Origin of the sequence: Shewanella sp. 10N.286.54.B9 (genome assembly GCF_041468565.1) — a bacterium.
In the GTDB taxonomy this organism is placed as follows: Bacteria; Pseudomonadota; Gammaproteobacteria; order Enterobacterales; family Shewanellaceae; genus Shewanella.
This window is the reverse complement of sequence record NZ_JBFRIY010000038.1, coordinates 1-115,343: the sequence shown is the minus strand read 5'-3', so window position 1 is coordinate 115,343 and position 115,343 is coordinate 1. Positions and strand designations below refer to the sequence as shown.

Below are 115,343 nucleotides of genomic sequence, written 5' to 3'. Positions count from 1 at the left end.
GCAACAGAAATTATGCACTCTCAAGTACACAACATGATTGACAGGGGCATTTTCACTCCACCGAATGCTGAAGATTGGGAGTCTCGTGTTTATGGCTATAAAAAAAAGCAGTCTTAGAAAACACTACTAATATTCAAGAAAATGAAAGTTCAACTAGTATAAAAACTTGTAGCAGTTGAACTTTCAAATTAAATTAATAAGGTATCCCCTCAGTTTTTAGTGAATCAACAATGAAGTTAACCAGTTTTTTGTGAGCTAATGGTTGTTTCCTATTGTGATAGACCAAATAAACATCTAGCGTCTTACATACCGAATCTGGAAATAACAGTTCTAGTTTGTTATCCAACAAATATTCCTGGACAGAATATAACGGAACATATGAAAATCCGGTGTCATCTAAAACAGTCGTAATAACAGAACTCATATCTGAAAGTAACATTTTCGGTTTAACTTTATACTGTTTGGAATTAATATCTAAACTAGTATACGGAGTTGCTGCGATATAATCCCATTGCTTTAGTTGTTCGGGTGACGAAAGCGGCCTTTGTGAGTTAATGTAACTTGGGGTACTTACAAGCACCATTTTAACTTCTGATATCTTCCGTGCAATTATATCCTTATCTTGGATTTCTCCAATAATTATTGCAATATCAATATTATCAGGAATGATGAGATCCTTTATAAATTCCAATTGCACTGACATATTTACATTTCTATATTTACGCAAGAAGTTATTGATTGGATTATGAAAGTAACTTGAATATAAGCTTGCAGGAACGGCTAATGATATATGGCCAAAAACCAATTCATTTTCTTCCTCTAACGAATTTTTCTTAAATATTATTTGCTCAAAAACTGGTTGTAACGAATCATAGTATCTTTGACCAATATTGGTTGGTTTGAGTGTGTGATTTCCTCGTATCATGAGATTCAGAGACAAACTCTCTTCTAATAGGCCTAAGCGTCTGCTAATGGTCGATATAGGAAGCCCGGTAATTTCGTGAGTTTTTTTTACGCTACCATGTTCAACTATCAAGCAGAATAGGTACAAATCATCTAAATGAGTTTTCACTAAACCTTCCTTAACTTAGCATAACTACGTTAATTTTCAGTTTAGAACAGATCCTGTAAGCCATCAATATTTAAAGATATTTCATAGCATTATAACCACTAAACTGTCCGTTTTTAGCGATACTTCACAGCAGCCAAAGTTGTGGCTAATCCGTCAAAATTTTTCCCAAAAGCCCCGTGAGCAAATGTCTCTTTATTACCAGCCGCTGAAGGCTCCATGATGAGGTGAAAAAGTGCCGACAATAACGCTACAGAAGCGAGCAGAAATCTAGTAATTTCAAACTGATTGCTTTTGTAGCTAAGCCGTCGAGCTTTCTCAGAAACAACACCATGAGCATACGGCTCTTTATTACCAGCCGCTGAAGGCTCCATGATGAGGTGAAAAAGTGCCGACAATAACGCCACAACAAAGAAGACGAAGAAAGTAATTTCAAACTGATCGCTTTTGTAGCTAAGCCGTCAAGCTTTCTCAGCCCATGAGCATACGAGTAGTATGTGATTGGGTGAGAAAGCGCAGACAATAACGCTACAGAAGCTAGCAGGCTGTCGCTGCAAGTATAACCTGACATAGGTCGCTTCCGGCTTTCAATAGCTTAGCTAAAAAATATAACCATATACTGACATAAAATATAACCATAAACTGACAAATTAAAGCTGTCATACCTAAGCGATGGCCGCTACATGTTCTTTTATTACAGCTAAAACACTCGCACTTTCTAGCTCACTTTTGGACAAAAGCGGGTTAGAGCCTTCATTCTAAAAATAGCTGCCAGCATTAGGGAAAATATTGCAACCAGATATGCGGTAACGCCGCATTAAGGTGTGAACAACGCTACCAACTAACTTAGACCATTGCAGTGTGTGGGGGGGGGATGCTAGACACCTCTGGCTACCCGATCAGTTCAACACTTGCCCCCTATTGTCCGAAGCTAGAAATCCAAAATCGGTGATTACTATCCAAAAAAACAACATAAAATGTGCTTTCTTGAATAAAACCAGCGACTCTAGGAAGACCTCCAATACCTTCAATAACTCCCCAAGCAACATTTTTATCAACATGTACAGGATGTGAGAAATCAGTTTTTTTATTCGGGGGGAAGTCACCGTAATTTTTAAGTTGTTTTTGAGAAAACGCTTCCTCTCGGGTAAGCCCGGACAACTCTTTAAGACGATTAACTAAAGGTTTTAAAAGTCCTTTCTCTTCCCATAACTGTATAGTTTCTTCCTTTCCTTTAGGTTGATCTTGATCTAAGAACTTAAAACTAAACGTCAATAAGTCGCGATTCCCTGTAACCTTTCGTTCTTCTCTCGTATTTTCTTTACGAGCCTTTACTTTACTTTTACTTCTATCTCTTACCATTTAGCATTTCCTCTAAAATAGCAACAGAGCTAAACAGTGGAATAGCACCATACTTACCAGACAAGTAATCCTTACTATAACTATCATCTTTTCTTGTATAATGTTCTTTATATTCTACAAGGGAATACATTTCACTTTCATTTGACTTATTTTTCTCAACAAACCAAATCTGATCTCGACGAAATAATTCATTTGTAAGAAGATTAGTATCATGACAAGTTATTATAAGTTGACTGCTACCATGATTGTTTTTATTGTACAAATCAATTATGAACTTACACAGTAATGTGTGAAATTTATTATCAAACTCATCCACAAATAAAATTTCATCGTTAATAATGACATCATACAATGGGCCAAGAAGATAAAGTAATTTTCGAGTACCTTCAGACTCGAAGCTAAGAGGTATTGAGTAAGTTTCTCCTGTTTCTTCGTCTAACTTTACAACATCAACTTTTTTATGTTTTACTTTCGTACTTTCTAAGTACCCTTTCAACTTAGATAGAGCATCATTAAGTTCTTTATTTTCTAAGTTCTTTTTACCTTTTGGTAATGGAAGATTTCTTTCTACTTCCACTATGTTCAAGTCATAAATTTGAAAAGACTTTAAAATCTCAACAGCCCACTCTCTGAATTTGTCATCTTTTTCGAAAAGCTCAATGGTAAAATCCTTAAACCCTTTATCTGTAAGTCCAGATATAATATTTAGTCTTTCGAACCAAGAAGTAACGACACTTGATTTCTCACCATCAAATTGAGCTAAAACAGATATAAATGGAACAAATTCTTTCGTCTTTTCCAAAGACCAAGTATCACCTTCTCGCTTTGTAAAAAGCTTCGCTTCAGGGAAGGAGCGTTGATTATAATTAACTTTTTGTTTGTCTCTGTGGAATAAAAGTGTCTCTCTCGAACTTTTAGTCCAATATAACCATTCTTCGGCAATTTCTCCTTCAGAAATTGCGATCCCATAACGGTATAGATTCTCATCAGCAAGAAAGGTGACTTCAAATTCTGATGCTACGTCGAAATAATCGTCCTTTAATAGAAAAGGAAGGATCTGATGGGCTACACTATCTCCAACCGAGTCCAAAGAACCCAATATAAGCATTTGTAACTTCTTTAAAGACTCAGCTAAGTTAGTTTTTCCTGAGCCATTGGCACCAAAAATTGCTGAACTCTTCAGAACATTTTTTATTCCAAAGGCATTTACTTCCTTCAAGTTGTTTAAAGCACACTCCTCTTTTGTTGAAGTCGACGCTAGCATGCTTAACTCTTGACGGGTGTTAAAAGAGCAGTAATTTTGAACGGAATAGTCTATTAACATCACAATTATTCTTTGTTTGTAGATTGAGGGCTAAGATATCACTTAATGTTGTTTTTCGCAAAAAAAACGCAAAAAAAGCAACTAAGTGCAAAAAACACCTAACCACTTAATAATTAGTCGCTCGATAACGTTCTCAGCAACTAGTTAAATTTTTAATAAACTATCACTGCTAAGACATTGCTGTTAATAGGTAATTTATAAATTCAAGCTATAGGAATTACCTTGTTGGCAGCGGAGAAAGAGAGCCTAGGGTCTCAATAGGTCCGTGTATCATTTTTTTACATTTCATAAGATTGATTTTTATAGGCTTTATGATATTTTGAAAATTATCGATGCCTATCTGGACGGTTTTTGGCATATTTATTTGCGCCATAATGGGTGTTTTTACTCACTTTCAATTATACCTGTATAAATATTCAGCCTTAGTTCAACCTACATGAGAATACCTAATCCACGCTTCCCGTACAGCTAACCCATTTTGGGGCAGAAACGTGCCATAAGTATTCCGCTAGCACGTACCTGGACAGAAGTGTGTTAGGGCTGAAACTCTCGGATTTATGAATTTCATTAGGGAAAGTATGGCAAACGGATATGCGATAACGCCGTGCTCTGCGGAAATTTGGGAGCGACAGCGAGTAAACTTTCCGTAGCAGCACCTTGTTATGTGCTGCGTATTGGGCAGTATAAGCAACTATTTCTTCCCATACTTTCGAAACGCTACAACGGCTTGGTAAAGGAAGATTGACGTAAGTATGTTTTTAATTATGCTAAGCCCTTCCCAGCCACTATTTAGATCTCTATTCCCCAGCACCGTTTCAACGCGATTGGTAGGGATTAGTAATTCCATATACATTCCAATGGTATTAAAGATACTAGCGGGCGATAAGTCTAATTTATATCCCAAGCCACAAAACAAAATTATTGAAAACGCAAGGTTAGTAATAAATATTAGAGATACTGGAAAAAACCAATTCATTCCAAAGTCGTTTGTTTTATCGTTAAACCATAAAACAAAGCTATCTCTCAGAGCTGGCGAAAGTATATTAAATGACGACTCTCTTTCTTCTCTGAGTATATGCCGCTCAATTCTTAGAAGTTCCCTATTTGAAATTAGTTCTAAGGCACGATCATTGGTTTTTGTTGCATATTCTTTACGAGCAACAAACATAGGTCTGTGATGCCTAACGTTAAGACCTTTTTTATCTAGAATATTGTAAGGTCCAAAATATACGCTTTCAGCGTTTGAAATATTTGATACCTTTTCAATACTGTTTTTCCCAACAAAGTATATCTTTTGGCCCCCAATCCTAGCATCTACGATTTCGCAGCTTCGAAAAGATATAACTGCTATCTTTTCTCTTGAATAGCTTACGTCATCCTGATCCACTTCAATTCTCTGATCAGTATTGACTAGGTAGAATAAAATATCCCTGACGTTTACATTATTTTCTCTGATCTTACCTTCTAGATATTCATCAACTGTCTTTGCATCACTATCTTCTGAAATTGATTTTAGCAGGCCAGAATATGTTATGCTTTTTTCGTCTTCATTAATCTTTCTTGTCAGCCTCTTTGCAGCTGCTTTTTTTGCAATTATTTCTGGTGAAATCGAGTAATCGTTTGACCCATGTCCTGTCCGTCTCTCATGAACAGAACCTCCTACTATTGTAATATTCCTATTATAAAATTTTGTGTCACGAAAGTAGACATAATTGCATTCTTCTTGTGCAGAGAGATACAGATCTACACCTCTAAACACACACTTTTCGAAATCAATTCTAGCGTTTGAACCCAATACAAACCGACAATAATGATTTCCATTTTTTTTAGACTTAGAAAATATGACATTATTGAATTGTAAGTAAATACCACCTTTATACTCATCTTTACTAAGGTTGGAGCCTTCAACTGCTTTTTCATCCATGCCTAGCTGATGTAAAAGGGCGTTGCCTCCAAATCCGCACTGGATAATAAGGTTAGATATGCATATTCGATATTTGACGAGATATTCAACATTGTTCTCACGGATAAGCTCTGGCTCAATTAACTCCTCTAGTTCGAAATTGGCATCTAGACCGGCGCTCGATACAAGCGAATTTAGCCTACGAATATATGCATTGTAATCCCAAACACAAGAGTCATTCGGCAACTGAGAATAGTATTCGATATTTTCTGAAAACCATTCTTGTTCTTGATTTATTTCTGAATCATTGCCAATGATTTTAGTAAAGCTTTCGAAGCTGATTTCGTTAAGCTTATTCATTATTTGACCTTTTATATCATGCCATGTTTTTATCGACCAATTTTCACCGGATACACAACTTCATGAGATGCATCCTTTGCACATAACAGCTTATTCATTTAGTCGCTCGATAACGTTCTTAGCAACTCGTTAATTTTTTAACAAACTATCACTGCTAAGACATTGCTGTAAATAGATAATTTATAAGTTTAGGCTACATAAATTACCTTGTTGGCTGCGGAGAAAAGAGCCAAGGGTGTTCAATGGGTCCGTGTATCACTTTTTGACATTTGTCATAAGTCTGATTTTTATAGGTTTTGTGAAATGTTAAAAAATTATCGATGCCTAGCAGGACAGTTTTTGGCATCTTTCTTTGCGCCATAATGAGTGCTTTAACTCACTTTTAGTTGTACCTGTATAAATATCCAGCCTTATTTCAACCTACATGAGAATACGTAATCCACGTTTAACCTAAAGTTAACTAACTTTGGGGCACAAACGGACAGTCTGGATAAGCTGACACGTCGCTGGACATTTTAGTTGTTAGAGCATTCGCCCTAACATGCTGTTCTAAGATTAGGAAAAGTTGCTTGAAATCAGAGAGCCTTGTTATAACGATTTCTTAAAGCCTTGATGCACATTCCCAACAACTTCAAATCGATTTTGTTCAAACCCTATTGATGGAATATCAGCGTGCTCAGTTAACCATGGCCAAACTTCGTTGGTCTTACCGTTTTTTTGATGAGTTACATAGAAAAAAGATATAACTGGTTCAATACATTTAATGATATTAAAGATTGAATCTTTAAAGTACGCCTTATAAAACTCAGTTGCACCTATAGACTTTTGATGAATGATCTCATTTCGGTACTCTTCAAGGGTTACAAATTGCCCCCACCATTTTTGCTTTTCAACCGTTGTCGTTTCATATACTTCTGGAAGTATATGTTTGATCTTTGTTTTTAGGCTAAGCCAGCGTTCAATAGCAGCTTTATCGTATGATTCGATGATACCTTTTGAGTTTTTCTTAGCTTGGTAAATATGATTTGGGGGGATACTAAGATTAGCAAAGGCTTCTAATGCTGTGTATGCAAAAACAATCGCAGATTGAATCTCTTCGATATAGTCATAAACATCTGTAGAAATAGTACTTATGGCCTCATTTTTGTTTCCAAAAAGTTTAGTTACATCTAGCTCATAGTCAGTACTTTTAAACTTACAATCAAAGATTTCTTTAGCCCGATTTGAAGCCTTTGAGCTGACACTCATCAGCATACCAATGTTGTTTGGTACAAAGTAGCTAATCTGGCGTGTGCGGTTAAGTTTTACGGTATCGATATCTTGAACCAACATTGAACCATTACCGTCTTTAGCATAGTGAAATGTTGGCTTTGTCATTCTCACATCAGAAACTTTGTAACCGTCAGGAGTCAATCCTACTACTATTGAACTTTTAGATTTGTTCTTATTCTTCATTCCCCCTCCTCTTATAATGCGCCGTTTACGGGCAAAAATGCCCCGTAATTTTCTTCCTACATTGGCCTGTTAGGCATGTACTTATTACAAGGTAAGTTCTTCAATATTTGGTATAGAGCCGACCTCTATACACCTACGCAATAGACGCTCAAGTAATTTTGAAGACTCTGAAACCAGAAGATTTCGATCACCTTTAATTTTTGAACCATGGACAGCGGAAGAGCGACTTTTGTATAGTTTTTTAACATCAGATAAGAGAAGTTTTGCTTGCTCTTTATCGTTAGGCTCCAAGAATTTGGCAACATACAAGCTTAGTTTAAAAACCGTTTCACCTTGGATATCAAACAGCCCCTCAATACCTGACCACAACACCGCTAGTTGTGCCCTTGGGTTTGGATGCCATCTGTAACTTGAGCGAGCACTTACAGCATCACTGAATCTATCAACACCTAGAAGATGTCTAGCATTATGGAAATGCACATTTAGCCAGTCAATATCTTCAGACCCTACTGGGTACTGAGAGTTTATACTTCCTCTCATATGGTGATTAGTTACAGCAAGACGACTATCGCTAGTGAGTAGTTCAGCAGGTGTATCACTTTGAAAATTTACTACAGCGTCACAGTCAAATAAAGCACTGAGAATAACCACGTCCCACTGAGCATTCCATGCCCTTGAAGCTAACTCTTTCCCTGTAGCACCCGATACTTTTACTTGAGCACCAACTCTACGAAGAAAAATAGCCATGATGCCCAAGTCAACTTCACTACCACTTTGTTCAATTATTAAGTCTGATGACGGATCACAGCAAGCAGGTAAAATTTCGACATTTTCACATAATTTAATTGTTTCGGTAACCGATAGACCACTTACATACAAGAAACTCTCTTGCTGCACATTCGACACTGATACTTTCATTTGTCCTCCAAAATGTCTAACGCTACATAGACGGCTAGCTGCTGTTTATATTCCTCACACAATGCCGCCATTAATTTATTACTTTAACTTATAATCAATACGTTAGCGACAGTGTTGAGAGGTTGGATTGCTCAGTGCTGCATAATTTCTAGATGAACTTAATTCGGGTTACATTTGTTAGGGCAAACGCACATTAATAGATAGTGAATGAGCTTTTACTCTAGCGAATAAAGGGGCATTTCCGTGCTAGAAGCTTTACCACTACAGTACAAATTAAAACACCAAAGTTCCAAGTACAGATACGGCCGTGACCGTCCATGACATGGACGTCATGGCCGAGCATCCAAGGATGGACTGCAGCGTGTCACGGCAGTGTCTGCACATGCGGTCGTTCCTACACATCCATTTGTTCATGACATTAGGACATCCTGTCCAGTCCCCCGCTGGAGGCGATTAATAACCATGAAATCACAAGTTCAAACAGGCTGCTTAGTCATACCTGTCAAAAATGTAATCAGTCTTCATTCGAAGGCCAACTAACTTGGGTGCAAAGGTGAGTTATCGCAGCCTAAAGTGATTCTAATGACCAACTCTCAGTACTGCTGCAAATACACTCGCGACGTGCCTTTATATTAAAAAAGCACAAATGCTTGGCGTTTTAGCGTCAAAAAGCATCATTGATGGGCTAATTTTCGGGTTTTTATTGAAACCATTTGTTAGAATCGCCTGTTATTTTATGGCTGCGCTATTCGTTGCCATATTTTGTTTACCATTAAGCATCACGCAAAGTATTCAAGTTTTACTATTTAAAGGCAGGCTATGACCGTTCTTCTAATGACCCCTCCCATGACTCAGCTTAATACGCCTTATCCAGCAACGGCGTACTTAACGGGTTTTTTACGCTCCCAAGGCTATGAGGCGGTGCAGCGGGATCCTGCGATTGAGCTGTTCTTAGAGATGATGACGGCACCTGCGCTGGAAATTATTCGTCAGCACGTAGAAGAGAACTTTGAGCACTTTGAAGACAACGAACTGCCTGATGTCATTTTTAACTTCTTAGCCGAGTTTGACCGTTACCATTTGACCGTTGAGAGTGCGATTCGATTTTTACAGGGCAAAGACCCTAGCCTTGCGATGCGCATCAACTCACGCCGCTTTTTACCTGAAGGCCCAGCCTTTGATGCCATTTCACAAATGGAAGCGGTATCTGGCGATGTGTTACAAGCGGCTTTCGGCAATCTCGGCGTGCAAGATAAAGCTAAATATCTCGCCACACTGTTTATTAATGATCTCTCTAGCGTCATCACTCAAGGAGTCGATCCTTACTTTGAAGTGAGTCGTTATGGCGAGCAGTTAGCGGCGGCAAACCCTAGTTTTGATAATCTCTATGAGACCTTAATGGGTGAGCCGAGCTTTAGCTCTGAAATATTGGAACAATTAGTTGAGCATTATCTTGAGGAAACTCAACCTAGCGTAGTGGCGCTTACAGTGCCCTTCCCCGGCAATATGTTGGGTGCGCTGCGTATTGCGCAAACCTGTAAAGCCATCAATCCCGATATTCCTATTGTGGTCGGCGGCGGTTTTATTAATACCGAGCTACGCGCCCTTAAAGATCCTCGCGTGTTCGAGTTTATTGATTTTATCTGTCTCGATGACGGTGAACGACCTTTTTTAACACTGCTGGAGTATTTCCAAGGGCAACGACAAGTTGACGACCTTGTACGGACTTATTTCCTCGCCGAAGACGAAAATGGTCAAGCCTATGTTCATTTTAATGAAAACATCCAGCTGCAGGATATCCCGCAAACCGAAGTCGGCGCGCCAATATATGATGGCTTACCATTAGACGATTACCTGTCTCTATGTGAAATGCTTAACCCGATGCACCGCATTTGGAGTGATGGACGTTGGAATAAACTCACTATTGCCCATGGCTGTTACTGGCGTAAATGTAGTTTTTGCGATGTAAGCCTAGATTACATTGACCGCTTTGACTCAGCGAGTGCTGACGTTCTAGTAGATAGAATAGAACAGCTCATAGAAGAAACCGGCGAAACTGGCTTTCACTTTGTCGATGAAGCACTGCCGCCAAAACTACTATACACCTTTGCCAAACGGCTGATTGAACGTGGAGTTGTGATCAGTTGGTGGGGCAATATCCGCTTTGAACGTACCTTTAGTGAGGCCCGCTGCCAACTATTAGCCGATTCTGGCTGTATTGCGGTCAGTGGCGGCCTTGAAGTGGCATCAGATAGATTGTTAAAACTAATGAAGAAAGGCGTGAGTGTAGAACGCGTCGCACAGGTGACTAAAGCCTTCAGTGATGCAGGCATTTTAGTTCATGCTTATTTAATGTACGGCTTCCCAACTCAAACAGAGCAAGAAACCGTTGATTCGTTAGAAATGGTTAGGCAAATGATGCAGCAAGGGTGTTTCCAATCCGCATACTGGCACCGCTTTGTCGCTACCGTTCACAGTCCAATTGGATTAAATCCAGAGAAATTTGGCATTACACTCGCTGAGCGCCCAGAGATCTTATTTGCTGAAAATGATGTCGACTTTACCGATCCAACCGGGACCAATCACGAAATGCTTGGAGAAGGCCTACGAAAGGCGATTTACAATTACATGCACGGTATTGGTTTTGATCAGCCTATGAGCTTCTGGTTTAATCAAGATGTTAAGCCAACCACCATGAGAAAAGATTTCGTTTCAAGAGCGGTTAGCAACCTCATCACCAGTAATGTTAGCTGACCTTTAGCGTCTTTCTCCAATAGCATTTACTGCCATCAGGGTCACTTTTATAGGCAATATAAGGTGACCCGGCCTATCACTTTCATCGTAAAGCCAGTCACATAGGTATTTCTGCTTTTTTAGCCCGCTAATTAGCGAGTATGGCCAATGTTTCGTCCCCATTCCAACGGTATATTTTAGTAATATTTTAGATCTAGGATATTGTTATTAAATGGAATATTAGAAATAATAGCGGTTCAAGTTTAAGGTCTAGACGTTTTATGGTGCACCTTATGCCTGAGTACTCTTTCTTTTGCTTAACCATTAAATATGGAGCTTTTATAATGAAAAAAGCACTACTGCTATTAGCGGTATTATCATCGTTAACAGCTTGTTCTGACGGTACCAGTGGCAAAGCTTGTCTGGGCAAGAACAATGACTCGCTAGTTGAAGGCATGCAAGATCAATGTAAAGCCGGCGATGCGGTTGCAACAAAACACCCAGCCTATTTCTGTGATTTTAATTATGCCATTGCGTATAACGACTATAACTCAGCAATGTGTATCTACAACGGCGAGCAAAAAGCAGAGCGAACAGCTGATTAACTATATGAGGTGTTTAATCATTAGATTAAGCACCTATAATTTTAAGTTGTATAAGACTTAACTTATTCACTTTTATCGATCATTATTTTCTAACTTCCACAGCTACCGTTACTCTCTTTAAAATCATATTGGCATCGTGCTTTGTAAGTTTCTATCGAACTCCCTTTTCGATTGTTAAAAACCGCAACAAATAAACCTTTTCGCTACATTAGTTACAAAAGCAACCAACCCAACCTTTACAAATAAATATAACCCATTGTATTTAAAGTAATATTCATATTGGCACATATTATGCTTTGTAAGGGGTAATGAAACAACTTAAATGGGTTTAAAGACATGGAAGCACTTAATAACAACAAAATTATCCTACCAATTATGCTTGCTGCGCTACTTTCTGCATGTGGTGCAGAAGAAGAGGTAAAGGAAGAAGAAAAATATGCCGTTCCAGTAGAAACCGCAACCGTTATTCAAGGCGATGTATCCTCTTTTTATAGCACCACGGCAACACTTGAAGCACCAGAAGAAGCCAAAGTGGTTACCCGCGTTGCCGGTCTTATCCAATCAATTAGTGTGGAAGAAGGCGATCGTGTCACTAAAGGACAGTTGCTTGCGGTAATCGATTCCAAAAGACAGAAATTTGATTTAGACCGTTCACAGGCTGAAGTCGAAATTATTGAGCAAGAACTTAACCGCCTCAAAAAAATCAGTAATAAAGAATTTTTTAGTGCTGACTCCATGGCCAAGCTCGAATATAACTTACAAGCAGCAATGGCTAAACGCGACTTGGCAGCTTTGTACGTACAAGAAAGCATGATCCGCTCACCGATTGATGGCGTCATCGCGACCCGCTTTGTAAAGTCGGGCAACATGGCTAAAGAGTTCGACGAACTGTTCTATATTGTTAATCAAGATGAGTTATACGGCATTGTGCACCTACCTGAGCAGCAATTGCAGCACCTTCGCTTAGGCCAAGATGCACAGATATTTGCCAACAAACACACTAAAGACACCACCCACGCTACCGTTCTTCGCATTAGCCCTATTGTTGATGCTCAAAGCGGCACCTTTAAAGTGACGCTTTCAGTACCCAATCAAAAAGCCACGCTTAAAGCCGGCATGTTCACTCGTGTAGAGCTGCGTTATGACACTCACAATGACGTCATTACCGTGCCATATAACGCACTAGTTAACCAAGACAATGAGTTTGCGCTATATGTCATCGATGGTAGCAACGCCAACCGTCGTACTGTGACTTTGGGCTACCGTGAGGCTGATACTGTTGAAGTGGTTGCAGGTATAGAGCCAGGTGAACAAATCGTTATCCGTGGTCATCAAAATCTTAAAGATCAGTCACTGGTTGAAGTGATTGGTTCTTTAGATATTGCATCAGCTAAATAGACTCGGAGCGCGCTATGTCGATAATAAAAACCTCGGTAAACCGTCCTGTCACAGTGTGGATGTTTATGTTTGCCGTCATTCTCTTTGGTATGGTTGGTTTCTCACGTCTCGCGGTGAAACTACTGCCTGATTTAAGTTATCCAACCATTACAATTCGTACTCAGTATGTGGGTGCAGCCCCAGTAGAAGTGGAGCAGTTAGTCTCAAAACCTATCGAAGAAGCTGCGGGGATTGTCAAAGGCTTACGTAAAATAAACTCAATCTCTCGTTCAGGGATGTCTGATGTGGTACTCGAATTTGAGTGGGGCACAGACATGGATATGGCAAGTCTCGATGTCAGAGAAAAACTCGATACTATCGAACTGCCATTGGATGTAAAAAAACCGCTATTACTGCGCTTTAACCCGAACCTGGACCCCATCGTTCGTCTCGCTCTTTCGGTTCCAAGCATTGATGGTGAAGTGGCTAAATCTGCAAGCGATAGCGAGCTCAAGCAGATGCGCACTTATGCGGAGGAGGAGCTTAAAAGACAGCTTGAATCATTATCAGGTGTCGCCGCAGTACGTTTATCTGGCGGGTTACAGCAAGAGGTCCATATTGAGCTTAATCAGCAAAAGCTAACACAGCTTAACTTAAGTGCTGATCTCATTCGTAGCCGTATTGCAGAAGAGAACATTAACCTCTCCGCCGGTAAAGTTATCCAAGGCGATAAAGAGTATTTGGTTAGAACCCTAAACCAATTCAACTCGCTTGAAGAACTGGGGCAAATCGTTATTTACCGTGATGCACAGACCTTAGTCAGGCTGTTTGAAGTTGCGGAGATTGTTGATGCTCATAAGGAGCGCAACGATATTACTCGAATTGGTGACAGAGAATCGATTGAACTCGCCATCTATAAGGAGGGAGATGCCAACACGGTTGCTGTGGCACGTAAAGTCACCGATGAGATAAATAAACTAAATCAAAATAGCCCGAAAGCTGAACTGCAGGTCATTTACGACCAGTCAGAATTTATTGAAAGCGCTGTGAATGAAGTTACCTCGGCCGCGCTTATTGGTAGTTTGTTATCTATGTTGGTTATCTATCTATTTTTAAGAGATATTATACCCACACTAATTATTTCTATCTCTATCCCCTTCTCTGTTATCGCTACTTTTAACATGATGTACTTTGCCGATATCAGCCTTAATATTATGTCTCTTGGCGGGATAGCTCTGGCCGTTGGCTTGCTGGTTGATAATGCCATTGTGGTATTGGAAAACATCGATCGCTGTAAATCCTTAGGCATGAATAAACTCGATGCCGCGGTAACGGGCACCAAAGAAGTATCAGGTGCAATTTTTGCATCAACACTCACTACCCTTGCAGTGTTTGTACCTCTAGTATTTGTTGATGGTGTGGCAGGTGCGCTCTTTTCAGACCAAGCTCTGACCGTAACCTTTGCCTTACTTGCATCACTGTTTGTAGCACTCACTACCATTCCGATGCTTGCATCACGTGAAGGCTTTAAAGCGCTACCGCCGCTAATGGCCAAAACAGAGAAACAAAAACCACAAACCAAACTTGGAAAACTTAAGCATTACAGCGCAACCGTGTTTTCGTTCCCATTCGTACTGTTATTTAACTATCTGCCGAGTGCACTGTTAGCGCTAGCGCTGATTATTGGCCGCAGCCTTTCTTGGCTTGTAGGGCTGGTTATGCGTCCACTAAGTAGTGCCTTTAATTGGATCTATAGTGTGCTTGAAAGCGGCTATCACCGTTTATTGGCCGGAGCACTTAAGTTTAGAGTGTTAACCTTATCCATTGCTATCGCTATCACAGCGGGTGCCGCACTACTTGTGCCAAGACTCGGTATGGAACTTATCCCACCGATGAATCAAGGCGAATTTTATGTCGAAGTATTACTGCCACCAGGAACAGAAGTATCTGAAACAGATAAAGTACTGCGTACGCTAGCACTGTCGATTAAAGACCGAGCTGATGTTAAGCATGCTTATAGTCAAGCCGGAAGCGGCGGGCTGATGACATCAGATACCTCTCGTGGCGGTGAAAACTGGGGACGCCTACAAGTCGTATTGGCAGATCATGGTGCGTTTGAGGCTGTGACCCAAAAACTTCGCACCACAGCAATGCGGATCCCTGAACTTGAAGCTAAAATCCAACATCCAGAGCTGTTTAGCTTTAAAACGCCATTGGAGATAGAGCTAGTCGGTTACGATCTAGCGCAGCTTAAATCGACTGCTGATAACTTAGTTGATGCTCTGTCTGACTCAGATCGCTTTGCCGATATCAACACTAGCCTTAGAGATGGTCAGCCTGAACTTAGCATTCGCTTTGACCATCAGCGCCTAGCAGCGTTAGGCATGGATGCGCCTTCTGTGGCGAACCGTATTGCACAACGTATTGGCGGTACAGTTGCCAGTCAATACACGGTTCGTGACCGCAAAATTGATATTCTAGTGCGCAGTGAGCTTGATGAGCGTAACCAAATTAGTGATATCGACTCGATGATCATTAATCCAAACAGTAGCCACCCTATTTCACTCAGTGCGATCGCCGATGTCAGCCTCAAGCTTGGCCCATCTGCGATTAACCGAATCAGTCAACAACGTGTGGCAATTGTGTCGGCAAACTTGGCCTATGGCGACTTAAATGATGCAGTAATGACTGCCCGTGACATTCTCGCTAACCAAACGCTGCCGACTTCTATTCAGGCCCGTTTTGGTGGCCAAAATGAAGAGATGGAGCATTCATTCCAGTCACTACAGATTGCATTAGTACTGGCGGTATTTTTAGTATACTTGGTCATGGCCAGCCAGTTTGAGTCGTTGCTACACCCGTTACTGATTCTTATCGCCGTACCAATGGCGGTTGGCGGCAGTATTTTAGGCCTTTACATAACCCAAACGCATTTGAGCGTAGTAGTATTTATCGGACTGATTATGTTGGCGGGTATTGTGGTTAACAATGCAATTGTACTGGTAGACCGAATTAACCAATTACGCCAGTCCGGACAAGACAAGCTTAGTGCAATAACCAATGCTGCCGAGTCGCGTCTTCGCCCTATCATCATGACCACAATGACAACCGCTTTGGGTCTGTCGCCTATGGCATTGGGCTTGGGTGATGGCAGTGAAGTACGTGCACCAATGGCAATAACGGTTATCTTTGGCCTATCACTATCGACACTGCTGACTCTGGTGGTTATTCCTGTGCTTTACGCGCTATTTGATCGCAAAGATTATGCTAAAAATGAACTAAAGCAAGAAACGACTAATGAGCCTGCTATCGAAGGGGGTCAAGTATGAACATCACCCGCTTAGCTATTGCACGCCCGGTAACCACGGCGATGTTCTTTGTCGCCATATTACTGTTCGGTCTCGCTTCGAGTCGCTTATTGCCATTAGAGATGTTTCCCGGCATCGATATCCCACAAGTGATAGTAGAAGTGCCCTATAAAGGCTCAACGCCCTCAGAAGTTGAGCGTGATATAACCAGTGTGCTAGAGGAAACATTAGCCACAATGGGCGGTATTGAGGAGCTGCGCTCAAGCTCGTCGCAAAATGGCGCTGAGATAGAGCTCAGAATGAAGTGGGGAGAAAATGTTGCCACTAAGAGCTTAGAAGCACGCGAAAAAGTCGACTCGGTACGTCACTTATTGCCTAAAGATGTAGAGCGAGTGTTTATTAGGCAGTTTAGTACTGCCGATATGCCCGTTCTCAATTTACGAATATCCAGTGATAGGGAGTTATCAGGCGCTTTTGACCTGCTTGATAAGCAGCTTAAAAGACCACTTGAACGGGTAGAAGGGGTATCTCAAGTTACGCTTTACGGTGTTGAGCAAAAACAAATAGAGATCCGTATTAATGCTGACAAGCTGGCCGCCAGTAATATTTCAATTAGAGCGCTGACTCGTCGTATGCAACAAGAGAACTTTGTCATTAGTGCTGGCGTGTTAAAAACAGACTCGCGGGTCTATCAAGTGTCGCCTAAAGGTGAGTTTAGAAATCTCGATGAAATCAACTCACTGATACTGACCCCTGGCATTACCCTCGGTGATATTGCAACCGTTAGTTTCTCGTTACCTGAGCGTTTAGATGGTCGCCACCTAGACCAAAACTATGCTGTAGGTCTTGACGTATTTAAAGAGTCAGGGGCAAATCTTGTTGATGTATCTGCACGAGTCTTGAAGGTCATTGAAAGTGCCAAACAAGATCCGCAGTTTCAAGGCATTAAGCTGTTTGTGATGGAAGACCAAGCGTATGGTGTCACCTCGTCACTACGCGACCTGCTAACAGCGGGCTTGATTGGTGCCCTACTCTCTTTTGTGGTGTTATATCTGTTCATACGTAACTTAAAAATGACCTTAGTGATCGTGTCATCAGTACCTATCGCTATCTGTATGACCCTTGCAGCTATGTACCTACTCGGGTACAGCTTGAACATTCTTTCTATGATGGGGTTATTACTCGCTGTGGGAATGCTGATTGATAACGCTGTGGTCGTCACTGAAAGCGTGCTTCAAGAAAAACAGCTGCAAAAATCAGATCCTAGCGCCAACAAAACTAAAGCCGGTGATAACAGCTCGATACTAAAAGGTGTTGATAAAGTGTCATTAGCGGTACTAGCAGGTACTTTGACCACCGCCATCGTATTCTTACCGAATATTTTTGGGGTAAAGGTTGAGCTGACTATTTTCCTTGAGCATGTGGCTATTGCTATCTGTATTTCACTGGCAGCATCGCTGTTAGTGGCTAAGACGCTATTACCACTGATGCTCAGTAAAATGGAGTTTAACCTGCCGGAAAAAGTACACAAAAGTCAGTTACAACAGCGCTACCTTAATAGCCTAAACTGGATATTGGCCAGACCAAAGACCTCCGGTGTTATCGCACTGGTATTATTAGGTTCTACAGCGCTGCCATTATCAATGGTGAAACAAGATCAATCTGATGGTGAAGGGAACAACCGTCTCTACATCAATTACCAAGTTGAAGGCCGTCATAGCCTAGATGTCACCGAGAAGATGATCGATAAAATGGAGGATTATCTGTACGCCAATCAAGATAAATTCTACATCGACTCGGTTTATAGCTACTTTTCTGCCGACCGAGGTCAATCGACCTTACTGCTAAAAGAAGATATAGAGATTGATATGAAAGCCTTGAAAAACATGATCCGAGAAGGTTTTCCAAAATTTGCCATCGCAAAACCGCAGTTTGGTTGGGGCGGAGAAAACAACGGCATTCGAATCTCACTGACTGGCCGCTCTACCTCCGAGCTCATTCATATCAGTGAGCAAGTGATCCCGCTGCTTAGCGCAGTAAAAGGGCTAACTGATGTGCGCTCAGAACTTAGCGGTGCTCAGCAAGAGGTGGTGATTAGGATTGACCGTGAAATGGCGGCAAGGCTTGATCTCAAATTGAATGAAGTCGCATCAAGTATCTCTATGGCACTACGAGGCACTCAGCTGCGCTCATTCAGACATGATCCCAATGGCGAACTCCGAATAGAAATGGCCTATGAGCAACAGTGGCGTTTGTCACTAGAAAAACTTAAACAGCTGCCTATCATCCGTATCGACAATCGTGTTTATACGTTAGACAGTCTGGCTAATATCGACATCCAGCCTCGATTTGACACTATTCGTCATTACGACAGACAAACCGCGCTGTCTATTGGTGCCAACCTCGATGATCTCACCACCGAAGAAGCGCAAGAAAAAATTACTCAAGTGATGGAGACGATAAACTTTCCTTCTGGCTACGGCTATTCACTACGCGGAGGATTCCAAAAGCAGGATGAAGATGAGGCAGTCATGGCAACCAACATGATTTTAGCTATCGCGATGATCTATATCGTGATGGCAGCGTTGTTTGAATCGCTGCTGCTACCAACAGCGATTATCACCTCAATCTTATTTTCAATTACCGGAGTATTTTGGGCACTGTTATTCACTGGCACACCCATGTCTATTATGGCAATGATAGGGATTTTGATATTGATGGGAATTGTGGTTAATAACGGCATCGTATTAGTTGACCAAATAAACCAGCTCAATCCTGAGCTTGATAAATTGTCAGACACCATTAGCCAGGTTTGTAATACTCGCTTACGCCCTGTACTGATGACGGTGGGAACTACGGTGTTAGGCCTAGTACCGTTAGCCATGGGTGATACCCAACTGGGTGGTGGTGGTCCGTCGTATTCACCAATGGCAATTGCCATTATTGGTGGCTTAACCTTTTCAACTGTAACTAGCCTTTATCTTGTACCTTTGTGTTATCAGGCACTTTATAGAATGCGTCACCACTCAGCCATTCGCCTCGGGCAAGCAGATCGCTTCTCGCGCCGTTTGCTACCTTGGATGAACTAGCTAAAACGAGCATGAACACCTGTTAAAACGAGTCATAAATTGACTCGTTTTTTTACATCGAGATCACTCGGCTATACAGTGTTTTTGCTTATTAATACGGCAAATCAACCATTCGATTTTCGCAGGCAAAGAAAGCTACCCATTTTTAATTTCAGCCAAACCCTCAAACAGAAACAGCTTAAAAAAAACTTAAATAAGTCATTAAAAGTATTAACCCACAACTAGAGCATCTTTGACTATACACATCAGCCTTACAATTCTGACATATGGCTGCACCAAGTCGCGGCAAACAATCTACCGAGTAAATACACCAGTAGAGCAAGTGTTAACATTGCAAACAACTTACCAATATAAAACACCAATAAACCCATTAAAAACTACATCAACACAGTGAAACGACTAAAAAAACAACTAAAAAATAAAGCAGCGACCCTGTCACAAATTGATACACGCAAACCATGCCTTAAGTCACAAAATTTACAAAAACAGTCACTATAATCACAGCCGCTAACAGTGAGTTATGCCAAAAATAAACCTGTCAGCAGTTTAAGAAGTGTCTTTTGACTTCTTGGGGTCTAAACAAATATAAGAGAATGGATATGTTAAACAAAAAAGTTTTAGCAGTAGTTATCGCAGCATCACTTGGTCTAACAGCCTGTGGCTCAGACGACGATGACAACAAAGTCAGTGACGTTCAGGTGGATCTTCGAATTCTTGAAACTTCAGATCTGCACACTAACATCATGGACTTTAACTACTACAGTGGTAAAGAAGATCCTACAATCGGTTTAGCCAGAGCTGCTAGCCTAATCAGCCAAGCTCGTGCAGAAAAAGCTAACTCCGTGCTGGTCGATAACGGAGATTTACTGCAAGGTAGTCCTATGGGTGATTATATTGCCAGTACAGGGTTAAGCGACACTCACCCTGCCTATAAAGCAATGAATACCTTAGATTACGCAGTGGGTAACATTGGTAACCATGAGTTCAACTACGGTCTAGAGTTTTTAGAGAAAGCGATTGCCGGTGCCGACTTCCCTTACATTAACTCAAACGTTATTTGTGCTAATAAAGATGGTTGCTGGAATGAAGTAGAATTTGCAGACAACATGTTCACGCCATACATCATTACCGACAAAGTGGTTGTAGATAGCAATGGTAATGAGCATACAATCAAAATCGGGTACATCGGTTTTGTTCCGCCGCAAATTCTGCAATGGGATAAAGCAAATTTAGACGGTGAAGTTGAAGTGCTAGGCATTACTCAAGCAGCCAGAAAGTTCATCCCACAAATGAAAGCTGAAGGCGCTGATGTCATTATCGCCATTCCGCATTCGGGTATTGGTTCATCAGATAACCCTGGTGATGCTTGGGCAGAGAATGCGACTTACGCACTAACTCACGTTGAAGACATTAATGCCATCATGTTTGGCCATAGCCACTCGGTTTTCCCTGATGCTAAATACGCGGATCTGCCAAACACTGACGTTGAAAAGGGGCTTTTGAACGGCGTACCTGCTGTTATGCCTGGTCGTTGGGGTGACAACTTAGGTATTGTTGACCTTAAACTTCGTAAAGAAGACGGTAAATGGAATGTTTACCATGAAGAGTCGCAAACAGAAGCACGCCCTGTTTATGACACTGCAAATAAAGAAGAGCTAGTCACTGGTGAGCAATCTATCCGTGATGCTGTAGAACTTGAGCACCAAGGCACTTTAGAGTTTGTTAACCAACCTATTGGTGTGGCAACAGCTGACATGTACAGCTTCCTGACATTGGTCCAAGATGATCCAACTGTTCAGATTGTTTCTGACGCTCAAATTGCTAAAGTGACTCAGCAAATTCAAGCTGGTACTGATGAAGAGCTGAAGAAACTACCAGTATTGTCAGCATCTGCACCTTTTAAAGCCGGTGGGCGTTATGAAGAAGGTGATGCTAGCCAATTTGTGATGGTTGAAGCGGGCGAGCTGACATACAGTAATGCGGCGGATCTTTACTTGTATCCAAACACTATGGTTGCAGTAAAAGCTACCGGTGCTGAGCTACAAGATTGGCTTGAGTGTAGTGCAAATCAGTTTAATCAAATTGATCCTACAAGCACCGCACCACAAAACCTAATCAATCGTGCTGGTCACCCAACCTATAACTTCGATGTTATCGATGGCCTCACTTACAAAGTGGATGTCACTCAACCATCTAAGTTCGACCGTAACTGTGCTGAAGTTAATGCTGATGCAAGCCGTATTGTAGAGCTAGCTTATACCGACGCTGATGGCAAAGTCTTTACCGGTGCTGAACTTAGCGAGAAAGAGTTTGTTGTTGCATCAAATAACTACCGAGCATTTGGTGGTGTATTTGCTGGAACAGGCCCTGATCACGTAGTGCTGGAACTTCCTGATGAGAACCGTGAAGCGCTATCTCAGTACATCACTGCTGAATCTCAACCTGATGGTTCAGGTGGATACAACAGTGCAGTTGATCCTTCAGCTGATTACAACTGGGATTTCAAAACCATCAATACCAATGTTGCACTTGATGTTCGCTTTGAAACTCAAGACAGTGAACTTGCTGATACCTTCATCAAAGAAAACCAACAACGTACCATGGTTAAGCTTGCTAAAGATGACAGCACTGTAGCGGGTTTTGCTATTTACAGCATAGACTTAACTACAGAGCCTGCTGCAAAGTAATCGCCAGTAACTAAGTCTTTACTCATTAAAAAGGCTCCTAATGGAGCCTTTTTATTACACGATACAGATTAACTGACTGGAAAGAGCCATTGGTAGACCCAACGAGCGCCGTAAAATCCGGCGGGTAATCCGGCTGCAATACCGAACATTAAGCCAAAGAATTTAAGTCTTTTTCGATTAAGTTGAGACAACATCTCGATATCGTCATCACAATCAATCTGATCCTGTTGATGGGTCACTTGATTAGTATCCATATTGATTTCAACTCCCTGTATTTGACTCGAGATATCCTTATTGCCGAATTATGGCTGCCAATCTCCATTAACGCCAATCATTACTTGCTACAAAATGTTTACTATAAACCCACAAATCAACAGTGCCCTTGTTGATACTCTGGTTAACAAGATAAAAGCAGACATAAAGACTATCAACAATGGGGCAGTTAAAACACTATTTTAAAGATCACTAACCATTGCGTTCGTCTGTATCAAAATGGCATTGTTTAGTAACATTTTTAAGCTCAATACCTTGCTTAGCTAACGCATTAGCAACCTGTTTTGCCATGTCATTAGTTTTTAACGTAGCCTTAGCGCTTCTCAGTGATGCAAAGGAATCAAACATTAAGGTAACCGTTAAAGTCTGATTTACATTGTTGTAATCCACTTTATGAGTCAGCCATTCAAACCCGGCAACGTTCTCTTTTAACTGCTCACAAACTTCAGTTAATACGCGCCGGATAGTATTCTCTATTTTTTTGTCACTTTTTCTCACTTTAGCCTCAATATAAGCGCACTTACAGATGCCTGATATAACCTTGAGTACATGCTGCTTTTATCTCTGCAAACTCAACGAATCAACCTTGATTTATCGTGATTAATTTAGCAATAAATCCTTTTACTGCATCAACATTGTCGAAACTAAATGCCAAGCCATAATGAATACCGTTAACGCTCTTTTGTACACGCTTTGGAAACCGAGTCATTTCAGAATAATGGCAATATTGTTCTTTGCCATGAACGCCCTCAAGTGCAGCTAAGTCTGCCTTAAACACTTCATAAGCAGGCCTAATCACTAACTGAGCCTGCTTACCATCAACATACAGATAGAAAGGCTCCTTTAGTTTTGGCAACATATATTCAGTCACTTTTTTGAGAGTAAAGTTAGTGCGACATTCAAGTTCACTCAATACTGCCATCATCTCTTGTTGTTCAATCGCCACGTTATTCCCTTATTCACTATGGCCGTCATTACGGCATAATATTTACGCTCGATAATAACGTCTTTCACAAAATCTACCTACGACTATCTGACTGTTTTAATTTAACATACAAGTTATATACAGTTGTTTTTAGTCACATAAAAGAGTAAAAATAACCTGTGTGAATCAGACTGGTGCTGTTATACCTATCGGTTGAATAACGACTAGTGACATTGATAACAAGGATATTTCTGTGAGCTCTCTACCCTACTCTCAATCATGTGAAAATAACAAAGCCGCTATTGCAGCAATATTACAAGACAGTTTTAGCCAATCATCACATGTGCTGGAAATTGGTAGCGGTTCGGGCCAACACGCAGTACATTTCGCCAAACTACTCCCTCACCTAACTTGGCAAACTAGCGATCAGTTGGAATATCATGCAGGGATCAACGCCTGGCTGGCTGAGTCACCAAGCGCTAATTTACGTAAGCCAGTTGAACTTGATGTGTTGCAACCATGGCCGATTTATCAACTAGCGCAGTTATCCATCGATGCAATATTTACCGCAAATACGTTGCATATCATGTCAAAGGAGATGGTGATACAGTTTTTCTCTGGGGTTGGCAGACACTTAAATGCCAATGGACAGCTTTGCATCTATGGGCCGTTCAATTATCAAGGTCAATACAGCAGTGAAAGTAATCGGAATTTTGACTGCTGGCTTGCAAACAGAAACCCTCAAAGTGCAATACGCGATTTTGAATGGATAATGCAACTTGCCGAAGCGCAAGGGTTAAGCTTAATCGCTGACTTTAGCATGCCAGCGAATAACCGATTACTTCACTTTGAAAAACAGTGTTAGTCTGTATTCAACAACTGCTGTAGTTCAGTTAAAGAACTAACTTCGTAATGCGGGGTAATATTGTCAGGTTTATCTTCCCCAAGTCGATTAAGCCAACAAGTATCGATCCCTGCATTTAAGCCGCCCTGAATATCGGAGTGTGGATTGTCGCCAACCATTAATATTGCATCACGTTTAGGCTCACCCATTTGTGAGAAAGCGTAATCAAAAATACCGACATCGGGTTTGGCGACCCCCACTTGCTCTGATATCACTAGCGGAGAAAAACGATCCATTAAACCTACGCGCTCTAACCTTACGGTTTGCAATTCAGTGAAGCCATTAGTAATGATCCCCATTTTAACTCTGTCCGTTAGCGCATCAATCAACTCCTGAGCACCAGGTAGTAATGTACAGATATCAGCCATTGCCGCAAGAAATTCACTATTAAGTCGCTGGGTAGACACTTTAATTCTCTCAGCCCATATTTCAAAACGAGTATTTTGTAGCTGTTTAGCCGTTAGCTTTCCATCTTGATAATCAACCCATAAAGGTTTGTTTACCAACTGGTAGTGCTGAAAATCCTCGGCGGTGAAGTCAACATTGAACCGAGAAAACATCAACTGTAAACCTTTAAAGGCATCAAAGTGAAACAAGGTCTCATCAGCATCGAACAATATCCAATCGTACTTCACGTCACTATCCTTTATTTGGCTTTATCACTGTCTTAATGCAGCGAATTTTACCCTTACCGCTAGATAAAACCATAAGTATGCTCGATATTTGCTGCATTAACTTTCGGCGAATAAAGTCGTTGTAGACCAAGAGCTGATAGTTACCTGCATCAGCAATAGAGATGGCTTGTGTTGTAGCCGGTGAGTCCTAACTATACTAAGCCCTAGTTAGCTTATATTGAATGTCCTAACAATTTAAATAGTCATTATCTAAGCGACATCACCACTTTCAGCAGTTACACTGCAAGCCAAGATGGTCTTTAACAGCGACAAATTAAAAAAGCACCTTGTTGATTAGACAAAGTGCTTGCTGGGCTGCTTTCGTCACCGTTAAATGACTTATTCAGTGCAACTATATTTTGAAGCGCCTGACTAAATCTGTCAGTTTGTCGGTTTGCGTTTCAAGATCAGTACAGCTTTGCATTAAATTACCGGCTTCACATTGAGTCTGTTCACCAATATTATTTACCTCTTGCATCATATCTCTAATAGATTGCGAGACCTGATCTTGCTCTTGGGTAATACTAACAATACCCTGCATATGTTCACTGTTCTCATCGACGACGACAGTAATTTCTGAAAGTTGAGTATGTACAACTTGAGTATCTTCCATGTACTGATTAACTTGTTCACGTGTCGTTTGCATACTCGACTCAGCAGCAACCGCTTTACTTTGCAAGTCATTAATACTGCTTTGGATACTTTCAGTCGATTCTTGGGTTCGTTTGGCTAATTGGCGAACTTCATCAGCAACAACCGCAAAGCCTCGACCGTGCTCACCCGCTCTTGCGGACTCAATTGCAGCATTCAGGGCTAACAAGTTTGTTTGCTCGGCAATATTTCGGATCACCACCATCACTTCACCAATCGATTGGCTACTCATGCGCAGATCTTCGATGGTATGAACGGCACTATCAAAGTTTACATTGAGTGTTGATAGCCCCTCCATTGAATTACTCAATACTGATTGACCTTGCTTTGAAGTCTCACTCGCTGCTTCTGCTGATTGGCGGGCACTTGAAACCTGCTCTTTAATCTCATGTGCAGTCTCAGCCATCATGTTGATAGTATTAACTGCTGAAGCGACTTCTTGCTGTGAAGCTGCAATTTTATTAGAGGCGACCTGACTGATATCACTCACATTGGCAGTTGTTTGCTTTAACTCAGCACTGCTGTCCTGCACATGGCTAACAATATTTTGGATTTGGCTAACGAAACTATTAAATGCTTCCGATAGTTGGCCAATTTCATCATTATTTCTAACAGGAATGGTTTTAGATAAGTCTCCATCACCTTCCGCTATTTCGACTAAAGCTTCCTTCACCTGAGAAAGTGGTTTAAGCAGCATAGAGGTCATAAAATAAACCGCGACTAAAGTGACAACCAAAATGAATAAAACGATCAGAGCTGAAGACTGCACAGCCTCATTGACTGGTGCTTCCACATAGTCGACTGGGATCATGATTGCCAGTTTCCAGTTTAAACCTATCTGCGAAACCTCTACATTACTAAACTGCACGTAATAATCTTTGCCTCGCCAAGTGATTTGCGATTTACCAAAACTATCACGATCCATTTGCCTTGCCAGCTGCGTAAAGCCTTCATTACTATTTTGTCGGTCTAACATATCAAGCTTGATATTTTCTGTTTCGCGGTTTTCGACATCTACAATCGCAATTTCTTCATCAGGAAACACCACCATATCGCCATTGTTGTCTAGTAAAAATGCCTGTCCCTGCCCTTTGTAATGAATAGCTGAAACAATATCACTTACAGATGTTAAGTAGAGATCAACGCCGCCAACGCCAATAAACCGCTGCTGGAAGTTCGCAATGGGGAAATTAAGCGAGACATAAAACTCATCAAATTGAGGTTCAAAAATAACTTTACTCACAGTCCATTCTTGCCTGTCTTTAACTTCGTTCCACCAAGAACGTTCTAATACGTTATAACCCGGCAATACAGACACCCCGGTATGATCAAAATACTCTCCAGTGTGACCTGAACCAAAGAATATTGAGATGATATCGCTACTTTGTTTCACCTCTCTGCCCATGATCTCAACGACGCGTTCAAATTCCGGCGTGTCTAATCCTTGCCCACGGTCAGTATGGCTATCAAACCAATCGATAAGTCCAACGTTTCTAAATACTGTTTCTACGCCATTAGCGTGCTGCTTAAAGTAACTTTCAATTTCAGTGGCATTTAACTTAATTGATGCCGCCATGGAATCATCCAATTCGCTACTCGCGGATTGGGCAACGTAACGCACGGTAAAAAATGCAGTCAACAATAGGACTAGAGAGACAACAATTGCTGTAGAAACAACTATTTTTGCTGTTATCGAATTTTTAATACTCATAGGATACCCAATTATCACGATTCCAATTCATTTGTTGATTTATTATTCTGACTTACTTATTAAAACAATTACTAAATTAACATTCCTTAACCATTATCGGCTCATACTCAATAAACGTTAACACTGCAACATGAAAAATATTAAGGGTGATGATACCAAAACGTATAGAAATTTAAAGCACCCTTTGAAGGTGATAAATAAAACTTTGAAATGAACCGTATAATAATAATGAAAATGGCTAGCAGCACTCCCTCTACAGTTCACATTAAGAGCTAACAACAGTTTTTAACACTGCAACGGATGAAGCCTCGACATTATTACCTACCAAACGTCAGAACACCAAAATAATGACCTTTATTTTACTGCTTATCAACAGCTAACGATAAAGGTATACAATATCCTCGAATTCAAGTATCATCCCTAATTGGTAGAAATAACGAAGATAATATTACTCGAATAGGATTTTCAAATAGTACTATCTAGCTAAAAAAACAACATATAGCTAAATAAAACGACAATACTGAAGCCCTATTTATTATGCACCAATATTAAAGAAACTCTTTTCTAATATAATAATTCGTCTACCTGTAAAACTCTTTATCTTTAATAAGTGGCAACCTTACACGCCTGAATAAGTTAAATTTGGATTACAAGAAGAAAAACCAACAAGTTAACTAAAGATCTTATCTTTAAGGCATATTGGGTCGTTGCCATACATTCTAATATTATGGAATTGATTTGTATGAAAAAGAAAGTTATATACGCATTAACCTCCGCTGTTATTTTGAGCGCTTGTGCACAAAACACTCCACCTCAGCCAGCATCTATCTCAGATAAATCCACATCAAGTTACTCACTAGATATCGTACAAGCGATACCTGCCCCAGCTGCAATGAAAGCTGAGGTGATCCATAATGCGAGAACGTCGACCGTTGTCGATATTGATGTCGCTTTTGTTGGTAAGCAAATCCCCTTTACATTTAGCGAAGGAAAAGTGGCCAATACAGATGGATTTGACTGGTATGTGAGTAAGCACTTTGCATTAAAAACCGACTACCCAGCAGAGCGTGCGAAGTTCTTCTTAGAGTTACTCGAGTTATCCTACCCCTATTATGTTGAGTTTTTTGGCCTAGAACCGGCAAACATTAAAAATCAGCGAATAGCGTCAACCTATGCAACCAGTGTTGGAGAGCTACGTTTAGCCATGTTTGATGATGGTTTTAATCGTGGTGTTCACCACTATGCGGGCGGCGAAGCGATGTTCTATAACCAAGTCGGTTATAGCTTTCCAACCGAGAGACCTCAGCATCGTCGCTATATTGCTATCCATGAAACTATGCATTCTTATCAAATGGCTGTCGGTAACTACCCGTGGACACCGTCATGGCATGGTGAAGGTTTAGGTGATTCATTAGCGAACCATGTTTTCGATAGTGACAAGAAACAACTGTCGGTTTTTGGACATGATGTGCCAATTTTTGATGTTGTAAGTCAAGGCATTGATGTTTATTCAAAAGAAAACCCAACATTAGTCGATATCCATAATCGAGCCAAGTTTGACCGCGGTCTTAACGTACTGTTTGTACAATTCATGTATAACAACCCAGAATACTCGCAGTACATGAAGATCTATCACCAAGAAATTGTTAACCGTCAAACGGCGAGTAGAGCTGAGTCTCTAGCGCTACTGCAAGAAATTGTCCCTGATTGGGATGCGCTTGAGCATAACTTCAAACAGTGGGCTCAAAACATTGTTCAAACTCATGAAGTCGCCACTCGCGGTCAATGGGAAATGGACGGTAATATGTTCTACAAGCGTAAATCGAGCTATGAATATGGCCCGCAGCGACTTGGTTTTAACATGACACCAGCACAAGCGCCTAGTTTCACTCCATTCCAAATTGATTTCCCGCAAGCCGCAGCAAACTCGTTAACCTTACCCGCAAAACGTGGTGTTACTGAGCCAACCCTTGCGTTTGTAATTGACTTCGACAAGACACAGATTGGCCAAGGCACTATTGGAATGGCACTTGGTGCACAATCAACGGCAGAGAACACCAAAGCCAAGTTAGCCAGTTTCTCCGGCTGGAAAGGGGCAAACACTGATACCGATCCGCAGTTAAGAGTTGAAATAAAAACCGGTAACACCTTGGTGATTGATGGCCAATCTATAGGCACTGAGTCAAAAGAGATAGCTTTACCTGCTGATATTATCAAAAGTATAAATAGCCAAGATAAGCCACAGTTAGGTGTTTCAATTCAAATTCAGAAAAACCAAATTGTTTATACCTTGAAAGCTAAAGATGCAAATACCTTTATTGCAGAAATGCCTATATCTGCAAACATTTACAACACATTAGTAAATAACCCATTTGGGTTGATCTCAACAGATAACCAACATGGTATCACCCCGTTCATCGACGATGGTCGCGACTTAAACCCTGATAAAGTTGACTACTCAACATCAGCACCAACAAATGCTTGGGCATTTAACGGAGACTCTCTGTCGCTTAGATTTGCTAGAGCAATATGGAAAGCAGGCGATAACACTCCTAAAGCTTGGAGAGATGGATTTAACGCACTCAATAATGCAGCGATAAATCGTCAATCCGCCGATAAAGAACTTGCGGCAGTGGTAGAGCAATTGCCTGCACTAGCTAAAGCAGGCGCTGGGTTAAATGATGCACTTGCTGAACTTTCTGGCTTAGAGCTTAAAGTTGACTGGATTGGCCATAGTCTAGCGTCACTCGAAGAGGTTGTTATTTTAACCAACCGCAGTACAGACTCGATAACGTTAAGCCTAACTGTCACTGGTGGAGAAAAGTCCTCAGCAGCACAAACTGTCACCATTGAACCAGATCAGCGACTAGAAATTCCTGTCGAGACAAGTTTGCTTAATGAAGCTAGCACTATCACTGCCAATATCAGCTACTTATGGAATGAGCAACAAATCAATCAATCTGTTACTCAAAAATCGAAACAATATCGTGGTTTTGAATTATCACAGATCAGTGCCCAATATGCAGAGGGTGAACTCACCATATCAGGTCAACTCAATGGTCCATTCGCAGGTGCGACATCTGGGCAGGTAATTTTTGACCTGTTTCATGGCAAAGAGAGTGAACGTCATATCGAGGCTTTTACTATGCAGCCATATGAAGAGAAGCCATTGAGCAAGAGTTTCGCTATCGATGCTAAGTTAATAAAGCACGATGCATGGTTTGAAGTCACTGTGATAGCCGATGTTGACGGTGAGCCTATTACGCTAAGAAAGCGTTTACCTTTCGTCGCTAAAAAATAAAGCGGCAACCAAAAGAATCTGCACATCAGATAGTTTTTAAAGCTTAGATCAAAAAGCCTATTACCTCAGGGTAATAGGCTTTTTCTTATACTGGATAGGTATAACGATTAAAAGTCAGCAGCATCAAAATCACAAATGATCTGACTTGCCGAGTCTATTTGCTTGACTAAGCCTCGTGATTGAGGAGTCCAATAAGCGATATAAAAGCCTGCAGTTTTCAACTTATTTTGATAAAAATCGACATCTTCGGCACCTGAATCTATAGCATCTAACGCTTTATTCGCCACTCTTGCCCACATCCAAGTTAAAGCTGTGATCCCCAAAAGCTGCATATAAGCAAATGAAGCAGCACCAATAACATCAGGTTTTTGTGCGGCTTCTGTCGCTATTAAGCCTGTAGCCTTTTCAAGATCATTTGCCGCAGCCATTAAAGCGGAAACAAATGGTTTCATCGCTGCATTAGCATGATTCATTTGGATAAAGATTTTGACTTCCTCAGACCACAGTTTTAACGCCGCGCCTTTATCTGCCATCACTTTTCGGCCAACTAAATCTAATGCCTGCACACCATTAGTGCCTTCATAAATCATCGAAATACGGATGTCTCTAACAAACTGCTCCATGCCCCACTCATGAATATAACCATGGCCACCAAACACTTGTTGTGCATCGACGCATGCCTTAAAGCCTTGGTCAGTCACGAACCCTTTTACAATTGGCGTAAACAATGCAGCAAGTTGAGCCGCTTTCTTTTGTTGCAATGGATCGTTATGTCGCTCCGCTTCATCAAGCCAAAGCGCTTGCTGACCCATTAGTGCCCTAGCGCCTTCATTAAAGGATTTTTGTGATAACAACATACGGCGAACATCGCCATGGACCAAAATAGGATCGGCCGCTAACTCGGCATTTTTAGTACCACTTAACGCTCGACCTTGAATACGGTCCTTAGCGTAAGCCAACGCATTTTGATAAGCGATGTCAGACACACCTAACCCTTGAATTCCCACTCCCAATCTGGCTTGGTTCATCATGGTAAACATTGCCCGAAGGCCTTGATGCGGTGCACCAACAAGCTCACCAATAGCGCCATCGAAATTCATTACACAAGTCGAATTACCGTGGATCCCCATTTTATGCTCTAAACTTGCTGCACAGAGACTATTGCGTTCCCCTAAACTTCCATCTTGATTCACCATCACTTTTGGCACTGCAAACAGAGAGATCCCTTTAACACCTTTTGGAGCATCTGGCAGCTTTGCTAATACTAAATGTATGATGTTGTCGGTTAAATCATGGTCTCCCGAAGAGATAAATATCTTCTCGCCAGTAATAGCAAACGTGTCCTCTCCCACAGGAACGGCCTTAGTCCGTAATAGCGCAAGATCGGTCCCCGCATGAGATTCGGTAAGGTTCATGGTGCCAGTCCACTCTCCACTCACCAATTTCTCTAGGTACTTATGTTTTAAATTATCACTACCATGCACATGAATAGCAGCGTAAGCACCATGAGTCAGACCAGGATACATAGCAAAAGCCATGTTTGTCGCCGTTTTCATCTCGGTGGCAAAGATCCCAACAACTTCTGGCAATCCTTGACCGCCAAATTCAGGATCACAAGTTAATGTCGCCCAACCGTTATCAACATACTGTTGATAGGCATCAATAAATCCTTTAGGTGTAATCACTTTCCCATCAATTAACTTACAGCCTTCGACATCGCCAGAACCATTCAGTGGCAGCATGATATCAGTGGTAAAGTCTGCAACTCCTTGCAATACCGCATCGATAAGTTCAGGGTCGAACTCATCAAATCCTGCTAAATTATCTTGGTTATAAATATCGAGCAGTTCATTGAGTACAAACTGATAATCACGTAACGGAGCTTGATAAATTGGCATGCGTCATCCCTTTCATTGTTTTATTTATGGTCAGTGCTCTGACCACCTTAACCAAATTTGAGCAAAAACTCAGCATTATTTTGGCTTTGTTTATCCATCAGAACAGCGTTACCGTAAAATCATTCTAAATAGCCCTTATCTAACCCTACAAAACGGGGTAAGCTAATTCTAACTATCGCGTTTACATTCAGAGAGGACATCTCCCAATGGGTTCGGTCACTACTAAAAAGCACGCCAATGGTCTTGAATATGTTGAAATAAATACAACTCAATGCAAGGCTAGAATTTTTCTACAGGGTGCGCAAATAGACTACTTTGAACCAGTAGGAAAAGAACCTCTGTTGTGGGTTTCAAGTGCCGATGATTATCAAATTGGAAGCGGTATTCGCGGCGGAGTACCAGTATGTTGGCCTTGGTTTGGTATGAGCCCTAATCCAGGATTTCCTCAGCACGGATTTGCTCGCACCAGTGTATGGACACTCGACTCGGTAAAAATGCTTGATAATGCTGTAGAGGTAAAGTTTACCCTACCGATTTCTGAATCTGATAGGCAATACTGGCCCCACGATACCAGTGTTGAGTTGCTGTTTCGCCTTAGCGAAACCTTGTCAGTGAGCCTAACTAATATTAACCACGGTGATTATAAAGTCAGCTTAACCCAAGCACTGCATAGCTATTTTCCTATTGAAGATATTCACCAATTAACGGCAACTGGATTTGAAGGTTCAAAGTACATCGAATTTGGCAACGGTCCTTTTGAGCAACCTCAGGATGAGGTTGATTTTAACCGTGAAACAGATCGAGTTTATACCAATCTTAGCCCTGTACAACAGCTGCATACCGGTAAAGGGATTATAGAAGTCGGACGCGAGAATAGTCATAGCGCGGTATTGTGGAACCCTTGGATAGATAAGTCACAACGATTATCGCGTTTTAATGATGATGATTACTTGTCTATGGTCTGCCTTGAGGCTGCTAATGTACTTGAAGACCAAGTGACACTTGCGCCAAAAGAAAGTCATACATTAACAACGCACATTCGTTGGAAATAGCAAATATGAGTATCGACATCAAATGCAATGAGACTCATCGATGTCGATAACATTAACCAATTACCACCGAGACCCAACCAGCTTGTCCCCAAAAGATGAGCTGAAACGAGTATTAATACCAATCGCCGAACTCCAAAACCTAAAATCAACAGTACGGCCAAATTCGCTCCCTATAATTGCAAATGCCATCCCCACTATGCCAAGTAATAAATAGCGCTCAGCAATGACAATAAGCACTGAGCGCATGAATGACAGTTTTATACCAATGCCATTAGCGCTCTATTTACTTATCTATCATCCTTAAGTTATTTGTATTCATTAATATCCTGCATAAACCGCAATAACTTGATCGACAGCCTTTACTCGCTCCGGCCTAAGACTCAATGTCACTACTTTTTAAAATGCTACATTGAGGTTATCTATCAAGCCATATCGCCGCCAACAAACTAAAATAGTCCACCAGATAATGGTTGTCATTTCAAAAATTAGCCGCTTAAGTCATTGATAAACTGTTCAGAGCTTTAGATAAGGTGCTAGAATCAGCCCAACAATGCAAAGGAACAAACTGTTTAACAATTCAAATTTAATCAACGTAAGAGAGTGCAATAAGTGCAGCAGGCCGCAACAAAAACATTTAGCTATAAAGCCCGACGCTTGTTACTGATTTTCTTTGGTATGGTATTGTGTGTGCTGATCATCTCAGCCATCTACATTAGCTTCAATTACCAACGGTTAACGCTTTCGTTAGCAAATCACTTTCTGCAACCCTATCAAATAGAACTTAAACAACTAAGCGTTAAACCTCTTTCGTTAACTCATTGGCTGGTGCCACAAGTATCTTTAATTGTTAATGACAGCGACGTTAAGATAACTGAACTAGAGGTAACCCTTGTACCAGAAGCAAAGCTACTGGCTTTGGGGATTGGGGATCTGCAATCCTTGTCGGCCAAAAATGTTGACGTGTTACTAAGCCCTAATATATTGCGCCAATCAACGGACAATAGTAATACCTCAAACCCGACAATAGCACTCGACTTTGCAGCTTTACCTGAAATTGAAATAGATCAAACCCGATTCACACTAAAAGGAATTGCAGCCGAAAAGCTAACCATGTCATTAGCTGAGCTAACACTAGATAAAAGTGGCCGTTTTAACAGCCAAATTGCTCATAACAATGCTTCAGTATTTAGTTTAGATGCGCAACTTTCGCCAAACCTCTGGCAAGCTAAAACCCAAATAGACTTTAACGAATTACAAGCTTTATCAGCGAATATCTACACCGCGGAGTCTCAGCTGTTCCCAGTAAATAGCAATATAGCGACAGAAAGTGACAAACAAACCAGCAGTTTGCTAGCCCCTTTATATCAACTTCAAGAGATGTTGCGTTCACAGCAGATAAACCTAAGTGGACGTTTAGATTCAACCATGAGTCTGGCCTTAAAGTCAGGGCAACTACAATCTACACATCAGTTGAGCCAATTTGATGTTGAGCTAAAAAGCCTTGCAGATCTCACTTTAGCACCTTCTACTTTGCCAATTAGAACATCTCTGGTAAATAACAAAACCAAACCGCTCAACTTACAACCAATAAATAATGATTCAACTCAATCGTTGGCTTTTGCTTTAAACGGACACATTGCGGATCTGCAGCTAACCGTTCAACCTTTTGAGTTAGTTGTCGCACCTTCTAAGCAACAACTAGCAGATATATTGCACCGTCTTAATGATGCGCCTTTCGAAACGGCATTGAGCGATCTTTATAAAGTAATGTCGATTGAAGATAAGCAAGCAAACGTCATCGCGCCACAACTGCGCATCGCAGTTAACACGCCAATAAATTATAAACTGCAAGACCAATCTATATCTACCGAGCACATATCATTTGAATTATTACAGAGTAAATTGGCGGCGCAGCTAAATGTGTCAGATATCAATTACTCTGTTAGCCCTCAGAACACTAGTAGCCAACAGGATGTCGTTCTCCCACAAAAAACTGACTTTCAAACAGCGTTTAGATGGCATATGCAGGCTAAACACCAACAGAATATTCAGCTTAATTCCCTATGGCCAACATTAACGACACTGCCTTATGACATCGCTATAGATAATGCTGCAATTGAACTTCAGGGGATGTTTACCGCTGCCGTTATCGATGGAAAACCAAGCTACAGCGTCAATATTGATCCTCAGGCATTGCAATTGACTCAAGGAGTCACCCTGTCTAACAATGCCTACAACATAACAGCTGCAGCGCCTCGCGTTAACGCTAGCGTCAACAAAACTGAACTAGAACTAGTGACAGCTGCCCAGTTCCATTTTGAACAGGGAGAAACGACACTCACTATTCCTGAAATTCGCTACAAGCTTGAAGATAGCCTTTTGACACAGCAATATAGTGACTCACAGAAAACTCGTTATCAATTGAATATAGAGTCAGCCCTAGTGGCGCTACAAAACCCCACGACCTTGACAATATCGTCTGCTAAGTCACAAACTTTTGTCACCCAACTATTGCATCAAACACTGTCAAACCAGCTTGATTGGTCACTAAATCAAGTTGAATTCGATAAATCTACGGTAATGCTCTCAGCTAAAAAGAAACGAAAGGTTGACCAAAAGCTGTTGCACTTAGAACAAGTAAACTTGGCGCAATCTATACAGCTTAAATCTGCAGAACTCTACACTCAGGAGGATTGGTGGATTAATGATATAAACTTTTCAAGCCAACATGCTTATTCACCTAAAAATAGTCAGTTTAATCGCTTTAACCTCAAAGGGGACTGGCAATTTAATAGTGAGTTTGAACCTATCATCGCTTTTTTAAGTCAGACAGAGTCACTCCCAGGATCGATTATCCTTAATGGCAATACTGCTCTTAATGTGCATTATCAGCTTGAACAAGATAACGATATCCAATTCTTACTAACATTCGAGCCAAATGTAACCAATATTGAAGGTAGCTTTGCCAACTTACCCTTTGAAGGCGGCTCTTTAAATACTCAGTGTCACTACCAATGGCAACAGAAGCAGGATAAAAATAGCAGCAGTAGCTTTAAGTGTGACAATATAGAGCTGATTCTACAGGCATTTAATCCAGGTGTGCTAATCACTGACATTGCAGCTGAAGCCACATTATCATTTAGTACTGACTCAAGTTTATCAGCGACTTCTATCAGCACTGATAAAGCCAATAATTTGGCCTTACCAGCTGAAATTTTCGGAGTTAAACAAGCCTCAGTGAGACTGACAGCTAAAGGAGACTTACTCGATGGACAATTGCTTATTCCACAGTTTCAATTAAATTTGAAAAAGCCCTCTTCAGCGTACTTTGTTCTGCAACACATCAATTTGCAAAAGCTACTCGAAATCCAACCACAAGTAGGCATATACGCGGATGGGATCTTTGATGGCGTTTTACCCATTACCATTAAAAATGGCAAGGCAGAGGTTAAAGGCGGACAATTAGCAGCGAGATCGCCTGGAGGATTGATTGCCGTCTCAGGTAACCCTGCAGTAGATCAAATGCGCTTAAGCCAACCTTACTTGGAATTCGCCTTTTCGGCGTTGGAGCATTTAGAATATTCACAACTTTCAAGTAGTTTTGATATGGACACTCTCGGTAATGCCATACTTAAGGTCAATGTAAAAGGTCGTAGCCGAGGCATCGAACGTCCAATTCATCTAAACTATTCTCAAGAGGAGAACATGCTGCAACTTCTAAGAAGCCTACAAATTGGTGACAACTTACAAAACCAAATTGAAAACTCGATACAACAGTAATAAATTGATTGGCGAAATAGCTAAACCTGTTTACTCTAGGCTTCTATATACGCTGCCATTACCACAAAGTAAGGATAAGTCATTGAAGATATTTAATATCCCGAAAAAGACTCTGAGCATGCTCATTGCAATATATGCCCTAATTGGCTGTAGCCCTACCGTTAAAATAGAGCCACCAGATAAGCCTATCGTGATAAACCTCAATGTAAAAATTGAGCATGAAATTAAGATTAAAGTAGACAAAGAGCTCGACGAACTTCTCGCCGATGACGAGTTGTTTTAATCCAAGCATAAGAGGGAGTGATTAATGAAATCAAAAATACTAGTTTTGTTTGCTGGGCTGCTACTTAGCTTCAATGCCTTGGCTATTTCTCTACAAGATGCTAAAGCACAGGGGTTAGTCGGAGAGCAAACTAATGGATATCTTGGCCTGGTTAAATCCTCAGCAGAGGCAAAATCCTTGGTCAGTTCGGTTAACGCTAAGCGTAAATCTCACTATCAGAAAATAGCCAAGAAAAACAATATTTCACTGAATGATGTCGCCAAGCTTGCTGCTGAAAAAGCGATTAAGGGCACCAAAAAAGGACAATACATTCAAACGCCCAGTGGTAAGTGGGTCAAGAAGTAACGTTATCACTACGGTTATCATATAACAGTCATTAAAAAGCCCGTTAAATACGGGCTTTTTAATGCATTATGTTGGTAACTACTCGTCAGCGCCGCTATGAGCTGGTGCACTCACCAGGGGTTTAGTTTCCTGCTTAGCTTCGTCACCACCACTTATAGCTTGCTTATCTCGACCGTCTTCGCTTTTAAGCCAAGTAATAAACAGCTCATACCAAATAGCAAGAACCACGGCTCCTAGAAATAAGCCGATGATCCCCGCAGTTATCATACCGCCGATAGCACCGATCAAAATAACAGGCATAGGTACATCGACACCGCGCCCCATTAACATCGGTTTTAAGAAACTGTCAGAGACCCCAGCAATAATGACCCAAACGGTAAATATTGTCGCTGGTGTAGAGTCATGGGTTGAGAAAACATAAAATATCAGTGGTAACACCACCAGTAATGGTGGCAACTGCGCAATACCCAAGATAAACACAATGAAGGTAAACAAACCCGCTGCTGGAATACTAAAGGTAAATAGTGCCGAGCCGATTAATATCGCTTGGATAAACGCCACCCCAACAACACCTAGTAACACACTTCGAATTGTCGCTGCGGTTAATGTTGTCCACTCTTCACCATGCTTGCCAACAACTTTAACAGCCACAGTGCTCACTGCAGCGGCAGACTTCTCTGCATGTGCCATAAAGCCACCAGCAATCGCTAACGACACGATAAACATCACTAATGTGCCTACGCCGCTGCCTAACACCCCAGCCATAGTGCCAACGGCTGATTTAATTTGTGGTAAGAAGTGGATTACCGCTTTTTCAAGATTGGTTGAAAAAAGCGCCCAGGCATCAAACAGCTTGTCGCCTATCAAGGGGATATCAGCAATTTTTTGAGTAGGGCCAGGTATTTTAATCTCACCTGATTGCAAAACGGCAATAGTATGACTGACGCCATCAAATATTGAACTGGAAACTAATATAAACGGCGTAATAAGCAATATAATACTGCCCAACGCCAAAATAGTCGCCGCGAGTCCTCGCCGTCCTTTCAGCGCCCGCTCGAGCTTTTGAGTCAATGGCATTAATGCCACCGCAATAATTGCTCCCCATAAAACAGGAATAACAAATGGTTTAATAATGTCATAAGTCCAAACGATTAAAATAAACAACAAACCGATACGAATGGCTGACTCCATCATATTGGTTATAAAAAGTTTGCTTTGACTGTGCTGCATTGGATTTTCCATATTAACGTTCCTGTTCTGAGACTTTTTGAGCCAATCCAGCGCTCACCAAACTTGCAACCACAATAGCCATATAAAACACACCAGCAATTGCCTCCATATAAACAACCACCTGAGCAAAAGCAGAGTTTGGACTAATATCGCCAAAACCTAGAGTGGTCAATGTAACGAAACTAAAATAAGCCATTTGGGAAAAATTTTGCCCCCAAACACCCTGCTCTACACCAGTAAAAGCATTGGGCGATAGTGCTAAAATGAGCAAATAGATAAGTGCCCACTGCAAGCCAAGAAGTAAAAACAGTGCAATCGAGCCTACTACCTTATTGCTGTTGACTGAGCCTGAAAATAAAATCTGCCTCGCAATTGAGCTAAAGGTGCCCCAGAAAAAAGCAAACATGAGTACTAGCATCAGTACATTTAAGTATGGGATAGCCAAAAACTTTTTGAGTAGAACCAACATCACCCAAACGATGATTAGCGCTTGCATGAAACGTTTCCAGCTTTTATCAATCCCTAAACTCACCACGCACACCAAGAAAGTGACCGCTATAATCCCCTCTAACACAGCTTCGAGCATACCTTGGGCTACACTTTTAACCAGTGCAGCACTGAGCAACAGCACGACTAACGCAGCTGTCATATAGTAAAAGTTGTTATCGCTATTTATTTTTCGCTCAATCAATTGGCATTACCTTCTACAGTTTAATGACTCAGCCCCAAAACAAGCTCACCATTAAACATTACACAAATATCTTGTGGGTCAATGTTTAATCGCACTTTAACACCAATGTATTTGCAATAATGCCAGCAACCACGCCGTGCAGCACGCCGCCGACGAGACTATTAGAACCATTGGGAGCTTTATGAGAACAGACAGAAGGCTAAAAGGAGTAGCAATAATCAATAACAATTTGAGATCCAAGCTGCAACGACTAGCCCTTATTAAATAATAAAGTTGCGGCCCGCTAACTTGGCGAGCCGCAAATCCATTTAACGATTAATCAACAGTACAACCTTGAGCGAGCTGGTCAGAAACACGGCGCCAGACGCCCCAAGGTTCAGCAGCAAAAACAATGCTCGGTGCATTGCCGCCCGCAATATACCACTCGTTGCGATACTGCTTACAATCTAAAGCATCAATAACCACTTCTCCAGGGCTGCTATACAGCTGCGCTTGATCCCAATAACCTTCTTTAGGTGGCACGGGAGGAGTATGCTCACCGGTACTGAAACTGCATTGTCCATTTGAATCCAGGGTAAATGTCATTTGAGCGCTCAGAGAGACATAAGTATTGTCTTTCTCTGCAGCGAGTGCTTGTAGCACTGTGGTCGCTTCGTTAGCACAAGACGCTTTGCCATCGCTAGTATTTAACGATACAAAACTGCCATGAAGATCGATCTTCAAACTATTTTGCGGCAATAAGTACTCGTTTACATCTGCTTGAGCGGCGGCATTTTGGGTCACGACTAGGCTGGTTTGACTGTACAAATTGTAGAAGTAGATCTCTTTTTTGCTGCTACTATCGTAAGGACCGCCTTCGCCAAGCTCATAGATAGGTAACTGCACAATAATTTTTTCTAGCACCCGACCAAATTGCTCGCGATAAGAAATAGTGCCATTGGTTGCAAGCAGCGCAAACTCCTTCGCCGCAGCTTGTTTCGCTAACTCAATCACCCCAGCTGGGTAAAAACCATAGGTTTGTAATAACGACAAATAGTTGCTGATATCCGCTTCAGTTAGCTGCACATCATAACTGGTTGCGCTGTGGTATGCCTTTTCGGTCAAGTTATTGGTTACATCTGGGATTTGCCGAATATAACGTGCGCCAAAATCATTCTGCTTTTGAAAGCAGGTCCAATCATCTTCAAGATCTTCGGCAATATTAACGCAGTGGTCAAAAATCTCTTGGGTTCTAAGCACTTGATCTTTAGCGGCATAAGGACCGCGGTTATACATAAAAGACATCAACATAGATAACGCATCAGGATCCTTTGATGCTTGTAAAAATAGATGCATAGAATCCTGAGACGCGTCAGAACCTTGATTCCAAGGCAAAGAGCCACTGACGATTGCCAAGGCTGAACCGTTATAAAAACCGCTGCTAATGGCTGAACCTAAAATATTACTGGCAGGTCCATTATTAGAACTCAGTACTTCTTTAGGGTCCATATTGGCATAGGGGGTTGGGAATCCACCGCCGACAACACCTTGGAGCTCAGCCCATGCTGAGCCTGGATACTCTATTTGCAATACGCCGTCATCTTCTTCAGTACTGCTCATTGGGACGTCGGGCAAATCGTTACCGAGCGAGCTTTCTTGTAGCCCTTTAGAGACAAAGTAATTAGGGTTCATCTGTCTTTCAAAGTAATTACCAAAGGATTCACCACTGGCAAAATTACGCGTTAGCTCAAAAGTGCCATTGACGCCCTTCTTTAAACCATATTGCATCTGCACTCGGCTAGACGCACTGGCATGGGCAAAAGCCAGCGCCCATAATTTGTGCTCGACGATTGTGGCGCTGCTTGGATGGTTAAGCACACTGAGATCGACAATGCCAGCGTGCTCTGATTTCCAATTGATATGATAAAATTGGCCAGGATTGTTACAACCCGCACGATCGATATCAAAGCCGCCATCAGCGGTCTCAATGATCTCACAGTGATAATTAACCGTAATGTTATCCGCCAAGCGAATTTGATAGTCGGGTGCAGCGTTATTGACTGCATTTATGGTGGGCATTAAGGCTTGATATTCAGCTTCACTGATAAACTGAACCGCCATAGCCGATTGGCAAACAAGTGATAGCACAACTGCTTGGGCAACCTTTGATTTAACTAAGCTCATTTTGTTAGATCTCTTCATTGTGGGTGAACGTCGCAAACATTGAAATGTACAATAAACAACCAAGCCTGCGGTATAGAGTGTCACTTTAAATAACCACAAAACAAAACCAACAAAATCACCACTTTAGCTACAGCTAAACTTAGACCCTGAACACAACCTATTAATATTTAAAGATTAATAAGGATATAATAACAATCCCTTGTACTCCGCCTTAAACTGTTGCACACTTGTGACAGCGCTGTCAATTTTAATTGTATACGAAAATGCGCTTGATTTATGACGTAGTCTAAATTGGTTTTTATCGCAGTATTATTTTCTTTTAGGGACAAATAAGGTTTTAGAAAAACTAATAACGAGGTAGTTACGTTCTCTTTTTAATCGAATAATCAAATGGAAACTGGTGATTCAAAATGAGATCTAAAACATTAATCCGTTACCCCCTATTAGCATCCAGCATAGTGCTGAGTGGCAGTCTATTGAGTAACATCACTGCAGCAGCACCTGGCACACCGACTATCGCTTGGATGGAAACCAATTATGCCGCTCCTGCCAACTACACCGTAAAGTGGGATATGTGGTGGGGCGATAACGGCAATACCTGGTACTTACTCGAAAACAACAATATCATTCATACCGGTGCCATAATCGCTAACGGTCAAAATGCCCAGCAAAGTCAATTCACGGTTGCTCAATCTGCTGCGGGACAGTTTACTTACCAAGTCAAGCTGTGTGATAACAGCGTCACCCCAGAGTCTTGTAGCCTAAGTGCCAGCAAAACTATCGTTGTCAGCGGCGATGCCGTTAACCAAGCGCCCGTTGTGAATGCCGGTAGCGATCAGCAAGTGGCCATTTCCAACAGTGTCACACTCAATGCCAGCTATACTGATGACGGGCTTTCAACGCCGGTAAGTAACAGTTGGTCAACCGTTTCAGGCCCAGGTACAGCAACATTTACCGATGCAACCCTTGCTACAACCGGTGTTAGCTTTGATGCGATAGGCGAATACATCTTGCGTTTTAGCGTCAACGATAATGAATTTACCAGCAGCGACGATATCACTATTTCGGTCAGTGCAGAACAAGCCAACCAACCACCGGTTGCCAATGCTGGCGTTGATAAGTCAGTCTCTGTGGGCACGACACTGACACTGCAAGGCAGCTTTACTGATGATGGCAACTCGACAGCTGTGAGCCAAAGTTGGTCGCAGCTTTCAGGCCCTGAAAACATCAGTTTTAGTGATCCCACGCTAGCTTCCCCTTCAGTTACATTTAATAGCGTCGGTAGCTATGTGCTTGACTATACAGTTAATGACGGTGAGTACTCTGCGTCTGATCAGCTCAATATAGAAGTCACAGCAGCCAGCTCATTGGAAAAACCTAATCGCGTCGAAATTGCTTGGCGCTCACCAAGCGCAGCACTGAGTAATGGCAAAGCCGATATTGCGTTAACCTGGAATAAATACTCAGGCATAAGCGGCACCTCATGGGAGCTGTTACAAAATGATCAGTTGATCCACAGTGCAACCATTGCTGAAAATGGTAATAACCTACAAACCGCCAGCACTGTTGCCACCGTCAACAGTGCCGGGAGTTACAGCTATGTGGTTGCACTGTGCCAAGGTAGTGGCAGTCAAAAAATATGCAGCCATAGTAACCCGTTAGTCGTCACAGTTACCGGAACCGGAGGAGGCCTCCCCGCCACCGCTTGTGACACCAACGCTGAACCATGTTTGCCCAATAGAGCCGATCCAGTGGCATTAGCGGTCAAAGGCTGGCCCAGCACCTTAGCAATGGGCTCCATTACCGACAACAGCGCATCGATTAATGATGCTCTGGCTAGCGCCAACTTAGACGCCATATTTAAATACAGCGGCGATGGCATGGGCGATAGAGGCCGAGTCATTGAGCCGATTGTCACCCTGCAAACGATTAATCAAGCAAGACAGGTTGAAGCGATTAACGCGCACAGCGTGGTACCAACAATGGTCGTTTACACCGCGAATGCCAGTGGCGGTGGCGTGGCTGCTGAAGATATCACCGATTATAATAATTTGGTGATGCATTACCAAAACCTCATTCGACTGACTGCGGTGATGCAAGCGCAAAAGGATGCTCAACACCCTAACCCAGGCTCAATCATCCTCAACGCTGATCTACTCGGTGAATGGCAAAAAGGCCAACTGTCGCATTTCAAAGACGCCTTCGGTGACAGCAGAAACTGGACAAACATCGCTATTAAACAAGCAGTTAAAGAAGCGATTGTTCTAGAAGCCAATTATCAGTTTACTAACAGTAGTGGTAACACAGTGACATTGAACTCATTGTACAATCTACAACAATTACAAACTGAAGTTGATAGCGCGCTTGCTGACAACATCAAGGGCTGGGTGCAATCGCAAAACTTCATTGTTAAACGTTTTAGCCCCGATGTGTCATTCAGCTGGTTAGTCAATTTGTGGAGTCCTGGTAGTGCCAATTGGGTGCATGACAATTATTCAGGCCAGCAAGCAGTTTGGAATGCAGCTTCACTGAACGTGGCCAAGTTCATCGATTGGATTGGTGCCTATGACGATAATGCCTATCAACCGGATTACCTCACTTTCGATAAATATGAACGAGATGGTTTCTCACCGATTGGCCGGGCCAATTATGCGTTTGGCGCCAAAGAGTGGCAAAACTACCTCAACTATGTAAAACAAGTGACCGACCATCTCGATACACCGGCGATGCTATGGCAGATCCCCGGCGGCCATATGCCAACCAATGGCGAGTCTAGCGGCAGTTACGATCTGCAAAATAGTGCCTCAAGTGCAGCCAGTTTCTTTATGGGTGATGAAAATATTGGCAGCCAGATCAGTAATATTCGCTCAGAAGTCCTGACCATACCACTGAATGCCAGTGTTTATGACGGCGCCACCTCAGTACAGGCATTATTAAGCCAAACCCCTAATTACGACTGGGGCGTGAGCCAATTACGCCAAAGCGCCTATAGCAACGTGTTTGCCATTTTGTGGGGCGGCGGCTCAACAACGGCTGTAGTGCCTATTAATACCAATGGTAGTGGTGACAATAATTGGTTACGCGATAAAATAGTGAGCTATCAAGCCAATGGTAAGATCCCGTTATATCACACTGCATCAGCGACGACCTCTCAGCCGTTAACCAGCATTAGCCAGCTCAATATCGAGCTTGAGTCGATTGATAGCAAGATGAATAACCAAGTCTTTCTTTATGAAACACCAGACAGTCAATGGATCCCATCGACAGTGTATAAGTGGAATGACTTTCTTGCAGCGCTGAACCCGATGCACAATGTGGGCATTGGTGATGTGAAATTCTGGCTGACCGATCCTAGCGTTGATGATGCCACCAACATTAAATATGCCAAAGTCGCCATAGCAGCCTTTCTCGCCCAGAGCATGAAGGAAACGATTCAATACAATGCCTGTGATGAAAATAATTGGTCTATCAATACTGGCGATCCGGTTAACTACCCCTTGTCTTCATCTTGTGGCCAACTCGGGCAAGTGTACGCAGATTATGGTACCAATGCCCAAGGTATCGACAACCCTTATTCTTGCCCTCGCAACGACAAAATGGAGATCTCCGCCCTCACCCATGCTAAATGGTACGGTGCGCCAGCGCCTTTGTTTACCGCACCCGATGCGGTTCTCGAGGAGAAGGGCTTGTTAGTCAACGGTCATGTCGGCCGCTGGGACTACCAAGAGCATTGTAATGTTTCCCCAACCAGCATCGACACCAATGCCCAAGTGTATGATCGCGAAGATTGCAAGGCGTATGTCGGTCAAAAAGCGGGGAAATTTGTTTGGGATGGTAGCGCGCAAAAGTCAGTGCAAGGTTGCGGTTGGTGGGGTCGTGGCGTGATTCAAACCACAGGCAGACTTAACTTTGGCAAATTAAATCACTTTATCGGCCGTAGTCATGTTGCAGCAGATAAAGTCGGTAATGTGGTTGATGGCACTTTAGTTAAAGCTGCGCCAAGCAACCCACTGTATGCCGATTTGGATCTTTGTGCTAACCCACAGTTAGTCTGTAGTACACAAGAGCACAAAGAGATTAAATGGATAGCCGGGCTATTTTTCTGGATGAATGAGGTTCAAGGCTACAACAATGTTGGCGGCCCTTATGCTTCATGGAACTACCATGAACAGCTAAAAGCCTATGTTGATGGTGGATTACAAGGAAGCAAGTTCATTGACGATGTATCAGGTATCGTCAATCGTGGCTGCCCTGATACAAGCTGTCCTGTCAGTGGTGCTGTTGATGGCTTAGCTAAACGCAAAGACAACTTTGTCAAAGCTCTCGAGGCAATGGGGCTTAATCCTAAGTCATTGTGATCCATAATGAATAAAGGCCTAAGGTGAAAACCTTAGGCCTTTATTTTTGCTCACTTTAAACAAATGGTTCATCAACTTTTATCTTCTACAACAGACTCCAGCTGGCTTTGCAGCTTGAGTCTCATTTTGCTCAAATCACTATAAAACAACAGACTTTCAGCAATATCCAACACTCTAGGTGTACCAGATTCATGCAAGGCTTGATAGTAAAACTCCTCTGCCGATGCAGGATTACCAAACGACTCCGCCAATTTGGCTCTCAAAACAAACGTCATAATTGTATTGTGTGTATGAGGGATTTTATTCAGATATTGCACCGCTTCGATGGGCAGATCTTTAGATAATGCATGTAAAGCCATCGCTTCGTACACTTTGAAAGATTTAGGTGATTCCGTTAGCAAGGGTAAAATCTTCTCAAAGTCACTGTTAAGCGCATTAATACTATCAATTGATAAATTTGACTTACCTAAATACGCTATTGCCATGTTGTATGTATAGTTCATCGATAACAGGTAATGGTTTTGAGGATCAGTTTCCAGCGCTTTAGCAAGTAAATCAACGGCATCAAACTGCTTATCATAACTATGTAAAGTACCAATAGCCTCAAGTGACAAGGCTAATGCAATTGGTTCAGATGGCATTTCACGTAAAACCAGATCTATTTCAGACTTGGCGATATCGATATTAAAAGCATCGAGCACATCATCTATCATTAACTTGATGCTGCGTTTCAAATGCGCCTCGCTGATGGGGTACTTTCTATCTAGATGTTGATAATTGGATATTTTGTTAAAGTATTCAATATTTACATAATCGATATCATTCTCGCGAGTGACAATAAAAGACAACTTTTTGGCTGCTATCGAATGATCTTTCGGATTAAAAGAAACTCGATAATTAACATTATATTTAAGATACTCAATAACCTTAAAAATAATTCCATTCTGCAAGGCGGAATTTTCCAGTGAATTATCAATTGATGCCTCAATAGATCTAGGCTCTAAAGCACCATAAACAACCGTTTCTACTGACGGCTGTTTGGCAATATCTGCACGATTGAAAAACACCACCACAACGGCCACAGCAATCAAAGCTCCGACCATCGCCAGTAAGCTAGTAAAGCGTAAACTCTTTGCTGATTTTACTGCATTAGCAGGTTTCTCAACTTCATTAGTTTGTTTAGGCTTTATTGTTTCTTGAGCCGCAACGTTGCTTTTCTGCTCAGGGTTGGCTTCTAATATCTTAGGCGTAGCACTTTGGATTGTTGGTTCATGTTTAATGTCATTGACCACTTCTACTTCAGCATCAAGCTTATAGCCCCGTTTAGGCACAGTGATGATATAACCTTGTAGATGTTGGTTATTTGTCTTGAGTATTTTTCGAAGCTCAAAAATCGCTTGAGTAATGACTTGATCGGTGAGGATGGAGCCTTTCCACACATGGTCGATAATTTCGTCACGGCTCAATGTTGTTCTAGGGTTATCGCACAGAAAAAGTAGTAGATTGGATAAACGATTGTCGATTAGGATCTCTTGCTCATCGAGAACAAGCTTATTTTCATGAGGCACAAAAAACCAATTATCTATCCTATAACTTTGCTTTTGCATCTAGTATCCTAACGTCCTGTTCCTTTAGGGTTATACTAGGCGGTTTTGAGGAAATATCAATAACCTAGCCCCTCGCACTGCTCCATATTCAAACTGAAGCAGTTTAGGGGACTCTGTACTCAGAGTGTTAGTTACGGGTTAAAAAGATATTTGCTAGCCAATACCTTTGATAAAGACCACTTCATTGCCTTTATCAACCACATCAACTTTGCCACTTTCAATCAGCTTGGTTTCAACGACAATTGACTGCTTACCTTCTACTTTAGGCTGTCCAGTTGCAGCATCAATGACTATAGCGGCACCTACAACGGCACTAAAAGCAGCCCAAGGGTTCGCATGATAGCTAGGTGCAACGACTACAGCATGACGATGATTATTAACGACAACGGTATTGTTATTGCCACAGTACCTGCTGCCATTAACCCAGCGACATCCAGCAAAACTTGATGAACTAAAGACAATAAGCAAAACACTGCAAATAAAAATTGATTTTTTCATAATGGTTCCAAAATAAAATAGGTGCAGTATTCAGAAATTTAAGTTTAAATACTGCGAATACCTTGATGGCGATTAAAGGCTATACTCAGTGACCTTTGCAATATACTCACTAAAACCATGATAGTATTTATCACCTTTTAGTAGCGTTGTTGAGAAATATGTAGGCTGATTAGTATCTAGATGTTTTTCAACATTACCAGTCAAGTCTTTCAATCCATTAATGCTGTATATGTAATAGGACTTAGTTTCATACAATCCTAATTCAACAGCCTCTTTATCAGTGATTCTTTTGATAACTGTATACTCAGACATATACTCTGTTTCTTCAGTAATATCGTTAAAGGAATCAGATACTGTTGCGACATAAATATTATCGTTTATTTCAACCTGTTCAAGTTGGTTCATCTCTTTATTGAAAATATTTATATCACCTTTATCATTATCAATACTTGCAGCATTAGCAGACAAAGAAGTTATAGCAACTAATAGTAATGCAGCACTTTTTAATGTAAAAGTGCGTGAGTTGATTTTTCTCATAATGTTTCCTGTTAAAGTAAGTGACTAACCAGTTGTTAGCTTGGTGACAATTCTACGCTGCTAACTTTTTAATACATCAAAGAAGCATAATGAAAAAATAAAAAGCCAACTTTATATATCAAGTTATTGATATAAAACAGATAAAACCAAACTCACCTCAGATAACCCCAAGATATACAAAGCAAGACCCAACTCACAAAAACATCATAAAACCGAGTCAATATATCTTTTATGAAACCGTTATTTTTTGCTGATTTCTTTATTCTTCAATGCCATTAATCTAGCGCCAAGTTATGAGTTCTGACAATGAACAGAATCATTATAAACACCTTTATATAAGCGAGAACATAATGTCTAAGAAAGCTACCCTAATCGCCGCAACATCAATGGTAACTATTGTTGTAGTTGTATTTGGTTTTAACTCATTCAAGCAAAATATGATTAAAACTAAACTTGCAGCATATAAGCCAGCTCCAGCAGCGGTAACGTCTACTATTGTTAATAACAGCAACTGGAAAGAAACAATTAGTGCTGTTGGCCATATATCAGCTGATCAACAAGTTAATATTACGCCGCAACTATCAGGACAGGTTCGCAGTATATCATTTAAGTCTGGTGATATTGTGGAACAGGGTAGCATACTCGTTCAATTAGATGACCGATTGCTCCAAGCTAATAAAAAAACTAGCGTGGCTAATCTAAAACTCTCACAAATTGAATATCAACGCCAATTAAAGCTATTAAAAACACACAGCACATCACAAGATTCTGTTGATACGGCTGCAGCAACATTAGCAACCAGTCAAGCTGACGTTGAATATATTAAAACTCAAATTGACTTTATGCAGGTAAAAGCACCTTTTGCAGGAAAAGTGGGCATAAGAAAGGTCAACAAGGGGGACTTTATCCAACCAGGTACCACTGTTGTTGAATTACAGAACCTGAGTGAACAATACATTGACTTCTCTATCCCAGAGATACAGTTAGCCAATGTCGCTTTAGCGCAAACAGTGACTTTTACAACTGATACTTACAAAGGACAAAGTTTTATTGCCCACATTACAGCAATTCAACCCTCTGTTGATAGCCAGTCGCATAACTTGGATATTCGCGCCAAGGTGGACCAAAGCTCTACAACTAACAAAGCCTCATTTATTTCAGGTATGTATGTAGAAGCAAAGATTGATACTGCTAACAAGTTAACCCTTATTCCTGTGCCTAATATTGCGGTTAATTATTCGCTATATGGAGATTCTGTTTACGTTCTAAAAGCAGATTCTAAAGTCGCCAGTAAGGATAACAGCAAGTTATTTCTATATAACGTAGAACGTCGCGCAGTAACGACCGGTGAAGAAAGAAACGGTCTAGTCGGTGTTACGTCAGGACTTAAAGCCGGTGATCAGATCATCACCTCCAATACTCAAAGCTTAAAAGATGGCGCACAGGTTCTGGTAAACAACTCTCGTCCATTTACCCAAACAGCATCAGATACAACCAACAAAGGTGAGAAATAATCCCATGAATTTTACCGACTTATTTATTAAACGCCCAGTACTTGCAACAGTGCTAAGTCTCATGCTGTTGGTGTTAGGCCTTAAAGCTTTTGGCATGATGCAAGTGCGTCAATACCCAGAGCTAGAAACGGGTGTGATTACCATCACCACACAATACCCTGGTGCCAGCGCATCAAGTGTACAAGGTTATGTAACTCAACCACTGCAGGCGCAAATCGCTCAGACTGCCGGTATCGACTATATGACATCGGACAGCAGCTTAGGTAAATCACTGATTACGGTCTATCTAAAATTAGATTACCCGTCAGACAAAGCTCTGACAGAAATTTTGTCACTCGTGCAACAGGTTAAATACCGTTTGCCAGCTGGTGTATTAGATCCGAGTATTTTGAAATCTACTTCGCAATCACCGATCTTATACCTGTCATTTTCGAGTGATACCTTAGCAACGGAACAGATCTCGGACTATATTAGCCGTGTGGTTAAGCCAACAATATCTACAGTTAGTGGTGTGTCTAAAACTGACATTTTAGGCCAGCGTGACTTTGCAATGCGCATCTGGTTAAACCCAACTAAAATGGCTGCTTTTGGCATCACAGCATCTGATGTGCAAAATGCTATCAAAGGCAACAATGCAGTAAGTGCTGCAGGTAAAGTAAAAGACCAATATATTGAAGTTGATATTAATGCTCACACAGATGCAGCATCAGTTGCAGAGTTTAAAAATATCACGCTTAAAGCAAGCGATGGTCACCTAATCCATATGCAAGATGTTGCAACGGTAGAACTCGGTGCCAACACTTATGACACCGAAGTTAACTTTAACGGTAAACCAGCGGTTCTGACTGCGATAAGCAATACATCAAACTCTAATCCGCTTAACGTGGCTGCTGATGTTTACACGGTTTTGCCAAGTATTATCGATAGTTTACCAGCAGGAATGGAAGCAAATGTTGTTTATGACTCAACCAAGTATATTCAAACTTCAATCGATGAAGTGGCTAAGACACTGATAGAAGCTGCACTTATTGTTGTTATTGTTATTTTTGCCTTCTTAGGCTCTATGCGCGCAATGATGATCCCACTAGTGACCATTCCACTGTCTCTAATTGGCTCTATGTTTTTCATGCTTGCAATGGGTTTCAGTATTAACATTTTAACCCTGTTAGCAATGGTGCTTGCTATTTCGCTGGTAGTCGATGATGCGATTGTTGTTGTTGAGAATACTTTCCGTCACTTAGAAGATGGCACCGATCCGGTAAAAGCAGCCATTATCAGTGCCCGTGAAATTGCAGGCCCAGTATTTGCGATGACGATTACGTTGGCTGCAGTTTATGCCCCAATTGGTTTTATGGGCGGTCTAACAGGTAAATTATTTACCGAGTTTGCCTTTACCTTAGTCGGTGCCGTGCTTATTTCTGGTTTCTTAGCGCTGACATTGACACCTATGATGTGTTCAAAAGTACTGTCTCAAAAAACGCTTGAAGGTAAGCTCGTTAAGAAAATTGATGGCATTATCGAAATCGTCACTCAATACTACACCCGCATGCTAAACGTGGTCGTTGATAACAGAAAGTTAGTTTGGCCTTTCGCTGGGACGGTATTAGTTGCATTAGTATTTATGTTCACTCATACCGCTTCAGAACTTGCACCACAAGAAGATCAGGGTGTAATGATCATGATGGGTAAAGGCCCAACAACAGCGAATACTGATTATCTTAATCACTTTACTCAGCCGTTAACTGAGATTGTAAACTCTTATCCAGAGAAAGATATGGATATGATGGTCAACGGTTATCAGAACGACCAAACATTCTTTGGCCTTGCGGTACTAAAAGATTGGAGTGAACGTGATGCGTCAGCTAAAGACATCATGAACCGATTCCAAAGCGATGTGAGTACAGTTCCTGGCGTGCAAGTTTACACTTTCTCACCACCAGATTTACCCGGAACTGCGCAGGGTTTACCGTTCCAAATGATCCTGAAAACACCTACAGGGAGTTATGAAGATCTATACAAGTACGCCGAGAAAATGAAAGATTACGCCATAAAAAGCGGTAAGTTTCTTTATGTACAGAACGACTTAGACTTTAGCAAACCACAGGTAGAAGTCAGTATTAACCGTGATAAAGCCGCCCTAATGAATGTTGACACACAGCAAATTGGTTTAGTGTTATCACGTTACTTAAGTGAAGGCTTCGTCAACTACTTTGCATTAAATGAGCGCAGCTATCAGGTGATCACTCAAGTACCACAAGATGACCGTCGTATTGCGAAAGATTTGAAGCAGTACTACGTAAAATCTGCCAATGGGAAAATGGTAGCTTTAGCTTCACTGGTTACCATCACTAAGAGCGTTCAACCATCAGCCGTTGATCAATTCCAGCAGCTTAACAGCGCAATGATTGAAGCGAAAATGATGCCTGGCGTGAGTATTGGTGAAGCTTATACAGTGATGGCCGAGGCAGCTGAGCAGATATTACCAAAGTCATACAGCACTGATGCATCTGGCCAGTTACGTCAGTTCTTAGAAGAAGGTTCGTCATTAGTCGCGACATTCTTTTTAGCGATTATCATTATTTACTTAGTATTGGCAGCACAGTTCGAAAGCTTTAGAGACCCACTAGTTGTGTTAACCAGTGTGCCATTGTCAATTTTTGGCGCAATGTTACCGCTTTACTTCGGTCTTGATACATTGAATATTTATACCGAAGTCGGTTTGGTTACTTTGATTGGCTTGATTAGTAAACACGGTATTTTGATTGTTGAGTTTGCTAACCAACTGCAAGCTGAAAACGGTTACAGTAAACGTGAAGCTGCGGTAAAGGCTGCTGCAGTAAGACTTAGACCAGTACTAATGACAACAGCAGCAATGGTTATTGGTGTTGTACCGTTACTTGTCGCCGTAGGTGCAGGCGCACAAAGCCGTTTCGCTATCGGTTTGGTGATTACAGTCGGTATGTCAATTGGTACTTTGTTTACCTTGTTCGTTTTGCCTACGGTTTATACCTTCTTAGCGCAGGACCATAGACAAAGTGCAGAGGAGCCAACTAAAACAACACCAACTGCAGCATAACGCTTAACAAACCCATAGGCTGTCCCTTCAGCCTTGCATAATAAAAAGCCTAGAGTATTCCTCTAGGCTTTTTGCTACTGAAAAAAGCAGATGAAATTGTTAGCGATACCCGTTATAGCCAAATCATAAATTGATTTTGACCTGTAAACCTTAAGCGATTATGGTGTTGCTCCAATTAGAATAATAATAAATACAGGACGCCTCAGTTTTACTGAGACCGTAAAATACTATGTCCATTTTTACATCCAAATCTATTTTACTATCAGCCCCAATAGCTTTTTTATCGCTGCAGTTGAGCCTGATGTCGCCCGTACAAGCTGCAGGCTCTTTTTATGCAACTCAAACGCTACAATCTCAGCGACCCCATGCGTTCGCACTGCAACCAGAAGCGTATGATTTCCTAATAGCTGCACAAACAAAAACCATTAAAGATGGCGATAAACTGGTTGAGCTTATCCTTGCTGATAAAGATTTGACCGCCGCACTTTCAAAATGGCACACGCTCTCAATCGATGAGCAAATACCCTTTCTGCGTAAAGTGTTTGCATTAGAATATCGCTCAATGGGCATAAAGCCGCCCATGCTAATCATTGATAACCACAGTTACCCAAATAAAATGGTCTATTTTGACTTTGATGTGACGTATTTATCTCCATTAGCGACCAATGATAGTGTTAATTCAGGTGTTGTTTATCTCAACCCTGACAAATTGGCAGCTCAAGACAAATTTGCCAGCTTAGCCTTTCTAATTCATGAAACCAGACACTCTTATCAATTTCAGCTCAGTCAACAACAGCATAGTAATGTTAAAGATAATCAACTCGCTTCAGGTTACATTGCTGCATTTAGCGCCCAAAAATCACTCACGGGCTTTGGGTTTAGTGATTTTCTGACTCTGCTTAATGAATACGAGGCGTTTCAATACGGCAATTACGTATTAGGTCGATTAACCCAGTGGCAGTTCGATCTTATCAGTATGGGCACTTTTGCCAGCCAGTTTGATAGCCGTGGTCAACTAAAGATCGATCTATTACAGCTCGCCGATAGCAATAATTCTGGTGAAATAACGACTGAAACGATGAGTTTATTGCAGAAATATAATCAAATTGCCGAGCAACAATACCAACTGCGCCAAGCCGCTAAAGCCCCATGAATAGCCAACAATCACTTGGCTTTATGTTGCTGGCTGTTCTATCTGCAGTATTAATGGCAACCATCGGTGTGTTCGCTCGTTATGCAGCACTACCCGCAGAACATATTACCTTCTATCGATTAGTCATTGGCGCTGCATGTATGCTGGTGTTTATGCTAATGAGTGGTAAAGCTAAGCAAGTAATCCACAAACCCAGTAAACGCACAGTCATCAACGGAGTAATGCTCGCGGGCTTTATGGTGTTCTATGTACAAGCCATCAGTTATATCAACATGGCTAATGCTGTCATGCTTATCTACCTTGCGCCATTAACCACCGCGGCCTTTGCCCACTTTGTTTTTAAAGAACGGTTGAATAACGTAAACTGCGCTCTGATAATACTCGCGCTAATTGGTTTTGGGCTGATTTTGCCGAGTAGTCTCAACAGCCAAAACCAGCAACAAACTCTAGGTTACCTCTATGCAACACTCGCAATGCTTAGCTACAGCGGTTTTATGCTCATCAACCGTAAGCCAAGCCAATCAACCCCCTACCAAAGCACCTTAGTACAACTTAGCGTTGGTGCGGTTTGTCTACTGCCATTTATATTACAAGCCCCGATTATGCCTTCATCAGAACAATGGGTGTGGTTAGTGGCTATCGGCATACTGCCTGGCTTTTTAGCCATATTATTCGCCGTCAAAGCACTAAGAGCATTACCCGCTATATCATTTGGCACCCTCGCCTACTTTGAACCGGTAGCAGTGGTTATTTTTGCTTGGAGTATATTTAATGAAACACTTGATGGTATTCAACTTATTGGCGCACTGATGATCATTCTCGCAGGAGTTGCTCAAGGGGTTGTAATGCAAAAGCAGCGACCAAACAAAGGAATTGAGATCGACTAAAACTCGGCCGCGGTAGACATTTTTGAACTAGATTTAAACAGGGCTTTTTATTTTATCACCTACAATCACTTTGAAAATGGGAGGTATATGCGCCAGATCACCGTTGATTGGTTTAGGTTATTTCGCTACTCATTTCTGTTCATCGCCTTTAGTCTGATTGTGACTGCCTTTATGCTAATCTACTTTTCAGCTAACCTTGAGGAAGCTTGGCATAAAGGGCTGATGCTTACATTTAAAGAGTTAGAAATGTCATTGGAATTAAGCTTAACACTGTTCATCTATATCAGTTTTCCAGTGCTTTTATTCCGATTTATGTACTACTTTTCGAAAATGCTCTATCGTGGCAGGCAGCAAGGTGTAGCAATTATTACTTATAAAACCCTATTTAATCCGTTTAACTTTCTGTTATTCCCAAGCTTACTTAACCCTCAAGGATTGTTGTATCGACGGCGCTGCATTTTGGCACTGCTGCTACTAGTGCTCATCTACTTGGTGATAATCTTAATCACTTAACCTGCTGCAGAAATTTAACGGCATTATTCAACTCTCGTGTTCTTGCCATTGGTGGCAACGAATTTAAAAATGCTTGGCCATAGGGGCGATTAACAATTCTATTGTCACATAAGATAAGTACCCCTTTGTCTTTCTCATCGCGGATTAAGCGTCCGACTCCCTGGTTGAGTGATATCACCGCCTGTGGCAGTGAGATCTCAGTAAAAGGGTCTTTCCCTTCTCTGGCGATGCTTTCACTACGTGCGCGATAAAGATTATCTTCGGGTGAAACAAATGGCAGCTTATCAATGATGACACAACTCAGCAGTTTTCCTCGTACGTCTACCCCTTCCCAAAATGCCCCTGTCCCTAGTAGCACTGCGTTGCCCAATTGGCGGTACTTTTTCAGTAGGCTTTGCTTATTCGCTTGACCTTGTACTAACAGCGGATATGAAACTCGACGCTGCAAAGCAACTGCGACTTGATTCAACATTCTATGACTAGTGAATAGAATAAAAGTTCGTCCCTGAGCCGCTTCAACCGCTTGCACACAAACGTCAACAAACTGCGGTAATATCGCACTGTGATTACTGACGCTAGCCAAATGGCGTGGCACGCAAAACAGGGCATTGTTGGCATAGTCAAAAGGGCTTTGTAGCAATAGCTGTTTGCAGTTACCTATTCCCAGCTGTTTAGTGAACAGACTCAGATCTTGATTTATCTGCAGCGTAGCCGAAGTAAAAATCCATGCTACTTTTTCGTCGAATAGCTTTTTACACTCTTTAGCGACATCAATTGGCGCAATCCTTAGCATCAAGTAACGATGGCCGTAATCAATACTATAGGCAGCTTGATTGTTCTCACACAAAAAAAACAGTTCGAGTTTAGCCGTTTGAACATCCAACTTTTCGAGTGCATCATCTAAATTATCACTGCGACCGACATGACCCAGCAAGACGCTTTTCAGGGTGGTTAGCTCTTTAAGTAGAGACCAAGATAAAGCTGCTAGCGCTTTATTACTTAACATTCTGCGCCAGTCAGTATCACCGGTGTCGAAAAGTGTTTGCTGCCAATCGTTGAGCAAGGTTAAGCAGCGTGCACTCAGTAGTTCTATCTGCTTAGCATCGCGAAGTTCTTTGCGATATATATCAGCAAACTGTTGCAGTAACTCCGCAATCACTCTGGTTGAACATTGCTGGCCAAAGTAGGTCACTGCGATATCAGGTAGCAAATGAGCTTCGTCAAAAATCACCACATCGGGATCGGGCAATAACTCCGCAAAGCCTGTCTCTTTAATAATTTTATCAGCCAGGAATAAGTGATGATTAACCACAATAACCTTAGCGTCCATGGCGCGACTACGGGCTTTGCGGGTAAAGCAAACATCATAATGATCACAGCGTTGACCAATACAAGTTTCTTTAGCACTGCTTATTAAAGGCAGTGCCTGCGAACTTTCTGACACAGCAGTTAGACCCCCAAGATCACCATCAGTTGTCTGTCCTGCCCATTGATTGATCCTCAATAAGTCATCAAGGATCTGTGTGTCCATTGAACTTGCACCAGATAACTCCTTTTCCATCAAATGTTGGCAAAGATAGTTGTTGCGACCTTTTAATAAGGCCACTTTAGGTGATAAACCAAGCATTAACAGTAATGCGGGTAGGTCTTTGTAAAATAACTGCTCTTGCAAGTTCTTACTGCCGGTACTGACAATAATCTGCTTATGACTAAGCAGTGCAGGAATAAGATAAGCGAAGGTTTTACCCACGCCCGTGCCCGCCTCTACTACAAGATTTTGACGACTTGATATCGAGTCACTAACCGCTTCAGCCATTTGTTGCTGCACCAAACGCAGACTAAAGCCTTTGATTGCTTTAGCCAATGCACCATCAGCTGAGAATGCCGCTAAAACCTGCTGTGTTAATCTCGCGCTCAAAAGCACCTGTACTTAGTGGTCATAGTGTCCAACATCTTCGTCATAAAAAGAGATACAGCTTGAGTGTAACGTATGCTGCTATAGGCTTATAGCGCTTCATCGCCGAATAACACTAAAAAAGCCGGAATTTGCTAGTTGTCGATTGTCCTTTTTTAGAAACAAGGTGGATACTCATCTTGCCCAAAGTGAAACTTGTGACATTTAGATGAACATTGCTCATCTGCTTAAATTAATGGTTGCAATCAGTTATAAAACTGATTAATTTAAATGTATCGGCAACGCAGAGTTATCTCGGTTGCAGATTTATGGCCATCAGGCCCAACTGAATATTTAACGTAGAGAAACAAGAATATGATACAGCTTTTGAACACTATCCATCATCATCACCATATGCGGTAGCCTTCGGAAGCTCACTGCCGGAGGACTCATTCCTTCTGGCGGTTGATTCAAAATATCAAAAACCCCTAGAAGGAATTCTAGGGGTTTTTTGGTTTTAGTTTAACAGTTTGTTTTATATGAATTTTTGAATCAACTTAAAGGAAGTATCCATGTCAGAGTCAAACAGATTGAGAATTGCAATCCAAAAATCAGGTCGTCTATCTAAAGAGTCTCTGAAATTACTTAAGAGCTGTGGTGTAAAATTTAATATCAATGAGCAACGCCTAATTGCTCACGCTGATAACCTACCCATTGATTTACTGCGAGTGCGTGATGACGATATTCCAGGCCTAGTCATGGACGGTGTCGTCGATTTAGGTTTTATTGGCGAAAACGTACTGGAAGAAGAACAAATCGAGCGCCAAACCTTAGGCAAACCCGCTGAGTTCACTAAGCTACGCCAGCTTGATTTCGGCGCATGTCGTTTATCACTTGCTGTACCTAACGAGTTTGATTACCAAGATGCCAGCTCGCTCGAAGGGCTGCGCATTGCCACCTCATACCCTAACCTGCTACGTCGCTACCTAGAACAGAAAGGTATTAACTACAACGACTGTATGCTCAAAGGCTCTGTAGAGGTTGCGCCTAGAGCTGGTCTATCTGATGCCATATGTGATTTAGTCTCAACTGGCGCCACACTAGAAGCCAATGGCCTTTATGAAACTGAAGTCATTTACCAGTCAACGGCATGCCTTATCCAGTCAACCACAAGCCAGCCAGATGACAAACAAGCGCTTATCAACAAGATCCTTTCTCGCATCAACGGTGTTGTACGCGCTAAAGAGAGTAAATACATTTTGCTACACGCACCAACTGAAACCCTAGAGCAAATTGTAGCCTTACTTCCTGGTGCAGAAAACCCAACCGTATTGCCACTCAATGATGATACCAACCGTGTTGCAATCCACGCAGTCAGCACCGAAGACCTGTTCTGGGACACCATGGAACAGCTTACTCAGCTAGGTGCAAGTTCAATTCTTGTCATGCCTATTGAAAAAATGATGGGGTAAGTTGATGGACATTCTCAATTGGCAAACATTAACAACAGCGGCGAAACAAGACGCATTGGCAAGGTCGCCGCTGATCGGCGACTCAAACCTTGAGCAAACTGTGGCTAATATTATCGATGCGGTAGTGGCTGATGGTGACTGTGCTTTGCGCCGTTTTGCTAAGCAGTTTGACAGCGTCAATATTGATAACCTTAAGCTATCAAAAGCGCAAATAGCGCAAGCTTGCCAAGCTGTGCCAGCGGAGCTTAAACAAGCGATAGCCCAAGCTCAAGCAAATATCGATACCTTTCATCGAGCACAGGTATCTAGCCCTGTTGATGTTGAAACCCAAAAAGGTATTCGCTGTGAGCTTAGAAGTGAACCAATTGAGAAGGTAGGCCTGTACATTCCGGGCGGCACAGCGCCGCTGATCTCGACGGTTTTAATGTTGGCACAACCCGCTAAAATTGCAGGTTGCCGTCAACGAGTGTTAGTCAGTCCACCACCGATTAACGACGCTATTATCTACGCCGCCAATGCCTGTGGCATCACTGAGATCTATCAAGTAGGTGGTGCACAAGCCATTGCAGCCCTCGCTTTTGGCACCGAGTCAGTGCCTCAAGTTGATAAAATATTCGGCCCAGGTAATCGCTTTGTCACTGAAGCTAAACGTGCTGTTAGCCAAGATAGCCGAGCAACGGTCAGTATCGATATGCCGGCAGGCCCTTCTGAGGTGTTAGTCATTGCCGATGCGAAAGCCAATGCCAGCTTTGTAGCAGCTGACTTGCTATCGCAAGCTGAACACGGCCCTGACTCACAAGTGATGCTAGTGACAGACTCTAGCGAAGTGGCCAATAAGGTGAATCAAGCACTAACGCAGCAATTGTCTGAGCTTTCACGCTCAGACGTTGCCACTACTGCGCTAAGTTGTAGCCGCACACTGCTGGTCAATGACATGATTGAGGCTGCACAAGTATCTAACCTTTACGGGCCTGAGCACCTCATTATTCAAACCGAGAAGCCTCGAGAAGTGTTAGCTAATATTCGCGCTGCTGGCTCTGTCTTTTTGGGGGCATATACTCCTGAGTCTGTGGGAGATTATGCCAGCGGCACTAACCACGTATTGCCGACTTATGGCTACAGTAAAACAGTGTCAAGTTTGTCACTGGCCGACTTTAGCCGCCGCTTTACCGTGCAAGAGTTAACCGCGGATGGCCTAGCCACTATAGGCAATGCGGTCATGACTCTGGCTGCTGCAGAGCAACTTGATGCTCATAAAAATGCGGTGGCGCTGCGTCTTGCATCACTTAATACCCTTAACAACGACGCTTCGGAGGCATGATGACGAAGACAAACTGTCTTGCACAGCGTTTAGCTAGGCCTGAACTTTTAGATTTGGAAGTTTATCAATCTGCTCGGCGTATTGGCGGCCAGGGTGATATTTGGATAAATGCTAATGAATCACCATTCAATAACACAGGTTTAGTGGGCGTTAACCGTTACCCAGAATGCCAGCCACCAGCATTAATCGATGCTTATAGTCGCTATAGTAAGGTGCCAAGTAACTGTATCTTGACCGGTCGCGGCGCCGATGAAGCCATTGAGATTTTAATTCGTACCTTTTGTAATCCTGGCAAGGATGCCATCACCACCTTTGGTCCCACTTACGGTATGTATGCCATTAGTGCCAAAACAGCCAATGTGGCGGTGAATGCATTGCAATTGACAGATGATTTTCAGCTACCAACGGATTATACGGTGCAGATTGATAAAGGCTTAAGCAGCAAGATCCTGTTCATTTGCAATCCGAATAACCCAACCGGAAGTGTGATTGCAAGGGATGTACTTATTGAGGTCATCGATAGTCATCCTGAGCAGCTAGTGGTGATAGATGAAGCGTATATCGAATTTAGCCCTGAGTATTCGGTGGCAGATTTAGTCGCAAGCAAAAGCAATTTGGTGGTGCTGCGCACCCTTTCTAAAGCTTTTGCACTCGCTGGTGCTCGCTGCGGATTTTTGCTCGCCAACCCTGACATTATCGATATGTGTATGCGTGTCATTGCCCCCTACCCTGTGCCATTGCCGGTTAGTGAACTAGCAGAGCAAGCACTAAGTCCTAATGGCTTAACAACCATGCAAACTCAGGTAGATGAAATGAAGCTGCAAGGCCAGCGATTAGCACAAGCATTGCAAGCCTTTGGTGCCAAAGTGGTAAAAGCGCACGGTAATTACGTTTTGGCAGAGTTTAATGACCAGCCCGCTGTCCAACAAAAGCTAACTCAAGCAGGTGTGATTGCACGAAGTTATAACGACAAACGCTTAGCAAACTGTATTCGCTTTAGCTTTTCCAATCAGGCGCAAACCGACTACTTAATTAACCTTTTTTCGACGCCGAATGAATAAGAATAATCATGACTTGGCATGATGGCTAACGCCAAGTCCAAAATTTAAAAAATCTGAAAGGTAGTATCATAATGAAACAAAAAATTCTCTTTATTGACCGTGACGGCACCATTATCGAAGAGCCTGTGACCGATAAACAGGTAGATACGCTAGCTAAATTGGTATTTGAGCCCAATGTCATTCCTGCACTATTAAAACTACAAACTGCGGGTTACCGGTTAGTGATGGTCAGTAACCAAGACGGACTTGGCACCCCCTCTTTTCCCAAAGATGACTTTGATGCACCGCAAGATATGATGATGCAAATATTGAGCAGCCAAGGGGTTAAATTTGACGATGTCCTTATCTGCCCACATTTCGATGATGAAAACTGCAGTTGCCGTAAACCAAAACTGGGGCTAGTCAAAGAATACCTGACTACTGGTCGCATCGATTTCACCCAATCAGCTGTTATCGGCGATCGTGAAACCGATATGGGACTGGCTGACTCAATGGGCATTCAAGGGCTTCAATACAACCCACAAAGCCTGACTTGGAATGACATTGCCGAAAAACTACTGAGTAAAAATCGTGTGGCTACCGTCGTGCGCACCACTAAAGAGACCGACATTACAGTCACCATCGACCTCGATTCTGGCGTTAAAGGTTCAATCAATACTGGCATTGGTTTTTTTGATCACATGCTAGAGCAGATCTCGACCCACGGTAATTTTAAGATGGACGTTAACGTGGATGGCGATTTAGAAATTGATGATCACCACAGTGTGGAAGATACAGCTCTGGCAATTGGCGATGCACTGCGCCAAGCATTAGGCGATAAGCGCGGAATTGCACGTTTTGGCAATGCCTTTGAGCAAGCGATTCCAATGGATGAAGCCAGCGCAGAATGTTTACTGGATCTATCAGGCCGCCCATTTATTAAATTCTCAGCAGAGTTTGAACGTGAGATGGTCGGTGCGATGGCCACCGAAATGGTGCCACACTTCTTCCGTTCATTCTCAGATGGGCTACGTTGTACTTTGCACCTTAAAACCTTAGGTGATAACGATCACCATAAAGTAGAGAGCTTGTTTAAAGTACTGGGTCGTACGCTACGTCAGGCCGTTGCTATCGAAGGTGATGCATTGCCATCGAGTAAAGGTGTGCTATGAGTGAGCAAGAAGGTAATCAGCAAACAAATGGTACCTCTGGTACCACGGTGATAATCGATACCGGCTGCGCCAACTTAAGTTCAGTTCGCTTCGCGTTTGAACGTTTATTATCGGCTGACGAGCGTCGAAACCTCAGTGTCACCGATGATATCTCGACCATTAAGGCGGCCACTCGGGTCGTGCTACCCGGTGTGGGCACCGCTGGCGCGGCAATGGCATCACTGCGTAACAAGCAGTTAGTCGACGTGATCAGCTCGCTGACTCAACCGGTACTCGGTGTTTGTTTAGGCATGCAGATGTTGACGCGCTTATCAAAAGAGCGTGGCGCAACAACTGAAGACTGTCAGTGCCTTGGGCTGATCCCAACCGACATAGAACAACTTGATAGTAAAGGTTTACCTCTGCCTCATATGGGCTGGAATCAAATAACCCCATCTGCACATCCTATTTTTGAAGGGATCAGCCAAGGCGATTATGTGTATTTTGTCCATAGCTATCGAGCACCAATAAGTGAATTTACTATAGCCAGTGCAGAACATGGTGAGCAGTTTAGCGCGGCGATAGCCAAAGCCAACTTTATCGGCTTGCAGTTTCATCCAGAAAAAAGTGCATCCGTTGGTGCAAGAATGTTGAAAAATTTCCTCAACATGTCGACCGATACTTTTAAGCAAAACAACCATTCAAATCAGTGTGAGGCGTAAAGATGATCATACCAGCAATTGATCTTATAGAAGGTCAAGTCGTTCGTCTTTACCAAGGCGACTACAATCAAAAAACGACGTTTGATTTAAGCCCGTTAGCGCAGCTACAAAGCTACCAAGAGCAAGGTGCTGATTTGCTGCACATTGTTGATTTAACGGGCGCAAAAGACCCGATGAAGCGCCAAACACAGCTTATAGCCAGCTTAGTACAAGGACTAGACACACCGATACAAGTCGGTGGTGGCGTAAGGACTGAAGCGCAGTTGAGTGAGTTACTGGAGATAGGTGTTAGCCGCGTAGTGATAGGCTCATTGGCAGTCAAAGAGCCTGAATTAGTCAAAAGTTGGTTTGTTAAATATGGCAGCGATGCGATCTGTTTAGCGCTCGATGTCAACATTAATGAACAAGGCGATAAAATAGTGGCGGTGTCAGGCTGGCAGTCTGGTGGCGGCAAAACGCTGGAATCCTTAGTGGCTGAGTTTACAGAGGTTGGCCTAAAACACGCCCTTGTAACCGATATTAGCCGCGATGGCACGTTAAAAGGGGCTAATACCGAGCTATACCAAGAGATAAGCGCAGCCTATCCAGAAATTAACTGGCAAGCCTCAGGTGGCATTGCAACCCTTGCAGATGTGCAAGCGGTGAAAGACAGTGGCGCTAATGGCATCATTATTGGCAAAGCACTACTTATCAATCAATTTACCGTTGAGGAGGCGATTACATGTTGGCCAAACGCATAGTCCCCTGCCTCGATGTAAAAGAGGGTAAAGTGGTTAAAGGCGTCCAGTTTCGCAACCACGAAATTGTTGGTGACATTGTGCCTCTGGCCGCTCGCTACGCCGATGAAGGTGCCGATGAATTGGTGTTCTATGACATCACCGCCAGTGCCCATGACCGGGTTATCGACAAGTCGTGGGTCAGCCGTGTGGCTGAGCGTATCGATATTCCATTTTGTGTCGCGGGGGGCATTCGCACCATCGAACAAGCCCGTGAGAAGCTGGCCTTTGGTGCTGATAAGATCTCAATTAACTCTCCAGCGTTAACCGACCCAAGTTTAATCGAACGTTTACAAGACGAGTTTGGCCGCCAATGTATTGTGATTGGTATCGACTCTTACCACGACCACATCAGTGATAGTTATAAAGTAAAACAGTTTACTGGTGATGAGTCTGCCACCAAAGACACCCAATGGTTTACGCAAGATTGGGTAGAAGAGGTACAAAAGCGTGGCTGCGGTGAAATAGTGCTCAACGTGATGAATCAAGATGGCGTACGACAAGGTTATGACATTGAACAGTTGTCTATGGTTCGCTCACTATGCGATGTCCCCTTAATCGCCTCAGGCGGTGCAGGCACAATGGCACACTTTAAAGATGTCTTCACTTTAGCTAATGTCGATGCTGCACTTGCTGCAAGTGTTTTCCACAAAGGGATTATCGATATTCAAGCGTTAAAGCGTTATCTACGTGACAATCAAATCGCTGTGCGCGTTTAATACCAATCGGTATAAGTTAACCACACATAATTTAGCTCGAATTGAGGATGCAACATGACATCGCTTTATCAAACAACACCACAAGACCAAGCACTGTTAGCGCAATTGGATTGGGCCAAAACCGATGGTTTGATCCCCGCTATCGTACAGAACCACCTAAGCGGTAAAGTACTGATGCTAGGTTATATGGACCAAGCAGCTTTAGAAAAGACGCTCACTACCGGTGTAGTCACTTTTTTTAGCCGCAGTAAACAGCGCTTATGGACCAAAGGCGAAACCTCGGGTAATACGCTTGATCTAGTTGCGCTCGATATGGATTGTGACAACGATAGCTTATTGGTTCAGGTGCTGCCTAATGGCCCAACTTGCCATAAAGGCACCGAGAGTTGCTGGACCGATGGTAAGGCCCATAGCTTCATTGATAATCTCAGTGCATTAATTGCGTCTCGCAAAGGTCAAGATCCTAAATCAAGCTACACCGCTTACTTGTTTGACCGTGGCACTAAACGTATCGCGCAAAAAGTCGGTGAAGAAGGGCTTGAGACCGCATTAGCTGCCGCCACCAATGACAAACCAGAACTTATTGATGAAGCATCCGATCTTATCTATCACCTACTGGTGTTATTAGAAGATCAGGAACTATCACTTGAAGAGGTCACTGCAAACCTGATGAAGCGACACAACGCTGCCAAGTAAAATGGGGTGAATAACAGGTTAACTATATCGCTTAAGATCTTCATCTTGATTATAGTTAACCTGTAATGCTCAATACTAAAGCTTCACCTAATATAAAGGCATTAGAATATTATTCACACACAAATACAGTTACATAGAATTACAAACTCTTTATACTACAAGCGATTATCATTCAGAACCCGTTGGTTAGCATGTTTAAATCATTACTTTTCATCACGCTCTTAGTAACCACATTATTGAGCCAAACAGCCACGGCGCAGACTTTGGCTTACTTGATCATATCTGAGCAAGCAGAGCCGTTTCAGATAAATGCAGCAGAGGCAGGGCCGCAGACAGGCGTGGTCACTGATATTGTTGAGTTCTTGGCAAATAAAAAACCATTTGAGATAGTCAATCAAGTCATGCCATTTAAGCGTTATCTTTATGAGATAGAGAAACAAACCTTTCCCAATTGGATAAGCTACGGCTCTCCGACATGGCGCGTTAAAGATGGTAAATATCTACAGAATAAACGCCTGTCAAAACAAGTTCTTTTTACTGCAAATCACATCGCAGTTTCATTGAAAGCAGATAGCGCCATTGTTTGGCAGCAACTGCAACATAAAACGCTCATTCTACTCAAAGGCTTTAAATATCCCGGGTTAGCGCCCTTAATTGACCAGTACCAAATAAAGGTTTTGGAAGTCAGTAGCCACAAAAGTGCACTTCTTGCACTACAAAGCCGCAGAGGCGACCTATTTATAGAGATGAAAAGTAGAGTTCTTTATAGTCTAAATAAACATCAGATCAATCCAACGGCTTTTGTGTTTACCGACATCAACGACACTATCGCACCAGTGGACATTCATTTGAGCTATGGGGATGGTGTCCCACAAGGATTAATAGATTGGAACGATGAACAAATTTTGATAATGAAAGCCCATGGAAAAATTAATGATATTTTGGATAAATATCAGTAAAAAACATCCAAGCTAGGTTGTTGATTTTCTTTTATTAAGAACACTGTTTTTATCTAGGCCAAAACAGCTATCCTACTAGTGTTGCCAAAACTAAGTTCTGATACAATCTGCGCCACTAAAATTAAGCTTCTCAATAATAAAAGTGTGCCCTATGAATCTTGCAGATAAAGTTTTAGTCGTAAATGACAACCTTCCCATCCGTACCGATAAACCCGTACATTCAGGTAAAGTGCGCAGTGTGTACTGGTTAACTCCAGAAGACAGCGCTCGCTTGATAAAAGACAAAGGCTATGACGTACCCGCTGACGCACCATTAGCAATAATGGTAATCAGTGACCGTATCTCTGCGTTTGACTGTGTGTGGCAAGGTGAGAACGGTTTAAATGGTGTTCCTGGTAAAGGGACAGCACTTAACGCAATCTCAAATCACTGGTTTAAGCTATTCAAAGAAAAAGGCTTAGCTGATAGCCATATTTTGGACATACCACATCCGTTAGTATGGATTGTACAAAAAGCTCGCCCAGTGATGATTGAAGCTATTGCTCGTCAATACATTACCGGCTCTATGTGGCGCGCATACAGCAAAGGTGAACGTGAATTTTGTGGCATTACCTTACCTGAAGGCTTAGAGAAAGATCAAAAGCTGCCAGAGATCCTAATCACACCATCAACCAAAGGTGTATTAACGGGTCTAGAAGGTGTACCAGAAGCTGATGACGTTAACGTATCGCGCAGTGACATTGAGCGCCACGTAGCAGGCTTTAATTTCAGCAATGAGTCTGATATCGATTTATACGAGAAATTGCTCTCAGAAGGCTTTGACGTGATTAGCGATGCCTTAGCCGAACAAGACCAAATTTTTGTCGATACAAAATTTGAATTTGGCTATGTCAATGATGCTGCAGGTAATGAGAAACTTATCTATATGGATGAAGTTGGCACCCCTGATAGCTCTAGAATTTGGGATGGTAGTTCTCATCGCGACGGCAAAATCATTGAGCAATCAAAAGAAGGTTTCAGACAGTGGTTACTTAATCACTTCCCAGATGCAGATATCTTACTCAATAAGAACCGCATGGAAGAACGCTTTGCCTTAGCAAAAGACAATAAGCTTCCTGAATCTGTGATGATGGACATCTCTAATACTTATGTCGGTATTGCTGAGAAAGTGATTGGTCAGAAACTGCATATCAGTGAAAACCCTAAGCAGGAGATCATCGATATTTTACGCAGTGAATATCAATTGATCGTTTAAGATACGACCCGTTGGTAGTAAAAAGCCGCAATATTAATTGCGGCTTTTTTAGTTTCTTCAGCACAGCTTACTAGTTATAAATTGATGCTTCTCCCTCAGGGCGCGTCTTCAATACTCTAAGAAACCACATATACTGTTCAGGATAAGCCAAAATGACCTGCTCTACAGCCTTGTTCAGGGCGATAGCTTCATTTTCTTTGCCCTGCATATCTTCAGGAGCAATAGCAGGCATCACTGTTAACTGATATTGGCGCTTCACTTGGTCATAACCGATTTTGACAGGCATTACTTGTGCATTACCAGCTTGGGCAAGTCGGCCTACCACAGGCAATGTCGCTTTAGTCGTGCCTAAAAAAGGGGCGAAAACACTTTTATCCGGCCCTAAATCTTCATCGGGTAGATAGAAAAAGCTATTGTCTTGTTTCAGTTCGGCCAGCAAAGCTCTAATCCCCGCTTCGCGCATATAGATATTGCCACCTTGGGAGCTGCGCATACGGTTATTAAACCAGTTAAACAGGTCATTTTTATGCGCTTTGGCCATTGATACCATAGGCAGATCTAAGTTCAATCTCAGGCCTGCATATTCAATCCCCCAAACATGAGGCATGATAAATATGACAGGTTGACCTGCCGCCCTGGCCTGCTCAACATGCTCAAAGCCTGTAAGCTGCACTCGGTTACGAATGTTTTGCCTCGACTTAACTAGCAGCTCAGATTGCGCCAATAAAATCATCACAAAATTTTCAACGTTATCGCGGATCAAAGCCTCTATGGCGGCATTTGATTTTTCAGGGAAACAAGTGGTGAGGTTAGCTCTGGCAACAGCGATAGGTTTAGCTGCAATCTTAAGTACTAATTTGGATAACTGACGAGCAACAGGATCCCTAAGCCAAGCTGGCATCAGGCCAAACAGCACCAATATTAAAATAGCAAACCATGTCAGCCAATATTTCGGATGTAATAAAGATAGCTTAAAGCGACGGTCAAAATATTTCGGTTTTCTAGACAAGCGCAAACCTCTTTAGCAGATGAATAACAGAAAAAGCCACTCTATTGAGTGGCCTCTTCATCACGATGCTATTGCAATTACTTCTTTGCGTTAGCTTCTTCGACGCGACTTTTCAGCTTCTGTCCTGGACGGAATGTCACAACACGTCTCGCTGAAATAGGGATATCTTCTCCCGTCTTTGGGTTCCTTCCCGGTCTTTGATTCTTATCTCTCAGGTCAAAGTTGCCAAAGCCAGATAGCTTGACCTGCTCACCACTTTCAAGAGCTTGACGAATTTCTTCGAAAAACGTCTCTACCATCTCTTTCGCTACTCTCTTATTGATACCTAGCGTTTCAAAAAGATGTTCTGCCATTTCGGCTTTGGTAAGTGCCATACTTTTAGTCCCTCAACGATGCGTTGAACTCGTCTTTCAGAGCAGAAACCACTACATCAACCATCTCGGCGATCTCTTTCTCTTCAAGTGTACGAGCGTTGTCTTGTAATAAGAGTGCGATTGCAAGGCTCTTTTTGCCTTCCTCTACACCTTTACCTTGGTATACGTCGAACAAGTTTATGCCAACCAACTGATTTTCGCCAACTTTTCTTATCAATTTTACAACATCATCGGCAGCAACAGTGTCATCTACTACGATGGCAATGTCACGACGGTTAGCTGGAAACTTAGATACAGTCTGGGCTTGCGGTAATTCAGCATGTAACAAAGCGTCTAATTCAAGCTCAAAAATAATTGTTTTGCCATTTAGGCCAAATGGCTTCTCAAGGGTCGGATGTACCGTACCTATGATACCAATTACACGATCATTTCTTAATATTTCAGCACATTGCCCCGGATGAAGCGCAGGATGAGATGCTGCTTTAAAGCTAAATTCGTTGTCTGCTACCGTTAATCCGATGACCGCTTCGAGATCACCTTTCAGATCGAAGAAATCAACAGTATTTGACTCCATTGACCAATGCTCATCGTTTTGGTTCCCGGCAATAACAGCAGCCAACATTGGCTCTTGAGCAACACCTGAATCTGCAGATTCATTTGGTACAAAACGCAGGCCTGTTTCAAACAGCCTAACGCGGTTTTGCTGACGACTTTGGTTGTAACCTACCGCCGATAATAAACCGGTAAACATAGACAGACGCATTGCTGACATCTCAACCGAAATTGGATTAGGTAAGATCATCGCTTCAGCATCAGGATGAATAAGGTTTTGCTGCTTAGGATCAACGAAGCTATAAGTTACCGCTTCTTGGAATCCACGTGCAACCAACATGCTACGGACACGCTTTAGGCTAATATCTGACTCGTTGTGATCAGACATGCTTAACTGTGCTACTGGCGCAATATTTGGAATGTTGTTGTAACCGTAAATACGGGCAACTTCCTCAATCAAGTCTTCTTCGATTGCCATATCAAAACGATAAGTCGCAGTTGTGACATTCCACTGCCCTTCACTCACTTCAACCACAAAACCAAGACGCTCTAGGATTTCAGTCACATCGTTATCTTCAATGTGGTGACCTAAAGTACGATCTAACTTACTGCGGCGTAATACAATTTGTACTGGCTTTGGTAAGTTGTCTTCAGATTTAGCTTCAACAACAGGACCCGCTTCACCACCACAGATATCAAGCACAAGGCGACTCGCACGATCCATGACCTTATGTTGTAGTTCAGGGTCAACACCACGCTCGAAACGATGAGATGCATCAGTATGCAAACCGATTTTTCGAGCCTTACCCAAAATAGCCAATGGTGCGAAGAATGCACACTCGAGCATGATATCGGTCGTTTCAGTGGTCACACCTGAATGCTCGCCACCAAATACGCCTGCTAGCGCCAGTGGTTTAACATTGTCTGCGATGATCAACATTCCCTCAGGGATAGTGATTTCATTGCCATCAAGCAATGTCAGCTTCTCTTCGCCATTAGGTTTGCGAACCTGAATACCACCTTCCAACTTAGCATTATCAAATGCATGCATTGGCTGACCAAATTCAATCAATACATAGTTGGTAATATCAACAATTGGGTCAATTGAACGAATACCGCTGCGACGCAACTTCTCTTGCATCCAAAGTGGTGTTGCCGCTTTTACGTCAACATTCTTAATCACACGGCCCAAGTATCGTCCGCATTCTTGTTCAGCTAGTAAATCAATACTGACTTCATCGCTGATAGTGGCAGTAACAGCTTCCCAAGAAGGCTCTGTCACTGTTTGGCGATTCAAGACACCCACTTCACGAGCAAGACCCGCCATACCGAGGCAATCGGCACGGTTAGCAGTCAAGTCAACATCAATGACAGCATCATCAAGGTCAAGATATTTACGCACATCTTGGCCAATAGGTGCATCAGTCGGAAGCTCGATAATACCATCGCTTTCAATGTCGATACCGAGTTCACCGTATGAACAAAGCATACCGAATGATGGTTGACCACGCAGTTTGGCTTTCTTTATTTTGAAATCGCCGGGTAGCACAGCACCAACCATAGCAACAGCCACTTTAAGACCTAAACGGCAGTTTGGTGCGCCACAAACAATGTCGATTAGCTCATCACCACCAACATTTATTTTTGTTACACGTAGTTTGTCTGCATCTGGGTGCTGACCACACTCAACAACTTCACCAACAATCACACCGCTAAAGTCTGCTGCAACGCCATCAATGCCGTCAACTTCCAAACCCGCCATAGTAATTTGGTGTGCTAATTCTTCACGGTTAACACTTGGGTTAACCCACTCACGAAGCCAAGATTCGCTAAATTTCATGCTATACAGCTCCGTTTATTTAAATTGCTTAAGGAAGCGAAGATCATTTTCAAAGAAAGAACGTAAATCGTTAACGCCATAACGCAACATAGATAGACGTTCAACACCCATACCGAATGCAAAACCAGAGTACTTTTCAGGATCGATACCCACGCTACGCAGTACATTTGGGTGAACCATGCCGCAACCTAGTACTTCTAACCACTTGCCATTTTTACCCATTACGTCAACTTCAGCTGAAGGCTCAGTGAATGGGAAGTATGATGGGCGGAAGCGAACCTCAAGGTCTTCTTCAAAGAAGTTGCGCAAGAAGTCATGCAATATGCCTTTAAGCTCTGCAAAGTTAACATTCTCTGCAACAAGCAAGCCTTCGACTTGGTGGAACATTGGCGTATGTGTTTGGTCGTAGTCATTACGGTAAACACGGCCCGGAGAGATGATACGTAGTGGTGGCTTTTCATGCTCCATAGTACGAATTTGTACACCCGATGTTTGGGTACGCAACATTACTTTAGGGTTGAAGTAGAAAGTGTCATGATCAGCACGAGCTGGATGATGCTCTGAGATGTTTAACGCGTCGAAGTTATGAAAGTCATCTTCAATTTCAGGACCGTCTTTTACGGTAAAACCTAGTTCACCGAAGAAACTCTCAATACGTTCGATTGTACGAGTAACTGGGTGTAGACCACCATTTTCGATACGACGCCCTGGCAGGCTCACATCAATGCTTTCAGCTTTCAACTGCGCTTCAAGTTCTGCCGCTTTCAATCCATCGATGCGTATAGAAAGCTGCTGTTGAACCGCTTGTTTAGCTTGGTTGACAGCTTGACCAAAGGCCGGCTTCTCTTCAGGAGGCAGTTTCCCCATCATCTTCATCATGTCGGTAATTTTACCTTTTTTACCAAGGTAATCGACACGGAGGTCATCAAGCGCTTTCAAATCTGTAGCGTCTTTGATGGCGGCTAAGGCCTGTTCTACGATCTCTGTTAACTGTGACATCATCTCTTCCAGTGCATGTAGGTCAAACCTACGAGTCTTCGGGCTTACATATTTTCTTAGGCGAAAATAGAAAAAGACACAAATTTTACGTGAGCAAACCCCATTTGACTAGGGTTAATTGCACCTTTTTGCAAGCTAACTGCTTATTTTGTTTAGTCCTTGTTCAACAACAATACTCTGAGCAAGCTTGCCCCAGCAAAATATGTATCTCAAAGGTAAAATATTAAATGGTTATTACGCTATATGATATGTACTATTTCGCTATTCGGTAAAAGACTTCAAACTACGCTACATAAGGGTTTCAAGTACTTAACCTACATAACGAACAAAAAAAACACAAACAGATAAAAATCTGTAACTAATTGGTTAAGAAAAATCATTTTTTACCGATAAATAATAGGGTCGCAGTTCTAGGATTGAGAGAAAACTATGAAAGAAGTTAAGTTTCGCTGGGTCGATAAATACCTTATCCATTTAACGTTAAGAGCAAAATTCGCTGTTCTAGCAATAATTCCTATTTTAACGCTAATTGGCTTGACGCTAGTATTAGCCAACCATTTTGATGACAATATACAGCAATCGCAATTGCAACAAGCTAAGCAATATACACAAAAAATTAATAATGCCTTAGCCAACGCGTATGAGTATATTCCAGAAGAAAACAAGCAGCAGTTTTTAAACAGCCTAAATGGCGATGTTAAGCTCCACTTTAAGGATGATGCGAGTCGCGATATCCAGTCTTCTGCTATTGCTGGTGGTGAAGCTTACATACAAGGTAACCGTATTGAGAGTGTAAGCCGCAGCGCGCCAAACGGCTTAATCACGGTGGTTAATTTGACCCTACCAAAGAGCGGTAATAGCGAACTCTTTGTTTATGGCACACTGTTGCTGTTAATCATGATCATTGTGATCACCAGCTACTACATTTCAAGCTTTGTCGGTGGAGCGCTCTTTACTAGTGTTACCGCACTAAAGAAAGCTGCTGATGGCGATCTGACCGGCCGTCTTAACTTTTTTGAAGTTAAAGATGAATTTAGTATTTTGGCTATTAGCATCGACACTTTAGTTGATAGGCAGCATAAACTTGTCAGCCAAATGACCAGTGCTAATGAGCAGATCCGTAACGTTGTTCAATCATTTAGAGATACTGCTCAGGAAGGCCAATCTCTGGCGATGAACCAAAGGCAGCATTTGGATTCATTGGCTACCGCAATGGAAGAGATGACCGCAGCAGTAAAAGAAGTTGCCCGCAACGCCGAGCAGTCCTCTACTGAAACCCAAGAAGCCAACAATCAAGTTGACGCAGGCTCTAGGGACATTGCTGTCACAGTGGATGCGATTGGCGGTTTGAGTAACGAGATTGCTGACGCCTCTGATGCAGTCAATAATCTCAATGAGAATGCAGCAAAAATTGACGAAGTCGTCACCACCATTAACGCCATTTCTGAGCAAACCAACTTGCTTGCGCTTAACGCTGCTATCGAAGCCGCTAGAGCGGGTGAACAAGGCCGTGGTTTCGCCGTTGTCGCCGATGAAGTCCGTACTCTTGCTGGGAGAACACAAGCTGCAACCGTTGAAATAAAATCAATGATTGAAGCACTTCAAGCTGGCTCTCGAAACCTAAAGCACGTTATGAGTCGTACTGTCGAAAAGGCAGAGGAAGGCAAAAAGCATGTACTCGATACCGGTAACGATCTTAAAGGCATTGCTCATCACAGCGCCAAGGTTTATGAAATGAGTGTATTGATTGCCACATCTGCTGATGAGCAATCTGCTGTCGCCAATGAAATAGCCACCAATCTGATGCAGATCCGTAACCAATCCCATGATGTAGAGCAATCAGCTAACCAGTCAGTTTCAGGCTGTGACGAACTTCACGCTACCGCTGAGCAATTAGATACGCTACTTATCGGTCTGAAAATATAAATAACACCATCAGCTCTCAAAAAAGGGTAGCACTTTAGTGCTACCCTTTTTTGTGTCACTATCTTAATTGTTACAATGTCGCTAGCGTATTGTTTTACAAAAATTTAACGAGGCTTGTATACTTACGCTATTGTTTCAATTTTATCCTTAAACAGTATGGATGCTAATTAGGGTAGCTACTCACTATTTGAGCATAACTTTAACATGATGAAAGGCAAGAACCGCCCCCCAAAGCTGACCGACTGGCGCAAGAGTCTTCCGATGAAATTTATGTTCATCCAGCTCGCCGTGGCCGCAATCATCATTTTAACAAGTGTGTGGTTTATTAAGTCAATTGAACTTAATCGATTAATCGATAACCAGCAAACTTTGAACGTTAATGTGGGCAAAGCTATCACTGCAAGCTTACAGCAAAAAACCAATAGAATTGAAAACCTCGCAGTCTCCATTAGCGCTCTAGGAGAGCTGTACCAACACTCGCCCACTCAGTTTGACGACAGCATACCTGCTCTACTTGACCAACTTGGGCAAGAAGAGGTTATTATCGGCGGCGGGATCTGGCCCGAGCCTAAGCTCACCAATAAAAAAGACAGTCATTTTTGGGCTCGTAATGCCAGTGGAAAATTGCACAAAGTCAACGGTTATAATCAAGATGATGTTCAAGGTTACTCCCAAGAGAGCTGGTATATTCCTACAAAATACTACCCTGCAGATACCAGTTATTGGTCTAAATCCTATATTGATCCAATCACACAAGACCCGATGATTACCGCCTCCGTCCCTATGTGGTCACATCATGAATTCATCGGCGTTGCTACGGTTGATGTTGCACTGTCTAGTATTAATGAGTTTTTTAGAACTGCCCTTTCAGGACAAAGAGGTTACGTTTTTGCGCTTGATCAACAAAACCGAATGCTTTCCTATCCTGAACTTCAACAAAACATCGCTGCTGATCAAGAAAGAAGAGAATTATTTCAGCCTTTCTCTGAGTTTAGTCAGCAACATTCGGCCTTCGAGCCGCTGCAACAAGCCATTGAAAAAATTGATGCAGAGTTTATTGCACAGGCCAATATTGATAGTGCTTATACCCCTGAACAATTGAGTAGTGTTACCGCAAAAGTACCCGAGCAAGAAAGAGCTAAACTGACAGCATTAATTAATCAGAACGCCAAAAGTAAATTAAGAGATGTACAGCTTCTAAGCAGTCTTGAGTTAGTCAGCGATCCACAGTTTCAAGAACCCGTTATCGTCAGTGTATTTTTAATGCCGGGGACCTACTGGAAAGTGATTCTAGTAACACCGCTAACGACTATAGAAAGCAGTGCAAAATCGATAGCCAGTACGGTTGGCCTTTATTTAGTAAGTATTCAAATAGCGGCACTGATGCTGTTATTCATTATCCAAAATAAGCTGTTTATCTCACCAATTAGCCGAATGGTTAATGCTTTGAATAACAGTAATTCAGCAATGATTGAACTTGAGAGCAATAACAGAAAAGATGAGATTGGTATGTTAGCGAAAGCATTTAGCAGTCGCACACACCAGTTGGAGATCGCGCTAGCCAGCTTAGATGCCACTAACCTAGCATTGGAAAAGCAACTGGAAGTGCAGCAAATTGCTCAAGCAGATTTAAGAGAGAGTAAAGAACACCTTAACCTCATCCTTAATTCGGCACACAATCTTATATTTATCAAAAGCATCTCTGGTGAACTTACACTCGTTAATGACCAATTCTGCAAAACTGTGGCCTTAGAACGTGACAATATAATCGGTGTTCGAGACCATTTGGTGCTTGCGAAGGACGTAGCGAAAGTCAATAGTGACAACGATCGAATCGTAATAGAGAAAAAACAAGAACTGAGTTATGAGCAAACATTTCCAAGTGAAGGGAAATTGCATACTTACTTAGTCACCAAATTTCCAATCTTAAACAGCCAACAGCAAGTGGTATCCGTTGGCACCATAGCATTTGATATTAGTAAAACCAAAAGTCTAGAACTTAAGAATAAAGCCCAATTTGAGATCCTCAGACAAGAAAAATCGAAGAATATTCGATTTATAGAGAAGCTTGAAGAGACAAATAAACGATTAGAATTTGAGTCATTACAAGCCCGAGTTCAAATCAATAAAGAGTATAACTACGAAAAAGTAAAATTAGATAATCAAGCGCTTTATCCAACACTGGTGGCCAATTTAGTTAAACCTATTTTTAGAGAGCAAGATGAGCTTGCCGCTAAAGCCTATCGCCTGTCGAATGGCAGCCTTAATGCCGCCGATTTTGGTATAGAACTGACCGCACAAACTGAACGATTAAGACATTTAGAATATATACTTACGGCGCAAGATTATGGGGCTAAACCCATTGATCTCGTACAGTTATTGGAACATATTATCGCTCTTTTACGACCAAAGTTTATCGATTCGGATATCGACCTGGTTATTCAAAGTGATGACAGACTTATCGTAGATGGGATCCATTGGCACTTTTTGGTTCTTTTTTATCGAATTATCAACAACACCTTAGCCGACGCTTTTGAAAACCATCAAACCAATAAAAGCATAAAACTTATTTTGGCTAGACAGCAAAAACAGCTAATCATAACGGTTTATGATAATGGTAAAGGGTTTACAAGCAATCAGTTAGATATGTTACAGCAGCAGGTAAACCAAAGTGAAATTAACGGTGCCATCACTACATTGTCGGTTTGGTTGCAAAGTGAGTTTAACGGTAAAGTTCAAATTAGGAGCTTACAGCCAGAAGCTCAATATAAAACCCAAATAAGTTACTCTCTATCTCTAACTTAGGAAGGTCTACAATAGCCAATATAGAGACATCTATCATCGCACAAATAATCTCACTCATCGCGGCTTACATCGCATATCAGTCTTCGCTGACGCTTGCAGAAGCCTTATATAAACGCAGCTAGGTACCGGTTTTAAATGATAAAAAGGCACTCTTTACGAGTGCCTTCAGTTACTAATGATCTATTTTTATTAGCTTACATTGATACATCGACAATATAGTGCCCTTGCAGCCAGTTGCGGCCAATGAGCAACTTATATGTCATCTTACTTCTATCTCGTAAGTTCACTTTTACTTTGTACTCTTCGCCAGGCTCGCCAATATTGAGCTCAACCATATAGCGAATTTCACTACCTTGTGCATTACGAATAAGTGATGTTTCTACAATGCGCGATTTTACGACTTTAGACTCACCCTTTTCATTTTCAGTGGTAAAATGAATAACCTTGCCGACATTCTTCTCCATGTCGGTGTCTTCGTTATCAATTTTAAAATTCACGGCATGCAGTGAATTTTCTACTGCACCGGTGTCAATACGGGTCTTAAACATCATACCGCTTTCAACAATGCTAATTGGAGCGACTGGACCTATATATTTTTTATCGGAAACATCAACTACGTAACGCCCTTTTAGCCAGTTGCGACCAATCAACAACTTATAATCCATATGACTTCGATCACGGAGATTCACTCTCACTTTGCGCTCTTTGCCTTTAAAACCGACATCAAGGTCAACCATATAACGCGTTTCGGTACCCTGAGAGTTACTAACAGTAGATGTTTTAACAATCTTGGCCTGCAAACGTTTAGTCTGACCTTGACCGTTTTCAGTGGTAAATGACAACATTTTACCAATGTTTTCTTTCATGTTTTTAGCACTGCCACCTTCAACTTTAAGATCAAATGCGTGCAAAGAGGTATTTACCGCACCAGTGTCTATCCTTGCGACATAGGGCAATTCAGCGTGTGCGACATACATATCAGCAGTAGAACCAATAACCGCTTTATCATTCGCTTGCACTGATATTGAAGTCATTAAGGTCAACAGACACCATCCCATTTTTTTTAGCATTGCAATTCCTAAGTATAGTTTCGTCAATATTTAGCTTATTAGAGTTATCATAGCAAGAAACATCAGTCTTTGAAGCGACACTCTTTCTTTTGAGAAATAAAACAGCCTAACCCGCTCTTGCGACTAAATTTTTACAGTAGAACAGTTAGTGAATTAAACTTAGCAGTTCAACACTGACAGTTACCTGAACAGAGAATGATATCAATACCCGTTAAGTTGTTATTAATTTAGCGGAAATTAAAAGAAATGCAGGACAAACAGAGTGAACAAGATCGCTGTGCAAGCGCAGTGGCCGGCATACCATCGTTTATGGTAACTCTGTTTATAGAGTTTGAAGTTTCGGAAGAACTGCACCCCTAACCATACAAGGATAAATGGCACAAAAGGTAATGAGATCACCAGCGGAAAAAAGCCCCAACCTAAGTCAAAAGCATTTTGACTAAATACACGAAGACAAAGCCAAAAAACAAACAGGCAGATATAAGCAACTAAATGTTGCTTATTAATAGAACTGCTAACGTTTGAAAACATCGAATTCCCCATATTCATTATTGAACACTAGGCTTTATTGCTAGCGGCAACAAGAGCAAACGGGGATAATTCTGTAACGAAATATAAAAACAATGTCTATCACGCAGCCATTAATTTTGCGATCTCTTGATCAAACAAGTTTTTAATCAAACAAGAAAACTCTGTAATAAACAGTGTTTGCTCAGCAGTTGCTTTATGATCAGCAATCCGTGCAAGGATCTCTTCAAGATCATACACAATAGAGTCAACTTCTCTGATCACTAAGTTGCGTTGAGCGAAGCTTAGCGAAGGATTCTGACCACAAACCATAATGATTTGAGCTGCAAGTTGTTCTTCAAATAGTTCCATCACTGTATCTTCAGATACAGCTTGTTGTTGCGAGTTTTCAAATATACCCAAATGCTCAGTTAAATACTGAACAAGGTGCATATACCCGTCTTTGTCGGTAACCATATCACATCCGAAATATGCAAATAGCATAGATGACAAAGCGGCTCAAACGAGCCGCAAAATTTCTTTGAATAGGAATATTATCTGAGTTTAAAGTGAAATGATATCGACTATCTCTATTTCTTGAGGTTCAGAATAAATGAAACTGGTACCGCTTTGCTGATTGCCGATAATCCAGCAATCTCACGCAGCTTTTCAATACCTTGCGTCAAACCAAAGCTGTCAGAATTAACAACAACAGGCATAGCACTCGCGACTAATAGGTTTGAATCAGACAGCTTTGCAATGCTCACTGTAAAAGGAAGCTTCACTTGCTTACCATGCAAGTCCACCTGCCCTTCTACTGTGGTGATTGTCGAATCACCTACACTCAGGCCGTCGAGCAATTTTGTATCGACTTTTGCCGACAAGGTTAACTTTGGATATTTATCGACTTCAAACAGTAAAGAGCCCATGCGTTGATCTCTTATCTCAATACTGGTATCTACACTTGCAAGTGATAATGTTAATTCAAATTCGCCCTTTTCATTAAGCGTTCCAGCCATCTGTTTAAAATGATGCACTTCGGCGATATCGCCTTTTTTGATCGAGATAAAGTTTACATTTGACTCATCATTAGTGACTTTCCAGTCAGCTGCGGCCGTAATAAAAGATAACGGCATAAGCAGTAATCCAGCAATGATACTTTTCATGTGTAGCTCCCTCTAGAAAAATAGTGATAGATAACAAGGTACAAAAAATAGCGATTAATACTAATTTAGCACAAGCTACTATCCAGTAGCAGTAATATCTATTTCTTATGACATGAAATTATTCTAGTACAAAGCTTAGCTTTGCCTAATTTAAAACGAAAATGCCACTTCTTAAAAGTGGCATTGTCTGTAAAGCATGGAATGTTAAGGTGCTAAGCGGCTTCGAGTCCATTGTTCATCAGCCGTTTTCTCATAGATAAACCGATCGTGCAATCGACTCTCACCACCCTGCCAAAATTCTATGCTGCTAGGTTTAACAATATAGCCTCCCCAAAACTTTGGTAGTGGTACTTCACCATTAGCAAACTTCGACTTCATCTCTGAGAACTTTGTCTCCAAGGCTTTTCTTGCAGAAATTCGACTGGATTGCTTAGATACCCATGCCGCTATCTGGCTGTCTTTAGGGCGTGACATAAAGTACTTTAGCACTTCTGTTTTCGACAATGGTTCAGCGACGCCTGTGATTGCCACTTGTTTCTCTAAAGTATGCCAAGGGAATAGCAAACTGACTTGAGAGTTAATAGCAATATGCTGGGCTTTACGACTTTCTAAGTTGGTAAAAAAAACAAAACCATCATCACCAAATCTTTTCAGCAATACAATACGCTGAAACGGTTGGCCGTTCTCATCCACTGTCGCTACGGACATCGCAGTAGGATCTTTAATTTCAGAATCCTTTACCACTTCAAGCCAGCATTTAAAAAGCTCCATTGGATCATCAGGAACATTCTCGCTATGCATCTCGCCTAACGAGTACTCTCGCCTGATATCGCTTAACTCTGACATTTACCGGTCCTTAAATAGTGCATGATAAAAAGCTGTTCCGTTTTTTAGACTTAGTTTTCTAGATTTAGTTTTCTAAACTAAGTCTATCTAAGGTCAGTTTACTTAACTTTGCCGTTAGAATCAGCCCAAACATGCAATAATTCTAATCCTAATGTGGCGCCTGCTAATGCTGTGATTTCAGCGCTATCATATGCAGGAGCGACTTCAACAACATCCATACCAACGATGTTCATGCCATTTAGGCCTCTGATAATTTTCATCGCTTTATCGCTGGTGAGGCCACCACAAACAGGGGTACCTGTACCAGGTGCAAAAGCGGGATCTAAGCAATCGATATCAAAGGTGACATATAGAGGCATATCACCGACTCGCTCTTTAATCTGAGCAACTATTTGATCTGCACTTTGTTCGTTCGCTGCGGCAGCATCAATCACTTTAAACAGATGACTAGGTTGATCATACTCTGTTCTAATCCCAACTTGAATAGAGTTTTCTGCCGCAATAATGCCCTCTTTTGGCGCATGGTAAAACATTGTACCGTGGTCATATTTACTGCCCTGGCTATAAGTATCGGTATGGGCATCAAAATGCAGCAATGCCATTTTTCCATGCTTCTTATAGTGAGCTCTCAGCAGTGGTAAGGTAACGAAATGATCGCCACCAAAGCTGAGCATCGCTTTACCAGATTCAACAATTGCACTGGCAAAGTCTTCAACTCGTTGAGTAAAATCAGCAGAATCGCCGCAGTCATAAACCAGATCTCCTGCATCGACGACTTTAATGTGATCGCTCAGTTTGAACTGCCAAGGCCAACGAGACTCTTCCCAAGCAAGGTTCACCGATGCTTGACGGATTGCGCCAGGCCCCATACGTCCACCAGAGCGTCCTGTGGTCGCCATGTCAAAAGGTAAACCAATCACTACGACATCTGCATCACTCTCTAATGGGCGGAAGTTTAATGGCAACCTTAAATAGCCGAATGCATTTGAGTAAAGCGAGTAATCAGGTTTATCTGCGATAGTGGTCATAAAAGCTCCGTAAAAGGTCAAACTCACAATTCTGTAGCTGTTAGTACATCGCTAACAGGCTGAATATAATGTTTATAATTAAAAGAATTGGTCGCGTTAAGCGCCAGTTCACAGCTAGCCACCTCAAGATGTAAAGGGTAGCTCTCTGTTGATAGTTGTTGATTTACACTAATGATATCCCAACTACCAGGGTTCAACATATTTAACATCTCGGAGAATATATTGAACGGATATTGAGCAAAATTCAAGTTTGTTTCAATACTGACATAAGCACTATGCTCTTGCGGGGTAATATGCATTGTCAGAAATTGCTCACCATGTAAACCGTTTATTGAATAGCCACACGGGTCAAAAAGATGATCATCAAAAACAAAGTCTGGCAATAACTGCTGTAATTGTAACAGTGCTTTGATTTTAGACTTAGTTTGAATCGGTTGTCTTAGATAGTCTGCAACATCACCTTTAATATGGTACATCAGCAAACTCGTGCTACTACTTAATGCATCAGTGACATCACTACAAAAAAGGTAATGATGATGCCCGTCTAGATGACCAACACGATACGCTGTGCCACTCAATCTCGTCCTTAACTGCTGGCAATCATCTTCAAAGCGGGTTGTCTGCAGGTGAGACAGAAATTCACTTTTTCGTTGGTAAGTAAAAGAAGCAATGCTGTCGACGTTAATCTCGTCAATCAAGAACACTGCGGCTTCAATAAGATTAGTATTGCCACAGGTAATTAGCAGTATTTTGTTATCCCAAACGAAAAGGCTAGACTCACTCAGCACATAAGCATCACAGTCATGATTCGATAAGACCGACAGAATATCTGCGCCGGCTAGTGCCAAGCCTTGCTCCCAAAATTCACGACTAAAACGGCGAAGGGAAGCGTTGCCCTGCTTAACTCGAAGTTCTATTTTCTTTTCTGAACCTTCAAAAAACATCTAACTACTCTGCTCAGGATAAAAAATAAGACCAGTGTTGAGTATACTCAACACTGGTCTAGCAATACTCAATAATATTCTATGCTAAGAGAAATCTTCTAGATAGGTATAGCCTTTTAGCCCTAGCTGAAGCTCTTCAAGTATATTACTGCGTTCATCTTCAACAATATGCTTATTTACTAACTCTTCATAAGTTCGCATAAAAGAAACAGCTTCTAAGTTCACATACCTGAGCACGTCAGCAACAGTGTCACCTTCTAGTACTGAATCAATGTTACGCCTGCCATTCTCATCAACTCGCACCACTGCCGAATTAGTATCACCAAATAGATTATGCATATCACCCAAAATCTCTTGATATGCCCCTACGAGGAAAAATCCAATAAGATAAGGACTTTCTTGGGTCCACGCTGGAACAGGTAAAGTAGTTTCAATACCTTGTCCATCAACGTACTGATCAACAATACCGTCTGAATCACAGGTAATATCAAGCATTACCGCGCGGCGTTCAGGGGCTTTGTCTAACCCGGATAAAGGCATTACAGGGAAAACCTGATCAATGCCCCACGCATCGGGTAGCGATTGAAACAACGAAAAGTTAACAAAGAACTTATCGGCTAACTTTTCATTAAGCTCATCGATTATCGGCCTGTGGTAGCGATATTTTGAACTCATGTTACCTTGAAGTTCATGACACACTCGTAGATTAATCTGCTCAGCCCACGCTCTATCAGCCAAGCTTAATTGTCCAAGAGCAAAAAGAGAGTGCACTTCAGTTAAGTCACTTTGGCAATCATGAAATATCTCAATCAATGCCCTTTGGTCAGCTTTGCCACTCACTTCTGTCCAAGACTGCCACATATTCTGCAGCAATAATGGCGCATCTTCGCTGGGCGGTAAAATGGTTTCAGGCTTGTATGACTCTGTACCAATAACGTCGGTAAGCAAAACCGCATGATGTGCAGTTAAGTAACGGCCGGACTCTGAGATAATTCTCGGCATCGGCTGTTCATACTCTTTGCACATATCAGTAAGCACGCTAACAATGTTATTTGCATACTCAGTTAAGCCATAATTCATAGAGTTATTACTTTGACTGCGGGTACCATCGTAATCAACCGCAAGCCCACCACCTACATCAAAACATTTTACATTGGCACCGAGCTTCATTAGTTCACAGTAAAAGCGTCCCGCTTCACTGACGCCCTGACGAATATCTCTGATGTTGGCAATTTGAGAACCTAAGTGAAAATGCAGCAACTCTAACGAGTCCAACATGTTTTCATGTTGTAACTGTTCAATAACCTTAAGCACCTGTGCAGCTGAAAGCCCAAACTTAGACTTTTCTCCACCACTTGCTTGCCACTTTCCTTTACCCTGAAACGCCAAACGCACCCGTAAACCAAGCCTTGGGGTCACCCCAAGTTCTTTGGCTTGTTCCAATACAACTTTAAGCTCTGACATTTTCTCAAGTACGATATAAACCTTGTGCCCAAGCTTCTCGCCAATCAAGGCTAAGCGAATATACTCTTTATCTTTGTAGCCATTACAAATAATGACCGAACTGGCTTTTTGCGCCATAGCGAGCACTGCAAGTAATTCAGGTTTACTGCCGGCTTCAAGCCCTAATTGCGGTACTTCTTTTTCGACTTGGCTGGCTAAAATCTCTTCCACCACGGTTTGCTGTTGATTCACCTTGATGGGGTAAACTAACAGGTAGTCAGCGTCATACTGGTACTTTTGAATCGCCTGATTAAAAGCCTGACACAGGCTATTGACTCTGTGATGCAATATTTGAGGGAATCGCACTAAAACAGGCAGAGCAACGCCGGCTTTAACCATATCTTTAGCAAGTTCATTAAGGCCAATTTTGCAGTCTGGACGGTTGGGATCTGGCGAGACGGTGACCTCACCTTCATCACTTATCCCATAGAGCCCTTGACTCCAGTAATTTACGTTGTAACTTGCTCGTGCATCATCAATAGACCAATTGCTCATATTTTTCCTAACCTGTCTATCTAACCTGTGAAATTCTAAATGGTGCCGACAGCTCCATTTAACCATCTATGATCCTGTGTCATTCGAATAACCAAATGACTACCTTAATTCTAAGCAACCGTTGCATCTTCTTACTTCACGTGCGCTTTAAGCTTACCTTGTCTAGCAAATAAACATAGCATGTATAAGCTAATGATTGAAATTCATCAAGGCTTTTACTCAACAGTTTTTGCTTACAAACACCCGACAAACCTTAGCGAATATCAGTACATTAGCGCCAAGTTTTAGGGCGCGCAATTAAACCTTGAGATGCACAATAAATCAAGCTTAACCTTGAGAATATTAGCCATATTTGTGCTATCTCATGCAACCATAGCTACCACCAGCAAATTATGGCTTAAAGCATTACTTTCATTTAACCAAATTCAAATCTTATTTTCATTATCACTATGTGACTAAAGCATATTGAAGCTAATTCCACTATAATCGCTGCAGAAGTTAGTCGTCCCAGTATAAAGTAGAGATAAACATGATTGAGATAGGAAAAAGCTGCAGGCTTGAAGTCGTCAAAGAAGTTGAATTTGGCGTTTATTTAGATGCACAGGACTTAGGCCAAGTATTGCTACCGAGCAAAGTCGTGCCAAAAGAGTGTCATGTTGGCGACATGGTTAATGTATTTCTCTATCTAGATTCACAAGACATGGTTATTGCCACTACTCGTCGCCCTCTTGGGCAAGTCGGCCAATTTGCCTTTTTAGAAGCTAAGGTTAACGGCCCATATGGTGCATTTTTAGATTGGGGGTTAGACAAAGATCTGCTACTTCCATTCGGAGAGCAACATAGAGAGATTGAGGAAGGAAAGTCTTACTTAGTTCATATCTATACCAGTCACGTTGATGACCGCATAGTAGCCTCTTCTAAGATTGATCGATTTTTAGATTTAGAAGAACCTAAATACGCCGAAGGCGAAGAAGTTAGCCTTATTATTGGTGGTACAACTGATCTTGGCTACAAAGCAATTGTTAATAATAGCCATTGGGGCGTGCTGTATAAGAATGAAGTGTTTACTCGCTTAAGCTTTGGGCAAAAGATTAAGGGCTTTATCAAACGAGTAAGAAGCGATGGAAAAATTGACCTATCGTTACAGAAAGGGGTTAAAGAAGAGTTAGATAAACATTCTATGACCATCATGTTTAAACTAAAGCAAGCTGGCGGCTTTTTACCTCTCAATGATAAAACCGACGCAGAAGTTATTTACGCAAAACTTTCAATGAGTAAAAAGGCCTTTAAAAAGAGTATTGGCGGCTTATATAAAAAGCAACAGATCACTATCTCACCAGATGGGATCCGCCTAGTCGAATAAGTCGTTAACTAAACGGCTAAAGATTAAGCGGTTATTGATTGATGTAGCCCAAACTACCTTTGCATTAAAGCATGGCTCTGTTATAACAAAGTCATGCTTTTTTATTAAGGGAACAATATGGAACTCACTCAGCATGAAGCCCGTGTAATCGGTGTGCTACTTGAGAAAGAACTCACAACACCGGAACAGTACCCTCTATCTCTCAATAGTCTGACATCTGGCTGTAACCAAAAATCCAGCAGAGACCCAGTGCTCAGTTTAAGCGAATCAGATGTACAAAATACTCTGGATAGCCTTGCCAAAAAACGTCTCATTTCAGAACAATCTGGATTTGGTAGTCGTGTCGTTAAATATAAACACCGCTTCTGCAATACTGAATTTAGCGACCTGCAACTAAATCCAGCCCAACTTGCCATTATCTGCCTGCTGCTATTACGTGGTCCTCAAACTCCAGGAGAATTGAGAACTCGTAGTAATCGATTGCATGAATTCAATGATGTCAGTGAAGTTGAGCATGCACTTGTTGAACTGGCCCGCAGAGACTCTCCTCTCGTTGCACTTTTAGCAAAAGAACCCGGTAAGCGAGAAGCACGTTACTGCCAATTATTCACAACCGAAGAGTTAGAGCGCAACACTAATCCAATACTGCACAAGGATGCAGCTCCGCAGACTACTTCTCGAACAGAACTCGAAGATAAGGTGTCTAAGCTCGAAGTTGAAGTCGGTGAACTAAAGGCTCTCATTCAACAGCTTCTTAATAAATAGCCAATAAAAATCTTAATAATATTTAATCCATCAGCACTAACTAATGGTTAACGCCCGCCCATTGAGGTGTTAACCTGTTAGCCATTGTAAAATCCATTGATTAAGGGATTAGTTTGGAAAATAGTAAGCAAAGTAGTAGTTTGCGAAATATGCTGTTACTCGCCCAGTTCGAAGTAAAAAAAATGCTTTTCAACCCTCGAGGGATAATCGCACTCGTCGCCTTCTCCCTAGTATGGTTACTTATACTACTTTATCCGATCCGCGGAGCCTCTGAGTTTCTAATTAGCCCTGACTACAAGGCCCTGATAGAAGGTTTATTTGGACCTGAGGTTGTCAGTGAATTATTTAAGTGGTCAGTAGCTGAACTCGCCATCTACTGGATTGCTGCGCTATACCTATTTCCGTTATTCAGTATCTTTATTGCCGCAGATCAATTTTCATCAGATAAAGCGCGTGGAACCTTTCGCTTTCTAACCCTAAGGGCAAGTAGAGAGAGTATTTTCTTCGGCCGTTTCATCGGTCATATGACCATCCAAACCATTTTAGTATCCCTAACCGTCTTAGCCACAATTGTGCTAGCAGTTAGTCGAGAGGCGACTCTGTTAATGCCAGCTATCGGTAGTGGTGCTTTGGTTATAGTGAACCTAGTCATTGTGCTACTGCCTTATACAGCGTTAATGGCAATACTATCGCTCTATGCCAACTCTGCAAGACAAGCAACCATCTATGCCATTCTCATCTGGGCGGCGATGTCGATAACAATCGCAATAATTAACAATTACCTACCCATAATTAGTGAACTGAAATGGATCTTACCGGGTTCACAAATTTCACTGATGATTAATACCCAAGGCTTAGGTAGCTTTGCTTATGCGCCAGTCGCCTTATTACAAACATTAGTGCTTCTGTTACTTGGACGTATATATATTAAACGGAGCGCGATATGAGACTCATTGAATGTAAAGGTTTATCTAAATCTTACGGCAGTAAGCAAGCATTAAAGCAAGTAGATTTATCCTTAGATGCAGGCGCCCCCATTGCTTTAGTTGGGCCTAACGGCGCCGGTAAAACAACGCTATTTAGCTTATTGTGCGGTTATATTGCACCTACTACAGGAGAAGTGAGCTTACTTGGGCATAAGCCTGGTGACGCCGCCCTCCTTGGTCGTGTGGCTTCGTTACCTCAAGATGCCACGCTAGACCCTAACTTTGATATTCTCACTCAACTGACATTATTTGGTACGTTACAGGGCTTCTCTAAGAAAGACGCTAAATCAGAAGCTCTGCGAGTTTTATCATTAGTGGATTTAGCGGATTGTGCTTCTCAAAAACCAAAGTCGTTAAGCCATGGTATGGCGAAACGAGTCGCTATCGCTCAATCGTTGATTGGTTCACCAGAGATAGTATTGCTCGACGAACCGACTGCGGGGCTGGATCCTGCAAATGCGAAAAAAATCCGCGAATTAGTCAGAGAGCTTTCAGACAAAACGACATTCATCATCAGTTCTCACAACTTAGATGAGCTTGAAAAGCTTTGTGGTCAGGTGCTTTATTTAGAACTCGGCCAACTGACGCAATCGGTGTCCATGGATGACAGCCTACAAAGCCAATACCTAACATTAACGATGCAGCAGTGTGATACCGAAAAATTACTGGATGGCGTTATGGGTCTTGCTGATATAAGTTCAATAGATAAAAAGCAGCATAATGAGTTTTTAATCAAGCACAATAGTGAAGAAGATTATGCTATAGAGAGTGCATTATTTGCCTTGTTTAAACAAAACAACTGGCAATACAAGGTCATACTTAAAGGTCGCACTTTAGAAGAGAAGCTATTCTCTTAAATTGGCACTATGACATCACTGGCTCTTTGAGCTAGTGATGTATTCTCCCCGGGTAATCCTCTTGCTCTAATCAATTTGAAGCCCCTGCAAAACGCGATTCAATCTAGTGCAGTCAAATAGATCTCATTCGCCTATTTCACTGGGTGCAGCGCGGTAACTATTTGGTCACTCTGAGTAGATCAATTTCTTATACTGATTGCTATAATACCAATAAGATTAGGTATTTGATCCATTCAGAGCCCTTCAGACTTTTCAATTCAAAGCGCATTGTAAATGCAATGGTTAATCCCTTTAAGCCAATGAAAGCAGAGTGGAAAGCATTAGGCGCGCACGTTACGGGGACGATACGCTTTAGCCTTCGCTATAGGATTTAGATCTACGACTAAATGGTCTATTTTGTTCCATACAAAATGAGACATTTCCGCCCTCCTTGGCAGTCAGATTTAGGAGGTACGAGACCAAGGATGGTCGAAGGTAGAATAATGCAGGAGCAATTATCGAGAGCAAGCGGGATGCCTGAGCCGAGAATAACGATTCGCTTAAATCCCAAAGCTTGCCTACAGCGTTTTGAATTCGCGCCGAATAGCCAAACTTTGAATGCAATGGGTATTAAACAGGAATGTAGCGCTGCTGACTGAACTCGTATAAGCCTGCAAGGAAGAAAACTGAAACGAGGACTAATAAAGAGGTTAGAAACGTCGCTGGAAGAGTGTTTAGCAGAGATTATTAAATAAACCGCTAAGAGCAAACTTGAAGAGTAACAAGCTATAAAAAAGACACAAAGAAAAAAGAGCCGTAGTAAACTACGGCTCTTCGAAATCTTTTTGCGATTAGCTAGATGCTAATCAAGCTGGTAACTTAAACTACAGTTACGTTCTCAGCTTGTGGGCCTTTTTGACCTTGAGTAACAGTAAACTGAACTTTTTGACCTTCGTCAAGAGTTTTGAAACCGTCAGAGTTGATAGCGCGGAAGTGTACGAATACATCTGGGCCAGACTCTTGCTCGATAAATCCGAAACCTTTATCAGAGTTGAACCACTTAACAACGCCAGTAACTTGAGACATAATATTGAATCCTGTAAATATAAATTAAAGCCTTAACGGCGGTAAAGCTGGAAAATGCCGGTTTACTTAATGTTAACAGGACGAACATTGTCGTATTGAACACATAAAAATAAGCCCTAACCTTCAAGCTGCAAATACTATAAACCATTCTCAGGAGATGTCAACACACATTCTAGACATTATTTTTAGTATTTTTGCTTATATATCTGGCGGTTGTAGATTTAGTGATTAAATAATTTATACAACCCAAATAAACTGGCTTAACAAAGGCTTTAAAAACCATCACATGCAAGGCCATTAAAGCTACTTCGCCCTAAAGACCTCTATTTTGAAATCGAGTTCACACTCAAAACCAGTCGCCGATAACGTTTGTTTTTGTTCATCGGTTAACTTCCAGTTATAAGGCGTCATCTGCAAAAAATGACGAATATCATTTTCGTCTGACAAATGGAGTGTACTTTCCAACCGCTTTTGGTCAATGAGCTCAAAGCCTTCGATGCAAGAAGCATCTTGGGTATGTTCCTTTGGCGTATCATAAATCAGCTCTTTTAAAGCAAAATGATGTCTTGGGCCTGCACACACGGTAATGAGTATTCCACCAGATTTGATCACTCGTTTAAGTTCAGTCTCTAACGACGGCGCGTAGATCCTTAACATAAAGTCGAAGCTATCATCAGCGTACGGCATATCAAATGAACTCGCGACACTGAAGGCAATATCAGGATAGCGTTTTGCTGCATATTTAAGTGCAGACTTACTAATGTCTAACCCAAACAAAGAAAAATCATCACCCAACTCTTTTGCTAAACGACTTGAGTAATACCCCTCTCCACAACCAATATCGAGTCCATACTGAGCTTCATTTAGATAGGTTTTAGCCAGTTGATTAACATTATCACTGAGCGCCTGATAGTAACCTTTATTGAGAAACTCTCTTCGAGCAAACATCATCTCTTTATTATCACCAGGATCGTTCGATTTTTTCTTTTGCACTGGCAATAAGTTTACATAACCCTCTTTTGCTCTATCAAACCGATGATTCGATGCACAAAGCCACGTTTTGTCTTGTAGTGTTAATGCTTGTTCACATATCGGGCAACGATAAATCATTATTCATTCTCCAATGCAAAGGAACCGTTTGTTCCGTCTGCCATAAGTTGTTCTACTATCTCATTCAATTCAATTGGGGCGAGCAATTGATAATACGCTAGCTCCCTAATCAAGGGTTCCTGTTCATTAGATTGATTGGCAGGCTGGCTTAAACTTGGTCGTTCCGATAACTGAGAATATTGACGGGTCAATAATTGTCTTTTTCTAACGAGTTCGGCATCAAGTTTACTGAATTCTTGTTGATACCCCTCTTTACACGCTCGAGTGAGCTCAAATCGAACACTTTCCAATTCGCTAATTTCAACCAACAGGCTTTCAGCGTTATGCTCTGCATCTACAGAGCGAGCAATGATATGCTTGGCTAACAAGATCTCTTTAGCAATATGCCCAATTCTAAAGTCGGCTTCCAAAGCCACAAGATTCCACTTCACCGCTTCTACAATATTAAAACGGCACACATCGCTAAAACTGACGGCAACCGATAGTCCAGCGCCAAGTTGCGCAGCGCAAAGTTTTGGCGACGTCCCCAAAGCAGAAAACAGTCTCCAGCCTTGACCAACTGAACGACTAAGGCTTTCGCTCGTGTCCATGTCATTATCAAACTCATCAACCGATAAAGACAAGTAAGGATGAATTCTAACCATCAACGATACTTTTGCTGCAGAAACTGCCACTACCACAACTTCGACTATCGGGCCCGACTGCAATTGCAGCGCACTAAAGTCGCCAAATTGTTTGGAGAGAGAAAAGACTAATTTAGATTGATGACTAATTTCGATAATTTGCGGTTGGATTAACAGCGGTTCAAACATTCAGCACCTCACAGACCAGCAGATATTGTACTTGCTTTAACTTCTTGGTGCTAGTTATCAAACTGACGTTAATTCAAGCAAGTAAAGCACTCTAATGCTGAAGTTAAGACAATCACGCTAACACGGTGCTATGATGAAACCACTTATATAGAAGTGATAGCCACGATTTTATGCCTTCGAAAACACAAAACACCCTCTTCTGGCACGATTATGAGACAGCAAACCTAAGTCTCTAAATAACAACAAATTAAACCCTAAAAATAATCACGCAATGCACGCTGCGATGCACAGTTGTAATTATCCTCATTAAAAATAAGCAGTTAGAAGGCTCACAATTTTAGCTTTCAAAACATAATTGAGTAGTTCAAGCTATTAAATACGATTGATACATAACTCTAAAAAATCATAGCTATAAGGATGTTTCAGTGGATCTAATAGGGATGTTGGCTAACGCAGCTTTACAGGTTTGGTATATATTTCCCGTAATTTTATTGACCTTTGTCGTTCGCACGCCGTGGTTTAAAGGCGTATTAGGTGAATTCAGTGTCAATTTGATATTAAAGAGGTTACCGCAAAACGAATATCATCTAATCAAAAATGTTACTTTGCCAACGGATGATGGAACAACTCAAATTGATCACATAATTGTATCTAAGTATGGAGTTTTCGTTGTTGAAACAAAGAACATGAAAGGATGGATTTTTGGTTCTTCAAATCAGAAGCAATGGACGCAGAAAATCTATAAATACTCAACCAGATTCCAAAATCCAATCCATCAAAACTATAAGCACCTAAAAACTCTAGAAGAACTGCTCAACATTAACATCACCTCTCTTTTCTCTGTTGTTGTATTCATCGGTGATAGTACATTTAAAACAAGCATGCCGGCGAACGTAACCTATGCTAGTGGCTGCTTATCTTATATTCGTTCTTGTTCTATTGAACGACTAAGCCAAAAGCAAGTTACAGAAGTCATAACACAAATCGAATCAGGACGTTTAGAGCGTGGTTTTAATACAAACCAAGCTCACCGCACTCATGTGAAAGAAATCATTAAGCAAAAAACTGATGAAAAACGTTGCATTAAATGCGGTTCAGGAATGGTTTTAAGAAAAGCTAAAAAAGGCCAACACGCAGGCACTAGCTTTTGGGGCTGTTCAAATTTTCCAAAATGTAGAGCAGTGGAAAAAATCAATTGATCAACAGCATACGCGCCTCATATTCGCCGAGCTGATTCACGTGCATAAATATACTAGGTTGAATCATTTAACAAATGAATCTCACGACGATAAGAGCAACTGATAGTTTGGTGAAACTAACTTAATACTTCTTAGCTCCTTTAGTGTTGTTGTAATTCACTGTCAAAATCTAGAGATTGAGCGTTCGCCATTATTTTCCAGTTCACACACCCAAACGGCTCTTCTCCATCGACCACCACTAAATATTCCAGTGTTTCATTTTCGAGCTGAAGTTTTGCATCTTTTAATATGGTATTTGCTGTTACTAACGGCAACTTATGTCTCATCACTTGATGAATGCGTTTATTTTCAATCTTACGGTCCACAGTTCGTTCAGAAGCCGTATCAAGCAATGGACTGCGCCATGCATCTAATATCGTCTGATCAATAAGACCAATCACCTCACCTTTAGGTCCATCACGAACCACTGCTATTTTAGCCTTGCTTTCAACAAGCAATTGGCGAACTTCAGCCAAGGTATGATCCGGCTCAATACAAATAACAGGCTCTAATGGTAGCTGCGAAACATATTGAACATTTTCGATCTGGTGAGAAACCAATATATCAATGCAAATATCGACAATATTTGCATCAAATAGCTGGCCTTTACCCGATAATAGAATCTCTTTGAGTTTCCCCATCCCTAAAGAAGGTCTATAAGGCCGATGACTTAATACCGAGTCTGCAACGTCAGCAATACCTATAATCTTTGCTTCTAAAATAATTTCATCACCTTTTAACCCCTTAGGGTAACCAGAGCCATCAAGTCTTTCGTGGTGTTGTAAAATCATCTCTTTTATAGGCCATGGAAATTCCACTTCACTGATTACATTCGCTCCTTTTTCAGGATGTAATTTCACTAAAGCAAATTCTTCTTCAGATAACTTTGAAGGCTTACATAAAATCTGTGTCGGTATCCCCAACTTACCAATATCATGAATAAGCGCCCCAAGTTTAAGCCCTTCTAACCTTTCCTCACTCAAACCTAGTCGTTCTCCAATTAGGTAGGCTAATTGAGCTACAGATTTTTGATGTCCGGCAGTATAAGCATCTTTTAACTCAACGGCTTCAGACACAGCCCCAATAAGCCGCACTAAAGTAGATGTGAGCTGCTCTCGTTGGGTTTTTATCACTTTTGACTGTTTCGACAAGACTCTCATTGAGCGAGGAAGCTCTACACAATGCCATATGATGGATGCAAACACGGACAGAGACTTAGCATCAACGTGAGTATATGGTAAATCACGATTTCCAACCCCAATCACTCCAACAACACGATTACGATAGATGATAGGTACACTCATATGACGAGAGAGTTCAAATGGAGCTGTAGAAAGCTCTTGTATGGCCTTAACACTACTACAGTCATTGTTAATCACAGCCTTACGCTTTCTAATGCAGTCAAACCATAATCCAGCATCACTCTCACTCAATTGCCTCACTTTAGGTATTTGACATAGAGCAACAGCTGAATCGAACCATGTCGTAAGTGATATTTCACTTTTCTTTTCATCATAAAGATGTAAATAACCAATCTGGCTACTTGTTAGTGTGATTGCTTGCTCAACCGCAATTTGAAAAACCAACTCAGGCTCAGACAGTATTACCTTTTCTATTTGAGTTAACCATTCATCACTAGACTGAATTGCATGGTGATAGTCGGGGTGAAGACCCATCAGCCACTTTTCATCTAAATTTAATTCGGAGATTTTTAAACTCCATAAATAGGCTGAACCAGGGATCGAGGTGAAAACCCCTTGTATTCCTTTACCTTTATCATCAACCCAGTTGAGTGACATAGGTTCATGCTTAGAAAGCTCGATACTTGAAATATCTAACGAAGAAAAACACCTATTTAGCGACTGATTAAGTATCGAAGAGATTGGTTTATTAACCTGTGCATAAAACGCTTCACTTAAGCGTATAAGATTAAATTTTATGTCTATAATGGCCCAGGGCATAGGTATGTTTTGAGGGATGTCTGAAGTTTTTAAAAACAAATCACTTTTTGCTTGTTTATTCATATTCACGCCATAGCCAGAGTAGATAAAAAACAGACAACGATATGATTAAAGTAGCATTAAACTTAAAAAAACAGCAAGATTTAAGGTATAAAAATATATAATTAGAAAATAACTATTTAAAGGTTAGTTTAGCTCGGTTCTAAGCTGTGCTATTTGACGATCTATTGTTGAAACTTCACTATCAGCCTGCTGTGAAATCGCACTCATTTCTTGCGCTAAACTCTGCTGCCAGGACACGAACCATTGGAGAGAATTCTGTTGCTCATTCAAAAGTTCACCAAGATGAACTCAGAGCCGCAACAAAAAGCACTCATCGAACATTATGTTAACGGCCTGCCGGTCGAACGCGCAGCAGCTCGATTTGGTATAGAGGTATCAAATATGGTCAGAGCCCAGGAACGACTTGAAGAAGTCGCGAGCAATATTGAACAGATCAAAGAATTAGATTGGGTACGGTTTGGTTACAGCTATAACCCAAATCAGTTAAGCGATAACAGAGCGTAAAACGCAGGCTAAGTTAAGGCGACTACCTACATATAAAAACAGAAATTAAACTTAAGGAAGATTGATATGAACTCAAACAAACAAGAGTCAGAGACAGCCCCGCGAACAGGCGGATTGATAGATGAAAAATTACTATCAGCCACACAAACCATGAAAATACTTAGCGTTAGCAGGGCTAAGTTTTACACTAAAGTGGTTAAGGATCCTGACTTTACCCAAATCGTTAGACCACTGTGTTTAATCCATAATGGACTTAAGCAGTACCGGCATACCGAGATCATAGCCTTCATTGAGAGGAAGCAAGAACTGCATTGAATCTTAGAAATTGGCTTATGTGTGATCCGTCAGTTTTTAGCCGTCAAAGGCTTAAAGCTAAAATTAGCCCAGGTACTTCTTGACCCTTTGGTGCTTTATAGTAGGAACTCATTCATGTCTTGCTAATGTGAGTTCCTTACACCGATTCTCCATTCTTAAAAAACCGTTTTTTTCTCAACTATCATTATGTAACACTGAAGACAACTCTAACAAACGATTAGTATGATTTTGCCATTTCGAGCCCCCGAATATGAACCTCCGAATTTAAACTTTAGATAAGTGAAAACTTGCCGAACAGCAGACTAATTATACAACCCATTCTTTTAAGTCATGAATATAGGATGTGTGCCTAGTACTAATACCTGTATGTATATATAATAAAAGCAGTGATTTAGTTAAAAAAAGAGTAAAAGATGAGTTCGAAACAAGGTTTGTATCAATGATTTCTAGTGCGAAACGTACTGCTTATGAGAAAGGAAGTGTGCATTCATGGCATCCGTACTACGCAGGTTATTCTGAATTTTTTGTAGACTCAGTTTTAAAAATTGAATCAGGCCGTTTAACGCAAAACTCTATCATCTTGGACCCATGGGTTGGCAGTGGGACAACAGGTGTTGTGTGTCAGAAAAATGGTTTAAATTGTGTTGGCATTGATGTAAATAGCTCTATGGCTATTTTTTCAGCATCTAAATCTTCTAAAATCCTTCCTAAGCTAAAAAGTGAATCTACTTCAATCCTTAACCGGATATTTGCCCGCGCAAAAAAAAGTCGAAAAGTTTATGATACTAGTCACTTAGATGAAATAATGAGCAGTTCATTTACACTAAAAATGACCCGCTTATTAGTTGCTATCGAAGACGAGCTTCATACAGAGACTCTAAGAGTCGAACCATTTATCTCTTTTTTTAAATCAGTTTTGCTAGTGTCTAATCGCCAACTGATGGGATATAAAAGTGGTTCAAATCCTACTTGGTTCAAAAAAACGCCTCCAACTCAATGCTTACCTTTTGCCACAATTGAAAAAGTTTATAGGCAAAATTTTGATTCAATGCTTTATGACTTAGAGGAAATATTTAGCTTAAATACAGGCAGCTTCTCTGTTTACGAATCTAGCAGCGTTTCGACTCCAGTCGCAGATAACTCTGTTGATCTAGTGATAACATCTCCTCCTTACTTGACTCGTATTGATTACGCTGTATCGACTCAAGTTGAGCTACTTTTATTAGGAGGAGCAAAAAAATATCGATCAATAAGAGAGAATACGATTGGTACAACAACTATTTTTTCTCAGCGTAAATGTGGCGATAGGTCCTGGGGCAAACTGTGTAATGAGGTAATAAGTGCAATCAATTCTCATTCATCATACTCATCTCAAGATTATTACATCAAGAATAAGATTCAATATTTCGATGGTTCATATCAATCTTTACTCGAATTGTATCGAGTTATGAAAGTTGAAGCTAATGCATACTTGGTTATCCAAAATTCTTACTACAAAGAGATCCCAATTCCTCTACCAGAGATTTATATGCAGATGGCAAAAGCAATCGGCTTTTCTGAAGCTGTGTGTGAACGAAGAGATATCCTTAAATCAACTATGGCTCATATCAACGTAAAATCAAAACGGTATGAAAAGAATAAAATTTATTACGAAGATGTTATAAGGCTTAAGAAATGAACAAGAAAGATGCAGAAGCAGAAGCAGAATTAAAATTATTAGACGATATTAAAAAAAATCGAGAAGAGATTGCTACAGATTCATACACAACCTCATGGCGAGAGATTATAAACTTATATAAAGATGGTGATATAAAAATATCCCCTGAGTATCAACGACTGTTCAGATGGGATCTAGATCGTCAAACTCAATTCATTGAGTCTCTTTTATTAAATATTCCAGTACCTACTCTTTTCTTTTATGTTGACCAAGATGGGCGCCAAGAAGTGATCGATGGCTTACAGCGCATAAGTACTATCATTCGTTTTTTCGCTGAAGATATTTTTTCGAAAGATGAGATAGAAAGAGCAACTGCCGCCAGTAATGTCAATCATCTAGCTAACCCTACAATTTTAGACACGGCACCAATTATACCTAGCCTTAAAGGTTGGAGCGCAGGAAAGTTACCAGACAAAGTGACTCGCACAATCAAGAACGCTCGAGTTAATATCGTTATTCTTGAGCAAGAAACTAAACCTCAAACAAAATATAATGTATTTAAACGCCTCAATAGATCCGGGGCAAAATTGAGTGACCAAGAAATAAGGAATTGTACATCTAGACTCGTGGGAAACACATTTGCAAACAAGCTGAGAGACATAGCAGCACAAGAGTACGTTATAAATGCATTAGGATTAAGTATTGAGAAACAAAAGACACAAGCATGTGAAGAGGCCCTATTACGTACACTAGCGAGCCTTTTTCATGCAGATAAGTTTGAGCACTTGGTTGACGATTTCCTTGATGATTACATGTATGTTGGATCTGAAACTAACTCTCTAGACGCAGAAGTTGAAACCCGGATAAAAAAAGCATTTTTGTTAATTTCCTCGGCTTTCCCAGGAGGAAAGGCGTTTAAATTTAGAAAAGATGATGGCAGAAGTAGTGGCCAATTTAGTACAAACTTACTCGATATAATTGCAACTGGTGTCTATAAAAACGTAGATAATTTATCGTCAGCAGACATAGCTGATAAACTTGATACACTGTGGGAAACCCAGAGAGAAAAAATTTCTGTCTGCACTGGTTCTGGCTCTAATACAAAGGCAAAATTAAAGCTTCGACTTGAACTTGGTGCTGAGGCGTTTAAATAATGTCAAACCTTAACGTCACAGCATTAATAGGCGAAATGGCTCAGACTAAATCTGATTCGCTTGAAATACTCACTAACATTAAGAATATTCATGATGTTCTATCAGCTTCTCCGACAAATCAAAATCTGCCGGCTGAGTTTAGAAAAATATCGGTACCGATGATTTATTCTGCGTGGGAGAGCCATTTTACGGCATCCATAGCAGTTTGCTTTAGAGCTCTAAAGGATATAAATAAATCAGCAAACGAACATTCATCAACTATTAGAGCGATTTGGTTACAACAAGAATCTTTTTTTAGTAAATATATCGATATGATTAAAAATATCTATGACATAGACTCTCACAAAAGCTTGAGTGAAAAAATGACTAATATGAAGAGAAAAGTAAGAAAAGGTCATTTCAAACTAACTACAGATGTATTAGACAGCATAGACACTTTTAATTCAACAGGTCTTAATAAGCAGGTTAACGTTGATGACCTCGTAATGACTTTCGCAAATGTAAATAAAGTCGTAACTGAAATGAATATGGATGTTATCGGCCTAGATCATGGCAGTTTAGACTTGAGCCAATTAGATGCTTTAGTTGGTTTAAGAAACGCTTTTGGTCACGGTCAATTTACAACTAATGTGGGTAAACGACAGTTTCTTCAAATGCTTAGCTATGCGGATCAGCTAGTTAACGGGCTTTATCAAGAAGTCGAGGTATGGTTAAGTCATTTAGATTCAGAATTAAAAGATACTCATGTTGATTCCTGGCGGTGTGACACTCCGTGTAACATATCATTTAGTCACAAACACATCTAAATCCAAAAGCCTGCACAACAGGCTTTTTATGTTCTAGATCTTCTTAATAAATTATAAACAGTTTAATTGGTGCTAAGGATCTAGAACAGAACTAAATTCATCTAGTTATGCGTTGTTCATCAATTTAGGCCCCAAGAAAAGGTGAGACAATCAAGGGAACGTGTATATCTAATAAACATGTGGATATGCCTGCTACCTAAAATTGGAATTAATATGAAAAAAAATTCAACATTCTGTAGGGGAAGACCAACTTGGACTAATGCCTGTGTAGGTAATAATGGCTCACCTTCATATGTACAGTATGCTCTGGGTTTTTCAAAAGCAGCTAACTTAATCTTAGACCAGGTGCTTGAGTGCCGAGGTGTTAAATATAACCTTGACGATATGGTGTATCCTGTTTGCTTCAATATGAGGCACTCTGTTGAGTTACGCCTTAAAGGGGCAATTTCAGAGCTAGATGTTATTGCTAAGATGAAGGGTATAAAACTAACCTTCGACCTATCTGGTTCTCATGATATTGGAAATATATGGAGTTTTTTTAAGTTAAAATCCGAACAGATCGACGAACGCTATAAAATAATTAACTCTGATATTGCGCCAACTATCCTCGATATTGCCGATGTTGACTCAACAGGCCAGACATTTCGCTATCCCATCTCTAATGAAAGTCAGAAGCACCTAGCTGATGTAGCATTGATAAACTTTTTAGTGCTAAAAGAAAAATTTAGCAAACTTCAAGAGAAACTAGATGAACTACTTTATCTTAATGAATACCTGATTGAAGAGTACTCATTAGGGACTTTTACAAAAAAGTTATCACGGCAACAACTATTTAGTTTAACTTCAAACTTACCAGAGTTAGCTCAATGGCAAGCAGATAGTTTTAAACAAAAGAAACTAGATTTAAAAAAAATGCATGGTTTGAGCAGTAATGAACTAACGAAAGCAATAAATAAAATTAAAAGTAACTATGAACTAATGTATCAGCTAAACTCTCCAGTGCCGCTAAAAGGAGTTGATGAATATAACCTAATTTGGTTCTTGGACTTTTGGATTGAAATAAACCCAGAAATAAAAGAAAGAAGTAGGAGCGCAGGGGTTACTAAACTAGATATGGACGAAATGCTAAAGTCTATAAAACGGGACCGTGAATTAAAAACCAAGCTATGGGCTAACCTAAATGGCTACATTACAAGTGAAAGTTTAGCAGGATTAAAAGCTTTGTTTTATTTTGCTTATGACAAAAAGTTTTCTGAAACTTATGTAAATTCATACCATAACGAGCTTAAAGAAGCTTTAGTTCTTATGAAAGATGGAGTAGACGGTGCACAAGAAAGCTTTATGCGCTTAGCTGACAAAGCTAACTTTTTTGACCAATTGGTCATGAGCTTATATTTCCTACATTATAATGAATTAGCTGAAGAACTTATAGATATTTATGGAGTATCAGATGCTTTCCCATGGCTGGATAAAGCAAGAAGTAGAGAGCTTTTTGCACTCCCTGAGTTAGCCGGTTACTAAGCAAGTATGAAAATATTTAAGATGTCTGCAAAATATGCCATTTCAATAATTCCCAATACAACTGATAGGCAATTATCTGCTCGTCATACCAATCATGCTTATTGTAAATAGCCATGATGCCACCCAATTCATGACCTAGCATTTTTTCGGTGACATGCGGCATCACCTTATGCTCGCTCAGCCTTGTTGATATTGTTCGCCTAAAATCATGTGGCACAAAGTGTGGATAATCAAGCTGTTCATTAAGGCGTTGTACATACCGGTTAAGCGCGTGGGTTGAGAGGGCTTTATTGTGGCTTAAACCTTCAATCAAGAAATGCCTATTTTGGCCATAAATAAAATCTAACGACTCAATGATACTGATGGTTTGATCGCTTAACGGTCGTCTAATCATTTTGCCGGTCTTAGAACGTTCCTTAGGTAATATCCAAATGGCATTATCAAGATCAAACTCTCTGCGCTCAGCGCCTCTAATTTCTGCATTACGCGCACCGGTCAAAATCAGCAGTTTTACGCAGGATTTGGTTTTAGGTGTCGCCCTACTCGCTTCTATTTGCCTCCATAGACCAGCAAGCTCTCCCCACTCTAAAACACGCTCTCTGCGTGACTGGTGAGCTCCAATCGCTTTAACGGGGATATCTAAACAAGCTGATGACTTAATCTCTCCTCGCGCTTTTGACCAACGTATAACCGTCTTTAACCGCTTGAGGATACTGCCAGCATTTGCCGCAGTGGTTTCATCCCTTACTCCGTCGAGTAACTTAATCCATTCAGTGTAACGATAACGTTCAACATCGATATTGAAATTTGGCACTATGTACTTGGAGATAAAGCTTTCGTATAGCACAACAGTGGTTGGTGATAGCTGGGGACGGGCGTAGGCTTTCATAAAGTCGTTGCAGATATCGCCAAGTAAGCGAGCAGCGCCTCTGTTAACACCGTGACAACGAGGGTCTAGGTTATCAACTAACAACTGTCTATACTCTAGAGCTGTTGCTCGAGCCTCAGACAACTTAAGGTCTGGATACCGGCCAATCTTGATCCGCTGTTGCTTAGCTTGCCAACGAAAGCGATAATAGAATGCAATGACAGCATTCTTTGTAATTCGTACACTTAAACCATCACGATCTGCAATCTCAATAGGACCGTGGTAAGGTGCTTTTATATTCCTTAACTTACTATCAGATAATGCCATTTTACCAACCTTCACGTGATGCACATTGTTAACATTTGTGATGCACATTATGATGCACAAATTTATATTAACACTGTATTTCAAGGTTGAACAGAAACGAACCTAACTCGCACTTAAATATTGATAATTAAAGAAAATATCTGTATTTCTGATACATAAGAGAACTATGAGTAACAACAAGAAACAGCCAACTTTATTTTGGCACGATTATGAGACGTTTGGCGCTAACCCAGCCAAAGATAGGCCTTCGCAGTTTGCAGGCATTAGAACCGATATGGACCTCAATATTATTGAAGAGCCTGTCACTTTCTATTGCAAACTTGCAAACGATTACTTGCCCTCTCCTGAAGCCATTTTGATCACTGGGATAACACCGCAACTGGCAAACCAGAAAGGCATGCCAGAAGCCGAGTTTATGGATAAAGTGCATCAGCAGTTTAGCCAGGAAAATACCTGCGTCGTCGGTTATAACTCCATCCGTTTTGATGATGAAGTGTCACGTTATGGCTTTTACCGTAACTTTTTTGACCCCTATGCCAGAGAGTGGCAAAACGGAAATAGTCGTTGGGACATCATCGATTTGGTCCGCGCTTGCTATGCATTCAGACCTGATGGAATTAATTGGCCACAGAAAGAAGACGGTTCGCCAAGCTTTAAGTTAGAACAATTGACTGTTGCTAATGGCCTTAGCCATGAAAAAGCCCATGATGCAATGTCAGATGTTTATGCCACGATTGGCATGGCAAAACTGATAAAGTCAGTACAACCTAAATTGTTCGATTACTACTTCAGCTTACGCAAAAAGCAGGAAGTGTCTAAGTTAATTGATGTATTAGAGATGAAGCCTTTAGTGCATGTAAGCTCAAAAATCAGTGCCTTAAATGGCTGTACAACACTCATAGCACCACTGGCTTATCACTCCACCAACAAGAATGCGGTTATTTGCGTTAACTTAGCGATGGATGTCACGCCATTGATAGAGCTGACTGCTGAGCAGATCCGTGAACGCATGTATACCAGGCGCGATGATCTGGCAGAAGATGAACTACCTATCGGTCTAAAACAGATCCATATCAATAAGAGCCCATTTCTTGCTGGCGCTAAAACACTCACCGATGAAAACGCTGCTCGATTAGATATCGATAAAGCATTTGCTAGAGAGCAGTATAAAAAGCTTAGGCAACATCCTGAAATTCGGGAAAAACTGGTCGCCGTTTTTGATCTGCACTCTGATCGCGAAATAACAGATCCTGATCTTCAACTCTACAGCGGTGGCTTCTTTAGCCACGCAGATAAAGCGAAGATGGAGATGATCCGTAATACTAAACCGATGAACCTAGCTGCATTAGAGTTAACCTTTGATGATGAGCGCTTACCTGAGATGTTATTTAGGTACCGCGCTCGTAATTACCCTGAAACGTTAAATGACTCTGAGCTAATGCGCTGGCGAGAGTTCTGCCAACCGAGACTCAATGATCCTGATTACATGATCAGATTGGAAAATATCATTGAAGAAACAGAGCAAAATGAATCAAAACAGAAATTACTCCAAGCTTTATGTCATTATCTTAGAAGTATTTAGGCTTTTCAGGTGGTAAAGTGCGATCTCCATCGCATTCTACATGTAACAAGCTTACTAGAATGACATTTCATTAGCGTTAATAAAAGGAAGTAGCATATGCAAGACCGTTTTCTAAAAAGCATAGCTAATTTACCAGAAGCGTTGGCTAAGGCTATCGTGCCTATGCTAGATAAAGATTTTGCCGGGCATCTCGATGCACAGCAAATTGAAGAGCTAAAAGCGGCATCACAGTTAACGGAGCAAGAGTTGCTACTAGCACTGTTACCAATAGCAGCAGCGCTTGCAAGAGTGCCTATCAGTGAATTTTATGTAGGCGCCATTGCTAAAGGAAAAAGCGGCGATATCTACATGGGAGCCAATCTTGAACTTGCTGGTGAGGCACTGTTTCATTCGGTTCATGCTGAGCAAAGTGCGATTAGCCATGCTTGGTTAAGTGGCGAGCGTCAAATTGAAGATGTCATCGTTAACTTTTCACCCTGTGGCCACTGTCGCCAATTTATGAATGAGCTGGTTGAAGGCCAAAAGGTGAACATCCATCTTCCTGAACAAAAAACTCAACCTCTGTCTCATTATCTGCCTTATGCCTTTGGTCCTACAGATCTGAATATCACTGAGCCCTTGCTTACCAAGCAGCAGCATGAGCTGACTCTTGATAGCTCAGATCCGATGGTAATTGAAGCTGTCGATCATGCAGGGCTAAGCTACGCACCTTACACTAAGAACTATGCGGCTGTAGTATTAGAGACTAAAGACGGTGCGACATACTCTGGACGTTATGCAGAAAATGCTGCATTTAATCCATCTATGTTACCCATGCAGATGGCATTATCGAACATGGCTCGTCATAATCGTGATTTCAGCGAAATAAACCGAGCAGTCCTCATTGAGTCTTCTAAAGGAACCGTTTCTTTAGTCGGGGCGACTATGGATGCGTTACACGCCGTTGCTGCTGTTGAACTCGAGCATATTGTTGTAGAGCCAGAATAATTAATATTTTCAGTTATAACTGAAAATGGACTGCCTAGGCAGTCCATTTTTATATCAAGCTAAAATCTAACTTCTGTTTTTCTCTAGCCTTGCCAGCAAGCTAGAGGTGTCCCAACGATTTCCTCCCATCGCTTGCACTTCTGAGTAGAATTGATCGACCAAAGCAGTAAGCGGAAGATGTGAACCGTTGCGGCGTGCTTCCTCTAGCGCAATGCCTAGGTCTTTACGCATCCAGTCGATAGCAAAACCAAAATTGTACTCTCCTTGCCACATGGTTTGGTAACGATTTTCCATCTGCCATGATTGAGCTGCACCTTTGCTGATCACTTCAACCACTTTTTCGCCATCAAGGCCTGCACTGCGTGCAAAATGTAGCCCTTCAGACAGCCCCTGGACCACCCCTGCGATACAAATTTGATTGACCATTTTGGTTAACTGCCCTGCCCCGATATCACCCAAAAGCTCAGCGCAACGAGCGTAAGAGTCAATAACAGGTTTGGCTTGAGCGAACACATCGGCATTACCGCCAGCCATCACAGTCAACACACCATTTTCAGCGCCGGCTTGACCACCTGACACTGGCGCATCGATAAAACCAATGTTCATGTCACTAGCGGCTGCACCTATCTCTCTGGCAACATCGGCAGACGCAGTCGTGTGATCAACTAAAATAGCGCCGCTATTCATTCCCGCTAATACACCCTCTTCAGTCAATGTAACTTGCCTTAGGTCATCATCATTACCAACGCAAACAAAGACAATATCTTGCCCCTGAGCTGCCGCCTTAGGCGTTAAACAATATTGTGCTGAAAACTCTTCGCTCCATGCCTTAGCCTTAGCTTCGGTTCGGTTATACACTGTCACCTCGTGACCATGCTTAACGAGGTGACCCGCCATGGGATAACCCATGACACCTAAACCAATAAATGCAACTTTAGCCATTAGTGTTCCTATTTGTAGGGAGGTTTAATTATATTTGCAGTCATTCTACTGCGGTTAGCCTAAACAAAGTAGTCTCTGCTAGATAATAAAAAAGCCAGCAAGTTGCTGGCTTTTGAATCAAAACGAAGTTCATTAACACTTATAAAGTCACATGTGCGGCCATCTCTGCGCCAATTTTTTTACGCATTTCCATTAATCGTACTGCGGATTCACGCAGCTCTATGTCAGCAGCTGTTGTGGGTACCCACTCTGGTACTTGCGTAGGCTGTCCTTCATCGTCAACGGCAACCATAATCAAAACACAGTGCGTTGTAAGATGTCTATCAGCGCCTTTTGGGTCACCAGCTTTAACATCAATGCCAAGATGCATTGATGTTCTACCGGTATAAATCACCTTAGCAGTGACTTCGACTATGTTACCGACGTAGATAGGCTTTACGAAGCGAATCCCCCCCGCATAAGCGGTGATACAGTACTTACCACTCCAGCCAGCGGCACAGGCGTAACCCGCGAGATCGATCCACTTCATAACTGCTCCGCCGTGGACTTTACCACCAAAATTTACATCTGCGGGTTCAGCTAAAAATCGTAATGTGAGCAATCTATCGGTTCCAGCCATATCGACCTCAAAGGGTAATGTTCTAAGCGATGAGTTTACACCCTTTTACTCAGTAACACATTAATCCCACTCCGTAATATGATCGAAATTCATCTATGCTGCATCAGTGCAGCTTAAATCGACTCAGCGGGGTCTAGTTAAGGTGAAGCAATACTTGTTCTTCTAATAATACTAACCGAACTGAGCCACCAGGTAGCAGCCTAAAGCGATGAGAGGTACTGATAATCGGTAAAGCCATATTTGCGTAGTTGTGCCGATAAATTTGGCACCGTTAATAAGCCCATAAGCAAGAATGCCCGCTAAGAATAACCCCAACACAAGTACACCAGATAACACACTGTATTCATCACTAATAGATATGGCGGTGATCAACAATGCAAACCAAATAAAAGCAAAACCAGCCGCAGCCGCATTAAATGTTTTAACTCCTATAATGAGCTTAGGATGCCAACGAGCACTTTCTCCTCTGACGAGTTCATTTAGGTTCGCTGTCATCATTCCCAATATCGACATGACAGGCAGTACAAGTGGGTTTATCAATTTAAATCCTTAAAAACTGTATGACGGGCTATGCGTGCAGTATCTACCTTAAAAAGCGGTTATACCAGTATCAAATCATTAGGTTAAGTAAGGTTAATCTGCGATATATACCCTGTTAATCTTGCCCCTTTATTGCGTTAATTTTAGGAAATCTAGGCATAAAAAAAGCGCCTAAAAGACGCTTTCTAACTAAGGTGTTTTGGCTATACTTTTTTAAATAGCAGTGAGCCGTTAGTACCACCAAAACCAAATGAATTACATAGGCCATAATCAAACTTAAGATCTCGCGCCGTATGCGGTACAAAATCTAAATCACAACCTTCATCTGGGTTGTCCAAGTTTAAAGTAGGCGGAATGACCTGATCTCTAAGTGCAAGCAAAGTAACGATAGCTTCTAAAGAGCCCGCAGCACCAAGAAGGTGTCCGGTCATGGATTTAGTTGAGCTTACAACTAAATCATAAGCATGGTCACCAAAGGTTGATTTAACCGCAGCAGCCTCTGCTTTGTCGCCCGCTGGAGTTGATGTGCCGTGGGCATTAATATAGCCAATTGCTTCACGACCAATTTTGGCATCATTAATGGCATTAACCATAGCAGCTGCTGCGCCCGCACCGTCACTAGGTGGCGACGTCATATGAAATGCATCACCGCTCATGCCAAAACCTACTAGCTCACCGTAAATGGTCGCTCCACGTGCTTTAGCATGTTCATACTCTTCCATAACCATCACACCAGCACCGTCACCAATAACAAAACCATCGCGGTCTTTATCCCATGGACGGCTAGCAGCTTGTGGATCATCGTTGCGAGTTGATAGTGCCTTTGCAGAACCAAAACCGGCGACGGCTAATGGGCAAGTCACATCTTCCGCACCGCCAGCAACCATCACGTCAGCATCACCATAAGCGATAGTACGCGCCGCAAATCCGATATTGTGTACGCCTGTCGTACAGGCTGTAGTCACTGCAAAGTTAGGTCCTGTCATGCCATACTTAATCGACAGGTGACCTGAAATCATGTTGATAATGGTACTCGGCACAAAAAATGGTGACACTTTACGTGGGCCACCTTTCATTAATGCTGCATGGTTTTGCTCTATCAACGGCATTCCGCCCATACCCGCGCCAATGGCGGTTCCGACGCGTGTAGGATCCAGCTTATCCATCTCTAGACCAGAGTCATCCATTGCTTGGATCCCGGCAGCCATGCCATATTGGATAAAAAGATCCATCTTACGAGCGTCTTTACGTGACATATACTGCTCGACATCAAAATCTTTAACAGACCCGCTAAAACGAGTTGTAAACTCGCTAGCATCAAATTTAGTAATCGGTGCGATTCCACTTTTACCTGAAACGAGAGACTTCCAAGTTGAATCAACTGTATTGCCCACAGGGCTAACTAAGCCTAAGCCAGTTACGACGACACGACGTTTAGACACGCTATCACCTTTACCTATTAAAAATAATTATGATAGTACTAAAGAATATGAACTACCAATACCTTTATGAGCCAGGCCTGATTGGTGTATTGAAGCGGAAGCGAGGAGAATATTGCTTAATGACTTACATCAACCAGCGGCTTTCAGAAACAAAAACAGGCGGCATAAATGCCGCCTGTTTTCAGAAATTCTAGATTACTGATTCTTAGAAACGTAATCGATCGCTGCTTGAACAGTAGTGATCTTTTCTGCTTCTTCATCAGGGATCTCGGTATCAAACTCTTCTTCTAGAGCCATAACCAATTCAACAGTGTCTAGAGAATCTGCACCTAAATCGTCAACGAAAGATGCTGCTGATTTAACGTCTTCTTCTTTAACACCTAGTTGCTCGATGATGATTTTCTTTACACGTTCTTCGATGTTGCTCATTGTTTTCTTTCCTATTCAAATTACGCACTTGCGCAAGATTTCGAGTAGTTTATTGAATTTGACAGACATTGCAAGCTTAACCTTTGTGGTCTAACCACAAAATAGGCTCACTATTGATGCAGATCACCTCCCTAAAGAGGTAATAGTCTGTCGTTCCCTTTAAACCATGTACATGCCGCCATTCACATGAAGAGTCTCTCCAGTGATGTAAGCGGCAGAGTCTGACGCTAAAAAGAGGACTGCGTTAGCAATTTCCTGCGCCTGACCAAGCCTTTCCATTGGCACCTGCGACATAATAGCTTGTTGCTGGTCTTCTGTCAGCTCATCTGTCATATCTGTCTGAATAAATCCAGGAGCAATAGCATTCACTGTTATTTGACGAGATGCAACCTCTCTTGCAAGAGATTTTGTAAATCCTATCAAACCAGCTTTAGCAGCCGCATAGTTAGTTTGGCCTGCATTGCCCATGGTACCTACCACAGAGCCAATATTAATGATGCGTCCATGACGCTTTTTCATCATTGGTCTCATGACAGCTTTTGACGTGCGGAACAATGAAGTCAGGTTAGTGTCAACAATATCTTGCCACTCATCATCTTTCATTCGCATCAACAAATTGTCACGAGTTATACCGGCGTTATTAACTAAAATGTCAACATCACCTGCTTTTTCTTTAATCGTTGCGAACAAGGCTTTAACAGAGTCGCCATCGGTCACGTTTAAAACAAGACCATGGCCGTTATCACCTAAGTAAGCTTGGATCGCTTCTGCGCCACGCTCGCTAGTTGCAGTACCAATAACGACAGCACCAGCAGACACTAATGTTTCTGCAACTGCACGGCCAATACCACGGCTAGCGCCTGTTACTAGGGCTACTTTACCCGTCAAATCAAAACTTATGCTCATCAGATTTCCTTATTCGGTCAATGCCACGAAAGACGCAGCATCGTTAATTGCTTTTGCTGTTAGTGAACGATTAATACGTTTACTGAGCCCTGTTAATACTTTTCCAGGCCCTATTTCAAACAGATTAGTTACGCCTTGTGATGCCATCAGCTCAACAGTTTCAGACCATCTTACAGGGCAGTAAAGTTGACGAACCAATGCATCTTTAATCTCTTGTGCAGCGACTGGAGTAGCAACATCAACATTATTGATCACTGTTACTGAAGGAGCGCTGAACTCGATATCATTTAGCGCTATTGCAAGCTTATCAGCTGCTGGCTTCATTAGTTGGCAATGAGACGGTACGCTCACAGGCAAAGCAACGGCCATTTTTGCACCGTTTTCTTTACATAATGCTGCAGCGCGTTCTACTGCTGCTTTTTCACCAGCGATGACAACTTGGCCCAGGCTGTTGTAATTGACAGGGCTGACAATGTCGCCTTGTGAAGCTTCTTCACACGCTTTAGCGATAGCATCATTGTCTAAACCAATGATTGCAAACATGGCACCTGTACCCGCTGGTACCGCCTGCTGCATAAGCTGACCACGAAGCTCAACCAGTTTAATTGCCGCTTCAAAATCAATCACACCTGCACATACTAGCGCAGAATACTCACCTAAGCTGTGTCCGGCCATGACTCTTGGTAAATCCTTACCAGAAGCTGTATAAGCACGATAAATAGCGACACTTGCCGCGAGTAGAGCGGGCTGTGTCTTATCAGTTTCGTTAAGCGTTTCAACGGGACCTTGTTGTACTAATTCCCATAAATCATAACCGAGAACCTGACTAGCTTGAGCAAATGTCTCAGCAACTACAGGTTGGGACTCAGCCAGTTCTGCTAACATGCCTAAAGCTTGAGAGCCTTGGCCTGGGAATACAAAAGCTGTATTTTCCATATTCATATACCTTTCTATTTACGTCTTGCCGTTAATACGGCAGTTAAAACTTTACTAAAGCGCTTCCCCAGGCAAATCCTGCACCAAAGGCTTCGAGTAATATCATTTGTCCACGCTGGATACGACCATCTCTGACAGCTTCATCAAGTGCAATCGGCACAGATGCTGCGGACGTATTACCATGCTTGGCTAAAGTCAGTACAACTTTATCAAGACTCATGTCCAATTTCTTTGCGGTAGCTTTAATAATTCTAAAGTTAGCCTGATGAGGAACCAGCCAATCGATATCCGACTTCTCTATGTTGTTTTGACGTAATGTTTCAGTCACAACGTGAGACAATTGCGTCACCGCAACTTTAAACACATCGTTACCCTTCATCGTCATATAACCCACAGCTTCGGAGGTTTCCCCTTTACGCGGCGGTATAGAACACTTGAGCAGATCGCCTTGACGGCCATCGGCATAAATATGTGTCGAGATAATACCTGGCTCAGTTGCTGCTCCGACAACTGCAGCGCCTGCGCCATCACCAAACAATATAATTGTCGAGCGGTCTTCTGGCTCACATAAACGTGATAACACATCAGCGCCAATCACTAGCACATTACGCGCGGCACCCGATTTTACATATTGGTCAGCTACAGACAGTGCATAAACGAAACCTGAACAAGCTGCTGCAATATCAAATGCTGGGATAGTATGGATACCTAACATAGCCTGAATTTCACAAGCCGCGGCAGGGAAAGCATTACTCGCACTGGTTGTGCCACAAACAATCATATCGATTTCAGTTGCATCAATACCCGCCATTTCAATAGCTTTGACTGCTGCTTGATAACCCATTGTTGCCACGGTTTCATCTGACGCAGCAATGCGGCGTTCAGAAATACCTGTGCGCTCGACAATCCACTGATCGGTGGTCTCAACCATTTTTTCAAGATCTTGATTACTGCGCACTTGTACCGGTAGATAACTACCAGTACCGAGAATTTTTGTATGCATAAGGAATTTTTCAGCTATTAATGTCTAAAAGAATCGACTCAAGACGGTCTTCGATCATCTGTGGGAGTCGACGTTGTGCTTCTGTCACTGCCAAGCTTATCGCTTGTAAAAAAGCAGCTTCGTCTGCACACCCATGACTTTTTACTACAATTCCGCGCAATCCTATCAGACTTGCCCCATTATAGTGGTCGGGGTTCATCTGATTTAGCAAAGAATGAATACGTGGTGCTATTATTTTGGCGAGAATTCGAACAAAGAAGCCTTCCGTCAGACCTTTTTTCAATTGATGGGTAAGCAGCCTTGCAATACCTTCTGACGTTTTAAGGGTAATATTACCGACAAAGCCATCGCAGACAATAACGTCAACATTACCAGAATAGATTTCATCGCCTTCAATAAAGCCAGTGTAGTTCACTTGGGGGATTTGTTGCAGTAATTGACCCGCTTGTTGAACCTGGTCATTACCTTTTATCTCTTCAATACCCACGTTAAGCAAAGCGACTTTCGGAGAAACCGTTTTATCAACCGTTTCACTCAGTACCGAACCCATCACCGCAAACTGAAATAACGTTTCAGAATCGCAAGTAACGTTTGCCCCTAAATCGAGTAGATAAACAGGCGTATTATTAACGGCAGGCAAGCAGCTAACGAGCGCAGGCCGGTCTATACCGGGTAATGTCTTAAGCAATACTTTAGACATCGCCATTAACGCACCAGTGTTGCCAGCACTTAAGCAAGCTTGTGCTTTACCGTCTCGCACTAACTCTATTGCGATACGCATTGAGCTTTGCTTTCGATTTCTTAAGGCGTGCACAGGTCGATCAGACATAGTCACCACTTCGGTAGTATGTTTAATCTCAATTCGACTGGTTATTTCTGATTCAGCAGGTACTAGATATTGGTCAATCTGGGCTTGGTCGCCCACGAGTATGACTTTTAAAAGGGGGTTTAAGCGAAGTGCCTGCAAAGTTGCAGGCACTGTGATGCGGGGACCAAAGTCGCCCCCCATCGCATCTAACGCAAGCGTCAGATTTGTCATCAGGGTCTCAACAAATTACTTGTTGATAACCTTTTGACCACGGTAGAAACCGTCCGCAGTCACATTGTGACGACGGTGAAGTTCACCACTCGTTGCATCCACTGATAATTGAGCTGTGCTCAAAGAATCGTGTGAACGACGCATACCGCGCTTTGAACGAGATTTTTTATTCTGTTGTACAGCCATTGGCCCTGTCTCCTAGATTACTTGCTCTTCAGTTTTTCTAACACTGCAAACGGATTTGGACGCTCCTCTTGAGCGGGTTCGATCTCGCCTACGACTACGTCTTGTTTACCTTGATGACAATCTTCATTCTCATGCATGGCAATCAAAGGCATAGCGACTATCAATTCATCTTCGATCAATTGATGTAGACGAACTTCGCCAATTTCATTGCACTCAATAGGCTCATACGCATCCGGGAGCTCATCGATTTCAGCTTCAGTCTTACAAAGACCAAAACTAAACTCGACCGTAACCTCAGTGGTAAATAGTGTCATACAACGTTGACAATTCAGAGTGAGCTCCGTCACAGCCTTCCCGTTAAGGTAGACTATCCCCTGTATATCTACGCCACATTCAAGCGACACTGCCACATCAGAACAGTCGCCGGCACATAATTCATTTAATCGCTTTAACTGCTTACCAGGCACCAAACCTTCAAAAGAAAGTTGACTTGTGGCAGCGCGAACGGGATCAATTGAAACCGGTATCTTTACTGTTTGCATAAGGCGCGCATTTTAGGTGAATTTTAGCAGAAGTCAACACCCTTATACATACAAGGTGATTAACGGCCACTTGATTCAGCTAATGTGAGTTGTTAGGTAACCGCATTGTACAAGAAACCCAAGGCTCATGACATTAAATTTCAGCGCTAAATGCGTTTAAGTGTTCGTAAATTCGTCGGCGGTGCTATTTTTGTGATGACAATGCCAGAGTCGCGCTCAATTTGGCTATTTGCCCAACAGCATAGTAGTTATAAGGCTAATGAGCTAATTTGCCAGTCTAGCCTTATTATACATTCATACTGTCGCTAAGCTGCGTTAGGCTCGCTTTTGCCAGCATTGGATACCCAATTAACAATCGTATGGTCAAGCTTTGCTATCCCTTCTCTAGCCACAGCCCCCAGAACCATTGCCAATAAAATGGTCGGGTAAAACGGTCGACTCACTTCTCCACTGAGGTGAACCACAACGCTGAGCATGATTAGAATCGCAACCCATAACTTAAACATATTTATCTCCACGGTAGCTGTTGAATACCACTCCACAATAGCGTTGGTAAACTGTACAACAGCTGACCAATACCTCATTGCATCGTATATACGTAAATAACGATACAATTACGTAGGCAAGAAATATAAAAGAGACAATGTAATTCATATTTGTGGCAATAATGCTTGCTTCTACTGGCTGTTATTAGCGAAAATCCCAAGTTACTCTATATTACGAACCTGTAAAGGCAAACTCATGTCAAAGCCTCTTATATTGGCTTCAACCTCCCCTTTTAGAAAGCAACTATTAGAAAAACTCAATCTGCCTTTTAGCTGCTGCTCGCCTGAAGTCGATGAAACGCCTTTAGAAAATGAATCACCGGCTGACTTAGTGCTCCGACTTGCAAAGCTTAAGGCCGCTGCAGGGGCCGATAAATACTCAGAAGGAATCGTTATAGGCTCAGACCAAGTTGCCGTGATTAATAATAAGATTATTGGTAAGCCGCTGAACCGAGAAACGGCAATAGAGCAGCTAAGCCAGTCCAGTGGTCAAGCCATTACTTTTTATACTGGTCTTGCCGTACATAATGTCAAAAATGGCAATGTAGAGGCAATAGTTGAGCCTTATATTGTCCACTTCAGAACCCTTAGCCAACAGGCTATTAGCAATTATGTGGATATCGAACAGCCTTTTTACTGTGCTGGTAGCTTTAAGTGTGAAGGTTTAGGCATTGCACTTTTTGAACAACTTGAAGGAAAGGATCCGAACACGCTTATAGGCCTGCCTTTAATATCTTTGATTGATTTATTACACCGACAGGGAGTTGATGTGCTTTAAAAAATTTCATATTTGAAAGCAAGCCTATAGCTAGGGGCTGTTGATCTTTCGAGCTTAGTTTTTGTTCGAATTCAATTATTTTAGTACAAGGCTTGAGCGATGATGCTTAGCTGGCTAAGCGAAAAGCTCGTAACGCAGTAATAAAAGAATTGAAACGAACCCAAAGGGCCGCGTTTCTTGGCTATTTTTACTGTGTTGTAGACTATTTGTGG

93 protein-coding genes (1 of these 93 running past the window's edge) are annotated in these 115,343 nt (G+C 41.7%); 45 read left to right on the top strand and 48 right to left on the bottom strand.

Going from position 1 to position 115,343, the window contains the following annotated elements:
* On the top strand, positions 1–117 hold the end of the coding sequence (locus tag AB4135_RS14185) for a nitrilase-related carbon-nitrogen hydrolase (protein WP_102542293.1). 990 nt of this gene lie to the left of the window's left edge; the window shows 117 of its 1,107 coding nt (coding positions 991–1,107); its start codon lies beyond the left edge, outside the window; it ends in the stop codon at positions 115–117.
* A 76-nt stretch (positions 118–193) separates the two neighbouring features.
* Here the strand turns inward: AB4135_RS14185 and AB4135_RS14180 are convergent, their stop codons facing one another.
* The 7 genes from AB4135_RS14180 to AB4135_RS14150 form a co-directional block, all read right to left on the bottom strand.
* Positions 194–1,072, bottom strand: a complete 879-nt coding sequence (locus tag AB4135_RS14180; protein ID WP_102542291.1) for a LysR substrate-binding domain-containing protein — start codon at positions 1,070–1,072, stop codon at positions 194–196.
* Between the two features lie 113 nt (positions 1,073–1,185).
* Positions 1,186–1,467, bottom strand: coding sequence for a hypothetical protein (locus AB4135_RS14175; RefSeq protein WP_133150923.1), 282 nt, complete (start codon positions 1,465–1,467; stop codon positions 1,186–1,188).
* Positions 1,468–1,987: 520 nt separating this feature from the next.
* On the bottom strand, positions 1,988–2,431 hold the full coding sequence (locus tag AB4135_RS14170) for a hypothetical protein (RefSeq protein ID WP_371993857.1): 444 nt from the start codon (positions 2,429–2,431) through the stop codon (positions 1,988–1,990).
* Positions 2,418–3,695 (bottom strand): ATP/GTP-binding protein, encoded by a 1,278-nt coding sequence (locus AB4135_RS14165; RefSeq protein ID WP_371993855.1) that lies wholly within the window; start codon positions 3,693–3,695, stop codon positions 2,418–2,420. The genes AB4135_RS14170 and AB4135_RS14165 overlap by 14 nt, the downstream gene beginning before the upstream one ends.
* Positions 3,696–4,446: 751 nt before the next feature.
* Positions 4,447–6,018: a hypothetical protein gene (locus tag AB4135_RS14160; RefSeq protein WP_371993853.1), complete on the bottom strand. Its 1,572-nt coding sequence runs from the start codon at positions 6,016–6,018 to the stop codon at positions 4,447–4,449.
* A 588-nt stretch (positions 6,019–6,606) separates the two neighbouring features.
* Positions 6,607–7,473, bottom strand: coding sequence for a hypothetical protein (locus tag AB4135_RS14155; protein ID WP_371993851.1), 867 nt, complete (start codon positions 7,471–7,473; stop codon positions 6,607–6,609).
* 84 nt (positions 7,474–7,557) lie between these two features.
* Positions 7,558–8,391, bottom strand: coding sequence for a hypothetical protein (locus tag AB4135_RS14150; RefSeq protein WP_371993850.1), 834 nt, complete (start codon positions 8,389–8,391; stop codon positions 7,558–7,560).
* A gap of 819 nt (positions 8,392–9,210) precedes the next feature.
* On the opposite strand from AB4135_RS14150, the gene AB4135_RS14145 reads away from it, so the two are divergent.
* The 6 genes from AB4135_RS14145 (at position 9,211) to AB4135_RS14120 (ending at position 22,190) form a co-directional block, all read left to right on the top strand.
* Positions 9,211–11,145, top strand: a complete 1,935-nt coding sequence (locus AB4135_RS14145) for a radical SAM protein (RefSeq protein WP_371993848.1) — start codon at positions 9,211–9,213, stop codon at positions 11,143–11,145.
* Positions 11,146–11,468: 323 nt separating this feature from the next.
* Positions 11,469–11,729, top strand: coding sequence for a hypothetical protein (locus AB4135_RS14140; RefSeq protein WP_371993846.1), 261 nt, complete (start codon positions 11,469–11,471; stop codon positions 11,727–11,729).
* Positions 11,730–12,065: 336 nt separating this feature from the next.
* Positions 12,066–13,127, top strand: a complete 1,062-nt coding sequence (locus AB4135_RS14135; protein ID WP_220740261.1) for an efflux RND transporter periplasmic adaptor subunit — start codon at positions 12,066–12,068, stop codon at positions 13,125–13,127.
* A 14-nt stretch (positions 13,128–13,141) separates the two neighbouring features.
* Entirely contained in the window at positions 13,142–16,435 is a 3,294-nt protein-coding gene (locus AB4135_RS14130; protein ID WP_371993844.1) for an efflux RND transporter permease subunit, read from the top strand.
* Positions 16,432–19,503, top strand: a complete 3,072-nt coding sequence (locus AB4135_RS14125; protein ID WP_371993842.1) for an efflux RND transporter permease subunit — start codon at positions 16,432–16,434, stop codon at positions 19,501–19,503. Before AB4135_RS14130 ends, AB4135_RS14125 begins: the two co-directional genes overlap by 4 nt.
* A 599-nt stretch (positions 19,504–20,102) precedes the next feature.
* Positions 20,103–22,190: a bifunctional 2',3'-cyclic-nucleotide 2'-phosphodiesterase/3'-nucleotidase gene (locus AB4135_RS14120; protein WP_371993840.1), complete on the top strand. Its 2,088-nt coding sequence runs from the start codon at positions 20,103–20,105 to the stop codon at positions 22,188–22,190.
* 68 nt (positions 22,191–22,258) lie between these two features.
* Here AB4135_RS14120 and AB4135_RS14115 read toward each other — a convergent pair whose 3' ends face one another.
* The 3 genes from AB4135_RS14115 to AB4135_RS14105 form a co-directional block, all read right to left on the bottom strand.
* On the bottom strand, positions 22,259–22,444 hold the full coding sequence (locus AB4135_RS14115) for a hypothetical protein (RefSeq protein WP_371993838.1): 186 nt from the start codon (positions 22,442–22,444) through the stop codon (positions 22,259–22,261).
* A 211-nt stretch (positions 22,445–22,655) separates the two neighbouring features.
* Positions 22,656–22,961 carry a Fis family transcriptional regulator gene (locus AB4135_RS14110; RefSeq protein WP_371993836.1) on the bottom strand — a complete coding sequence of 102 codons (306 nt, stop codon included), beginning with the start codon at positions 22,959–22,961 and terminating at the stop codon, positions 22,656–22,658.
* Positions 22,962–23,043: 82 nt separating this feature from the next.
* The gene (locus AB4135_RS14105) at positions 23,044–23,409 is read right to left on the bottom strand and encodes a hypothetical protein (protein ID WP_371993835.1); all 366 of its coding nucleotides are present in this window, start codon (positions 23,407–23,409) and stop codon (positions 23,044–23,046) included.
* Positions 23,410–23,641: 232 nt separating this feature from the next.
* Between AB4135_RS14105 and AB4135_RS14100 the strand changes: the two genes are divergently transcribed.
* Positions 23,642–24,253 (top strand): DUF938 domain-containing protein, encoded by a 612-nt coding sequence (locus tag AB4135_RS14100; RefSeq protein WP_371993833.1) that lies wholly within the window; start codon positions 23,642–23,644, stop codon positions 24,251–24,253.
* Here the strand turns inward: AB4135_RS14100 and yjjG are convergent.
* Both yjjG and AB4135_RS14090 read right to left on the bottom strand, forming a co-directional pair.
* Positions 24,250–24,927, bottom strand: coding sequence for a pyrimidine 5'-nucleotidase (yjjG, locus tag AB4135_RS14095; protein WP_371993831.1), 678 nt, complete (start codon positions 24,925–24,927; stop codon positions 24,250–24,252). The genes AB4135_RS14100 and yjjG overlap by 4 nt on opposite strands.
* A gap of 391 nt (positions 24,928–25,318) precedes the next feature.
* Positions 25,319–27,328, bottom strand: a complete 2,010-nt coding sequence (locus AB4135_RS14090) for a methyl-accepting chemotaxis protein (protein ID WP_371993829.1) — start codon at positions 27,326–27,328, stop codon at positions 25,319–25,321.
* Positions 27,329–28,070: 742 nt separating this feature from the next.
* On the opposite strand from AB4135_RS14090, the gene AB4135_RS14085 reads away from it, so the two are divergent.
* Positions 28,071–30,629: a hypothetical protein gene (locus AB4135_RS14085; RefSeq protein ID WP_371993827.1), complete on the top strand. Its 2,559-nt coding sequence runs from the start codon at positions 28,071–28,073 to the stop codon at positions 30,627–30,629.
* Positions 30,630–30,736: 107 nt separating this feature from the next.
* On the opposite strand, the gene AB4135_RS14080 is transcribed toward AB4135_RS14085, so the two are convergent.
* Complete coding sequence (locus tag AB4135_RS14080; protein ID WP_371993825.1) at positions 30,737–32,527, bottom strand: acyl-CoA dehydrogenase C-terminal domain-containing protein; 1,791 nt, start codon at positions 32,525–32,527, stop codon at positions 30,737–30,739.
* 206 nt (positions 32,528–32,733) lie between these two features.
* On the opposite strand from AB4135_RS14080, the gene AB4135_RS14075 reads away from it, so the two are divergent.
* The 4 genes from AB4135_RS14075 (at position 32,734) to AB4135_RS14060 (ending at position 37,987) form a co-directional block, all read left to right on the top strand.
* Positions 32,734–33,579 (top strand): D-hexose-6-phosphate mutarotase, encoded by an 846-nt coding sequence (locus AB4135_RS14075; RefSeq protein ID WP_371993823.1) that lies wholly within the window; start codon positions 32,734–32,736, stop codon positions 33,577–33,579.
* A gap of 609 nt (positions 33,580–34,188) precedes the next feature.
* A complete protein-coding gene (locus tag AB4135_RS14070) occupies positions 34,189–37,359 on the top strand; it encodes a YdbH domain-containing protein (protein ID WP_371993822.1) in 3,171 nt (1,056 codons plus the stop codon).
* A gap of 118 nt (positions 37,360–37,477) precedes the next feature.
* Positions 37,478–37,642 (top strand): YnbE family lipoprotein, encoded by a 165-nt coding sequence (locus AB4135_RS14065; protein WP_143711249.1) that lies wholly within the window; start codon positions 37,478–37,480, stop codon positions 37,640–37,642.
* Positions 37,643–37,666: 24 nt separating this feature from the next.
* Positions 37,667–37,987 carry a YdbL family protein gene (locus tag AB4135_RS14060; protein ID WP_371993820.1) on the top strand — a complete coding sequence of 107 codons (321 nt, stop codon included), beginning with the start codon at positions 37,667–37,669 and terminating at the stop codon, positions 37,985–37,987.
* Between the two features lie 78 nt (positions 37,988–38,065).
* Here AB4135_RS14060 and AB4135_RS14055 read toward each other — a convergent pair whose 3' ends face one another.
* From AB4135_RS14055 to AB4135_RS14045, 3 genes are all read right to left on the bottom strand, one after another.
* Complete coding sequence (locus AB4135_RS14055; RefSeq protein WP_371993818.1) at positions 38,066–39,229, bottom strand: AI-2E family transporter; 1,164 nt, start codon at positions 39,227–39,229, stop codon at positions 38,066–38,068.
* Position 39,230: 1 nt separating this feature from the next.
* Positions 39,231–39,908 (bottom strand): potassium channel family protein, encoded by a 678-nt coding sequence (locus tag AB4135_RS14050; RefSeq protein WP_371993816.1) that lies wholly within the window; start codon positions 39,906–39,908, stop codon positions 39,231–39,233.
* A gap of 315 nt (positions 39,909–40,223) precedes the next feature.
* Positions 40,224–42,071, bottom strand: coding sequence for a hypothetical protein (locus AB4135_RS14045; protein ID WP_371993814.1), 1,848 nt, complete (start codon positions 42,069–42,071; stop codon positions 40,224–40,226).
* A 410-nt stretch (positions 42,072–42,481) separates the two neighbouring features.
* Here AB4135_RS14045 and AB4135_RS14040 point away from each other — a divergent pair, with 410 nt between their 5' ends.
* Positions 42,482–46,429 (top strand): PKD domain-containing protein, encoded by a 3,948-nt coding sequence (locus AB4135_RS14040; RefSeq protein WP_371993812.1) that lies wholly within the window; start codon positions 42,482–42,484, stop codon positions 46,427–46,429.
* Positions 46,430–46,500: 71 nt separating this feature from the next.
* Here the strand turns inward: AB4135_RS14040 and AB4135_RS14035 are convergent, their stop codons facing one another.
* The 3 genes from AB4135_RS14035 to AB4135_RS14025 form a co-directional block, all read right to left on the bottom strand.
* Entirely contained in the window at positions 46,501–48,036 is a 1,536-nt protein-coding gene (locus AB4135_RS14035) for a winged helix-turn-helix domain-containing protein (RefSeq protein WP_371993811.1), read from the bottom strand.
* 153 nt (positions 48,037–48,189) lie between these two features.
* Complete coding sequence (locus tag AB4135_RS14030; RefSeq protein ID WP_371993809.1) at positions 48,190–48,534, bottom strand: hypothetical protein; 345 nt, start codon at positions 48,532–48,534, stop codon at positions 48,190–48,192.
* A 72-nt stretch (positions 48,535–48,606) separates the two neighbouring features.
* Entirely contained in the window at positions 48,607–49,071 is a 465-nt protein-coding gene (locus tag AB4135_RS14025) for a hypothetical protein (RefSeq protein WP_371993807.1), read from the bottom strand.
* Between the two features lie 350 nt (positions 49,072–49,421).
* Here AB4135_RS14025 and AB4135_RS14020 point away from each other — a divergent pair, with 350 nt between their 5' ends.
* The 5 genes from AB4135_RS14020 to AB4135_RS14000 all read left to right on the top strand — a co-directional run bounded on the left by AB4135_RS14020 (position 49,422) and on the right by AB4135_RS14000 (position 56,214).
* Positions 49,422–50,585, top strand: a complete 1,164-nt coding sequence (locus AB4135_RS14020; RefSeq protein ID WP_371993805.1) for an efflux RND transporter periplasmic adaptor subunit — start codon at positions 49,422–49,424, stop codon at positions 50,583–50,585.
* A 4-nt stretch (positions 50,586–50,589) separates the two neighbouring features.
* Entirely contained in the window at positions 50,590–53,661 is a 3,072-nt protein-coding gene (locus AB4135_RS14015) for an efflux RND transporter permease subunit (RefSeq protein WP_371993803.1), read from the top strand.
* A 301-nt stretch (positions 53,662–53,962) separates the two neighbouring features.
* Positions 53,963–54,814 carry a hypothetical protein gene (locus tag AB4135_RS14010; protein WP_371993801.1) on the top strand — a complete coding sequence of 284 codons (852 nt, stop codon included), beginning with the start codon at positions 53,963–53,965 and terminating at the stop codon, positions 54,812–54,814.
* On the top strand, positions 54,811–55,701 hold the full coding sequence (locus AB4135_RS14005) for a DMT family transporter (RefSeq protein WP_371993799.1): 891 nt from the start codon (positions 54,811–54,813) through the stop codon (positions 55,699–55,701). The genes AB4135_RS14010 and AB4135_RS14005 overlap by 4 nt, the downstream gene beginning before the upstream one ends.
* Before the next feature lie 87 nt (positions 55,702–55,788).
* Positions 55,789–56,214: a hypothetical protein gene (locus AB4135_RS14000; protein ID WP_371993797.1), complete on the top strand. Its 426-nt coding sequence runs from the start codon at positions 55,789–55,791 to the stop codon at positions 56,212–56,214.
* Here AB4135_RS14000 and AB4135_RS13995 read toward each other — a convergent pair.
* Entirely contained in the window at positions 56,207–58,132 is a 1,926-nt protein-coding gene (locus tag AB4135_RS13995) for an ATP-dependent DNA helicase (RefSeq protein ID WP_371993795.1), read from the bottom strand. The two genes, AB4135_RS14000 and AB4135_RS13995, sit on opposite strands and share 8 nt — an antisense overlap.
* A gap of 548 nt (positions 58,133–58,680) precedes the next feature.
* Between AB4135_RS13995 and hisG the strand changes: the two genes are divergently transcribed.
* From hisG to AB4135_RS13945, 10 genes are all read left to right on the top strand, one after another.
* Positions 58,681–59,580: an ATP phosphoribosyltransferase gene (hisG, locus tag AB4135_RS13990; RefSeq protein WP_371993793.1), complete on the top strand. Its 900-nt coding sequence runs from the start codon at positions 58,681–58,683 to the stop codon at positions 59,578–59,580.
* A gap of 4 nt (positions 59,581–59,584) precedes the next feature.
* Entirely contained in the window at positions 59,585–60,901 is a 1,317-nt protein-coding gene (gene hisD / locus AB4135_RS13985; RefSeq protein ID WP_371993791.1) for a histidinol dehydrogenase, read from the top strand.
* Positions 60,898–61,962: a histidinol-phosphate transaminase gene (gene hisC, locus AB4135_RS13980; protein ID WP_371993789.1), complete on the top strand. Its 1,065-nt coding sequence runs from the start codon at positions 60,898–60,900 to the stop codon at positions 61,960–61,962. The genes hisD and hisC overlap by 4 nt, the downstream gene beginning before the upstream one ends.
* A gap of 71 nt (positions 61,963–62,033) precedes the next feature.
* The gene (hisB, locus tag AB4135_RS13975; protein ID WP_371993788.1) at positions 62,034–63,113 is read left to right on the top strand and encodes a bifunctional histidinol-phosphatase/imidazoleglycerol-phosphate dehydratase HisB; all 1,080 of its coding nucleotides are present in this window, start codon (positions 62,034–62,036) and stop codon (positions 63,111–63,113) included.
* Complete coding sequence (hisH, locus tag AB4135_RS13970; protein WP_371993786.1) at positions 63,110–63,814, top strand: imidazole glycerol phosphate synthase subunit HisH; 705 nt, start codon at positions 63,110–63,112, stop codon at positions 63,812–63,814. Before hisB ends, hisH begins: the two co-directional genes overlap by 4 nt.
* A 2-nt stretch (positions 63,815–63,816) precedes the next feature.
* Complete coding sequence (gene hisA, locus AB4135_RS13965) at positions 63,817–64,554, top strand: 1-(5-phosphoribosyl)-5-[(5-phosphoribosylamino)methylideneamino]imidazole-4-carboxamide isomerase (RefSeq protein WP_371993785.1); 738 nt, start codon at positions 63,817–63,819, stop codon at positions 64,552–64,554.
* Positions 64,536–65,309, top strand: coding sequence for an imidazole glycerol phosphate synthase subunit HisF (hisF, locus tag AB4135_RS13960; RefSeq protein ID WP_371993783.1), 774 nt, complete (start codon positions 64,536–64,538; stop codon positions 65,307–65,309). Before hisA ends, hisF begins: the two co-directional genes overlap by 19 nt.
* 54 nt (positions 65,310–65,363) lie before the next feature.
* On the top strand, positions 65,364–66,005 hold the full coding sequence (hisIE, locus tag AB4135_RS13955; RefSeq protein ID WP_371993781.1) for a bifunctional phosphoribosyl-AMP cyclohydrolase/phosphoribosyl-ATP diphosphatase HisIE: 642 nt from the start codon (positions 65,364–65,366) through the stop codon (positions 66,003–66,005).
* Between the two features lie 191 nt (positions 66,006–66,196).
* Positions 66,197–66,964, top strand: coding sequence for a hypothetical protein (locus AB4135_RS13950; protein ID WP_371993780.1), 768 nt, complete (start codon positions 66,197–66,199; stop codon positions 66,962–66,964).
* Between the two features lie 151 nt (positions 66,965–67,115).
* Positions 67,116–68,219: a phosphoribosylaminoimidazolesuccinocarboxamide synthase gene (locus AB4135_RS13945; RefSeq protein ID WP_371993778.1), complete on the top strand. Its 1,104-nt coding sequence runs from the start codon at positions 67,116–67,118 to the stop codon at positions 68,217–68,219.
* Between the two features lie 70 nt (positions 68,220–68,289).
* Here the strand turns inward: AB4135_RS13945 and lpxM are convergent, their stop codons facing one another.
* From lpxM to pheS, 4 genes are all read right to left on the bottom strand, one after another.
* A complete protein-coding gene (gene lpxM, locus AB4135_RS13940) occupies positions 68,290–69,228 on the bottom strand; it encodes a lauroyl-Kdo(2)-lipid IV(A) myristoyltransferase (protein WP_371993776.1) in 939 nt (312 codons plus the stop codon).
* 77 nt (positions 69,229–69,305) lie between these two features.
* Entirely contained in the window at positions 69,306–69,602 is a 297-nt protein-coding gene (gene ihfA / locus AB4135_RS13935; RefSeq protein WP_012142935.1) for an integration host factor subunit alpha, read from the bottom strand.
* Between the two features lie 4 nt (positions 69,603–69,606).
* Positions 69,607–71,994: a phenylalanine--tRNA ligase subunit beta gene (gene pheT / locus AB4135_RS13930; RefSeq protein ID WP_371993774.1), complete on the bottom strand. Its 2,388-nt coding sequence runs from the start codon at positions 71,992–71,994 to the stop codon at positions 69,607–69,609.
* A 15-nt stretch (positions 71,995–72,009) separates the two neighbouring features.
* Entirely contained in the window at positions 72,010–72,993 is a 984-nt protein-coding gene (gene pheS, locus AB4135_RS13925; RefSeq protein WP_044555921.1) for a phenylalanine--tRNA ligase subunit alpha, read from the bottom strand.
* 429 nt (positions 72,994–73,422) lie between these two features.
* On the opposite strand from pheS, the gene AB4135_RS13920 reads away from it, so the two are divergent.
* Together AB4135_RS13920 and AB4135_RS13915 are read left to right on the top strand one after the other, a co-directional pair.
* The gene (locus tag AB4135_RS13920; protein WP_371993772.1) at positions 73,423–74,919 is read left to right on the top strand and encodes a methyl-accepting chemotaxis protein; all 1,497 of its coding nucleotides are present in this window, start codon (positions 73,423–73,425) and stop codon (positions 74,917–74,919) included.
* Positions 74,920–75,180: 261 nt separating this feature from the next.
* The gene (locus tag AB4135_RS13915; protein WP_371993770.1) at positions 75,181–77,724 is read left to right on the top strand and encodes a cache domain-containing protein; all 2,544 of its coding nucleotides are present in this window, start codon (positions 75,181–75,183) and stop codon (positions 77,722–77,724) included.
* Positions 77,725–77,918: 194 nt separating this feature from the next.
* Here AB4135_RS13915 and AB4135_RS13910 read toward each other — a convergent pair whose 3' ends face one another.
* From AB4135_RS13910 to speA, 7 genes are all read right to left on the bottom strand, one after another.
* Positions 77,919–78,794 carry a RimK/LysX family protein gene (locus AB4135_RS13910; protein WP_371993768.1) on the bottom strand — a complete coding sequence of 292 codons (876 nt, stop codon included), beginning with the start codon at positions 78,792–78,794 and terminating at the stop codon, positions 77,919–77,921.
* Positions 78,795–79,424: 630 nt separating this feature from the next.
* Positions 79,425–79,778 (bottom strand): DUF3802 family protein, encoded by a 354-nt coding sequence (locus AB4135_RS13905; RefSeq protein WP_044555923.1) that lies wholly within the window; start codon positions 79,776–79,778, stop codon positions 79,425–79,427.
* 113 nt (positions 79,779–79,891) lie between these two features.
* Entirely contained in the window at positions 79,892–80,467 is a 576-nt protein-coding gene (locus AB4135_RS13900) for a YceI family protein (RefSeq protein WP_371993766.1), read from the bottom strand.
* Positions 80,468–80,671: 204 nt separating this feature from the next.
* The gene (gene pdxH / locus AB4135_RS13895; protein WP_371993764.1) at positions 80,672–81,313 is read right to left on the bottom strand and encodes a pyridoxamine 5'-phosphate oxidase; all 642 of its coding nucleotides are present in this window, start codon (positions 81,311–81,313) and stop codon (positions 80,672–80,674) included.
* A gap of 98 nt (positions 81,314–81,411) precedes the next feature.
* Positions 81,412–82,341 (bottom strand): agmatinase, encoded by a 930-nt coding sequence (speB, locus tag AB4135_RS13890; protein ID WP_371993762.1) that lies wholly within the window; start codon positions 82,339–82,341, stop codon positions 81,412–81,414.
* A 23-nt stretch (positions 82,342–82,364) separates the two neighbouring features.
* On the bottom strand, positions 82,365–83,285 hold the full coding sequence (locus AB4135_RS13885; protein WP_371993760.1) for an adenosylmethionine decarboxylase: 921 nt from the start codon (positions 83,283–83,285) through the stop codon (positions 82,365–82,367).
* An 84-nt stretch (positions 83,286–83,369) separates the two neighbouring features.
* Positions 83,370–85,283 carry a biosynthetic arginine decarboxylase gene (gene speA, locus AB4135_RS13880; RefSeq protein ID WP_371993758.1) on the bottom strand — a complete coding sequence of 638 codons (1,914 nt, stop codon included), beginning with the start codon at positions 85,281–85,283 and terminating at the stop codon, positions 83,370–83,372.
* A gap of 529 nt (positions 85,284–85,812) precedes the next feature.
* Here speA and AB4135_RS13875 point away from each other — a divergent pair.
* The 4 genes from AB4135_RS13875 (at position 85,813) to AB4135_RS13860 (ending at position 89,254) form a co-directional block, all read left to right on the top strand.
* The gene (locus tag AB4135_RS13875; protein WP_371993756.1) at positions 85,813–86,646 is read left to right on the top strand and encodes a S1 RNA-binding domain-containing protein; all 834 of its coding nucleotides are present in this window, start codon (positions 85,813–85,815) and stop codon (positions 86,644–86,646) included.
* Positions 86,647–86,763: 117 nt separating this feature from the next.
* Positions 86,764–87,411: a YceH family protein gene (locus AB4135_RS13870; RefSeq protein WP_371993754.1), complete on the top strand. Its 648-nt coding sequence runs from the start codon at positions 86,764–86,766 to the stop codon at positions 87,409–87,411.
* A 149-nt stretch (positions 87,412–87,560) separates the two neighbouring features.
* Positions 87,561–88,358, top strand: coding sequence for an ABC transporter permease subunit (locus AB4135_RS13865; protein ID WP_371993994.1), 798 nt, complete (start codon positions 87,561–87,563; stop codon positions 88,356–88,358).
* Positions 88,355–89,254 (top strand): ABC transporter ATP-binding protein, encoded by a 900-nt coding sequence (locus tag AB4135_RS13860; protein WP_371993752.1) that lies wholly within the window; start codon positions 88,355–88,357, stop codon positions 89,252–89,254. The genes AB4135_RS13865 and AB4135_RS13860 overlap by 4 nt, the downstream gene beginning before the upstream one ends.
* Before the next feature lie 858 nt (positions 89,255–90,112).
* On the opposite strand, the gene AB4135_RS13855 is transcribed toward AB4135_RS13860, so the two are convergent.
* The 3 genes from AB4135_RS13855 to AB4135_RS13845 all read right to left on the bottom strand — a co-directional run bounded on the left by AB4135_RS13855 (position 90,113) and on the right by AB4135_RS13845 (position 92,241).
* The gene (locus AB4135_RS13855; protein ID WP_012155714.1) at positions 90,113–90,319 is read right to left on the bottom strand and encodes a cold-shock protein; all 207 of its coding nucleotides are present in this window, start codon (positions 90,317–90,319) and stop codon (positions 90,113–90,115) included.
* A gap of 303 nt (positions 90,320–90,622) precedes the next feature.
* Complete coding sequence (gene rlmA, locus AB4135_RS13850) at positions 90,623–91,429, bottom strand: 23S rRNA (guanine(745)-N(1))-methyltransferase (protein WP_371993751.1); 807 nt, start codon at positions 91,427–91,429, stop codon at positions 90,623–90,625.
* Positions 91,429–92,241 (bottom strand): hypothetical protein, encoded by an 813-nt coding sequence (locus AB4135_RS13845; RefSeq protein ID WP_371993750.1) that lies wholly within the window; start codon positions 92,239–92,241, stop codon positions 91,429–91,431. Before AB4135_RS13845 ends, rlmA begins: the two co-directional genes overlap by 1 nt.
* A 425-nt stretch (positions 92,242–92,666) precedes the next feature.
* Here AB4135_RS13845 and AB4135_RS13840 point away from each other — a divergent pair, with 425 nt between their 5' ends.
* Positions 92,667–93,440: an NERD domain-containing protein gene (locus AB4135_RS13840; protein WP_371993748.1), complete on the top strand. Its 774-nt coding sequence runs from the start codon at positions 92,667–92,669 to the stop codon at positions 93,438–93,440.
* A gap of 140 nt (positions 93,441–93,580) precedes the next feature.
* Here AB4135_RS13840 and AB4135_RS13835 read toward each other — a convergent pair whose 3' ends face one another.
* Positions 93,581–95,503, bottom strand: a complete 1,923-nt coding sequence (locus AB4135_RS13835) for an HD domain-containing phosphohydrolase (protein ID WP_371993746.1) — start codon at positions 95,501–95,503, stop codon at positions 93,581–93,583.
* A 243-nt stretch (positions 95,504–95,746) separates the two neighbouring features.
* Here AB4135_RS13835 and AB4135_RS13830 point away from each other — a divergent pair, with 243 nt between their 5' ends.
* From AB4135_RS13830 to AB4135_RS13805, 6 genes are all read left to right on the top strand, one after another.
* On the top strand, positions 95,747–96,007 hold the full coding sequence (locus AB4135_RS13830) for a hypothetical protein (RefSeq protein WP_371994005.1): 261 nt from the start codon (positions 95,747–95,749) through the stop codon (positions 96,005–96,007).
* Positions 96,008–96,073: 66 nt separating this feature from the next.
* Complete coding sequence (locus tag AB4135_RS13825; protein WP_371993744.1) at positions 96,074–96,322, top strand: hypothetical protein; 249 nt, start codon at positions 96,074–96,076, stop codon at positions 96,320–96,322.
* A gap of 439 nt (positions 96,323–96,761) precedes the next feature.
* A complete protein-coding gene (locus AB4135_RS13820) occupies positions 96,762–98,000 on the top strand; it encodes a DNA methyltransferase (RefSeq protein WP_371993742.1) in 1,239 nt (412 codons plus the stop codon).
* Positions 97,997–99,133, top strand: a complete 1,137-nt coding sequence (locus AB4135_RS13815) for a DUF262 domain-containing protein (protein WP_371993741.1) — start codon at positions 97,997–97,999, stop codon at positions 99,131–99,133. The genes AB4135_RS13820 and AB4135_RS13815 overlap by 4 nt, the downstream gene beginning before the upstream one ends.
* A complete protein-coding gene (locus AB4135_RS13810) occupies positions 99,133–99,939 on the top strand; it encodes an MAE_28990/MAE_18760 family HEPN-like nuclease (protein ID WP_371993739.1) in 807 nt (268 codons plus the stop codon). Before AB4135_RS13815 ends, AB4135_RS13810 begins: the two co-directional genes overlap by 1 nt.
* Positions 99,940–100,152: 213 nt before the next feature.
* Positions 100,153–101,460, top strand: coding sequence for a hypothetical protein (locus AB4135_RS13805; protein WP_371993737.1), 1,308 nt, complete (start codon positions 100,153–100,155; stop codon positions 101,458–101,460).
* Between the two features lie 16 nt (positions 101,461–101,476).
* Here AB4135_RS13805 and AB4135_RS13800 read toward each other — a convergent pair whose 3' ends face one another.
* Entirely contained in the window at positions 101,477–102,655 is a 1,179-nt protein-coding gene (locus AB4135_RS13800; protein WP_371993736.1) for a tyrosine-type recombinase/integrase, read from the bottom strand.
* Positions 102,656–102,821: 166 nt separating this feature from the next.
* Between AB4135_RS13800 and sbcB the strand changes: the two genes are divergently transcribed.
* Positions 102,822–104,237: an exodeoxyribonuclease I gene (gene sbcB, locus AB4135_RS13795; RefSeq protein ID WP_371993734.1), complete on the top strand. Its 1,416-nt coding sequence runs from the start codon at positions 102,822–102,824 to the stop codon at positions 104,235–104,237.
* Positions 104,238–104,333: 96 nt separating this feature from the next.
* On the top strand, positions 104,334–105,224 hold the full coding sequence (cdd, locus tag AB4135_RS13790) for a cytidine deaminase (RefSeq protein WP_371993732.1): 891 nt from the start codon (positions 104,334–104,336) through the stop codon (positions 105,222–105,224).
* Positions 105,225–105,290: 66 nt separating this feature from the next.
* Here cdd and AB4135_RS13785 read toward each other — a convergent pair whose 3' ends face one another.
* From AB4135_RS13785 to AB4135_RS13730, 12 genes are all read right to left on the bottom strand, one after another.
* A complete protein-coding gene (locus tag AB4135_RS13785) occupies positions 105,291–106,166 on the bottom strand; it encodes an NAD(P)-dependent oxidoreductase (RefSeq protein ID WP_371993730.1) in 876 nt (291 codons plus the stop codon).
* 139 nt (positions 106,167–106,305) lie between these two features.
* Positions 106,306–106,785, bottom strand: coding sequence for an acyl-CoA thioesterase (locus AB4135_RS13780; RefSeq protein ID WP_371993729.1), 480 nt, complete (start codon positions 106,783–106,785; stop codon positions 106,306–106,308).
* 171 nt (positions 106,786–106,956) lie between these two features.
* Positions 106,957–107,325, bottom strand: a complete 369-nt coding sequence (locus tag AB4135_RS13775) for a hypothetical protein (RefSeq protein ID WP_371993727.1) — start codon at positions 107,323–107,325, stop codon at positions 106,957–106,959.
* Between the two features lie 203 nt (positions 107,326–107,528).
* On the bottom strand, positions 107,529–108,767 hold the full coding sequence (gene fabF / locus AB4135_RS13770; protein WP_371993726.1) for a beta-ketoacyl-ACP synthase II: 1,239 nt from the start codon (positions 108,765–108,767) through the stop codon (positions 107,529–107,531).
* 195 nt (positions 108,768–108,962) lie between these two features.
* Positions 108,963–109,196: an acyl carrier protein gene (gene acpP / locus AB4135_RS13765; RefSeq protein WP_011496723.1), complete on the bottom strand. Its 234-nt coding sequence runs from the start codon at positions 109,194–109,196 to the stop codon at positions 108,963–108,965.
* Positions 109,197–109,355: 159 nt separating this feature from the next.
* Entirely contained in the window at positions 109,356–110,102 is a 747-nt protein-coding gene (gene fabG / locus AB4135_RS13760; RefSeq protein ID WP_020913114.1) for a 3-oxoacyl-ACP reductase FabG, read from the bottom strand.
* Between the two features lie 9 nt (positions 110,103–110,111).
* Positions 110,112–111,038, bottom strand: coding sequence for an ACP S-malonyltransferase (gene fabD, locus AB4135_RS13755; protein ID WP_371993724.1), 927 nt, complete (start codon positions 111,036–111,038; stop codon positions 110,112–110,114).
* A 43-nt stretch (positions 111,039–111,081) separates the two neighbouring features.
* Positions 111,082–112,041, bottom strand: a complete 960-nt coding sequence (locus AB4135_RS13750) for a beta-ketoacyl-ACP synthase III (RefSeq protein ID WP_248975064.1) — start codon at positions 112,039–112,041, stop codon at positions 111,082–111,084.
* A 10-nt stretch (positions 112,042–112,051) separates the two neighbouring features.
* The gene (plsX, locus tag AB4135_RS13745) at positions 112,052–113,080 is read right to left on the bottom strand and encodes a phosphate acyltransferase PlsX (protein WP_371993722.1); all 1,029 of its coding nucleotides are present in this window, start codon (positions 113,078–113,080) and stop codon (positions 112,052–112,054) included.
* A 15-nt stretch (positions 113,081–113,095) separates the two neighbouring features.
* A complete protein-coding gene (gene rpmF / locus AB4135_RS13740; RefSeq protein WP_020913118.1) occupies positions 113,096–113,266 on the bottom strand; it encodes a 50S ribosomal protein L32 in 171 nt (56 codons plus the stop codon).
* Positions 113,267–113,283: 17 nt separating this feature from the next.
* The gene (gene yceD / locus AB4135_RS13735) at positions 113,284–113,808 is read right to left on the bottom strand and encodes a 23S rRNA accumulation protein YceD (protein ID WP_371993720.1); all 525 of its coding nucleotides are present in this window, start codon (positions 113,806–113,808) and stop codon (positions 113,284–113,286) included.
* 305 nt (positions 113,809–114,113) lie between these two features.
* Complete coding sequence (locus AB4135_RS13730; protein ID WP_371993718.1) at positions 114,114–114,314, bottom strand: hypothetical protein; 201 nt, start codon at positions 114,312–114,314, stop codon at positions 114,114–114,116.
* 235 nt (positions 114,315–114,549) lie between these two features.
* On the opposite strand from AB4135_RS13730, the gene AB4135_RS13725 reads away from it, so the two are divergent.
* Complete coding sequence (locus AB4135_RS13725) at positions 114,550–115,131, top strand: nucleoside triphosphate pyrophosphatase (RefSeq protein WP_371993716.1); 582 nt, start codon at positions 114,550–114,552, stop codon at positions 115,129–115,131.
* Positions 115,132–115,343: the final 212 nt, after the last annotated feature.

Bases quoted from the DNA above. Each gene is read 5' to 3' on its own strand.
- AB4135_RS14170 (WP_371993857.1), bottom strand. From the start codon at position 2,431: ATGGTAAGAGATAGAAGTAAAAGTAAAGTAAAGGCTCGTAAAGAAAAT.
- AB4135_RS14165 (WP_371993855.1), bottom strand. From the start codon at position 3,695: ATGCTAGCGTCGACTTCAACAAAAGAGGAGTGTGCTTTAAACAACTTG.
- AB4135_RS14160 (WP_371993853.1), bottom strand. From the start codon at position 6,018: ATGAATAAGCTTAACGAAATCAGCTTCGAAAGCTTTACTAAAATCATT.
- AB4135_RS14155 (WP_371993851.1), bottom strand. From the start codon at position 7,473: ATGAAGAATAAGAACAAATCTAAAAGTTCAATAGTAGTAGGATTGACT.
- AB4135_RS14150 (WP_371993850.1), bottom strand. From the start codon at position 8,391: ATGAAAGTATCAGTGTCGAATGTGCAGCAAGAGAGTTTCTTGTATGTA.
- AB4135_RS14145 (WP_371993848.1), top strand. From the start codon at position 9,211: ATGACCGTTCTTCTAATGACCCCTCCCATGACTCAGCTTAATACGCCT.
- AB4135_RS14140 (WP_371993846.1), top strand. From the start codon at position 11,469: ATGAAAAAAGCACTACTGCTATTAGCGGTATTATCATCGTTAACAGCT.
- AB4135_RS14135 (WP_220740261.1), top strand. From the start codon at position 12,066: ATGGAAGCACTTAATAACAACAAAATTATCCTACCAATTATGCTTGCT.
- AB4135_RS14130 (WP_371993844.1), top strand. From the start codon at position 13,142: ATGTCGATAATAAAAACCTCGGTAAACCGTCCTGTCACAGTGTGGATG.
- AB4135_RS14125 (WP_371993842.1), top strand. From the start codon at position 16,432: ATGAACATCACCCGCTTAGCTATTGCACGCCCGGTAACCACGGCGATG.
- AB4135_RS14120 (WP_371993840.1), top strand. From the start codon at position 20,103: ATGTTAAACAAAAAAGTTTTAGCAGTAGTTATCGCAGCATCACTTGGT.
- AB4135_RS14115 (WP_371993838.1), bottom strand. From the start codon at position 22,444: ATGGATACTAATCAAGTGACCCATCAACAGGATCAGATTGATTGTGAT.
- AB4135_RS14090 (WP_371993829.1), bottom strand. From the start codon at position 27,328: ATGAGTATTAAAAATTCGATAACAGCAAAAATAGTTGTTTCTACAGCA.
- AB4135_RS14085 (WP_371993827.1), top strand. From the start codon at position 28,071: ATGAAAAAGAAAGTTATATACGCATTAACCTCCGCTGTTATTTTGAGC.
- AB4135_RS14080 (WP_371993825.1), bottom strand. From the start codon at position 32,527: ATGCCAATTTATCAAGCTCCGTTACGTGATTATCAGTTTGTACTCAAT.
- AB4135_RS14075 (WP_371993823.1), top strand. From the start codon at position 32,734: ATGGGTTCGGTCACTACTAAAAAGCACGCCAATGGTCTTGAATATGTT.
- AB4135_RS14065 (WP_143711249.1), top strand. From the start codon at position 37,478: ATGCTCATTGCAATATATGCCCTAATTGGCTGTAGCCCTACCGTTAAA.
- AB4135_RS14060 (WP_371993820.1), top strand. From the start codon at position 37,667: ATGAAATCAAAAATACTAGTTTTGTTTGCTGGGCTGCTACTTAGCTTC.
- AB4135_RS14055 (WP_371993818.1), bottom strand. From the start codon at position 39,229: ATGGAAAATCCAATGCAGCACAGTCAAAGCAAACTTTTTATAACCAAT.
- AB4135_RS14045 (WP_371993814.1), bottom strand. From the start codon at position 42,071: ATGAGCTTAGTTAAATCAAAGGTTGCCCAAGCAGTTGTGCTATCACTT.
- AB4135_RS14040 (WP_371993812.1), top strand. From the start codon at position 42,482: ATGAGATCTAAAACATTAATCCGTTACCCCCTATTAGCATCCAGCATA.
- AB4135_RS14035 (WP_371993811.1), bottom strand. From the start codon at position 48,036: ATGCAAAAGCAAAGTTATAGGATAGATAATTGGTTTTTTGTGCCTCAT.
- AB4135_RS14030 (WP_371993809.1), bottom strand. From the start codon at position 48,534: ATGAAAAAATCAATTTTTATTTGCAGTGTTTTGCTTATTGTCTTTAGT.
- AB4135_RS14025 (WP_371993807.1), bottom strand. From the start codon at position 49,071: ATGAGAAAAATCAACTCACGCACTTTTACATTAAAAAGTGCTGCATTA.
- AB4135_RS14020 (WP_371993805.1), top strand. From the start codon at position 49,422: ATGTCTAAGAAAGCTACCCTAATCGCCGCAACATCAATGGTAACTATT.
- AB4135_RS14015 (WP_371993803.1), top strand. From the start codon at position 50,590: ATGAATTTTACCGACTTATTTATTAAACGCCCAGTACTTGCAACAGTG.
- AB4135_RS14010 (WP_371993801.1), top strand. From the start codon at position 53,963: ATGTCGCCCGTACAAGCTGCAGGCTCTTTTTATGCAACTCAAACGCTA.
- AB4135_RS14005 (WP_371993799.1), top strand. From the start codon at position 54,811: ATGAATAGCCAACAATCACTTGGCTTTATGTTGCTGGCTGTTCTATCT.
- AB4135_RS14000 (WP_371993797.1), top strand. From the start codon at position 55,789: ATGCGCCAGATCACCGTTGATTGGTTTAGGTTATTTCGCTACTCATTT.
- hisG (WP_371993793.1), top strand. From the start codon at position 58,681: ATGTCAGAGTCAAACAGATTGAGAATTGCAATCCAAAAATCAGGTCGT.
- hisD (WP_371993791.1), top strand. From the start codon at position 59,585: ATGGACATTCTCAATTGGCAAACATTAACAACAGCGGCGAAACAAGAC.
- hisC (WP_371993789.1), top strand. From the start codon at position 60,898: ATGATGACGAAGACAAACTGTCTTGCACAGCGTTTAGCTAGGCCTGAA.
- hisB (WP_371993788.1), top strand. From the start codon at position 62,034: ATGAAACAAAAAATTCTCTTTATTGACCGTGACGGCACCATTATCGAA.
- hisH (WP_371993786.1), top strand. From the start codon at position 63,110: ATGAGTGAGCAAGAAGGTAATCAGCAAACAAATGGTACCTCTGGTACC.
- hisA (WP_371993785.1), top strand. From the start codon at position 63,817: ATGATCATACCAGCAATTGATCTTATAGAAGGTCAAGTCGTTCGTCTT.
- hisF (WP_371993783.1), top strand. From the start codon at position 64,536: ATGTTGGCCAAACGCATAGTCCCCTGCCTCGATGTAAAAGAGGGTAAA.
- hisIE (WP_371993781.1), top strand. From the start codon at position 65,364: ATGACATCGCTTTATCAAACAACACCACAAGACCAAGCACTGTTAGCG.
- AB4135_RS13950 (WP_371993780.1), top strand. From the start codon at position 66,197: ATGTTTAAATCATTACTTTTCATCACGCTCTTAGTAACCACATTATTG.
- AB4135_RS13945 (WP_371993778.1), top strand. From the start codon at position 67,116: ATGAATCTTGCAGATAAAGTTTTAGTCGTAAATGACAACCTTCCCATC.
- ihfA (WP_012142935.1), bottom strand. From the start codon at position 69,602: ATGGCACTTACCAAAGCCGAAATGGCAGAACATCTTTTTGAAACGCTA.
- pheT (WP_371993774.1), bottom strand. From the start codon at position 71,994: ATGAAATTTAGCGAATCTTGGCTTCGTGAGTGGGTTAACCCAAGTGTT.
- pheS (WP_044555921.1), bottom strand. From the start codon at position 72,993: ATGTCACAGTTAACAGAGATCGTAGAACAGGCCTTAGCCGCCATCAAA.
- AB4135_RS13920 (WP_371993772.1), top strand. From the start codon at position 73,423: ATGAAAGAAGTTAAGTTTCGCTGGGTCGATAAATACCTTATCCATTTA.
- AB4135_RS13915 (WP_371993770.1), top strand. From the start codon at position 75,181: ATGAAATTTATGTTCATCCAGCTCGCCGTGGCCGCAATCATCATTTTA.
- AB4135_RS13910 (WP_371993768.1), bottom strand. From the start codon at position 78,794: ATGCTAAAAAAAATGGGATGGTGTCTGTTGACCTTAATGACTTCAATA.
- AB4135_RS13905 (WP_044555923.1), bottom strand. From the start codon at position 79,778: ATGGTTACCGACAAAGACGGGTATATGCACCTTGTTCAGTATTTAACT.
- AB4135_RS13900 (WP_371993766.1), bottom strand. From the start codon at position 80,467: ATGAAAAGTATCATTGCTGGATTACTGCTTATGCCGTTATCTTTTATT.
- pdxH (WP_371993764.1), bottom strand. From the start codon at position 81,313: ATGTCAGAGTTAAGCGATATCAGGCGAGAGTACTCGTTAGGCGAGATG.
- speB (WP_371993762.1), bottom strand. From the start codon at position 82,341: ATGACCACTATCGCAGATAAACCTGATTACTCGCTTTACTCAAATGCA.
- AB4135_RS13885 (WP_371993760.1), bottom strand. From the start codon at position 83,285: ATGTTTTTTGAAGGTTCAGAAAAGAAAATAGAACTTCGAGTTAAGCAG.
- speA (WP_371993758.1), bottom strand. From the start codon at position 85,283: ATGAGCAATTGGTCTATTGATGATGCACGAGCAAGTTACAACGTAAAT.
- AB4135_RS13875 (WP_371993756.1), top strand. From the start codon at position 85,813: ATGATTGAGATAGGAAAAAGCTGCAGGCTTGAAGTCGTCAAAGAAGTT.
- AB4135_RS13870 (WP_371993754.1), top strand. From the start codon at position 86,764: ATGGAACTCACTCAGCATGAAGCCCGTGTAATCGGTGTGCTACTTGAG.
- AB4135_RS13865 (WP_371993994.1), top strand. From the start codon at position 87,561: ATGCTGTTACTCGCCCAGTTCGAAGTAAAAAAAATGCTTTTCAACCCT.
- AB4135_RS13860 (WP_371993752.1), top strand. From the start codon at position 88,355: ATGAGACTCATTGAATGTAAAGGTTTATCTAAATCTTACGGCAGTAAG.
- AB4135_RS13855 (WP_012155714.1), bottom strand. From the start codon at position 90,319: ATGTCTCAAGTTACTGGCGTTGTTAAGTGGTTCAACTCTGATAAAGGT.
- rlmA (WP_371993751.1), bottom strand. From the start codon at position 91,429: ATGATTTATCGTTGCCCGATATGTGAACAAGCATTAACACTACAAGAC.
- AB4135_RS13845 (WP_371993750.1), bottom strand. From the start codon at position 92,241: ATGTTTGAACCGCTGTTAATCCAACCGCAAATTATCGAAATTAGTCAT.
- AB4135_RS13835 (WP_371993746.1), bottom strand. From the start codon at position 95,503: ATGAATAAACAAGCAAAAAGTGATTTGTTTTTAAAAACTTCAGACATC.
- AB4135_RS13825 (WP_371993744.1), top strand. From the start codon at position 96,074: ATGAACTCAAACAAACAAGAGTCAGAGACAGCCCCGCGAACAGGCGGA.
- AB4135_RS13820 (WP_371993742.1), top strand. From the start codon at position 96,762: ATGATTTCTAGTGCGAAACGTACTGCTTATGAGAAAGGAAGTGTGCAT.
- AB4135_RS13815 (WP_371993741.1), top strand. From the start codon at position 97,997: ATGAACAAGAAAGATGCAGAAGCAGAAGCAGAATTAAAATTATTAGAC.
- AB4135_RS13810 (WP_371993739.1), top strand. From the start codon at position 99,133: ATGTCAAACCTTAACGTCACAGCATTAATAGGCGAAATGGCTCAGACT.
- AB4135_RS13805 (WP_371993737.1), top strand. From the start codon at position 100,153: ATGAAAAAAAATTCAACATTCTGTAGGGGAAGACCAACTTGGACTAAT.
- AB4135_RS13800 (WP_371993736.1), bottom strand. From the start codon at position 102,655: ATGGCATTATCTGATAGTAAGTTAAGGAATATAAAAGCACCTTACCAC.
- sbcB (WP_371993734.1), top strand. From the start codon at position 102,822: ATGAGTAACAACAAGAAACAGCCAACTTTATTTTGGCACGATTATGAG.
- cdd (WP_371993732.1), top strand. From the start codon at position 104,334: ATGCAAGACCGTTTTCTAAAAAGCATAGCTAATTTACCAGAAGCGTTG.
- AB4135_RS13785 (WP_371993730.1), bottom strand. From the start codon at position 106,166: ATGGCTAAAGTTGCATTTATTGGTTTAGGTGTCATGGGTTATCCCATG.
- AB4135_RS13780 (WP_371993729.1), bottom strand. From the start codon at position 106,785: ATGGCTGGAACCGATAGATTGCTCACATTACGATTTTTAGCTGAACCC.
- acpP (WP_011496723.1), bottom strand. From the start codon at position 109,196: ATGAGCAACATCGAAGAACGTGTAAAGAAAATCATCATCGAGCAACTA.
- fabG (WP_020913114.1), bottom strand. From the start codon at position 110,102: ATGAGCATAAGTTTTGATTTGACGGGTAAAGTAGCCCTAGTAACAGGC.
- fabD (WP_371993724.1), bottom strand. From the start codon at position 111,038: ATGGAAAATACAGCTTTTGTATTCCCAGGCCAAGGCTCTCAAGCTTTA.
- AB4135_RS13750 (WP_248975064.1), bottom strand. From the start codon at position 112,041: ATGCATACAAAAATTCTCGGTACTGGTAGTTATCTACCGGTACAAGTG.
- plsX (WP_371993722.1), bottom strand. From the start codon at position 113,080: ATGACAAATCTGACGCTTGCGTTAGATGCGATGGGGGGCGACTTTGGT.
- rpmF (WP_020913118.1), bottom strand. From the start codon at position 113,266: ATGGCTGTACAACAGAATAAAAAATCTCGTTCAAAGCGCGGTATGCGT.
- yceD (WP_371993720.1), bottom strand. From the start codon at position 113,808: ATGCAAACAGTAAAGATACCGGTTTCAATTGATCCCGTTCGCGCTGCC.
- AB4135_RS13730 (WP_371993718.1), bottom strand. From the start codon at position 114,314: ATGTTTAAGTTATGGGTTGCGATTCTAATCATGCTCAGCGTTGTGGTT.
- AB4135_RS13725 (WP_371993716.1), top strand. From the start codon at position 114,550: ATGTCAAAGCCTCTTATATTGGCTTCAACCTCCCCTTTTAGAAAGCAA.